We start from the raw sequence: 115,343 nt of genomic DNA on the forward strand, positions 1-115,343 counted from the left end.
GACCACGCAGCAGAACACCAGCGTTGTCGCCAGCTTTTGCTTCGTCGAGAAGTTTACGGAACATTTCGATACCAGTTACAGTCGTTTTCTGAGTGTCTTTCAGACCAACGATTTCAACTTCGTCACCAACAACGGTGATACCAGTTTCGATACGACCAGTTACAACAGTACCACGACCGGAGATAGAGAACACATCCTCAATCGGCATCAGGAATGGTTTGGATGTATCTGTTTCAGGCTGTGGAATGTGGTCATCAACAGCTTTCATCAGCTCGAGAATTTTCTCTTTACCGATGTTGTCGTCACGGCCTTCCAGAGCAGCCAGAGCAGAACCAGCAACGATAGGAACATCTTCAAAGCCATAGCTTTCCAGAAGTTCTGTTACTTCCATTTCTACCAGCTCAAGCAGTTCTTCGTCGTCAACCTGGTCAACTTTGTTCAGGAAAACAACCAGGGCAGGAACGCCAACCTGACGGGCAAGCAGGATGTGCTCGCGAGTCTGAGGCATAGGGCCGTCAGCTGCGTTTACAACCAGGATACCGCCGTCCATCTGCGCAGCACCCGTGATCATGTTCTTAACATAGTCAGCGTGGCCTGGGCAGTCTACGTGTGCGTAGTGACGTGCTTCAGTTTCGTATTCTACGTGTGCTGTAGAAATTGTGATACCGCGNCGTTTTACCATGGTCAACGTGACCGACAGTACCGATGTTACAATGCGGTTTGGAGCGGTCAAACTTTTCTTTAGCCATTTTTCGTCCTTGAAATCTAATTAAATAGCAAACACAAAAACGACCACGTAAGGAAAGTTGGAGCGGGTGAAGGGAATCGAACCCTCGTATTCAGCTTGGAAGGCTGCTGCTCTACCATTGAGCTACACCCGCCCTGTTCGCAATTTTCCGCGGCGGTCTCTTGCAATATGATTACATCTGCTTCAAACAGCCTCTCTAAGTGGTGGAGGGAGTTGGATTCGAACCAACGTAGGCGTAGCCAGCGGATTTACAGTCCGCCCCTTTTAGCCACTCAGGCATCCCTCCATGGGAAAAGAGACCGCCATTCACATGACGCGTTGGGAGGGAATATGGAAAAATCGCTGCCCTGTCAACGCCAAAACACCCATTTTTACCGAAAAAAATAAATTGTTTCATTTCGGGCACACCTCCCCTATGGATTTACCCAATTTCCGATGATAAGTTGTGAACCATGAACAAGCCAAAAAAACGCCGCGATAACCGTCAAAATCGCAATACGCCATCCAAACGCAAAACTGCCGATGGAATCGCAAAGCAACATACTCCCCGCACGCCAACAGAGCGCCCAAAGGGACCGCCCTGGCTTTATGGGCGTCATGCGGTTATCGGTGCACTTGCCAACCCCAAACGCAACTGCCACCGTCTTTTGGTCACCGCTGACTTTCTAAAAACCCACGGGGAGGAATTAAGAGCGGCTGTTGATTCGGTTGATCGCAAACGCCCCGATGCAGAAGTGATGGACCGACGCGACATCGAAGATATGCTGCAAGGTGCCGTCCATCAGGGTGTCGCCCTGCAGGCTGATCCACTGGCGCGTGAAAATCTGGAAGATATCTTGGGTGATCTGGCAGAAAACACATTGATCGTTGCCCTTGATCAGGCAACAGACCCGCAAAACATCGGTGCAGTACTGCGCTCTGCGGCTGGCTTTGGTGCGATCGCCGTTGTTATCCCCGACAAAAACGCCCCCGAAGTCACCGGTGCCATGGCCAAAGCCGCTTGTGGCGCCTTGGAGCGCATCTCCTTTATTCGTGTGACCAACCTGTCACGTGCAATGGAAGATTTGAAAGAAGCTGGGTTCTGGAGTGTGGGGCTGGATGGCTATGCCGAAATGCCCCTGTCCAAAGTCGATATGACAGGCAAAACCCTGTTGGTTATGGGATCAGAAGGCACCGGCCTTCGCCGTCTGACAAAAGAGAAATGTGATTTTCTAGCAAAAATTCCGATTTCTCAAGCCGTAGAAAGCCTCAATCTGTCCAATGCAACTGCCGTTGCCCTATATGAAATCGCACGTCAGCGAGAAAGTTAATTGGCAAAATAAGTCTCGTAAAGACCGTCTATAAAAATGGATGATTTCAGCCGTGACAGACAGTTGTCAAGATCGCGCAAGAAAGCTTTGCGGTCTGTAATGTTTTTCGAGCGCTTGGACACAGTGGCAAAGTAGTTCTTCGCCCGGATGGGCTTACCCGACAGTTTAATCTGATCCAGGGCGTTTTCCAGTTTGGCAACGGCACTAAAGGCCCCCATCCCGATCACGGCCACATCAATATGCCCCTGAATGAGACGTAGCAGCAGGCCACGTTCATTGGAAAAATGCGACACACCATGCTGCGCATTAAATTGCTGAAATTCATCAGACACCTTCAAGCCCAGCAAAGTGCCCACTTTCAGGCCAATCAGATCCTTCATTTCTGTATACTTAAAATCAGAATCTGCCCGGACAAACACACCGTAGCCATCATACAACAACGGAACCTCTGAATATTCCAGCCAGTCTTCCCGCCCCTTTCGATGGCTGAAAACCCAAAGATCAAGGCTGCCATCGCGCATCAGCTGCATCGCCCGTTTCATTGATGTCGCCACATGCTTGACCTTGATCTGATCCTCATCAAAGCATTTTTGCAGCATATCCATGGCATAGCCCTGTCCGCTCACCTGATTTTCTGCCTTGATAAAATAAGGCATCCATTCCAGGTCCGGCATATTTATTTGTGAAATATCATGGGCATGGGTGCGCTCTGCCCCAACAAGGGCAAACATCAAAAACAAACAGAAACGCCACAAAGATTGAATCATAATTACCGCTTCGAAAAAACTGATCCTGTTTTTATAAAGAACTCATCGCAAAGCGTAAAGAAAACATGATTTCGGCGCATTTTTCATGATTTTTATTTATTTATTTTTTATTTAAAATCAATCACTTAATAAAAAAACAAGACCAATCGCAACTTTTTTGTAAAAAACCTCTTGCGCAACCCAAAAGCCTGCGTTAAGTTCCGCCCGCTTTCGAGGGAAAGCAACACATTAAGCCTCTATAGCTCAGTTGGTAGAGCAACTGATTTGTAATCAGTAGGTCCGCGGTTCGAGTCCGTGTGGAGGCACCAGAATTTTCAAGGACTTAGCTTTAATTAGCTAGGTCCTTTTTCTGTTTCGGGGCACAAATGCACGACCTCAAGGTTTATCCCCCCTCCTGACCGAGACAAGATCACTAACTGAAAATCAATTCAGTTGTTCACCAATAACTGGACGCGATCACTTGAAAAGCTGGTAATCCCGTATTCAATTGGTTGGCCGACCACATCAACATCCACGCTTTCAGTTTGCAAAATGGGTTTGTTTTTGGCCTGTTTAAGCAAGGTTGCGATATTTGCAGTTGGCAACTGTGCGATGATGCGGGTGTATTTTCTTGTGTAATCCCGGATATCATAGTGTTTGAAACTTTCGGTAAGGGATTTTGTTTCTTCGAATATCTTTTCAATCCCTTTAAAACGATCAGCAGGCAAATAACTGACGGAATGTCCGAGCGGAATATCGTCGGCAACACTGATGGATTCCAGACGCACAACCGGCGTTGCGATTTTGATTTCCAGATTTTTAGCAACTGTCTTTGATGCTTTTTCGACGCTGGCCTTGATCAACAGTTTGTCTGGCAAACGATGGCGACCGGACACCGTTTGGGAGAAGCGGGTGCGAGTCCCCAGTGGATAATCCAGCACAGCTTCCTGAACAAACGTGCCGCGTCCCTGTTCGACGCGTGTGACATTGGATTCTGTCAGGGCGGCTATGGCGCTTCTGACCGTATGGCGATTCACCTCAAATCGGGCGGCCAATTCCTTTTCCGTCGGTAATTTTTCTCCCGGTTTGAACATGCCTTGCGCAATATCTCTGAGAAGCTGTCGTTCAATTTGCTTCCAGATCGCTTCGCCTTTTTCCCATTCCATAATCATGCCCCCAAATCAGCGTCACAAAACCTTCACCAACTGACAATTGCCAAGCTGATGGAGAAAACATATAACAAGAAAAGATATAGATGTCTAGATAAATATTGAATTTGTCGAAAGGAGAAACTGGTGAGTAACACACAGCAGACCAATGACGCCGCCCTTCAACAGCGCCAGCATTGGATTTCGATTTTAGCGCGCTCTTCAGCCGAAGAACTGCAATCTTTCTGGGACGGCCTTTCCCTGACCCAAAGCTATCGCCCCTTGCGCCAGCCGGAAACCGGATTGCTTATGGTGCGTGCCCGCGCAGGCGGTGTCGGCCAGCGCTTTAACCTGGGTGAAACGACGGTGACACGTTGTTCCGTCAGTCTGGAAAGCGGTGAAATCGGCCATTCTTACGTTACAGGCCGTGACAAGCGTCATGCCGAACTGGCTGCCGCCTTTGATGGATTGCTACAAAACCCGGACTGGCATACCCGCGTCATGGAAGATGTTGTCTCTGTCATCGAACGCCGCTTGAAAGAAACGCGCAAAACACGCGAAGCCAAAGTGGCTTCCACAAAAGTTGATTTCTTCACCATGGTACGAGGAGAAGACGCATGACCATCAGCGCCGAAACAGTAAATGGTTTCAACCTTGCGGGTTTTCAAAACCCAACCTTTGACGCAACCGAGGTTTTCCGTTGCGCCATGGACGCGATGGCACGTCCCGGCCAAATCCAGGACATGAAGGCCCTGTGCGCGTATCCAGACAGCCTGAATACACCGTCTGCCGCCTTGTTGCTGGCACTGGCCGATATGGAAACCAACATCTGGCTGTCCCCGGAACTGGATAGCGTGCAGGCCCGTGACTTCCTGGCCTTTCACACGGGATGTCGCATTGTGGAAGACCCGGCCCAGTGTCAGTTCGCCCTTATTGATGCACAAACATCCGTTGATGTTTTAAAACCGCTTACAATCGGGTCTGCAGAATTCCCGGATCGTTCAGCCACCGTGATTGTCAGCGTTTCAAGCCTCAGCAATGAAAACAGCCTCACCCTGACAGGCCCTGGGATTCAGGACACACAGTCCCTGAGCGTGGAACCTCTGCCCAAAGATTTCTGGGTCTGGTTTGCCAATAACCGCCCGACTTTCCCTTGCGGTGTGGACGTGATTTTTGCTTCTGAAAACCAAATTTGTGCCGTTCCCAGAACCGTGAAAGTGGAGGGCTGATTATGTATGTTGCTGTAAAGGGTGGCGAAAAAGCCATCGAAAATGCCCATAAACTTCTGGCGGAAGACCGCCGGGGTAACAAGGACGTCGACGAACTGCAGACCAAGCAGATTTCCGAACAGCTTGGGTTAGCCGTCAGCCGGGTCATGGCCGAAGGCTCGCTTTATGATAAAGAGCTATGTTCCCTTGCCATCAAGCAGGCACGTGGGGACATGATCGAAGCGATCTTTCTGATCCGCGCCTATCGCACCACCCTGCCCCGCTTTGCCTATAGCAAACCGCTCGATACATCGGCCATGCAGATCGATCGTCGAATTTCGTCAACCTACAAGGATTTGCCCGGTGGTCAGGTGTTGGGTCCAACGTTTGACTATACCCATCGCCTGATCGACTTCGGTTTGAATGAAGAAAGCGATGAAGCTCCGACCGCAAATCTATCTGAAACGCCGATGGACATCGACATGCCACGGGTTCTGGATAACCTTTTAAACAACGAAGGACTTATCCAGCAGGAACCGGTACATGAAGACGAAGAAAATCAGCCAGTGGGGGATTTGACCCGTGAACCCCTGGATTTCCCGGCAGATCGTGATATCCGCCTGCAGAACTTGGCGCGTGGTGATGAAGGATTTGTTCTGGCCCTTGGCTATTCCACCCAGCGCGGCTATGCCCGCAACCACGCCTTTGTCGGTGAAATTCGCTTCGGAAATGCCAATCTGGTGATTGAACCGGAAGAACTGGGCTTCCCCATTGATATCGGGGAAATTGAACTGACCGAATGTGAAACGGTCAACCAATTCCAGGGGTCCAAAAAAGAACCACCACAATTTACACGTGGCTACGGCCTCGCTTTCGGGCAGAACGAACGCAAGGTCATTTCCATGGCCCTTGTAGATCGGTCCCTGCGCGCGCGCGAAATGGGCGAAGATGTGGTCGCGGCGGCTCAGGATGAGGAATTCGTCCTGTCTCACAGCGATAACATTCAGGCCACAGGTTTCGTGGAACATATCAAGCTTCCTCACTATGTCGATTTCCAGTCAGAACTGGAACTGGTGCGTCGTATGCGCCGCGAAGCTGAGGAAAAAGACACACAAGAACAACAGGCGGCGGAGTAATTTCTCATGACTTATCATGACGCTTTTCAGTCCGAATATAATTTTGCCTATCTGGATGAACAAACCAAACGCATGATCCGTCGTGCCATCCTGAAAGCCATTGCTATTCCCGGCTATCAGGTGCCCTTTGCGGGTCGTGAAATGCCCATGCCTTATGGTTGGGGCACAGGTGGTGTGCAAGTAACGGCTTCGGTTCTGGGGCCAAACGACACCCTGAAAGTGATTGATCAGGGCAGTGATGACACCACCAACGCAGTCAGCATTCGCCAGTTCTTTGAAAAGACGGCAAATGTGCAGACAACCGAAGTGACAACGGATGCATCCATCATCCAGACCCGTCACCGTATCCCGGAGACACCACTAAGCGAAAACCAGATTTTGGTCTATCAGGTGCCGATCCCGGAACCGCTGCGTTTTCTGGAACCACGCGAAGTCGAAACCCGTAAAATGCATGCACTGGAAGAATATGGCCTGATGCATGTGAAGCTTTACGAAGACATCTCACGTCATGGCCATATCGCCACGACCTACGCCTATCCGGCAAAGGTCGATGATCGCTATGTGATGGACCCGTCACCCATTCCGAAATTTGATAACCCGAAAATGGATATGTGTCCGGCGCTTCAATTGTTTGGCGCAGGTCGGGAAAAACGGATTTACGCCATCCCACCCTACACCAAAGTGGAAAGCCTTGATTTCGAAGACCATCCGTTTGAAGTTCAGAAATGGGAAGAAAACTGCGCCCTTTGCGGGGCAACCGACAGCTTCCTTGATGAAGTTATTCTGGATGACGAGGGCAACCGGATGTTTGTTTGTTCCGACAGCCATTTCTGTCACGAACGCCAGGAAAAAGGTTTCCGTGGATCAGCCAATCAAGATGAGACAGACAAGACAATGGAGGCCGCACAATGATCGGCGCTGACGACATTCTTTTGAGTGTAAAAGACTTAACCATGATGTATGGCGAACGGGTTGGGTGTCGCGATATCTCGTTTGACCTTTGGCCCGGGGAAGTTCTGGGGATCGTGGGAGAATCAGGCTCCGGCAAATCAACGCTGCTGAGCTGTATCTCCGGCCAGATTGAGCCAACATCAGGGGCCATTCAGTATGATACCCGCACGAACGGCATGCAGGACTTGTTTTCAGAAATGTCCGAACCGGAACGTCGTTTTCTGATGCGCACCGACTGGGCGTTTGTTCATCAAAACCCACGCGACGGCCTGCGTATGAGTGTCAGCGCAGGGGCCAATATTGGCGAACGTCTGATGGGTGTGGGCTGGCGTCACTATGGCAACATCCGCGATACAGCGCAGGATTGGCTGGGCAAGGTGGAAATCGCCGATGAACGTCTGGATGATCTACCGTCCACCTTTTCTGGCGGGATGCAACAACGACTACAAATCGCGCGTAACCTCGTGACTGGCCCACGTCTGGTCTTTATGGATGAACCCACGGGCGGGCTGGACGTATCGGTGCAGGCCAAGCTGCTTGATCTGTTGCGTGGTCTTGTTCAGGACCTGGGTCTTTCTGTAGTCATCGTCACCCACGATCTGGCAGTTGCACGACTGTTGTCGCACCGTCTGATGGTGATGCAGCAAGGACGTGTTGTGGAAAGCGGCCTGACCGATCAGGTGCTTGATGACCCGCAGCATCCCTATACCCAGCTCCTCGTTTCTTCAATTTTGCAAGCGTAAGGTCATTAAAATGTCAGAAATGCTTAACGTGGAAAATGTCGCCAAAAGCTTTACCTTACACACACAAGGTGCCCTGACCATTCCCGTTTTTGAAAAGATCAACTTTTCACTGAACAGTGGGGAATGTATCGCCCTTACAGGGGTATCCGGTGCAGGGAAAAGTACGTTTATGCGCATGGTTTACGCCAATTACATTTGTTCAGAAGGCAGCATCCGCATCCGTCATAATAACGCATGGATGGATCTGGTCAGCGCGACACCCCATCAGGTGATTGACGTGCGCAAACGCACCCTTGGCTATGTCAGCCAATTCTTACGCGTGATCCCGCGTGTCCCCACACTGGATATCGTTGCAGAACCTTTAATCGCAACGGGGGTTGCCAAGGAAACAGCGCTTGAAAAAGCCAGAACATTGCTTACCCGCCTGCGTATCCCGCAACATCTCTGGAACCTTTCCCCTCTGACTTTTTCAGGTGGGGAGCAGCAACGGGTAAATATCGCGCGTGGCTTTGTTGTGGATTATCCCATCATGCTGCTGGATGAACCCACAGCCTCTCTTGATGCAGAAAATCGCCGCACCGTCCTTGATCTGATCGAAGAAGCCAAAGGGCGCGGGTGCGCTGTGCTTGGTATCTTCCACGATCAGGATGCACGCGATGCGGTGTGCACAGATACTTTTGACGTTACCCAATATCAGGTTTCCAAATGATGAACGAACAGATTTTCACCAATGCCAAAATCGTAATGGCAAACGAAGTTGTCGAAGGCACCCTTACCCTTCGTGACGACAAGATTTACGATGTTTCCCCGGGCAATTCCTCTTTGCCTGTTGCCATTGACATGGGCAATGACCTGTTAATGCCGGGGCTGGTTGAACTGCATACAGACAACCTTGAAAAACACATGACGCCGCGCCCAAAAACAGAATGGCCGTCACTGGCCGCCATCGTTGCCCATGACAATCAAATCGCCAGCGCGGGCATCACAACCGTATTTGATGCCATCGCTGTTGGCGATGTAAAAGACGGCAGTGCGCGTATTACCCGCCTGCAGGAAATGGTTAATGGCCTTGCCCATACCAAAAAAGAAAATCTGCTGCGTGCAGATCACCTGATCCACCTGCGCTGCGAAGTCAGTTATTCTGCTATGCAGGAATCGCTGGACCAGTTGTGCGACAATGAACTGGTTAAAATGTTTTCCGTGATGGATCACACACCGGGTCAACGCCAGTTTGTCTCCCTGGAAGCTTACTACATTTATTATCAGGGCAAATACGGCCTTAGCGATGCAGAAATGGAAACATTCATCGCCCAGCGTCGCAAGGATCAGGAACTTTTCAGTGCGAAAAACCGCAAACATGTGGTGGAAACAGCGCACCGTCGCAATCTTGCGCTCGCCAGTCACGATGATGCCACCAAGGAACATGTGGCCGAGGCTGTCAGCGACAAAATGACCGTTGCAGAATTCCCAACCACGGTGGAAGCCGCCAAGGAATCCCATGAAAATGGTTTGGCCGTCATGATGGGTGGACCCAACATGGTCCGTGGTGGGTCACATTCCGGCAATGTTGCCGCAGGTGATCTGGCCAGGGAAGGCTACCTGGACATTATCTCCAGCGACTATGTGCCCCACAGCCTGCTGCATGCCTCCATGTTGTTGTTTGAAGATTTCGACGGATATGATCTGCCCAAGGCCATCCGCACCGTCACCAAGACGCCTGCTGATAGTGTTGGCCTTACAGATCGCGGTGAAATTGCACCGGGCAAACGCGCCGATCTTATCCATGTTCATCACTCTCACCACCACCCGGTGATCCGTGGTGTGTGGCGTGAAGGAAGAAGGGTTTCCTGATATGACTGGTCGTCTGTTTCTTGTTGTAGGCCCAAGCGGGGCAGGTAAAGACACTTTGCTGGATGCGGCAAAAGAACATTTTGCGGGTAGCGAAGATGTCTATTTCCCACAACGCTATATCACCCGCAACGAAAATGCAGGCGGCGAAGACCACATTGCTGTAGATGAATATAAGTTCGAACTGTTGCGTCTACAGGCCCAATTTGCCTTTTACTGGGGGGCCCATGATCTGAAATATGGTGTCCCCCACACCATCGATGATTATCTGAACCGTGGCACCAATGTTGTGGTCAATGTCTCGCGCGGCGTGATTGAATTTGTGCGTGAACATTATGATGATGTCACGGTCATTTCCATCAAGGTATCCCCAGATGAACTGGAACTTCGCCTGCGCGCACGGGGCCGTGAAAATGATGACGATATCGCCCAGCGCCTGGAACGTGCCCGGGCCTTTAATGTGGTCGGCCCTTACGTGGTGGAAATCGATAACAGCGCCAATCTGGAACAATCCGTTAAAGCCTTTATCGCAACGATTTCCACTCCCAATGATTTTGAAAGATCAGCTTAAGCATCAGTTTTATGTAATTCGCTAAGTACACTTTCATTTTTCTCCCCCAGCCCTTCTTCAATCGCTTTTTGAAAGGCACTTGAGGCTTGCTGGAACATGCCTGCATCCACCCCGGCATTTTGGGACATATTCACCCCATAGCCCAGATCTTTTGCCCGCCATTTGGCTGCAAATGCAACCTCATCATGATCATCAGATGCCATCATGGGCGCATTGTAGCCAACCACACGGCTGGCGACAGAGCCTGCGCATAAAGCGTCGGTGACCTGATCCAGGTTCAGCCCGATGGTTTTGGCAACAGACATGGCTTCGGCCAATGCCGCGACCTGAACAGCGCCCAAGGAATTAACAATCAGCTTATAGGCCGTGCCACAACCAACAGGGCCAAAATGGAAGATTTTTTTGGCATAGGCCTGCAAGATGGGTTCTGCTTTTTTCAGGGTGTCATTCGCCCCACCGACAAGCAAACCCAACTGCCCGCTTTCTGCACCTGGAGGACCACCCGTGACCGGACAGTCCAAAAAACCCAGACCTTGTGCGCTACATTTTTCACCCAAGATCTGCACCCACTCATGGGAAACCGTTGTGCTTTCAATAGCAATCGCACCGGGTGCGGGGTTGCCGGACAGAATACCATCCTCCCCCAACCAGACTTCCTGAGACGCCGCATCATCGCCAAGGATGGTGATCATCACCTCTGCGCCTTCAACGCATGCAGCCGGGCTTTGTGCCAGACGAGCCCCGTGCTTAATCAGCGCCTTTGCTTTGGATGCGGTGCGGTTCCAGACCGTAACATCATAACCTGCACGCAGCATATTTGCCGCCATGCCCTGGCCCATCAGGCCCAATCCTAAAAAAGCGATTTTTGACATCGGTTTTCCTTATTGTTTTTCATATCTTATCAAAATCTGATTTCTGTGAACAAAGCTTTATGATCACTGGGGAAATACCCCGACACAGGGTCTTCATGATCCATTTCCAGGCGGGCATTTATGCCACTGACATCCAGCGGGACCCGCAGGAAGATATGATCGATCAATCCGTTTGACGTCCCAAGCCCGTCTGTATCATTCAGACTACTGTCGTTTGGACTGACAAAGAAGTCAGAGGCATCAACAAAGCCTTCTTTTCTCTTCAGATCATTCAGAATTTGATGCCCCTTTGCCAAATTCATATCGCCCCCCAGGACACAGAAGTGTCGATCAAAACTGCTATACTTGATCTGGCTGATCAGTTTGGCAAGCTGTCGTTTACGCAGGCCGTCTTCATTTTCCAGATGGCTTAAATGGATATTGGCGACCAGCCCCCTTAGCCCATCAATATCAATGGTGACCATTTGCGCGACCCGTTCACCATCACGACTATCCTGCGGCAAAGGAACGGTTGTATTTTCCAGAATTTTCCCACGGCACAAAACCGCAAGGCCGGAATGGCACAGGACAGAGCGTCCGGCGTGGACCCGTTTCTTTTTCCGTGCTGGCAGAAAAGCACATTCCATATTGAAGATTTTTGCCAATTCACGCGCCACATTAAAACCGTTCGGCAGGCCATTGAAAACTTCCTGCAGCAAAATCACATCCGGGTTCAGCGTCTTCAACCCATCGGCCATCAAGGCAAAACGTTTAGGCAGGTTCCCCTGACAATTCCAGGTATTCAAACTGGCTATTTTCAAGCTTTTCATGGGAGAATTCCCTAACAGCTGTAACGTTTGACCAAATGAAAAGACTGCCCATTCCCCGGATCACCAAACAGGCAAATCTCCTTAATCTCCAGCGGAGACGTCAGGATATGGGGCATCACCCCGTGCAGTTGTTTACGAACAGAAGAAAGTTCGGCTTCTTCCAGTTGATCCGTCAGGGTCAGGTGGAAACGAAATTCATCCATGACGTATGGATAGCCCCATTGCTGCAACAATTCTTCCTGACGGGCTGTCAGATTGGCTTTTCTGCGTTTAACGAGCTCAGCCTCTGTCGGTGCTGCCCGAAAATCATCCAGTTCCATGACACAGTTCCCTGCAAAACGCGCCAAGGCCTTGTTGCAATTTGTCGGAACCAGCGCAAGAAACCGCCCGATCTGCTTTAACTGCAAGGGACCACAGACAATAAAAGACAAGCTCTTTGCCAGATCACTGATGGCGCTGTCCAACTGTGCAATTGTCTTGCCCTCTTTCAATCTGAAAGGCGGCTTTAAGGTCCCATGAAAACCATAACGTGATGGCGCAGTCGTTATGCGTGCAATATCATCTGCCGAAATTCCTTTCAGAACGGGACGATCAACTTCCCGCTGGTTTTCAGCATCCCAACCCAGCCAGCTGTTACCAAAGTCAGCTAAGGCAGCCCCCTTTGGTGGGGCATAATATAGCGCGAAACGTTCGTATTCCATCTTCAACCCTATAGTCCCAGATCGTATTTCTTACAGAAAGATAGCCCATCCAATGTACGGAAATCTTCCATTCTTTCCGATAATTCTTCGTGGGACCAATCCCACCAGGCAACCCGTATCAAGGCATCCTGAACATCCTGATCAAAACGCGCACGCAACGGCTTGGACGGAATGCCTGTCACGATGGTATATGGCGCAACATCCTTGGTCACCACAGCACCGGACCCAATAACAGCACCGGTCCCGATGGTAACACCACCTTGAACAACCGCGCCATGACCAATCCAGACATCATGCCCGATGGTCAGGTGACGTTCGCGGCGCCAGTCAAAGAAAGCAGGGTCGTCTTCGCCCATGTTATAGGCAGCACTGCGATACTGGAAATGATGCATGCTGGGGCGATCCATCGGATGTTGCCCCGGATTCAGACGGGTATGGGCAGCAACATTTACGAATTTTCCCATGGTGGTATAGATAATCTCGCTGTCATTCACCACATAGGAATAATCCCCCAATGTGCTTTCGATGATTTTTGTGCGCTCCCCGATTTCCGTCCATTTACCAAGATCACAATCTTTGACCAGGGCTGTACTGTCGATTGTTGGGGCTTCGCTTAACTGCTTCATCACCACTTTTTCAATGTCTGATCCGTCTTTCATCAGGTCACCATTTTACGCAGACGCTGGGACAGAACATCAAGGAGGCTGACCGAGATAATGATCAGGATCATCACCGCAGCAGTTTCTGCATAATAAAACCCACGGATATTTTCCCACAGGACCATCCCGATCCCGCCAGCACCCACAATCCCCAAAACAGTCGCAGAACGCACGTTGGATTCAAAACGATAAAGTGAATAGGAAATCCAAAGCGGCAATACTTGTGGGATCACGCCATAAATCACTTCCTGCAAAGCCGTTGCCCCGGTTGCGCGAATACCTTCCACCGGACGAGGATCAATGGCTTCGACCGCTTCTGAAAACAGTTTTGCAAGAACACCCGTTGTATGGATCCAAAGGGCCAAGACACCAGCAAAAGGGCCAAGGCCAACGGCGACAACAAACAGCATGGCAAAAACCATTTCATTGATGGCACGCGCGGCATCCATCAGACGACGCACGGGCTGATAGACCCACCACGGCACAATGTTTTCAGAAGACAGAATGCCGAAAGGAATAGAACAAACGATGCTCAGCGCCGTACCCCAGATCGCGATCTGAACCGTAATCCAGATTTCCCCCATATACATCTTCCATTGCGACATGTCAGGTGGGAAGAAGCCGGAGGCAAACTGGCTCATATTCTCCGCATTTTCGATCAAGGCCAGAGGGCGCATGTCCGCCCCTTCCCAGGAAGCTGCCAAAAGGCAGAAAACAATGGCCCACATCAAAATGTTGGACACAGATCGTTTCATATCCGTTGCGGGGACTGCAGCAGCATGCGGCGTGTGTGTTGCGCTATTCATCTTGAAAAATCCGAAACTATAAAAAAGGAATTAATGAATTTTGATAAGGAAAACGGCACTCCTGTAATTGGAGTGCCGCATCCGAAAGGCGTCAGTCTTATTGAGCTGCAACCATGATGGCCAGGTCAGCCAGCTTCTTGTCGATTGCTGTCAGTTTGGTCATTTTGTCTTTTTTGTCCAAACCTTCGTTCTTTTCGATTTTCAGCTTGTTTTTAAACAGGGCAAGCTGGCGAACCGGGTAAAGCTGTGTGTTGTTGCTTTCCATGAACAGGCCCTGACCGTCAGAGATACCGCCCAGAACTTTCTTGGCGTGTGCAACGTCACCGATACGGCCATAGCCCAGGAAGAAGGCCTTGATTTTGGACTTCAGTTCTTTGGACATATCTTTGCGATAAACCATTGGGTCAGACGGGATCAGTGGTGACGTCCAGATAACCTTGATGTTTTTGGCAGCATCAGGGGCTTTGATTTTGGAGCGACCGATTTGCTCGGAATTGTTAGCCGCAACATGAACTTGCTTGTGTGCAACAGACATCAGGTTTGTTTCGTGGTTAGCGTTGCGCACTGTTTTGAAGCAAGACTTTGGATCAACGTTGTTTTGCGCAAACACATAGTAAGAAGGCACCAGGAAGCCGGACGTGGAGTTTGGATCACCGATACCGAAGTTCAGGGACTTGTCACATTTGAAGACATCTTCCAGCTTGTTGATGTGCTTGTTGTCAACGTGCGTGATGATGTGAGAGTAGTAACCTTGTGAACCGTCAGCTTTGGATGTTTGTGCGAAAACTTCTCCGCCGGAACGATCAACAGCTTCGATACCGGATTTGTTACCAAACCAGGCCAAGTGAACTTTACCGAAACGCATGGCTTCGATCACACCAGCGTAATCAGGGGCGAAGAAAGCGTTCACCTTCATGCCAAGTTGTGATTCCATATCCTTCATCAACGGCAACCACTGTTCTTTCAGGTTGGAAGTCGATTCAGTCGAGATGATACCGAAGTTCAGTTCTTTCGGGTCTTCTTTCAAAGCTTTGAAAGTCATGTCTGCTTGAGCCTGACCAGCTACCATAGCTGTGACTGCGATAGCGGCAGATGCAAGAAGTTTACGAAACATTGAGCTATACTCCTGTTAGCGTCATAGATTTTTGATAAAATGTAGAGGTAAAAATTCCGAAGATCAGGCAGTTGCAAGGGCGACAGCACCTTCGGGGAAATAGTCTTTTGCAGGTTCTTCCTGCTTATCGTTGCCGTACAGTTCCAGCGTATGATCGCCGTACAGCTGCTTTAGAAATTCCGGTGTCAGTTGTTCTGATGCACCGTCAAAAACGATTTGACCATCACGCATCGCAATGGTGCGTGGGCAGTATTGAAGGGCATAATCGACCTGATGAAGCGACACCAGCACGGTAACCTGGTCTTCCTGATTAACCCGTTGCAACGTATCCATCACTTTGCGTGAAGAGGCTGGATCAAGTGATGCAATCGGCTCATCCGCCAGAATAACTTCGGCCCCTTGTGTGATGGTGCGGGCAATGGCCGCGCGCTGCTGCTGACCACCGGATAAGGTAGAAGAACGCTGCGTGGCCAGATGATCAATCCCGACACGTTGCAAAGCTTCCATGGCACGTTGCTTTTCTTCCTGCGTGAAAAGACCAAGGGAGCCACGCCAGGATGGAATTTGCCCCAGATAACCCATCAATACGTTCGTTAAAACTGATAAGCGGTTCACCAGGTTAAACTGCTGAAAGACCACGCCGATTTGGGAACGAATTTTACGAATGCCCCGGCCCTGCTTGCCATTTTTCTGCATGGTTTGTCCGAGAACTGAAATCTCACAACATCCACGATCCCCATAAACCAATCCGGCAATATGACGGATCAAGGTTGATTTACCTGAACCGGAGGCACCGATCAGGGCAACCATTTCGCCGGGTTCAATATTCAGGGATACACTATTCAGAGCTTTGTTTTTACCAAATGTCTTGTGCAGCTCTTTAACGTTGATTGCGGACATGAAAAATACCTGTTCAATGATTTTGTCTGACAGGTATCTTAGACGAAAGTCGAAGACTCAAAGATGATCGCAAATTGAAGGTTTTATTAATTCGAAAGGATAGTCCATAAACAAAGCTGTATGTTGTCTAGATGAATTCCACTAAGATGATAGGGGGCGCCTATTCAACTAGATAATTTCCTTATGCAATTGATAAATATACCAAAACGATTGAATAAATCCCATCAAACCACTTTAAAGAAACTTCAATCAAATCGTATCAATATGACAAACAGGCTCTTGAAGTCTATTCTTTCCAATATAGATGCCCATTTCTAGTTTTCAGGAAGTCTTCCAGTATGATTTCCTCCTGTTTTAAAAAACCGCGTTCAGGCAACAAACCATCGCGAACCATTTCAATGACCGAGACTACTGAAGCAGAAGTCGTCCAGGCAATCGCGGTTCGCATTTCGCCTGCCACCATAATTGGGTAATAGGAGCGAACAAATTCTTTACGCATCAGGCGGTCATCAACGGTGCCTTCTGCGGATGCATGCACATAGACCACATCGTCATTGACCGGTGGTTTAGCATGAGTCAAAATTTCTCCCGCTTTGGCACGATCTTCCCGCATCAAAAGTTCATGAAAGAAGAAATTCATCAGCTTGGCGTGCCCCGGATAGCGAATGCTTTTATAATCCAGATTTTGTGCACGCCCTAGATAAGTTTCACACATGCTGCCAAGACCACCAGATGTCGTGAAAGCTTCGAACTGCATGCCATCGATATAGATGGTCTCCAGCCATTCCATGGGAGAAACCAGTTTGATCTCCCCATCTTCAATCACTTCGCAGTCATTAAGATATTCATTCACGACCCCTTCCGGCGACCAGTTAAAAGCATATCCCAGATGGCCCGTCGGGTTTTGCGGTAACGCGCCAACACGTAATTTAATCGCACGTATTTCGTCAAACTGATCCACCAGATGCGCCCCGACAATCCCGATAAACCCCGGGGCCAAACCACATTGCGGGGCCATGATGCCTTTCGACGTTTGGCTCAATTCCAGGATCGCCTTGGTTGTCGGCACATCTTCGGTTAGATCAAAATAATGCATACCCTGCATATGAGCGACCTTTGCCACACCCAGGTTCAGGTGATAGGGCAAACAGGAGAGCAATGCATCAAAGGGTTCCATTGCTTTGGACAGTTGATTTTCATCTGCAAAATCACATTGATCCATCGCGCAGGGCAAATTCTTTGAAAGTTGGCGCAGATCAAAGCCAGTGACATCAAATCCCGCCTCATGCAGTAAAGTTGCAGCCAACGCCCCGACTTTTCCCAAACCCAAAACGGCTATTTTTTGAAAACGCATGAAAGCTCACCCTGATGAATTGATCCTGTAAGTTCTTCTTTCTTATATGGTCTTCCAATTGAGTAATTGCGAACATATTTATTATCAGGACTCAACGGGAAATGTAATGGCTATGGACCCACCCTGTGCGATGGGTTTCTCCCTGGATTTCATCCAGAATATCCACATAACGCCAGACACCGGAGGCTTCAATCACTTCCAGTTCCGTGCCCTTTGGAAGTGGCGAAAAGTCCATTTTTTCATTATTTTGACCAGGCCCCGTACGCACATTCAAATTGGCTGTTGTTTGATACACTTGCGGTTCATCTTCATGACGCCCCAACGCCATAGACCGTAAATGATCCATATCTAACGCTGGCCCCGGGTCACTTTTGCGATTTGGCGCGATATCATCATGTCCGATAATGTCCTTAATCCCGTATTTTTCAACCAGGCAAAGACAAACCTCCTGCAAGGCCTGAATTTGTTCAGAACTGTATGCATGCCAGCCCTTTTCAGGCCCACCGTTTTTATGAGCTGCGACAATCACTTCATTGTCATCAACCGGATCCCCCCAGGTGGTACACCATCCACTGGCACGGCGTTCCAAAATACCGGGATTATCCAATTCAATCCCGATGGAAAAACTGTTCAATCCCGTGCGACCATCCCATCGGCTTACCCCGGCATGCCAGGTCCGTTGATTAAAAGCTGCCAACTGGGAGACCTCGCCAGAACGGGCAATCACCAAATGTGCCGAAGCTTTCGCTCTTTTATCACAAAGCCAATTGATCGAACTTTTCGCACTGCGCCCGGCCGTATAATGAATGACCAGAAACTCTGGCGAGATCTGTCCCCGCTTGTTTGGCGTTTCAAAATACGGAACTGCATTTGAACTGTCATCATATAGGCGATGCTTCAAAACCTTCATTGTCTCAACCTCACTGTTGGTTCATCAAAAATGACCATAATTTCAAGCAACGGAAATATTTAATGTCGTTAGGCTAAAAGACTACCTTTAAGCGCATTTGGATGATAGAGGAAAATTATAAACTTTACGCTTAAAAACCACTTTCACGAATAAGGACAGCCCCCACCGTTTCAACAAAACGCCCAATGATGCTCTCACGACTGGCAGGCAAAGACACTGTGCCAAAGCGAATGGTCGGCAAATCATTGATGTCATCTTGAGGGCTGAGGCGAACCTTATAGACAGCTTCTGTCGGCATAAAAGTATTTTTCCCGATTTCTCTCGCCGACAAATTACCGCCAAATTTTTCGATGAGACCGGGATGTTCCACATAGGCCGTATTGACCTTTGCCATATCCATCACGTTCAGAGGTACACTATCTGCAAAAAAATCATTGGCAACAAACAGCGCCGGTTCGTCTGATCGGATACGGTGATAGGCGTGTTCGCTTACATAAGCCAAGACTTCCAACTGATCCGTTTTCACCAAGCGCGCCATCAATTGTGTCTCAGCCAGCCAACGCCCCGTTGTCAAATTCGTTTCAACATCACGAATGGTACCCGCGTGTGGCGCACGTACGGTCAATTTTTCACGCAGCGCAGTCAAGCCATCAAGCCGAGTTTGTTCTTCCGCAATTTCCTGTTTCAGAATGTGCCAGCGATTAGTATCTTCCTGTCTGGTGCCGAAGCGGCGCAACAAAACTTCCTTGGCGGCAATACGTTGTTCACTTTGTCCAATTTCATAATCCAGTTCCGGGGATGACAGGATAAACAGAACATCACCTTTTTCCACGCGGCGACCATCCTCCAGAGAATGATCAACCAATTGCCCCGGCTTGGAGGGGAACAACAAGCTAAAGCCCCCTGCCCTTAACACAGCAGGTGCATTGACATGCTGCTGCCAAGGCACGCTTAAAAACAAAACCACGGCCAACAGGATCAACAGGCTACGAATGGCAGGTTTGGACATATTGACGTTCTCTCTCAGGGACCACCAGACTTTCACTTCTTTCCAGATGGGCAATGCAATGAAATAACCCAGTTCCACAACAAAAAGGATGACCCCCAGCAGTTTGAAGAACATATAATAAACCAGCACCGCGATGCCCAGAAACAGAAAAAAACGATAGATCCACGTGGCAAAAGCATAAGCAATCAGCAGGCGCCTTTTCGATGGTTTCAATCGTTCCGGCATCGGTGCACCAATCCCCAAAAACCATTCGCGCAAGGCCCATTTTGCAAGACCAAAAGATCGGTCCTGCAAATTTTCTACTCCCAATGCATCGGCGAACAGATAATACCCATCAAAGCGCATAAAGGGATTGAGGTTGATCGCGAGCGTCATCACCCAGGTGACCGTTGCCAGCATAAAAGCCCCATCACGAATGCCGCTATCAGGCAGCAGACACCAGGCAAACGTCGCAAGCAATGCCAGCACCAATTCCGCAATCACCCCTGCACCTGCCACAGAAAGGCGATCCTTGCGCCTGACCAGTCGCCAGGTGTCGCTAAGTTCACTATAAAGCATAGGGATCATAACCATAAACGCCACCCCCATGGACGCTACCCTGCAATTCAGCCGGGCCGCCGTATAGGCATGGGCAAACTCATGGACCAACTTGGACAGAACCAGTGCTGCAGCGCCCCAAATCGCAGTTTCCCACGAAAATAAATCTGGTGTTTCTGTCGTAAAATGGGTCCAGTCACGCAAGAGTAAAAACAGCCCGGCCAGGCCAATCACACCGATCATCATATAAAAGGATGGTTGATAGAAATATTGCAGGCGATGTTTGGTTCTCTGCAAAAAACGATCAGGATGGATAAGCGGGATTTTAAAGAACAGGTACTGATGCACAATCTTCTTGTACCAATCGACCTTCATCATACTGGCGATTTTTGCCAGTTCTTCCACACCGTCAGCCCCTGTTTTATGGAAAAGTTGATTTTGTTGCAGGACGTCCACCAGCCCTTTTATTTCATCTTCTTTCGGGCGGCGGCCTGCACATTTTTCCACCTGGTCCATAATCGCGTCCTGACTGCCCAGATGCCATTGTCTGAGGATCTCAAACCCAAAGGCACTGAGGCGGATATAACGGTTTCTGACCGGGTCATAGATGCTCCAGGTCGGGGCACCGTTTAAATCAGACGGGCCGGGCTGAAGTTGTAAATCTTCACGTAAAGCAGGGAGACCAGCAGCGATCACATCACCACCCTATCCATTTGCGCATAGAGGCCAAGGGCTTTCTGAAAATATAAAGCCCCAGAACCGTGTGATCCCCATAAAGCTTGGCTGTGCCGCGCAGCCCAATCCGTGGAGGAGTTTCGGTTTCGTCAAAGTCGGCAATCACCTGAAAATTCAGGTTCTGACCATTTTGCGACAGTTGGGTTTCATAACTGGTGCGCACCAGTTTTGCAGAAATGGAAGATAAGGGATCCACATCCAGAAACAAACGAACTTCTGATCCCACATCCAGCGAAATCGCATCACTCACCGGCAGTTCAATCTTTAACTGGGTGGCATTGGGATCAGCGAGCAACATGATCCTTTCACCTGTCTGGGTCGGACGTCCTACCCAGTCATTGACATCGCGAAAGACCACCACGCCATCGCGTTCAGCATAAACCACACTTCGTTTTAACAGGCTTTCTGCGTAAGATAATTCCGCCTGACGCAAACCGACCTGAGCTTCCAGCAGGGCAATTTTTGACTGGCTTTCCAAATCATGAAAAGCGCTTTGACGGGTGGTCTGCAATTCAGCCTTGGTCACTGCCATGGCTTCCTTGGCAATCTCGACCTTATTTTGCAGCACGGTTTCATCAAAACGGATCAGTTCCTGCCCCGCCGTGACCGTATCATGGGGCTGGACCGCCAGGCTTGCCACCACGCCATCAAGCGGGGCGCTGATGACGATGGGGTCTGTAGGAATGATTTCACCCGGGGCCAGCGTTGATTGTTCAATCGGGATAAGGCCCAGCATCAACACAACCGCCACGGCCCCTGCGACAACCTTTTTATTCACTTTTTTTAACAGCCCGGGCCTGCGGTTTAAGGCATGCCAGCCATGGGCATAACAATCGCTAAGTCGTTCGATCAAAACGACTTCATTTTCCAACCAGTCGTCTTCGCGTGTTAACCAGAAGCCCCCCACCAGTTTCTGATTGGCCGTCAAAAGCGGTGCCCAGATTACATTCTTCGGTGCCCAGTTGGCCCATTGCACCTTTAAATCATCAGGCAGATTTGAAACATCAATCTGATGAAGTTTGTTTGCTTTGCCTGATTTAATCAAATGGGTCGCAACTTCTCTTAACCAAATACTGAAAGGGCCATGTAAATCCGGGGCCGCCACATCAGAAACCGCCTGTAAAACAGGTTTCTGTGCCTCGTTAATCGCGATCAATGCGCCCTGCATATAAGGGAAAACTTCACGCGTGCGGGTCACCACGTGATAGCCAAAAGCCTCCTTAGTCAGGGCTTGACGTGCTTCGCGTTCGACTTCCAGCAGTTTTAACAGACGTTGGCTTGCCACATCAGACATATCAATTCTCTGGTGTCAGGCTAAACAGGGCATTACCGCTCATCCCCGGTAACAGATCATTGGCGTCCTTCGGGACCCCCATCACATTGATCGTCTGACTGACCGCATCAATGCGCGCGCCGATGCGTACAATCTCTGCCTTAAAGATTTGCCCGGTTTCATCAATTTTCACCTGAAACGGCTGTCCCACTTTCATCCAACGTAGCCATGAAGAGGGCACCACCAGCTTGATCTCAAGCTTTTGGTGATTAAGGATTTCAATGATTGGGTCACCGGGGGATTTGCTTTCATGCAGGCGCGCAACACGTTGCACCACCTTGCCGGAAAACGGCGCTTTGATCTGACACTGCTGGGTCAGGACTTTGGCCTGTTTCTGTAAACCTTGTGAGCGCTGAACAGCCGCTTCTGCCAGATCGATATCCAGTTGCGAGGCGGATCCGAGCTTAAACAGACGCTGAAGGTTCGCCAGCTTTTTCTGTGCACCAATCAATCCGGCCGTTTCCACTGCCAACTGAGCCTTGAAAGAACGGCAGTCAAAACCGATCAGCAAATCACCTTTTTTAAAAACTTCGCCTTCCTGAAAAGGAAAGGAAATGATTTTGCCCGGCAATTCTGCTGACAAAACCGCCTGATCAACCGCTTCGATCAGGGCACGAGCCTGCGGACGCACAGGTTCCTGCGCCTGTGCCTGACCTGCGGACATCAACCCGAGGATAAAAATGACTGCAGAAAACCTTAGACAAAACCTAACCATGTTTAGTTAGATTTAAACCAGTCAAACCAGCCACCGATGCTCGCAGGCATCTGTTCTGGCTTACCAGCCAGTTCAACAGGCTTTTCTTCCTGCTCAACCATTTTTTCTGCCTTTTCCACCACAGGCTGTTCAACCTTTTCTGTGACTTTAGCCCCGCCAGATACGTCATTCAGCTTTGGTTGTTGGGTTACTTCCAAAGCTTTATCAGACGTCATATTAATTTTGCCTGCATACCAACCGCTCAGGCGATCTTCGATGGCCTGTGATAGGGTTTCGAGCGAATGATCCTTGATGGTATCCGGCAGTGGATCAGCACCAACAGAAACAAAGACTTTACCAGCCGCATTCAGCATATCGGCATAATTCACATCACGGCGCAGTTCTGCCAGAAGTGTATTCAATTCTGCTTCAATCAGATCAAGTTCTGCCTGAGAACCAGATTTCGCAGCATTAGAGGTTTCGGTCAAAATACCCTTGTTGACATCATACAAATCAGTCGTTGTTCTAAATTCTTCCTTATACTGTTTGAAGTTTGCCCAGGAGGTGTGGAGTTGGGTCAACACAGCCATAGATAAGGCAAGACGACGTGTGTTTACAACATCAATCTGCGCTTCGGCTTCATCAAGCTGCGCGCCGCCATCTGTAAAGACTTTCAACAGGTTATAGCTGACAGAGACACCCCAATCAGCCCAGTTATTGGAATAGTTGTAGGAATTTGAATCGTAATTGACCGAATAATCAAACGAAATACCCGGGATCATATTCATCATCGCACGTGTCACGTCATGGGCACGAATACGTTTTTGATAGGCTTCTTCGCGCAGTTCCGGACGGTTCAACAATGCGATATTTTCAAGCTCTTTCAACCCGACCTTCACTTCTGGAATCGCAAACGCCTGACCATCATCCTTGAGCTTAAAAGCTGTCCCAGGCTTGATATTCATCAGGGTTGCCAACTTCACCTTCGACGCCGTTAATTCGCGGCGCAAAATTTTCAGTTGACGCAAGCCTTCCAGAAGATCACGACGATATTGCAATGTTTCCAGGCGTGGGCGCAGACGTGCGTCTGAAATTTCTTTGGAACGTGCCAACGCATTTGTAATCCGATCTTGCAACGGACCGATCTTCACCAAAAGACGCTGTGCAGACAAAGCACTCCAATAAGCTTCGCGGACGTCCTGAATAACGTTGTGCACGACCTTGCGACGACGTTCTGTGGAAATCAGGTAGCGATCAGCCGTTTGATGGGCACGAATGTAGCTGAGACCGAAATCAAGAACATTCCAGGTAACCCCCAGATCGGCTGTGCGGAGTTGTTGATCTTCGGAATAAGAATAAGACGTTGATTCAACGTTTGTTTCAACATTACTGCTGTTGCTGGCATCCGGTTCAGAACGTTCGGTATATCCGGCATTCATCGTCAATTCTGGTAGCAGTCCCATGTTGGAAGAATCCAGCTGACGTTTGGATAAAGCCTCTTCCATCATTTTCAGGCGGTTATCCATATTGTATTTCAGTGCACGCGCCATCGCGTCATACATGGAAATCGGCTGTTCAATGGCTTCCTGATCTGCATAAAGCTTTTGCAAATCTCCTTCCACACGGGCCTGATGCTCATCCGAGGTGAGAACCTCTGGCACGACAGAACAGCCTGCCAAACTCAGCGCCAAAACAGACACGCCCAATAATGTTGTTTTCTTCATTTTCATCTTTGCTAACTTGCTCATGAATTTGTCATTCCCAAAACCAACGAGATTAATCGCGGTTTTACCCCAGCATCTTCAATGCTTTTTCCAGTTGATCCGTTTGATAGTTGGTGCCTTGTTGGGCCACTTGTTTTGTGAAACTTGTTAACTGCATCCCTTCATAGTCCAAGGCATTCTCCAGATCATTCAAATCACTTGTTGTTGCTTGCGCCAGCTGAATTGTCTTGCTAGCCGGCTGTTCCCCTAGTGAGGCAACATCGCCCCCAAATTGGAAGTTGCCACCGTTTAATCCACTGTTACCCAAAGCGCCGCCGTTACCGCCCAGCCCCTTCACAGTAGACATCACATTAGTTCCAGCCAGACTGCCGACATTGTCACTTCCTGTTGCGGGTGGTGGCTGAGACCCTCCTGTATTGGTAGCGCCACCGCTATTTCCTGTCGAAGTACGAAGGCTCGACCCATAAGAACTGTTCAATTGTCCATCATTTCCTGTCACCGCATTTCGAACAATCGTCATCGCGGCGACGCCTGCAGATGGATCATCCCCCACATCATCGCTGGTAAAACCACCACCATCTTTAGCTGACATAACCTGCCCAGACGTCACACTTTCAACAGATGCCGTCTTCTGCTCCTTACCAAGTGCAAGGCCAGCATTATCGCCAAGAAGGGTTTTATCGCCTTCAAGGCCCGCATCACTGATGCCTTGACCTTTCCCCCGATCACTATCGACCAGGACATTACTGCTTGTATCCGGTGCTTCAGGTGGTGCTGTTGGTGGTGCCTTTGGCGCAACTGGTTCAGGTGTTGTCGCAGCAGCCGGTACGGTAACGGTCACACCATTGCCTGTGGCATCCGCGATATTTGCAGCGGCATCCGCTCCGCGCGCCCAATTATCAGCAAAAGCCACGTTATAGGTTGTTGAGTCTGCAGAAGCTGTGCCTGCCGCATTCAACAAAGCATCAACCTGCGCCTTGTCTGTTGCGGACAAAGTAAGACTTGCCCGTGTCCCTGAAGTAATTTCAACATCAGATGTATCGGTGAGCGTGTATGTCGCCCCGCCTTCCCCGGTGATGGTCAGTAACGAGGCATCAATATCATTGGTCGCCCCGTTGAATTTGGTAAGGTTTGTCCCGGTCAGAACCAGTACACCTGTTCCGGTATTATAAGTCGTGCTTGTAATGGTCGGGTTGGCCACGTTGGAAACAGTAACCGCATTCCCTGTCAAATCGGCAACATTGACAGCACTGTCTGCACCAGCGGCCCAATCTTCAGCCCCTGCAATATTATAGGTCGTTGTCCCGGTTGAATTTGTCCCGTTTTTGTTAAAGATCAGGTTCAAAGCAGCACGATCAGTTGCAGACAACGTCAAAGTCGCAGCAGTTGCAGACGTAATTTCCACGTTCGAGGTATCGCTCAGCGTATAAGTTTCGCCACCTTCCCCCGTAAAGGTAAGAAGATTGGCGATCACTTCGTTTGCCGCACCGGACAGTTTCGTCATATTCGTGCCAGTGATGACCAGTGCACCGTTTGATGCATCATAGGTCGCACTTGTAATGGTTGGCACAGGCACATTGGAAACCGTAATGCCATTACCTGTCGCATCAGCCGTATCCCCGGCCGTGACATTGGCGTTCCAGTCATCAGCCGCTGCCAGATTAAAGGTCGTGCCGCCTGTCGATGCGGTGCCTGCCTTGTTCAGCAACAGATTTACAGCAGCCTTATCCGTTGCGGAAAGCGTCAGGGTAAAGGCTGTTGCACTTGTACGTTCCACATTTGCGGTGTCAGTCAGGGTATAAGTAACCCCGCCCTCACCCGTTAGCGTAAACTTATTGGCCGTAATATCATTGGTTGCCCCGGCCAATGCCTGAATATTGGTCCCGGTCACAACCAAAGCCCCGGTCGTCGCGTTATAGTTTGCACTGGTGATCTTTGGATTGATCGATACCGTTACAGCGTTGGTCGCATCGGCAATATCAGTTGCACTATCAGCCCCTACAAGCCAGTTATCAGCGGCAGCCAGATTGTACGTACTACCACCCGATGAAGAAGTCCCCAATTGATCCAGAAGCGCATCCACATTTGTCTTATCCGCGCCAGACAAAGTCACGCTGAAGGAAGTGGCAGAGGTAATTTCAACATTGGATGCAGACGTAATGGTGTAAGTCGCATTCCCCGCCCCACCAGTCAGTGTCAGCAAGGAAATATCAACATCGTTGGTTGCGCCATTTTCTTTAAAGAAATTCGTCCCTGTCACAACCATGACCCCCGTATCGGAATCATAAGTGGCTGACGTAATCGCAGGCGCAGAAACGTTGGAAACCGTAACCGCATTACCTGTCGCATCTGCAATATCGGTTGCAGCTGGTGCACCTGCCGCCCAGTTATCGGCAAAAGCGATATTATAGGTCGTGCCGGACCCGGCTGTTGTGCCGTCCTTGTTCAACAGGCCCTTGACGTTCAATTGATCCGTTGCGGACAGGGTCACAGTAAAGGCCGTCGCCGATGTGATTTCCACATTGGACGTATCGGTCAGCGTATAAGTCGCCCCGCCATCCCCGGTAAAGGTCAGAAGGTTCGCCGTGATATCGTTTGTCGCACCCGCTTGTTGAACAAAGTTCGTCCCGGTGACAACCAGCTGACCATTGCTCCAATCATAGGTCGCAGATGTCACGGCAGGGGCTGCATAGTTGGAAACTGTCACGCCATTGCTGGTGGTATCGGCAATATCCGTTCCGGCAGGTGCCTGTGCCAGCCAGTTGTCTGCCGCTGCAATGTTATAGGTCGTGCCCGCCGTCGCCGACGTCGTGCCATCGTTGTTCAGCAGGCTTTCCACACCCGGAATATCCGCACCGGACAAAGTGACGGAGAACTGCGTCGCTGACGTTACCTCAACATCTGTTGCTGAGGTGATGGTATAAGTCGCCCCGCCTTCCCCCGTCAGGGTCAGCATGGAAATATCAATGTCATTTGTCGCACCGGACTTGGACACAAAGTTGGTCCCGGTCACCACCAGCACATTGGTGTTATAGTCGTAAGTCGCAGATGTAATGGTCGGTGCAGCATAATTACTGACGGTCACACCAGCCGTCGCATCTGCAATGTTGCTGGCGGCATCTGCACCGCGTGCCCAGTTATCGGCCGCCGCCACATTAAAGGTCGTGCCTGCGGTTGCCGATGTGGTGCCATCTTTGTTCAGCAAGCCATTAACCGCCAGACGATCAGTTGCCGACAGGGTCAATGTCGCAGCTGTGCCAGATGTGATTTCAACATCGGCGGTATCGGTCAAAGTATAGGTCGCCCCGCCTTCCCCTGTCAGGGTCAGCATGGAGGCATCAATATCATTTGTTGCCCCGCTGAATTTGGTCAGGTTTGTCCCGGTCAGAACCAAAGCGCCTGTTGAATAGTCATAGGTCGCACTTGTAATCGTCGGGTTGGCAACATTGGAAACGGTCACCGCGTTCCCGGTCAAATCCGCCGTATTTACCGCACTGTCTGCGCCTGCGGCCCAGTTATCAGCCGCAGCAATATTATAGGTCGTAGACCCGGTTGAAGATGTGCCGTTTTTATTGAAGATCAGGTTCAACGCAGCTCTGTCCGTTGCCGACAACGTCAAGGTTGCTGCTGTGCCAGATGTTATTTCCACATTGGCCGTATCTGTCAGGGTATATGTCTCCCCCCCTTCCCCGGTCAAAGTGAACAAGTTGGCAATCACCTCGTTCGTTGCACCGGACAGTTTTGTCATGTCGGTCCCGGTAATAACCAGCGCCCCGGTTGACGCATCATAGGTCGCACTGGTGACAGTCGGAACAGGCACATTGGAAACAGTAATGCCATTACCTGTGGTATCTGCCGTATCGCCCGCCGTCACATTGGCGTTCCAGTCATCCGCAGCTGCCAGATTGAAGGTCGTGCCGCCTGTTGATGTTGTGCCTGCCTTGTTCAGCAACAAGTTCACACCCGCCTTATCCGTCGCAGAAAGCGTCAGGGTAAAGGCCGTCGCACTGGTGCGTTCCACATTGGCCGTATCAGTCAGGGTATAAGTCGCCCCGCCTTCGCCCGTGACGGTGAATTTGTTGGCAGTAATATCATTGGTCGCCCCGGCCAAAGCCTGAATATTGGTCCCAGTCACGACGATCACGCCAGTAGTGGCGTTATAGTTCGCACTGGTGATCTTTGGATTGATTGATACGGTCACGGCGTTGGTCGCATCGGCAATATCAGTTGCGCTATCTGCAGCCACCAGCCAGTTATCAGCGGCTGCAATGTTATAGGTACTGCCGCCAGATGACGATGTGCCGACCTGATCCAGCAACGCATCCACATTGGTCTTATCCGCACCGGACAATGTGACGGAGAATTGGGTCGCCGATGTAATTTCAACATTGGACGCCGACGTGATGGTGTAGGTCGCATTGCCCGCCCCACCTGTCAATGTCAGCAGGGAAATATCAACGTCATTGGTTGCGCCATTTTCCTTAAAGAAGTTCGTCCCCGTTACAACCAGAATACCCGTGTCGGAATCATAAGTCGCACTGGTCACAGTTGGTGCAGAAACGTTTGATACCGTAATCGCATTGCCCGTCGCATCCGCAATATCTGTTGCGGCTGGTGCACCTGCCGCCCAGTTATCAGCAAAAGCGATATTATAAGTCGTGCCGGACCCAGCTGTCGTGCCGTCTTTGTTCAACAGACCGCGAACGTTCAACTGATCAGTTGCGGACAGGGTCACGGTAAATTCTGTCGCCGATGTGATTTCCACATTGGATGTATCTGTCAGCGTATAAGTCGCCCCGCCATCCCCGGTAAAGGTCAAAAGGTTTGCCGTAATATCATTGGTGGCGCCTGCTGACTTGACGAAGTTTGTCCCGGTGACGACCAGTTGACCATTGCTCCAGTCATATGTCGCAGATGTCACGGCAGGGGCTGCGTAGTTGGAAACGGTCACAGCGTTACTTGTTGTATCAGCAATATCCGATCCGCTCGGGGCCTGTGTCAGCCAGTTGTCCGCAGCTGCCAGGTTATAAGTAGTGCCCGCTGTCGCCGACGTCGTGCCATCGTTGTTCAGCAGGCTTTCCACACCCGGAATATCCGCACCGGACAAAGTGACGGAGAATTGGGTGGCAGAGGTAATATCGACATTTGTTGCCGACGTAATGGTATAGGTAGACCCGCCTTCCCCGGTAAAGGTCAGCAGGGAAATATCAATGTCATTATTGGCACCGGAAGCCGAAACAAAGTTCGTCCCCGTCACCACCAGCACATTGGTATTGTAATCATAGGTCGCGGACGTAATGGTCGGGGTGGCATAGTTGCTCACAGTCACGGTTGACGTTGTATCCGCAATATTATTGCCTGCAGGCGCACCTGCAGCCCAGTTATCCGCAAAGGCCACGTTATAGGTGGTCGCTGCTGTTGCAGATGTTGTGCCATCCTTGTTCAACAGGCCATTCACCGCCAGACGATCCGTTGCTGAAAGCGTAACAGTAAAGGCAGTTGAGCTGGTGATATCCACATTGGACGTATCGGTCAGCGTATAGGTTGATCCCCCTTCACCCGTAACGGTAAGCAAATTGGCCGTAATATCATTGCTGGCCCCGCTTGCCGCCACCAGGTTTGTCCCGGTAAAGGTAAAGACACCTGTCGACCAGTTATAGGTCGATGACGTCACCGCCGGATTGGCATAATTGGAAACCGTAATCGCATTGCCCGTCGCATCCGCAATATCTGTTGCGGCCGGGGCTTGCGTCATCCAGTTATCCGCAGCGGCCAGATTATACGTCGTACCTGCCGTGGCCGACGTGGTGCCATCATTGTTAAGGATCGATTCTACATTCACCAGGTCAGAACCGGACAGGGTGATGGTAAATTGCGTAGCGCTGTCAATTTCAACATTGGATGTTGATGTGATTGTATAGGTTGTGCCGCCTTCCCCGGTCAGGGTCAGCAGCGAGATATCGACATCATTTGTTGCACCGGACTGGCTGACAAAGTTTGTCCCTGTAACAACCAACTGGTTGGTGGAATAGTTATAGGCCGCACTTGTAATCGCAGGTGCCGCATAATTGGAAACCGTAATAGTCGCCGCCGCATCCGCCACGTTATTGGCCGCAGGCGACCCTGTCATCCAGTTGTCGATAGAAGCCAGACTAAAGGTTGTGCCCGCTGTCGCCGATGTAGTGCCATTCTGGTTCAACAGACCTTTCACAGATGTCAGGTCCGCGCCGGAAAGCGTCACGGTATAGCTGGTGGCGGACGTAATTTCCACGTTGGAGGCTGATGTCAGTTGATACTGCACCCCGCCTTCCCCGGTAAAGGCCAACAAGGAAACGTCAACATCGTTGGTCGCCCCGGCTGATTTAACGAAGTTCGTCCCCGTTACAACAAGGGCACCTGTTGCATAATCAAAGGTCGCAGATGTCACAGTCGGCACGGCATAGTTCGATACCGTCACCCCGGCAGACGCATCCGCCGCAGATGTGCTATCCCCGCGCATAAAGCCTGCCGCACCTGCCAGATTATAGGTCGTACCAGCCGTGGCTGATGTGGTGCCGTCATTGTTCAAAAGGCTTTCCACACCCGTGATATCATCGCCCGTCAGGGTAAAGCTGAAAGTGGTGCCATTGGTAATTTCAACGTCGGTTGCGGTTGTGATGGTATAGGTTGATCCACCCTCCCCCGTGAAGGTCAGTTTGGACAGATCTACATCATTTGTCGCCCCGGAATTTTTAACAAAGCCCGTACCCGTCACCGTTACCGTATTGGAATTATAGTCATAAGTCGCACTTGTGATGGTCGGCGCAGGGGTGTTGCTGACCGTAATACCATTTGCCCCGGTATCTGCATCAGACGCAGAAGCTGCGATAAAGCCTGCCGCACCATCCACATCATAGGTCGTCCCACCTGTTGAAGCCGTGCCATCCTTATTCAGGATTTGTTCAACCGCAGTCTGATCAGTTGCAGAAAGCGTCAGGGTAAAAGCCGTTGCACTTGTGATTTCGACATTCGCGGTATCGGTCAGGGTATAGGTTGACGCACCTTCCCCCGTAATGGTGAACTTGTTGGCGACCACATCATTTGTCGCCCCAGCCGTCGCAGTAAAGCCCGTCCCGGTCACCACCAGGTTCCCGGTTGAAGAATCGTAAGTCGCACTTGTAATGGTTGGCGCAACGACGGCGTCAGCTACATTATTCACCGCCAAATCATCAAACTTTACAAATGAAAGCGTCCCCCCTGCGTTATTGGAAAATGTCAGGCTCGTCAGACCTGTCCCCAATGACGTAAGATTGATTGACCCCAAAGAACTATCATTAAAGGATTGGGTAAGGGAAGCACCCGTATTCGCCGTGACCTTAATCGTAACGGTACCGCCTGAATATTGGGCAAAGCTAACCGACTGGGGATCAAACGTCTGCCCGCCTGCGAAATTCATAACAATACTGCTTTCATTGCCTTGATAGGCACCCTGAACGTAATTGTTATAGGAACGCACAGAATTCGACGTACCATTGAACTGCAACGAATAACTTCCTACTGTGTAAGCAACATCATCACCCGCACCGCTCGTCCCTCCCGAACTGGTGAAGTTGCCGCCCGTATTAAAGTTGATCGTGCCTGTATAGGCCAGCACATCACTATAATCCGCTAGAGCTTTATCACTAAAGGGTCGATCCGCTTCAATGGTCCCCTTGACAATTTCCAGGTCCCAATCGCCCCCCAAAGCAGCCGAGCCTGTCAGGTCATCGGAAGCCGCAACGTCAGCACCGATTGCAAGCGCCAGAGATTCAACAAACGAGACACCTTGCGCATTGCCCGCAATATCACAACCGTAAATCAAAACATCGCCCATTTCGCTCAGCGCATCGCCTATCACGCCGAGTTCATCTGAATATTCCAATAGGTTGCCTGCGTTCAGAATGGCATTCCCCAAACTTAGCATCCCTTCAGAACCATGCGAGATGATATGCAGGGCATCAATGTTTTCACGGCTTGACAATTCATTGGCCAAAGCCTCAAACCCATCCTGATCCCCCTGAATCATGATCAGGTCCGCTTCGGGTGCCACAGCATCCAGCAGTTTTTGATAATCCTTGACGGAAGTATCAACAACAACCACCTGATTACTGTCTGTATCAGTATCCGTCACCGCTTCTGCCGCAGTTGCAAGGGCTGCACCGTCAAACATAATACGCGGTTCCAGCGCTTGTGCCAGAGGCTCCAGAACAGGTTGTTGTTCTATTTTCGATATATCAGACTTGCGTGTAAAAAAATTCATTATAAACCCTCCGCCTTTTTAAGCGGCACCTGTTTGGGCATTTCGGCTACTTGTTCCTGATCTTCTTGCGGGGTGATAACAAAAGCGCCACTGCCTGTTACATCACTCCAAAAATCCATTCCCTGAAATTTCTCAAACAAGTCCGGAGGTAAAATTGACCGCCTCGGTTTAAATTCCACTTTAGGCGCAACGTCATGTAAACCTGTTACGCCCAGTGATTTATCAAAACTTTCCGCCTTGAATTGCACATTTTCATAATCGTGTCCGTCATACCAAGGCTCATCAATAAACTGATAAACAAGACGCAATACCTTTTCAGGAGCTTGTGCCAAGAGGTTGTAATCAACCACCAACATTTTATCGGCTTGGTCCCCATAAAAAGCTTCTTTCAAACCAGCCCAGGCCATACCAACAAGATTATTTTGCTGCCCCAGATATTCAACCCGGCTATAAACAGTGGCACGCACACCTTCACCACCATAAAGTTTACTGACTTCAAACGGATTTTTACGGTAGACCCGTTCCAGACTATCCATCACCCAGGATACATCGCGCACACAAGCAATCACCTTTGCCTGCGGATACATTTCGTCCACTAGAGGCAGCCGTGCTGTCCAGATACGATTGGTGTCGAAAATGACTTCCTGCGTCTCAGTCTCGTAAAATGCGTCAGAAATTGCACGTAGAATGCCCGGGCGTTTTTCTTCATCAATCAGCCATGGCAACTCAACGCCACCACTCATAAGTTGCAGATTGCTGTTTAGCAAAGAAGCAAGACCGCTGCTCATGGATGCATAAAACCTTGGATTTTGTTTCAGCAATGCAGACAGCAAAGTAGACCCCGAACGCGGCAAGCCCGAGATAAAGTGCATTTTTTTCACGTTTCGACTCATCAAAACCTCAATTGCCAAGACGCGCTATTTCTCAACTTAAAAGTCATTATTTTTTATTATAGTTCAAATTCAGACACATATATACAATTAAAAAGAATCAATAACAACCAACAATATAATCAAAAAAATACCAACAATAAAAAGTTTAAGTTCACCTCCCCCAGTTCAACCGAAAACCAGGAACTGATCAGAAGCCGAGATTTCGTCAAGACAAGAAACATCACATCTTATAAAAAAAATATTTGACCGAGTATCACATTATGTGTTCACACTTATAAAGTAAAATCTAAATAAACCATTCGTTTAGACTTTACACCTTCATAAGTTGTCATTTCTGGCATCTCTTTCACTCTGTCAAAAATGGCTAAATCCACAAAAAAAGGTGAACACATGAAGACTTTATACAAAGCAGGGATGGTTTCCGGCCTCGCGCTTTTGGCTACGTTTGCAACTTCTTCCATCAAAGATGCACATGCATGCGGCCCGGATGCCTATATGGGAACAATCTGCATCACAGCAGCAACATTTTGCCCACGACAATATATGGAACTTACAGGGCAACTTGTAAGCATCAATGAATATTCAGCAGTATTCGCCATTACAGGTGATACATATGGGGGTGATGCCAGAACAACCTTCGGATTGCCAGACGGACGTGGCCGTGAACTTGTACATAGAGGTCAAGGTCCAGGTTTGGACATGATTTTACGCGGTGAATATACAGGTTTCGAACTTGCCCAAATACCATCCGTGTATTTCCCAAGCCATACACACAATATCGATTTTTCACAAGCTGCACTTTCAGCTTCTATTGTTGCAAACAGCGCCCCCGCTTCAGAAACAACCCCAGAATCAAACTTTTTTGCAGATACAACGGCAGCACCAACATACAGCAGCAGCGCCAATAAATATATGGCGGCAGGTTCTGTAACAGCGACGGCTTCTGCTGGTTCAGGAACAATTAGTGTAACGGGCACCACACCAACATCACAAACAGCTGCGACAGCTATTGGCCCACAACTTGGCCTTAAATACTGTGTCGCAATGGATGGCCTGTTCCCACCACGTACATAGCAAACGTTCCATCCAAACCAGGGCGGACGATGACATTGTTAAAACAATACGCTGGTCATCCACTTTTTCAATCCGCCTAAAAAAGAATTTTGGAGTATCAAATTTATGCGCAATATCAAAACAACACTCACAGCGATTGGTTTGGGGGCAGCTATGCTGACGACCATGAGCACTGAATCAGAAGCGGGCTGCAGCGAAACAATCTACACAGGTACCGTTTGCTTTATGGCAGCAGATTTCTGCCCACGCGGCTTCATCAAGGCAGAAGGACAAATTATACCCATTTCCAGTCAAAGTGCGTTATACGCCCTTTTGGGCACCAATTTTGGTGGCAACGGCTCCAGTACCATGGGGATCCCCGAACTGCGAGGACGTGCACCTGTTGGTTACGGGCTAGGTATCAGTATGCAAACAACGATTACCATGGGCTTGCAACGTGGCGTACAAATGGCAAGCATTGGTGCAAATCAACTCGCCCCTCATTCTCACAGCTATAACCTGGATGGACTAACCGTTACTGGAAAAATCAAAGTTTCAGATGCAACAGGAACCTTGGGAACGCCACAAGGCAACTATCTAGCCGGATCTTCCGTGGGTGCCTCCCCACAATACAAAAAGACAGGGACAACTGTTCCAATGGGATCAACGGTATTGGGGAGCATTGACGCATCCGACATCACAGGCACCACCATTACAGGTGCCGGCCAGCCATACCCCAACCAGGGCCCTCGTCTTGGCTTGACAGCCTGTATCGCGGATAGCACGAACCTGTTCCCGCCACGCACATAACAGCAGTCAATACAAATAGACGCATTAATTAAATGACATATGGCATACGCCATATACAGGAGAAAACAATGAAATCTTCTTTAAAACTATTCATGGGTGGCTTGGCTGTTGCTTCAGGGTTAACACTGTTTAACAGCACAGAAGCACATGCGACATGTGACGCGCAGCCTTACATGAGCACAATTTGCTGGACAATGGCCTATTATTGCCCCAAAGGCTATGCAGAGGCAAATGGACAGATCCTTGCCATCAATAATTTCCAGGCACTTTACTCTCTGTTAGGCACCAGTTTTGGCGGTGACGGTCGCACAACATTTGGATTACCTGATCTGCGTGGCCGTGCAGCAATCGGTACAGGACAAGGTCCCGGTCTAAGCATGATTCGACGTGGGCAACAAGTCGGTAAGGAAGAGCATATGCTGACCGAAGCCAACATGCCAGCGCACAGCCATACCATGTCTGCCGGTTCCATCACTATTGAAGGTACAGTCACAGGTGTAACTGATACCGGGGATACGGCAAGCCCAGTTGATGCTTTTGCAGCAGCACGTCCAGGAAGTGGCTTCCCCGCCAAACGTAAACCCTATTATAATGAAGGACCAGGCAATACGACGCTGGCAAGTGATGCGGTTGCATTAGTCGCCAGCCCAAGTGCTATTGCAACTGACCCGGCATTAGCACCTTCTGGTCAACAGCAAGCATTACCACTTCGCGCCCCACAAGTTGGCGTACTCGCATGCATCGCAACAGAAGGTATCTACCCTCCACGTTCCTAAATGCATCGTGCTATACTCTCTAAAAAGCCATGTGATGAAAATTGCATGGCTTTTTTCGTTTTACCCGCAATAGATTAACGCTATAAAACCAAGAAACACACCAACTTGGGGCGCTCGTTTGATTTATTCACAAAAAAAACTGTTTCAGGATAAGGAACCGCGCATTCCACCGGGCTGGCCCTATGCACAAGACCAGCTGGACAAGCTCGTCACCTCCACCGTACAGACCCAATGCTTTGGCAAGAATGACCTTTCAGGCCAGACCTTTGATGTGGACATCCGCTTTCTGAATCAAGATCATTTTGACCAGTTGATCACCCTGCATAAAAAAGTCGTCGCCCATCTGCCCAAACGCGAAATCTTCCGCTCAGACGAAGATGTCTTTTTCCAGGCCCATATGGACCGTCGCGGGAAAACTGTCGGGGCTTTTATTGGCGATCAATTAATCGGCTATGCCGTTGTCTCTTTCCCGAAAAACGATCCCGACAACCTAGGGAAATTTATGAATTTGCAGGGCGAAGACCACTTACGCGTCGCTCATTTCGATGGGGCCAGTGTGAACCCCGATTATCGCGGAAGCCAGCTTCATCGCCTGATGAACAAGGTGCGCGGTACTTATGCTTTTCATGCTGGATATCATCATATGTTCGGCACGGTTTCCCCATTAAACCCCTACAGCCTGATGAACCATCTGTCTGCAGGATTTGAGGTTGTAGACTTCACCAAACGCTATGGCGGGATGGATCGATTGATTATCTATCGCAATGGGCTTACAAAGGAAGAACGGGTTTATAAACAGTTTCATATGGTGAATTTGGATGACCGCCAACGCATCAAAACTGATCTGCAAAACGGATATATCGGGACAGAGGTTATAAAAGATGATCATGCCTATCACCTCTGTCTGGGGAAATAAGATGATCCGCCCTGCTGCGTTCTTCTGTGCTGCCCTATGCACCCTGCCCGCTTTGGCCGATGACAAACCTTTTGATATTTTTATGGTGCAATGGCGCGGGGATACCCAAACGGACGTGGGCTTTAAAAACTTCTTTGAAAGTAGCCGCATCCCAGCCAATTTTACCGTGCGCAACCCGGCCCAGGATAAAGCCGCCTTCCCCAAAATCATTGCCGAAATCAAGGCGCAAAAACCCGACCTCGTCTACACTTGGAGCATGGCGAGTGCGCGTGGCATTGATGGACAGTTAACAGAGGATAATCTTGAAAACTATATTCAGGATATCCCTATCGTGAACTGTATGGTTTCGGACCCGGTGGTGGCGGGTATTGCAACGGACTGGGGCAAGACAAACCGCAATTTCACGGGCGTCTCCCACGTCCCGTCCATTGAGGCCCAGCTAAAGGCGATGAAGCGCTATCAAGACGTAAAAAAGCTTTCCATCGTCTATAACACCCAACAATCCAGTTCCAATAATGCCGCACTTGAACTGGCAGAGCTTGCAAAATCTGGTGGGATAGACGTGCAGCTTCTCCCCCTCAGTTTGAATGAGGAAGGCAAAACAGATCCTGCGGACATTGCTGTGCAGGTGGAAAAAGCGTCCCAATTCAAACCGGATTTCCTCTATATCGGGCCGGATAGTTTCCTTTATGTCAACCGTGACCCTCTGTTTAACGCGGTCAATAAACATAAGCTTGCGACCTTCACGCCGTCAGATGTGTTTCTGGTTAAAGGCGATGCGCTTTTCGGGCTGGTTGGCAGTTACTATGTGGCGGGCCAATATTGCGGCTACAAAGCGGCACAAATCCTGACACAGGATAAAGCGCCGGGCGACATCCCCTTTGATCGCCTGCGCAACTTTTCCACCAAGGTCAATATGTCTGCGGCCCATCACCTGAAACTTTACCCGCCTATGGATATGCTCGCCATTACAGAGGTTATTAAAACGGAAAAATGATGCGCTATGGTATGAGCACACTGATCATTACGGGTCTTTTATTCATCGCTGCCATTGCGTTGGGCTTAAGCATCTTTATCAGCCTGCATAAATTTTCCGACGCTTATAAATCAGCCGTGGATGATCGTTTCTATTTCGCCATGGGTGAAACGGCCAAAAACCTGGAAGCCGAAATGCAGCTGGGCCAGACCATTGATAAATTGACATCCGCTCAGAAATCCATTGATGCGCTGAAAACCATTGATACGGATGTGATCTCGGTTGAAATTTTCGATGATAAAGGCCGCACGATCTACAGCACGGACAACAGCTTCCTGTTCGGCTTTATCCCGGATACGTGGGAACAGGCCTGGAAGAACACAGCGACCAAACAATGGCTGGTGCGCGGGGATGAGGCCAATGCGTTGGGACTGAATCTTAAGAACTCCCTTGATCAATCGGTCGGCAGCCTGGTGGTGCTTTATTCGTCCCAGATTGAAAAACGCGCTTTTGCCACCATCAAGGACAAACTGTTGAACGCTGCCCTTTGGATTAGTGCGATCTGTGCAATGGTTCTAAGCCTTGTGATCTATCTTTTGAGCCAACCATTAAAGCAACATCTGCTGGCTTTTGAAAATGGGATCAAGGCAGAAGACAGCACCGAAGCACTAACCAAAGATTTTCAAACGGCGCGGCTGAGTGCTGAAAAGCAACTGAACGATCTGGAAACAGAACTTCATAAAATTGATGAGGGTGAGACATGATCCGATCCGGCCACGCCCGCAGTTTTATGAAACGGCTATTTATCGCAAGCCTTCTTCTGCTTACCCTTTTTCTAAGCGGCTTTTCCTATTTTGCCCTGAGCGAATTTGAAAAATCCTTCGCCCCCGAAGTGCAGAAGAAAGCCACCCTTATCGGGCAAAAGATATCTACTGATCTATCTCAGGCCCTTGGATATGGTATCCCCTTGTCCGATCTTCGCGGAATGGACACATATCTGAACCGCTTCGTTACAGATAATCAGGATATCGAAGCCATTGAAATCCTGACCGCCGATGGCGGTTTGCTTTATCAATCTGATCAACTGAAATCAGATAATATGCCAACCGTTAACCTGCCTATTAAACACAACGCACAGACACTGGCGCAAATCCATATCCATGCAGCACCGGATTATCTCAATAATCTACTGCTGGATATGAGCTATGATCAGATCACCACACTTTTGATCTGCCTGCTGGTGGCCTTTGAACTGCTGAGCTTCTTTGTCTATGGTCGCATCATCGGCCCGCTGGCCCTGTTTGAAAAGCTGATTGAAAATGCAAAGGTTGGCGATTTCCAGCGCACCATCCATTGTCGTACAACCAAGGAACTGGCGCGCATTGAAAGCCTGCTCAATACTGTTCTTTATCAGATATCGGAAAAGAAACGCGATATTTTTGATACGGCCTATGAAATCCGCTCCTCGCAGATTTCACAGAAAGTGATTAAACGGATCGACCACCTGCTAGACACGAATAAACAACGTCTGAAGACAGGCGAACCCTATGCTTTCAAGGATATGGGCGATGAAAATATCCGCCTGATCCGCTTCCCGCTCTTCCTGTTTATGTTTGCAGAAGAACTGTCACGCCCATTCCTGCCCATGCTGGCACAGCAATATCAGCAGGTGGCCTGGCTGGCAGATCAGCAAAAGATTGCTTCCGCCCTGCCCATTGCCATCTTCATGGCGGTAATTGTGATTGTGTCCCTGATCAGTGGTCATTGGGTGGAACGTTGGGGCGGTAAAAAGCTATTTCTATTCGGCATCATCCCTGCGCTTGCAGGTTATATCGGTGTCTATTTTGCACAAGACTACATCCAGTTCCTATCTGCGCGTGCTTTAAGCGCCTTTGGTTACGCCATCGTTTTTGTGGCAGCCCAAGGATATGTCGCCAATTCCTCAACGCCTGAAAACCGCGCAGCCAACATGGCGGTCTTTGTTGGTGGGGTGCTGGTTGCGGGCATTTGTGGTCCGGCCATTGGCGGGATATTGGCAGCCCAAATCGGCTATCAGCTGACCTTTGTGATTTCCGCTGTCTTTGTGATTGCCGCCATGATCATGCTGATCGGTTTCCTCGGTGAAGACAGTATGGAGAAATACCAGAGCCAAACCAGCAAACGAAACGATGTCTCTTTCGCCATTTTCCAAACAGGGGATTTCACCACCCTGTCTTTTTTCTGTGCCGTGCCTGCCAAGATTATCCTGACCGGGATCATCTATCTTCTGACCCCGCTTTACCTGATTGAACAGGACGCCAGCGAAGCGACCATCGGGCGGGTCATTATGATTTATGGGGTGTTGGTGATCTTCATCATGCCAAAACTATCCAGTTATGCCGATAAAAAGAATATGCATGCCCAGATGGTCATCCTAGGTGGACTGATCGCCGGATGCGGCGGTTTGATTTTCTTCTTCGTAAATGGTCTCTGGGCCATGGTTGCCACCGTCTGCCTGATCGGGATTGGTCAGGCGCTCAGCATGCCGACACAGTTGGCAGAGGTGCAACATATCTTTGCAAAAGACACCTCTAAATTCAGCATCGCAAGCGGGCTGGGTATCTTCCGCAGCGTGGAACGGATCGGCAGTGTGGCAGGGCCCCTTCTAGCGGGTAGCCTCGCCATCAAATTCGGGATTGAAACCGCCATTGCCCTGATCGGGTTGATCGGCTTTGTCGGTGTGTCGTTTTACGGGCTGTTAAGCCTGATGAAAAAAGGAAGGGGCTGATCCATGTTATTGCGCAACAAGCTTAGCCTCATCACCCTGATCTTCTTCCTGATTGCGATCTCAGGTCTTGTCTTTGCCTTTAATTACAGCACGGCCTTGCAGCAAAAGAACTTTGGTGCCAATGCCTCGCTATCCCAAAGTAGCCTGTGGCGAAAAGTGGTGGATGGTAAAATTGCCCAGCTAGAGGAAGTCGTCAACGACCTTCTGCAAAGCCATAACTTAAATATTGCAGATGATGACCAACTGAATGCAACGCTCCAACAGCTAAACCAACAGGGCAACCTGCCGCGCTTTGAACTTTATAAAAACGACGGCAATCTGTTTTATTCCTCCGAAAAAAGCTATTACCCCGCCATCACCATCAGTGCTTTGGAAATTCAGAAGATTGCAAACGGACAGGCGACACCACCTGCCGGGCTGATCATTGATTCCGAACGTAACACATTGATCATCACAAGCCATAAGCTGGACAACGCAGTTCTGGTTTTGGCAGAAGATGTCAACGATGCGCTTTTGGAACTCACCTCCTTGACTAAATCAGAAAGCTATCTGATCAATCGACGCGGGCGTCTCTTAATCGGCACCAATGAAGTTCACTGGAAGACCTTATCTGATCAGGTCGATCTGGATGTAACCAACCCATTTCAGACGCTGGAACAAAAAGATCAGTATTATTCCGCCACCTTGTCTGATGTGACAGGCGCAATCCATCCCATTGGCTATATCATCGGCATTAAGGAAATCACCGAAATTCATCAGCAGTTTATCCAATTGCAGTGGCTGACATACATTTCCATCGCCATCTTTATCCTGATTGCAGCCACCGCCATGTGGGCTTATTTGCGCCAATCCTTCCACCCGTTAAGTGAAGCCATCAACATTCTGGCGGCCCTGTCTGAGGGCACCTACAGCCAGCATATGAATGTGGGTACAGGCAAGGATGAGGTCTCCCAAATTGGGCGCGCCATCATCAAGTTTAAAAGCTATCTTCTACGTCTGGACCGGATGAAACGGGCAAGGGATAAACGCGGTCATCGTCAATCCGTCATTATCCGGCGCGAGATGTCGCAACTGGCTGAAACACTGGATGCGCAATCCCAGACAGAGGTCATGAAAGACCTGGCAGAAATCGAAGAGCGACTGCAAACAGCCAAGGGTGAAAATGAGGATACAACAGGCAGTGACCTCGCCGCCATGGGCCTGACCCTAAAGCGCCTGCGTGAACGCATTCAGGATCAGCACGGCAAGCTGATGGATACGATTGAAGAGCTAGAAGAAGCCCTGAAATCCAAAACCGCCTATCTTGCGCTGCAGCAGGAACTGGCCATCGGTGCACGCGTTCAACTCGCCATGTTGCCCGATGATTTGCCGGAAACCGATTATGTCCATATCTCCGGTCGCATGCAGGCGGCCAAGGAAGTCGGTGGGGATTTCTATGATTTCTTCTATCTGGATGAAAATCGCCTCGCCATCGTAATCGCCGATGTGTCCGGTAAAGGGGTTCCGGCCTCCCTGTTCATGGCGATTACAAGGTCCATCCTCAGATCAACCGCCAGCATGATTGCCAAACCATCAGACTGTATCGCAGCGCTGAATGATGAGCTGTGTGGCAACAATAAAGAAGAGCTGTTCGTCACCCTTCTCTATGGCATTCTGGATTTGCGCGATCACAGCTTCACCTATACCAACGCTGGGCACAATCCGGCTTATCATTTATCAGATACCCTCGCCCCAATGGATTTAACGGGCGATGTGGCTTTGGGTGTGATGGATGAACTTGAATATAGCCAACATCAAATCCAACTGTCAGAAAATGATGCCATGTTCTTCTATACCGACGGCATCACTGAAGCCATGAACCCCGCCAATGAAGAATTCGGCACACCTGCTATGGAAGCTGTTCTGGCGAAAAACCTGAACGCCAATGTCCATGACCTGCAAGATGAAATGGTGAAAGCTGTTGACGGATTTGCAGATAGCGCGCCGCAAGCCGATGACATCACCTGTGTGGCGGTTAGATTAAAAGCGAAGAAATCGAGTTAAGATACGATCTGGACCGCACCGTCTTTATCATCCGCCACAGACAGAATTTTCAGAAAACCACTGATCTCGAACACTTCCTTGATGTGATCGGCCAGAGCAAACATGGCAAAACCGCCCTTGGCCGCCTTGCAGCGTTTGGCCGCCATCAGCACAACGCGCAGACCCGCACTGGAAATATATTCAATCTTTGAAAAATCCAGCACCACACGGCTTTGCCCGCCTTCGATCAATCCGATGACAGAAGACTGAAACTCAGGGGCGCTTTGGCTGTCGATCCGACCATTTGGTGTCAGAACCAGACATACACCGATTTCTTCCTTGGAAATTTCCATCCCGATTGATCCCTTAAAGGTTGAGCCTGATAAATTGATAATCTTTTGGCCTTGCCTAAGCAACTTAAAACGTTGCTTTTTGTGATCCCTCTATGATTAAGTAAGGGGCGCAATAAAAAAGACGGTTGGTTCCTGTGTCTAAAACACTCTTTAAAGAAAATCTAAAGATCGATCTGGCGGAGATTGAACGGCTGGCCGAACGCATCAATGCCTTTGCCGACAGCCAGTCCATAGACACATCAACAACCTATAAAATCAACCTGGTGCTGGATGAATTGCTGACCAATATCATCAATTACGCGCAGGCAAGCGAACTCAACGTCTCTGCTGAAATTGATGATAAAACCCTGTGCTTTACCCTGCAAGACAACGGCACGGCCTTTAATCCGCTGACAGACAGCAAAGCCCCGGATACAGACGCCAGTCTGGAAGATCGAGAAATAGGCGGTCTGGGTGTGCATTTTGCCAAAACATTTATGTCCTCGCTTGATTATCAACGCGCGGGAACCACCAATATTCTAACGCTCACATTGGATTTGGACTGATGATCAGAAACTTGCGCCAAAAATCCCAACATCTTCTGGAACGCGGTCTGGTCCATGGCACGTTGGTACGCCTGTGCCTTTTATTTGTCGGCAGTTTCATCTTTATCCTGATGGGCACCGGGGCCTATTTTGTCGGGCTGTTTGATGATGAAAACAAGGCCGTAGAAAATATCGGCACCGATTATGGCGGCGGCTTTATCGATGCTTTCTGGTGGTCCCTGAAACATGCGATTGACCCGGGCACCTTTACAGGCGATTACGGGTCATCCTTTGTCATCGTGGTTTATGCGCTGATTATTACGCTAGGTGGTTGGGCTATCTTCGGTGTGTTCGTTGGTGTGATCTCCGCCAGCATTGAAAAGCGCCTTGCCCAACTGGATAAAGGCATTGGCCGTGTAGTTGTTTCTGATCATGTCCTGATTTTGGGCTGGAACACACGCGCACCTGCGGTCATTGCCCGCCTTTTTGAAAATAAAGCCAACCCGACCATTGTCGTGCTGGCCCCGCAAGACGTCCCGACCATCAGAAATGAATTGCGCCTAAGTGAACAGCTGGATTCAAAGAAAGCCCATAAAGTCACCTTCCGCCAAGGCGTGGTAACCAGTGAGCAGGAATTAAAAGGCGTATCGTTCGAACATGCTGAACGGATCATTATCCTTGCCAATGACGACCCGAACCAGGATGAAATCAGCAATGACATGGTCAGTATTGAACTGATCAGCCTGTTTGCCCATACCAAGACCTGGGTCAACGGCAAACCTCATATCGTTGCGGAAATTCTGGATGACAGCACACGCGAGATTGCCAACCTGGCAGGGGATCATCAAATCCCGGTCTTTACCTCCACCGACACGGTCAGCCGCATCATCGTACAAGCCTCGCGCCAACCGGACCTGTCCAAAGTCTATCTGGAACTGTTTTCCGGCGGCCAAAGTCAGTTGATGATGCAGCATGTGCCCGATTGCACAGGCATGGCTTTTATAGATATCCTCAATAAATTCCCCGAGGCAACCCCCATCGGGGTCTGTGACGTGCTGGATTTAGAAGACCGTCTGGTTCATATCCCGGACATCAACCCGCCAGCGGACCATATCATTGAAGAACAGGAAAAAATCATCCTGATCTCCAACAGTAAATCCATCCGCTTTGATAAAGATCAGGAAGCTTTCACGCCGTTAGATGCGATGGCAGAAAGCGGCAAAGCTTCAACACCCTTTGAACGCATCCTGATTTTGGGCTGGAATCAGGGGATTTATAAAATTCTTGATCAATATGCGACATATCTTCCGAAAGAAGATGGACACATCAAGGTCGTCAGTTCCTATGATGTTGAAAAAGCCCAAAACCTGTTGAAACATAAGGCCAAACGGGCGGTGGATACGGCCGAGGTCAAGCTGGAACAGGCAAACTATCTTGATCGTGACACCATGAAAGCTTTGCTCAAGGAAGATTATGACCGGGTCATTCTTCTGTCCGATCAATCCAAAGGGATCAAGGACCGCGATTCCATCATCAAGATGTCCCTGATCCTGCTGCAATGGGCGTTTGAAACACAAAACCTTGCCAAAACACCCCATGTCATTGCCGAAGTGATCGAAAACACAGGCATGCTGGCACGCCCGCCCTATTCACAGTTTGAACTAATTTCGTCCCCCGAAGTCGCCAGTCGCATGCTGACTCATTTCGCCCAAGAAAATGATTTGCGCACCATCGCAACGGAATTGCTCAATCCCTTGGGACAGGAAGTCAACCTACGCCCGGCGGTAGATTATGTTGAGCTGGACACTGCATTTAAATTTGGGCAACTTGTCCGAAGTGCGAAAGAAAAGGACCAAATCATTTGGGGCATCATCCGAGCAGAAAATAAAAAGATTATTCTCAATCCCGACAGCAATATTGAAATGACCCTGTCAGATGGGGATCAGGTGATTATCCTGTCTCATTAAGCTACCCCTTTTGAACAAGCCCCCCCCCTCCAAAAGGATTGTTGTCGCATTGGTCAACTTCGGGCAAAATAACGCCCAGAATCAAAAGGTAAGTTGAAGGGGATTGTTATGTCATCATCCATGGATGGGCTTTATGCCAAAGGCGTTGGCCAGATTGTTGACCAGTTACGTGCCGAATTCCTTGATGAAGTCAAAGAAACCCTGGAAACTCTGACCTTTATGATCGACGAGGTTCGCCGCGAACCCGATGATATGACAGAATTGGTCAGCGCCGTCCAAAAAGCCATGCTATCATTGAAAGGCCAGGCCCATAACTATGAAATGGCAGCCCTGGCAACTGTCGCGCTTCGCACCGAAGATTATCTCGCCAATGTCAAAACCTTTCCGCCACGCATGCTTGATGACATCCAGACCTTTGTGGAAGCCATGATTGATATCATCGAAAAACCGATTGATGACGAACATGACATTTCCAAACTGGTGCGTGGCCTGCCTGCCAAAGTTCGTCTGGATGATTCCATTCTGGATGTTCGCAATATCGAAGTTCTGCTGGTCATGCACCATGGGGCTGCCACCCACTTTGTCGAACGTGAAATGCAGGAATGTGGCTATCGCATTTCCACATGTACCTCCACGCTAGATGCATTGCCCCTGATTATCCGCACGAAACCGGATTTGGTCATCATCTCAGCAATGATGCCGGAACTGTCCGGGATTGATCTGGCATCCGGCCTTGCTGAAATGCCCGCGACGCGTAATATCCCAACCGCACTGATCACCAGCCTGCCGCAAGACGATCCATATTTGCAGCTTTTATCTGACCGTGTGCCGATCATTCATAAAAATGCCTCCTTTGGTGATGATCTTGCCGATGCGCTCAGTAAATTATTTTTAATTTAGCTTTCTCCTCCATTTGGATGAAGACGGCGCGTATGAAATGATATATTCTACAACTAATAGATTGATAAAAATCAACTAAAAGTAAACATGGATAACAGGTAAAGGCGCCGCGACACTATGACACAGACCATCAGCTACCGTTTTTTCGCCCCGAAAGAAGAACAGGTGCAGATCAATCTGAACTTTGATGACGAAACCTATCAGCTGCAAATTGATGAGAATGGGGAAAAGCCTGAGTGGGCGAAACTCTCCCATCAAAAATGTTCCAACTGTCCTTTGGGTGATGACGTTGAATGGTGCCCAGCCGCCTTGGGTGTTGCTCAGTTCCTGCCAGCGTTTAAAGCCAAGTTCTCCTATGAAAAAACCGTTGTAGAGGTTGAAACTCCGACCCGTACCGTCGTGACCAAGGCAACCTTCCAAACCGGGATTGCTTCTCTTCTCGGCCTTACTTGTGCCACATCAGGCTGTCCGCACACCAAATTTCTGCGTCCACTGGCGCGCTTCCACCTGCCCTTTGCGACCGAACAGGAAACAGTCTTTCGCTCCCTGTCCGCCTATCTCTTGATCCAATACAAAGAAAATCACGATCAAGGCAAAATCAAGCCGCTGACCTTCGATGGCCTGAACGATGCATACGCCACTCTTTCCATCGTCAACAGCTTTTTGGCCGAACGTCTGCGCGACGGGGTAGAACGTGATGCGGCCTTGAATGCGGTCATGATCCTGGATGGGTTCGCCCTCATCACACCGGAAAATACCGACGGGTCTTTCCTTGACCTTGAAGGCGTATTTGTCACCGAATAACCAAATTTATTGGTTTAACAACGCTTTAAATCATTTCTTAAGACTCAGTGGTCATTATCGCTATAATAAAGCGAAACTTTGTCTGTTGAATGGACAGTCATGACCACTGAAGAAGAAACAGAACTTTATAAGGCCCAGACGGATATCCGTCATTTAAAGAACACGATTTCTGCCCTGCGCGACGAGCTTGACAGCCAGACCGCCAGCAAGACAGAAGCCGTGCAAAAAGCCGTGGCTGACGCCCATCAGGACCACCTGCAACTGCAAAACACCGCCCAAGCCTTACGTGACGAACTTGAAAATATGCGCCGTCAAATGGATGACGCCGTCCAGCAGGCAAAAGCCGAAGCCCATGGCGAAATTGTTCAATTGACCAAGACAGCGCAGGCCCTGCGTGACGAACTTGAACGTATGCGCGCAGAAAAAGATGCCGAAGTGCAGCGCACACTGGCCGATGGCAAACAGGAAGCCCAGACCCTGATCCACACCGCACAGGCCTTGCGCGATGAAATGGAAAATCTGCGCACCGATAAAGAAGACACCGTCCAGCGCACCAAAGCAGACGGACATGGCGAAGCCTTACAACTCCAGCGCACCATTGGTTCCCTGCGTGATGAGATGGAACTGATGAAACACCGCTATGATGATGAACGCCAGGAATTGGAACGCACGTTTCGTGATGAAAATCAGCAATTACGTGATACTATTACAACATTGAGGGAAGCCTTGGAGGCGCAAAATGCCGGAAAGTAATTCCAGCACAGATAAGGATGTGGTTAAAAACATGGTAACTGCCAACACGGCGGAACTTGTTTTAAAAGTGTCCCATGACGTGGCAAAAGCCGACAGTCTGGACGAACAGCTGCGCATCATTATGGAAGCGGTGACCGCAGCCACCAATTCAGACCGTGGCACATTGTTCCTCAATGATTCCGCAACGAACGAGCTTTATTCCCGTATTGCCCTTGGTGATATCAAACGCGAAATCCGTATCCTCAATAATTCCGGTATTGCAGGTGCAGTTTATCAAACCGGCGAAGGCGAGATCATTGAAGACGCCTATGCCGACAAACGCTTTAACCACAGTGTTGACCACGCAACCGGCTATAAAACCGAAAATATCCTTTGTGCGCCAGTTCGCACCGTTAAGGGCGATATCCTTGGTGTTGCCCAGACCCTGAACAAGAAAGACGGGGCGGAATTCACGCAAGAAGATCTCGCCATCATGCAGGCGATTACCACGCAAGCTTCCATCGCCCTTCAAGGCACGCTCTTTATTGAACGCATGGAAAAGCTGCGCCTTCAGGAAGCTGAATTCCTCAATGTGGTGTCTGATGTATCGTCCGAGATCAATCTAGGTCCGCTGTTGCAGATGATCATGACCGCCATCACCAAGATGTTGCAGGCTGATCGCTCCACCCTGTTCCTGAATGACGAAAAAACCAACGAGCTTTATACACAGATCGGGCAAGGCCTTGGCGCCACCAACATCCGCCTGCCCAATCACTTGGGCATTGCAGGCGCGGTTTATACCTCTGGACAGACCATCAACATCCCATATGCTTATGCGGACCTGCGCTTTAACCCGGCCTTTGATAAACAGACAGGATATTTCACCCGTTCCATCCTCTGTTGCCCGGTTTTGAACAAGGACGGCAAAGTGATCGGGGTGACCCAGGTGCTCAATAAAAAAGGCGGTCCGTTTAATGACGAGGACGAACAACGTCTGAAGGCCTTTACCTCCCAGATCGCAGTGGGGCTGGAAAATGCCCAGCTCTTTGCTGATGTTCAGCAGATGAAAAACTATAACGAAAGCATGCTGGAAAGTATGAGTAACGCCGTTGTGACCTTCGATGAAGAAGGCACGATCGTGACGTGTAACGCAGCGGGTTTACGTATTCTACAAGTCAAAGCCGAAGACATCATCGGCAAAAAAGATGATGAATTCTTCGTCAATGACAATGTATTTGTGGTTGAACGTCTGCGCACCGTGCGCGATGAAAACGAAGGCGATATCTTCCTGGACGCCGTGTTGAAAATTGGCCCGGATGCCGAAGAAACATCGGTCAACATCACCACCTTGCCGCTTTTGGATGATGACTCCAAAGCCATCGGTACCATGATCATGATGGAAGACATCAGTTCAGAAAAACGCATGAAATCGACCATGTCGCGCTACATGGACCCGGGCCTGGCCGACAAGCTGATGGGCGGTGGTGAAGAACTTCTGGGTGGTCAAAGCAGCGTGGCGACCGTGCTGTTCTCCGACGTTCGAAGCTTTACAACATTATCCGAAGAACTGGGTGCACAAGGGATTGTAAGCCTGCTCAATGACTATTTCACCGTCATGGTGGATTGTTTGAACGAAGAAGGCGGCATGCTGGATAAATTCATCGGCGATGCCATGATGGCCATCTTCGGAACACCCTTTCCTCATGAAGATGACCCGGACCGCGCCGTTCGCTGCGCCATCGACATGATGGTCAAACTGCGCGAATTTAACGCGCAACGTGCCGCCAAAGGCCTGATGGAAATTGACATCGGGATCGGGTTGAACACCGACAACGTGGTTTCCGGTAACATCGGCTCGCCCAAACGGATGGACTATACAGTCATCGGCGATGGCGTAAACCTGGCAGCCCGCCTTGAAAGCGGCACCAAACAATATGGCGCCCATATCCTGATTTCTGAATTTACGTTTAAGGCGCTGAAAGGCACCTATCGCTACCGCGCCATGGACCATGTGGTGGTAAAAGGAAAGACCGAACCGGTCGCCATTTACGAGCTTCTGGACTACCACACCGAAGAAACCTTCCCCAACATGATCGAAGCCCTTGATCACTTCCGCGACGGCATCGAATGTTATCGCAAAGGCACCTGGGACGACGCCATCGCCAAATTCCGCCGCGTGCTGGAACTGAACCCGAAAGATAAAGGCTCAGAGATTTACATTGAACGCTGCGAGCATTTGAAAGCGAACGTCAAACCGGAAGAATGGGATGGTATCTGGGTGATGACGTCGAAGTAGGGTTGCCTTGCAAAGTTGTTGCATTCTCGGACGCGATATCTAATCGCGAACATAACTCGGTAACTATTCACAGAACTGATCATTCTACCTCAAATGACAGACTAACTAAACAGGTCAAGCCCCGGCAAACACCATTCGTCGGGGTTCAGACAATGATGCAGATAAACTGCAAGCCCTGCATCCCCCGTCATCAATGAAAAACGTCTTTGTCCATATTGTGCACGGTGTTCTTGAGATTGTTGTATGGCATGAGATGCAAATGCTCTAGCTTTGTCCAACCAGTGGGACTTACCATCTCTATGGTACATTGCTAGGAACGCATACCCATTTCCAGCGGTTCCATGGCAGATACCGGGGCCTTTCGTAAGTGGACCTGCATGCCAAACCAATGCGCTAGCTTCAGCTAACAATGTATCTAAGGCGGGCCTTTTTGTCTTTGGTACTGCACTCAAGGCAGTCACAATGCCCGCTGCCCCATGACACCATTGGACAAACAATCGGCCTTTGATCGGCGGAGCGCTGGCAAACCAGTTCACCATACCATTTTCATGCAGAGCATAGGACTTGAGGGTTTCTATAGTGCGGTCAATGGCGTTAGTGATATGATTATCAGATAATAGATCAGCACCTTGCAATACCACGTTCAAATTTCCAGCGATACCATGGCAGGCGCCAAAATAGGAGCGTTTTTGTCCAAAAATATCGTTATCCCAAAGCCATCCAGAACCATCAGCAACTTGATACCAGTTCAACCAAAGAGCTTCAGCTCCATGTTTAAAAGCAGACTTCCAACAATCCTCATTTGTAGCGCGATAGAGAGCCAGAGCAGCATACATCATCCCAGTCTGCCCGCTCGTAATCTCATGGGCGGGGTGATCAAGAAGTCTTGACATGCACTGTCGAGCTCGGGTCTGAATGAGTTTATCCGTCGGATCACTCAGAATTGCTGGTACAAGAATGCCTAGCTCGCCGACTTGAAGTCCCATTTCTACCGCACCAAGGTCCGGGTTCTTTAGAAAGTTACGATAGATTTGAGGCAACTGATCACGAAGATCTAAAGTTGAGTACCCACTTCTACGTAAAATTTCCGTTGCAACGACAACTCCTGCAGCACCCGCGTACAATGCCCATTTTGTATCCTGCTGCAAGTAACTTTCAGCATCCAGTGGGTGCAAAGGCCAACCTCCATCCCACTGCTTGGCGATTCGAATTTCATCTAAGATTCTAGCTATTTCTACGTACGCATCTTGGGCTGACCAAGGTCTGTCTGTCAGGTCTGTATGGCGCTCAAAGTCATAAAGAGATGTCATAGGTTTAGTATTTACTTAAGTTTATGAAATAATTTCACTCTTTACCGAAAAAGAAGCCTTCTTCAGAAATGTCTAGGGCTATACACTCTCCGCAAGCGCCCGCTTAGCAGAAAAAGACTTCAACGAACACCCAATCGGACCCCCATGCGCGACCTCTTCCAGTGGTTTCTCTATCGCATATTTGGAAAAAATTTGCGCATCAAGACCAGTAGACCGTAGGCAATTGACAGGAATTCCAATAAAGGGAGCTCTAGGATTTTTCATCATATTCCCAAAATGAAGACCTAACAACTCGGTTAATTTCAGCCCCTTCATTAATAGCTTGATAATAAGGCCGAGGAGGTCTCCATTTTATATCAACGGAACGTTCAATCCAATTCTGATTGCTCAGTATTTTGAGAGAGTTTGAAAGCGCTCTATCCGTGATTGGATTTAAATCCAGTTTCAGATCAGAGAATTTCTTTGGCTGGCTCACAACCGCTAAAACCGGAATGGTCCAGGCCTTGCGCAGAAGACTGCTACCTGTCTCATCCAAGGTAATTTCGTCAATTTCTTTAGCCACTGTCGCGACAACCTCCCCCAATTGAGTTAAGCGGAATTCTGGTCTTAAGGGATGACCATGACCGGGGTTGCGTTCCAGAAGGTTTAAACTCTCCAGATGCCGTAATGAATGCACAAAAGTGGTTCGGCTGGCACCTGAGGCTGCCAGCAATGCCGCTTGGCGTCCGGGAACGCCGCGATGCATTAAAGATAAGATTTTCAGTGACCACGCTTTGGATGTCACCTTGACAAGCAATGAAATGTCCATAAAATATAGTATATATACTTTTAATTATCAGGGAAAGTTTTATGTCAGTTATTGAATTGGATAACACGATCACACTTGCACTCTCAGTCAGCGACAGACATGCAAGCGCCAAATGGTATCAGGACAATCTCGGTTTTGAAGTTATCTACCACGCTGATGATGTTGGCTGGAGCGAACTGAAAACAAAAACCGACGGCGTCACACTTGGCCTGGGTGAGCAAACAGAACCGGCACCAGGTAATTCAGTCCCTGTTTTTGGCATCGGCGATATTGATGTTGCACGCAAAGCACTCGAAAATGTAGGCGTTAAATTCGATGGGCCTACAGAAACCATTGAAGGCATGGTCAGTACAGCCACCTTCTACGACCCTGATGGAAATGCGTTGATGCTGGCACAAGATTTATCGACATAGCAGGCCGTATGGGTCATTCCGGCGACACGTGCCTAATTCCCCCTTGATGACATAGAATTTTCCACCTAAACCTTCACATCCCGGTCACGCAAAGGCACATCGACCCAGAACACGCTGCCCTTGCCGACGTCGCTTTCAAAACCAATACGGCCGCCTAAAAGTTCAATGATTTGTTTGGTGATGGTCAGGCCGATGCCAGTGCCTTCAATATGGCCAGCTTCCAGCCCCAGGCGCTCAAACGGTTTGAATAGACCGTCCTGCTTTTCCTCCGGGATACCGGGGCCTGTGTCCTGAACCTTGATCCGCACCAAGTCATCCTCGTGCAGCACCTCGCATGTCAGGGTCACGGTGCCGTTTTGCTGATTATATTTAACCGCGTTGGAGAGCAGGTTAAGCAGAACCTGTTTCAGACGGGTGCTGTCAGTCCAGACCTGGGGAAGATCATTGCTGTTGATCTGATCAATAATCTGGATACCTTCTTTTTCAGCCCGTGTCTGGATCAGGCTCAGGGTTTGCTCAACAACTTCGCCGACTTCAACTTGTGCGAAATTCAGCGACATGCGCCGAGCCTCGATCTTGCTCAGTTCCAGGACCTGTTCGATCAGTTCCAGCAAATGTTTGCCGCTCTTTAAGATCAGGTCAACATAGGCGCTTTGTTTGTCCGTCAGTGGCTCACTCGTTCGATATTGCAGCAATTGCGCGAAACCGAGGATCGCATTCATGGGCGTGCGAAGTTCATGGCTCATGGAAGCGAGGAATTCGGATTTGGCCCGGTTTGCTTCGATGGCTTCCAGCTGCGAACTGCGAATGTCGCTTACGTCTTTTGTGGACGACAGAATATAGGGCTGCCCGTCTTTTTGCACGATACAAGCCGACATAATCCCCGGCCATAAGGAACCATCTTTCTTGCGGAAATTCGACGCCAGATTAACCAGAATGCCATCATTTTTTAGACCGGAGACCAGCTTGTCTCGATCCTCATCTTTCTCCCACAGGTGAAGGTCCAGGGTATGTTTGCCGATGACCTCTTCACGGGCATATCCGGTCGTTTGGCAAAAGCCGTTATTCACATCGACACACAGCCCGTCATTCAGGCTTGTGATCATAAAGACATCAGGAATAATCTCGTAAAAACGGCGAAAAATCTCTTCACTTTCCTTGAGCTTATTTTCCGCATTTTTAATCTCGGTAATATCCTGAGCAAAAGAAGAAACGCCGATAGGAATGCCATCCTCCCCAATCAAGGGCGCATTAAACCATTCACACAAAATCCTGCGGCCATCTTTAGTTATATTCTCGTTAATGCTATGACTGCCGCCCGTCTGGTTTAACAAGGCATTGAAAATCTCATCAACCCGATCATGAAGATCTTCATGAATAATCAAATTTTTTGGGTTTTCGCCAATTGCTTCCTGATTGCTGAAACCAAAAATTTTCTCAGCCGCCGGGTTCCACCCGACACAATGAAACTCTCTGTCCCATGAAATGGCGGCCAAAGGTGTTTTTTCAAGGTAGAGGGACAAGCGTTTTTGACTATCGCTTAAATCGTTTTCCAGATTTATGCGTTCTTCCAATTCCTCGCGCAATGCACGGTTTTGGCAAATCAGATAGGAAATAATGCCCCCGGCAATAACGCCGATTACAGCAAATACAATAACATCCAGCAGATCAAGCTGCAGTCTCCCCGAAATCACGGAGTGCACAAACGCAGAGATTACGCCAAGCAGCGCGCCCCCCAATACTCCAGCCAAAACCAGAGATTTGCCCTTTTGGTGAATTTTCAACACGTCTTGCGCCTTCAACCAACTGGAAATTATAGACCCCGATATAAAATAGAACACCAAGAAGCTGTAGACAACGGAATTTAAAAAGCAACCTGCATATTCCCCCCCTTGTTACAAAAACATGAAAAGCGCTCACAAACTTGTGAGGTGTGATGAGGATCACGCCATCAGTCTGTTTCTTAAGCTTTAATTGCTGCTGTATCGGGGTCACAGAACGTGGCCTATCAAGAGGTGAGTTCGTGTAACTTTTTCGGAGCAGAGAATATGCCCACACCAACCGAACTTTTAAACCAAGCCAACCGCCAAGTTGGCTTGAGTGACCCTTCCCTTGCCGTAGGATTAAGCGGCGTCGTGGATTGGTCAACCCAAATGGCATTCCTTGATATTGCAAAAATGATGCGTCCCTGGAGCACATCTGTAAACGGGCAATATCATACCTATGAAGACCTTGAAGAAGGCGGCTATTTCGCAGATGGCGTTCTGGACGAAAACGGCTGGCCAACGGAAATTCCGGCAGGATTAGACGGATTATCAACCCTATGGGCCTGGGGCGATAATCAAAATGACACTGCCGCAACTTCCCGCATTGGCCGATATGTCGTGAATTACGAAGGTGAAGGCACCCTTTCTTTCGCAGGCGACGTCACCATCATCAACGAAGAGCCTGGCCGCATTGTCTTTGATAATACCCGTGGGGACACCATGATCCTGTCTATCACGGACACCGACCCCAATGACACAGGCAATTATATCCGTGATATCTCCATCGTGAATGAAGATCATCTGGCCTTACATGAAGCAGGCGCGCTTTTTAATCCGGATTGGATTGACCTGATTGAAGATATGCGTGAATTCCGTTTTATGGACTGGATGGATACCAACAATTCCACCACACAAGAATGGACGGACTATACCAGTCTGGATGCTTATACCTATTTCGGTCAGCCACCCATTGAAACCATCGTTGCGTTGGGTAATCAAACTGGAACGGATATCTGGCTAAACATCCCCCATTTTGCAACGGACGAGCTGATCACCAACCTTGCCACTTATGTGCGCGATAATTTTGACCCTGCCCTGAAAGTCACGGTCGAGTTTTCCAATGAGATGTGGAATTCCGCCTTTGGCCATACGGTTGAATTTGACCAGATCGCCATGGAAGTCTTCCCGGATGCGTACCCTTACGAAGCCCGGCTGAATTATTTCGGGCAGCGCACAGCCGATACCATGAAAATCTGGACCGATGTGTTTGGTGATGAAACCGCAGACCGTCTGGTGCGTGTTGCGGGTTCCATGACCGACAACACCTGGGTTAGTGAACAAATCCTTTATGCGCCCTATGCGGAACAACAAGGTGATCCGGACTTTGAACCACCCCATACCTATTTCGATGCCCTGGCGGTAACCACCTATTTTGGCGGGGCCATTGTCACGGATGAAACCCAGTTCAACAATCTGGTTGCGGCCATTGAAGACCCGAATGTGGATGCCTTTGCTTATCTGGCAGATCAGTTACGCGACCCAACGGTTGACAGCTCCATCCCGCAAGTTCTGGAAGCCTTGGCACAGCAACGTGCCTTGGTCGATCGGCTTGATATGGACCTTTTGGCCTATGAAGGCGGACAGCATGTCCATCACTTCTTTGCCACCAGCGGGAATGCAGCGCAAATCACAGACTTCATGATCGAATTCGTCAGATCAGACCATATGGCAGACCTTTATCAGGACCTCTGGGACGGTTGGGCCGAAGTGGGCACAGGTCCCTTCATGCAGTTTGGCGATGTGGGCGAACCGGGCCTTTACGGGTCCTGGTCCATGTATGAAGATCTGGCAAACACCAATCCACGTGCGGAACTACTGGAAGAATTAAACGCCACAACCACCCTGACCTGGGAAGATCGCGGTGGCGATCATTTCCAGCAGGGCGTGATTGAAGAAGGCACGGCAAGTGCTGACACATTGATCGGCACGACCCAGGAAGATTTCCTGATCGGATCAGACGGGGACGACACCCTTGTCGGTGGTCTGGGCAATGACGGCCTGCATGGTGGTGACGGCCAAGATCATGTGATTTTAAATGGCAGTGTTGAGGATTACAGCTTCACAGCCATTGAAAATGGTTATCTTTCCGACGGGCTGGATGGTCTGGATCGGCTGATTGATATAGAATATGTCGATTTTTCCGATGGCAGTCAGCTTCAACTGGATACAGGCGAGATTACCCCACCTGAAGAAGACCCAGGTGAAACCCCGCCAGAAGACCCGCAAATATTTATCGGCACGGCAGAAGCACAGCAATTCGTTGGCACTGATGCGATTGATACGGTCAGCTATAAAGCGTCTGAAAACAGGATTGTTCTTGATCTCGCAACCGGGGAAGGTCGCAAAGGCGATGCAGATGGCGATACCTATGAAAATATCGCCAACATCATCGGGGCAGATCATGAAGGCGAAGGTGATTTCCTTCGTGGTGATGACGCCGACAATGTCATCATGGGGCTGAACGGCCATGACAATATCGCAGGCGGCGGTGGTGCCGACACCCTTGATGGCGGGGAAGGCTGGGATTTCCTAAGCTATTCTTCCTCAGGTGAAGGCGTAACCATCGACTTGACCACTGGTACGGGCCATGGCGGTGATGCCGAAGGCGACGTCCTTTCAAACTTTGAAGGGATTGAAGGATCCTACCATGACGATATCCTCATTGCCGGAAACGACGGCGTCTTCCTGACAGCCGGTGAAGGCAATGACACTTTGGTTTCCGGTTCCGGCGATGACGCCATGATGGGTGGCCTGGGGGCTGATACTTTTGTCCTGCAGGGGGCGGCCATGGATATCATCAAGGATTTCAATCAGGAAGATGGCGATATGATTGATATCTCAGCCTTCCTTAATAACTATGATGAGACACGTGATGACCTGTCCAACTTCGTGCAGATCACCCAAGAAGGCACCAGCACCATCATTAGTATTGATGAAAGCGGGTCTGGTCATGGCTATAGCAGCATTGCAACCCTGTGGAATACGCAAGAGAACACAAGTCAAAGCCCAGATATCAGTGCCTCCCTGATCCTGAGCTAACATAAGGCCAGGCGGGAAAGGATCTCTTTCCCGCCAAAGGTCGTATATGATCGCATGCATATTCATGGCACAGTTTATCGTCATTGATGAAGGAACTTTCCCCATGCGCATGCGACTAGCTGTTTTTACTTTCATCCTGTGTTTGATTTTCACGACGCAAGCCTTTGCAGAGGAAAAATCCGTTTATCTGGAGGACACGGATCAAAAGCGTCTGAAGATCGCAACGCTCACTCTGACAGGCAATACCTACACCCTCGCCTTCATTGATGCCCCGTTTGGTGACTATTTCCTGTCCATGCGCCCCTTTCGCTGTATCGAAAATGTCGGGATGGTTTGCCACCAACCCTACCCCTACGATTTGAAAAGAACCTTATCAGACACAGATCTGCGCCCGCTTGAATATGACCTGCTGTTCATCGCGCGAAAGCCCGGCGAATATGGCATTGATCCTTATAATGGACGTTATTTCAAACTCAGTAAAACCGATAACGGATTTGACGGGATCATTCATGCAGTTGATCTCAATATTCTCGCCTCACCCCCGGATGACAGGGTGATCTACCCTATTGATGATGACGTGCTGGATGAACTGGAAGCCGAAAGCGCCCAATATCCCAAACTGATCATCGAATAAAGATTGCACCCAAACTTTCAACGATTTAGGCTAAGTCATTGTCTTGGCATTTCCTTTGTTTGAAAGTTTGCGATCAATGAAAAAGATTTTCACGATGGGTCTGGCCCTTTGTGCCATGGGTGCCCTTTCAGCATGCGGCAACACCTCGGACCAGACTGTTCAGGAAACACCAAAAGAAGTTCAGGATCAGATTGATCAACTGATCCGCCTCGGCGATAAAACCCGTCAAAGCGGGGATTACCGAAATGCCCTGACCTTTTATCAGCGCGCCTTCAGTCTGGATGCGAATAACAGAACGACCCTTTTTCTTTTGGCTGAAACATCCCGGCGCCTTGGCGATGTGCGTGCGGCAGAAGGCTTATATGCCAATGCCCTGGCGCGCACCCCGAATGATGTTGAAATCCTGACCCGTTACGGAAATGCATTGGTTGAACTGGATAAATTGCCCCAGGCCATCATCCAGTTTGAAAAAGCACTGGATGTTAATCCGGATGATGAACGTGTGCTCAGCAGCCTTGGTGTGGCTTACGATATGCAGGGACGCCACGATGAAGCCCAGACACTTTATCAAAAATCCATTCAAATCGCCCCGGATAACTTAAGCGTTCTTAATAACTACGCGCTGTCCCTTGCCCTTTCCGGGGAATATGACAAAGCAATCACAGAGATTGGCACCTATGCCAATGACCCGCAGGCCCCGGCACGCCTGCGCCTCAACCTCGCGCTGATCTACGGCTTAAAAGGTGATATGAAAATGGCAGCGCAGATCGCCGGGCAAATCTTGGATAAAGAGTCCGTTGAGAATAATTTAAAAATATACTCTCAATTGAAAAATTTATCCCAAGCGGCGCGCAAAAAAGCTATACTCGGCAAATAAAACGATAATTTGGGGGAGCGGTTTTTGAAATTCCGCTTTAAATTACGCACACATTTGGGGACCGCCTTTGTCGGGCTAACCCTTTTCGTCGGCCTGATCCTCGGACTGATTTCCTATCTGCAATCCGAACAGATCATCCAGAATTTAACGACGCAGACCTTTCTGCGCATCGAAAATGAAACCATTCTGGAAACCAAAAATCTGTTTTCCCCTGCCCAATCCGCCGTCGAACTGATGGCAAACCATGCGATCACCCAGGATGAAACCTGGGATGAGCGACGCAGCCATATCAGTTTTTTATTCAGCGCCCTTGATACCGCCCCCAACATCACCTCGGTTTACATCGGTTATGAAGATGGTGATTTCCTGCTGGTGCGCCGCCTGCCCAAAGATACAGATCACCAGACCAAGTTTAGTGCGCCTGAAAATACCGCCTATATCGCCCAAAGCATTGATCGTGAAGGTGATAGTGTTATGGGCCTTTATGCCTATTTCCATGCCGATCACAGTTTGATCCATCAGGAAATGCGCCCGGATTATAACAGTTACGATCCCAGAAAACGCCCTTGGTTTATCAGTGGTAGCCAGACGACCCGCTCCATCATCACAGCGCCTTATGTATTTTTCACTACACAGGAAGTGGGTTCAACCGTTGCCAAACAGGCACGTTTTTCCAAGGCGATTGTGGGGACCGACATTACGCTTCAGACACTGGCAAATACGCTAAGCGGATTTAAGATCACACCGGGGACCGAAGTCACCTTGCTGGATGGGTCCGGCCATGTGGTTGCCTACCCTGATCGGTCCAAAGGAGTGATCAAAACAGATAAAGGCGTTACCCAGGCCCATCTGAATGATTTGCATGTTCCCGTCCTTTCCAAACCCTATAAGACGTTTTTAGACAGCCCTAAGGATAAATGTTCCCTTGAAATTAAGCTGGACGATAAACAATGGCAAACCCTCATCGCCCCCATCCCGGTAAATGAGGAAACATCCTATATCCTCGCCCTCGCCGTGCCCGAAGATGAACTGCTGGCTGATGTGAATGCGTTGTTGGAAAAAGCCGCCCTTTTATTGCTTCTGGCGCTGACCTTCATCTGTTTGGTCTCTATTTTCTTAGGTCAATGGCTGGCGCGCCCCATCAAAACCCTGGTCGATGAAACGGAAGCCATCAAACGCTTTGATTTTTCCCGCCCGATCAATATTCGTTCCACCATCACCGAAGTAGATATTCTCGCGCAATCCATGGGGACGATGAAATCCACCATTCAGCAGTTTGTCGATATTAACGAAGCTATTTTAGCAGAAGATGATTTTGATACATTGCTGAACCTGCTGCTGGATAAAACCGTGCAAGCCTCCGGCGGTGATGCCGGGGCAATTTATGTGCTGAGCAACGATGAAAGCCAGCTAAAACCCGCAAGCCTTTTGCTAAATGGCAAGGCTGCCAAAGCCCCAGACCTGCAGCGTCTGGAAATGGATAATCTGCCAAATTTCATCCGTAACGCCATTACCAGCCAAATACCAAAACAGCAGAAAGTTACCCCGGATACATCCTTTACCCTTTTGGAAACCTTGCTAAAAAACAGCCCACAATCCTGCTATCTGGTGGCTGTGCCGCTGTTTAACCATGAAAAGGAACTGGTCGCCCTGATCCTGATGGTGCATGACGGCAAGATGGATACGGCGCATCTTGATTTCGTCCGTGCGCTGTCCAATACGGCGGCCATGTCAGTCGATACCCGTCAACTGATCGTCGCGCAAAAGAAACTGTTTGATAGCTTCATCCGTCTGATCGCTGGGGCCATTGATGCAAAAAGTGCTTATACGGGCGGGCATTGCGCGCGCGTGCCGGAACTGACCAAGATGATGGCACGTGCAGCAGAAAAAGAAACAGACGGTCTATTCAAAGACTTCCAGCTTGATGACGAGGAATGGGAAGAAGTTCATGTTGCTGCCTGGCTGCATGACTGCGGCAAAATGACCACCCCGGAATTTGTCATCGATAAAGCCACCAAGCTTGAAACTATTTATGATCGCATCCACGAAATCCGCATGCGCTTTGAGCTGATCAAAAAAGAAACCGAATGTGACTTCTGGCAAGCCAAAGCCCAAGGGGAAACGCCTGAACCGATTGAGGCAACGCTCAGGCAACTGGATGAAGATTTCGCCTTTATCGCCCAATGTAACGAAGGCGGGGAATCATTGGCCGAAGGCAGTATCGAACGCCTAAAAGAAATCGCCAGCCGCAATTGGACGCGCACACTGGATGACACCATCGGCATTTCTTATGAAGAAAAACAACGCAAAACCTATCCTGGTAACAAAGTGACCTTGCCTGTGAAAGAAGCGTTACTGGCGGACCGCGCCGACCATATTTTTACTCGCCCCAAACAGGATGTCCTGATGGCCGATAACCCTTGGGGCTTCAAAGTCGATGTACCGGAACATCTTTATAACCGGGGGGAACTTTATAACCTGTCCATCAATAAAGGTACCCTGACCCCGGAAGAACGCTTTAAGATCAACGAACATATCATCCAGACCATCAGCATGCTGGAAGAACTGCCTTATCCCAAACATCTGCAGAATGTCCCGGAAATCGCAGGTGGTCATCATGAAACCATGGACGGACGCGGCTATCCCCGACAGCTGAAAAAAGAAGATATGTCCCCGGTTGCGCGCATGATGGCCATCGCTGATATTTTCGAAGCCCTTACTGCCATTGACCGCCCTTATAAAAAAGGTAAAACCCTTTCTGAATCCATCGAGATTTTATCTTACATGCGCGATGATAATCATATCGATGGCGACCTCTTTACCCTGTTCTTAAAGTCCGGCGTCTATCTGGAATATGCCAATAAATTCATGCAGAAAGATCAGATTGATGAGGTGGATATTGATCAATATCTGACTTAAAAATCCGGAAAGACCTCAATCGCGCGGATGATTGCCGGGCCCAGCAAGACAATAAACAGGGCGGGCATAATGAAGAGGATCATCGGCACTGTCAGGGTAGCAGGCAATTTGGCAGCTTTTTCTTCCGCCTTTAACATACGCTCGGTTCTGAATTCTGAACTTAAAACCCGCAAGCTCTGCGCCAAAGGTGTGCCATATCGTTCCGTCTGTTGCAAGGTGCCAACCACAGCGCGCAAGCCCTGCATGTCGGTCCGTCTGTTCAAATTTTTCAAAGCTTCTGAACGGTCCGGCAAAAAGCCGAGTTCCATTGCGGTCAGCCCCAATTCTTCCGCCATTTCGGGGTTTGCCGCCATCATTTCGTGCGACACCCGTTTCAGGGCCATATCCAGACTTAAGCCAGCTTCGGCACAGACAACCAACAGATCAAGCGCATCTGGCAAGGCTTTTTGCAACGCTTCTTTTCGTTTTTGAGCCGCATTGGACACATAAACCTTCGGTGCATACATCCCTGCCAGAATGGCACCACAAGCCACCAGCATCCGCCCCATGGGCTGCAGGTCGGACATTTCCAGCACATATAGCCAGAAAAAGGCCAGCGCCCCAAACGTAAGTGGCAGGGAAACACGCAAGAAGAAATAGATAGTCACAGCTTCTGAACTGCGATAGCCCGCCTGTGCCAGATCATCAGCGATTTTTTCGGCTTCACGGCTGCGAAGAACATTCAGCTTGGCAACAATCGCGGTGGCAAAATTCATCAGTTGCGGGCGGCTGAGACCATGCTTGTTGGCTTTTAAGGTATCATCCTGCAAAGCCTTTTGCTGCGCCTGAATGGCACGCATCCGTTTGCCTTTGACATCGCGCACCATCAAGGCATTCCAGACGAAGATCACGATAAAAAAGGCCTGCAGGCCAGCGCCCCAGATGATCAGGGTTTCAGCGGGTATTGAAGCAAAATTGCTCATATCTCAAACCTCACCATCTTGAACATAACCAGCGCACCGATACCAATCGAACTCAACGCACCAACCGTCAGAGCAATGCCTGTATCACTGTTAAACAACGGCGCGGTATAGCCAGGGCTTAAAACTTCCAGAATGGCGAACATGGCAAAAGGCAGACCACCAAGGATATAGGCACTGGCGCGTGCTTCTGATGCAAGCGCTTTGACTTTCAGTTTCATGGTCTGGCGCTGACGTAAAATCTCACTTAGGTTTTCCAGTGTTTCTGCCAGATTACCGCCTGTTTCAGACTGCACAACAAGACTGATCACAAAGAAATTAAACTCTGCATTATCCAGCCGTTTGGCTGCTTTCCACAAGGCATCTTCCATAGTCTCCCCAATTTTCATGGCTTCGGAAATGCGGGAAAATTCAGCCGCGACTGGGCCCTGCATTTCATTTGAGACAATGGTGATGCCTTCAGTGACCGGAAGGCCGGATTTCACCGCACGGACAATCAGATCAATCGCATCAGGAAAGACTTTGGTAAAAGCCAGATTGCGTCGGCTGATCAGGATATCGATCACCATATGCCCGCCCCCTAAACCTATGCCGATCCCACCAAAAAGCGAAATCATCACATTCAGTTCCATGACGATAAATAAAACGGACCCGCCAACCAGCGCCATGATCACATTGATGGCAATAAAAAGACCGGGGCCAATTCCCAGACCCGCACGGGCAAGTCGATGTGCAAGGACTTGCGAGCTGGGCAACAGCTGTTTCACCACTTTATCCAGACCGGGTGATGCTGTTTTTTCCGCCTTGAAGGCAGAGGCATTCATCACAACATCGGGCATTTCATCACCCATGCGTTGACGCAGCGTTTTAAGGCGTTTCTGCATGCGTCGGTTTTTACCCAGCACACTGTCAGCAATCGCAAACAGGATGAACAAAAGCGTCACCCCCACCGCTGTCATTATGATGAGTTCCTGTGACATATCACACCGCCATTGCTTCCATCAGCGCACGGCCAAGACCGAAATATTCTGCCCGGTCCATAAAGACGGGACGCAACCCTGTGGATACATAACGCCCGGTCAGTTTGCCATTGGCATCTTCGCCATCAAATTCGTACTTGAACAAATCCTGCGTGGTAATAATTTCGCCTTCCATCCCAACGACTTCGGTGACATGGGTGATGCGACGCACGCCGTCGCGCATCCGTGAAATTTGCAAGATCAAATCAAGCGCGTTTGAAATTTGCGCACGCACCGCTTCGTTGGGCAGTTTGACACCCGACATGGCCACCATATTTTCCATCCGAGTCAGTGCTTCGCGGGGACGGTTGGCGTGCAGGGTGCCGAGAGACCCGTCATGACCTGTATTCATCGCCTGCAGCATATCCAATGCTTCTGATCCACGAATTTCGCCCAAAATAATCCGGTCCGGGCGCATCCGAAGGGCGTTTTTCACCAGTTCGGTCTGGGAAATCATCCCGTCGCCTTCCAGATTAGCCGGACGTGTTTCAAGGCGGACCACATGGGGTTGTTGCAGCTGCAATTCCGCTGCATCTTCAATGGTCACCACCCGTTCACCATGGTCAATCATTTGCGACATGGCGTTTAACAAGGTGGTTTTCCCCGACCCTGTTCCACCAGAAATCAGGATATTCAAACGGCAGCGCCCGGCAATTTTCAAGACCCGACACATGGCATCTGACATATTCTGTGTTTCCACCATCCGATCCAGCGTAATGCGCATTTTGGGGAATTTACGAATGGAAATGCTGGGCCCATCAATGGCCAACGGCGGGATGATGATATTGACGCGCGATCCATCTTCCAGACGCGCATCACACAAAGGGCTGCTTTCATCCACCCGACGGCCAATGCGCGACACAATCCGGTTGGCGATATTCATCACATGGGCATTGTCGCGGAAGGTCACATCGGACACTTCCAGCTTACCACCGCGTTCCACATAAACCTGTTTCGGCCCATTAACCATAATGTCGGTGACGGCTTCATCGGCGAGGAGCGGTTCCAGCGGCCCAAGCCCCAACATGTCATTCAGCAACATGGTGATCAGGTCGCGCTGTTCCAGTAAATTCAGTTGAAGGCCCTGTTCAGAAAGGATGTCGGAGACAACATCAGTCAATTCATCGGCCAGTTCATTGCGCGGCATTTTTGATGCCACACCCGCATCAATGCGTTTCAGGATTTCAGGCTGAACGATGTTTTTGGCATTATCCACACTGTCACGGCTGGCTTGTGAAATCAGTTCTTTTTCTGTCACGAGATCAAGCACCCCATCATCAACCATCGGTTCGATCCGGCGCTGCGGTTTGCGGGCAGGTTCTGCCGTGTTACGTGCACCAAAAACGGCGCGTTGTTGTCCTGTTTCTCCTAAGGGCATGGATGCCTCCCAACATAAAAAAGGGCTTTTCCTTTATTCTCTTCAGCGTAAAGAAAAAGCCCGATCTATGCTGTGATGGCAATCACTTGGAGTTGAACAATTTGCGCCAGATGGACGTTTTTTGCCCTTCCTCATCCTCGTTTTTAAACAGATCAAACAGGGGTTTCATGGCCTGTGCTGCTTTTGATTTTACAGCCACTTTTACTAACGCCGCCCCCTGAAGTTCTGCAGCGGCAAAACCCTTCGGATCAAAAGGAATTACTGTTTGCAAAGTCAGTTCGGTTCCGGCTTCAAATTCCTTCACCGCCAATTCGCGTTCCTTGTTTTCACCTGCCCGGTTTGCGACAAGGGTCAACTGATCATCGATCATATAGTTTTTGGCAAAACGTGAAATGCGAAGGCTATCTCGCATCCCGGTTAGCGACAAGTCACTAACCACAATCATGCGCCCGATTTTTGCCAACATATCCCCGCAGACAGGCAGCAAATCACGCGGCACATCCAACACCACCACATCAAATTTCTGGCGCAACCGTTCGATCAGCAGATCAAGGGCAGCACTGTCAAAGTTGGTCGTCTGGGAAATTTCGGTCTCACAGGACAGAATACTCAAGGTTTCATCCACCTTGACCATGGCGCGATCCAGAAACAGGGAATCAATTCGGCTCGGATTTTCCAGGGCTTCACGGAAACCCTTACCCGGTTCCAGATCAAGCGACAGGGCAACGGTGCCAAAATGCAAATCCAGATCCACAACAGCCACCCGTTTGTGTTTATGCTGCGACAAATCCCAGGCAAGGTTTAGCGTCAGGGATGTGGCCCCCGCCCCACCCAAGGCACCAACAACAGAAATCACATCGCCTTCGGCCTCAAGCTCTGGCTGCGGGGCCTCTTCCACCACCTGGCAGGCACGTTCCACTGCATGTTCCAATGTGGCGGGGTCGATGGGTTTAAGTAGATAATCTTCCACCCCCATATCCAGCAGTGTGCGATACAGCACCACGTCATTGGTTGTGCCCAGACACAACAGACGCACCCCCGCATCACAAACAGAGGCCAATTCATTGATACTTTCCACGGCATCCATACAGTTGGTCAAATCGATCACCAGCAGTTCCGGCGTCGGAATATCACTTAAGGTCTGAACGGCCAGATCAATCCCGCCATTAAAAATCCGGCTGTCGTCCCAGCCCTGCAACTTGACGATTTCGCCAAAAGATCGACTGGTGATGTCATCCTGAATGAAGGCCATATAAGGTTCAGCATCCATAGACGTGTTTTCTTTCATGATCGCGCTCATTCTTCCTCACTCCCCTCTGAACTCACTTCACGTGGTAAGCGATATTGGGTCATGGCATTGGATAAGACCGTAGCATCCGGATGGGTCAGCCCATGGGGTTTCACCAGATCACGTGGATTGCCGATCATCAATGCAAGGTTTGCGGCTTGTGCACAGCCAAAGTTGGAATGAACCTGATTGTTGTAAGTCTGGTTTGGATGATCCGACCAGTCCGGGCAATTGGGCACTTTGACGGTATAGCTATGCAGCGTCACCCGCACGGTCTGCAAGGCTTCCTGATCAGTTGCGCGTTTAAAGGCTGGTTTCAGACCAAAGCGTTTCAGGTAAGCAGCGATTTTTTCCGCCCTGCGTTCTGCCAGGGCTCCGCCATTTTCGGCGACATCCACATAAATTTCATCACGACGATTAAGATCATGGGTCATGATGAAATTTTCAATCACGCGGCGATCTTTTTTGGACAGCGTGCTTGATCCATAATCAAAAACAATATCAAAGCTGGTCTGGCTTTCTGTCACAATCGGTTCACGCGCGCTGCGTACATCGCTGAAATCTTCCACATTCGCGCACCCCATCAGGATGAGGCTGCAAAAACCAAGGGTGAATATTTGGGTTTTCATGATCCTGATCCTTTCTTAATTCAGTGCAAAGCCAACCGGGCCAATAAGCTTGCGCCCTTTTTTATCAACGTGCAGACCATTGCCGACCTGTGGATTGCGACGATTTGCCCCACCAACAAAAATCCGTTCGATATCATGAGGGGCGGAATAGCCATCGGTTGGCAGGCTGGCTTTGGCATGCGTGATGGGTTTTACCAGATAAGGGGTAATGATGATCACCAGTTCACTTTCTTCACGTTGAAAACTATCTGATCTGAACAGGCTTCCCAGGATCGGAATATCGCCAAGACCCGGGAATTTGGACAGATTATGCCCGGTTTTATTCTGCAACAAACCAGCAATAGCAAAACTTTGACCACTGCCCAGTTCCACCGTTGTTTTGGTTTTGCGGGTGGTCAGCGACGGAATAACATAACCATCCAGCGTGACCGAACTGGTTTCAGATAAGGAACTGACTTCCGGTTCCACCTGCAGATTAATGCGGCCGTCATCCATCACGACGGGTTTAAAGGACAGACGCACGCCATATTCACGAAAATCAATGGATGGACCGTCATCACTTGGGACCAGAATGGGGAATTCGCCGCCCGCCAAGAAGCTGGCTTCTTCCCCACTCATTGCTGTCAGGTTTGGTTCTGACAAGATGGTCACAAGGCCTTCATCTTCCATAGCATCCAACACGCCGCTGATGTCGTTGGTGGTGACACTTAATGTGCTAAGACCCTGTGCAAACGAATTGCTACCAACCAGCCCAAAGGAAAAGGCGCTGCCGATTGACCCCACCATATTCCAGTTAAATCCAAGGCGTTTATCGATATCGCGTGAGACTTCGGCAATGCGCACACGCAAATTCACCTGATTAAGCGCATCCACCCGCAAACGGTTGATCACCCCGGTTTCAGACGGGCTGAACCGTTTGGCGATTTGATTGATATCTTCCATTTCGCGTGCAGAATTAATCACCCCATCCATGACAAGTGTGCCATTGATGCTGCTGAACTGAACATCTGCATCCGGCACGGCATGCATGACGGCTTTATGCAGGTTTTTAAGATTATGGGTGACATTCACGTCCATATTGGCAAGCACGCGATCTTCCCCATCCACCGCATAAAGCGTTGTTGTGCCCACGTTTTTGCCGAACAAATAGACCAATGTTGGTGATTTCACCTGAACATCAGCGACTTCAGGATTGGCGATAAAGACAGATGTGGCGGCGCGCGACAGACGGATCAGGCGGCTTTTATTCAGTTCAACCGACAGAGATGTTTGTGCAGAGGGCAGGATCTCCACCCCATAAGCTGTGCCTGCACCAACGGCTGTAAAAACAGCTATTGTCAGGACCAGGGTCAGCTTTTGTAGTTTTTCGATGAAGGTCAACATTGCACCCTCCTTTACATCTCGTCTTATTGGTTCTTATTTAAATTCTTGTGTCGTACTTTTTGATCCGCGATGGACCTGCACTTTGCTGGAAGCCGATGATTTTTCGCCAGTGACGCTCGGGGCATATTTCGCCATTTTCTGCCAGAAGAAATTCACGTCCACATCGGTGGTCAGGCTCATATCATCGTCCAGTTCCAAACGCGGGATAGAAGGATGATTGTTATATTGATCAAACCCACCGATTTTATGTTTCAGCTGATCCACAGGCGCATTCATCATCGGGATATCTTCCGCCAATATGGTTGTTTCATCGGCGATGGGGCGCAGAGATAAAGACAGTTTGCCAATCTGTGTGGCAAGGGCCACTTTTTCAGCTTGTTTCGGGGTCACTTCCAGGGTTGCACTTTTGGCAACTTTTGCTTCACCTTCAGACTGAACCGCAGACTGATCTTTACCGATCACGCGTACGTTTTTCAGCAAAGTTTCGGTGAAATAGAATTTACGTTTCAGAATTGACTCTTCTCCTTCCGGCTTCAAGGTGATGCTCAGCAGCAAATCAACCTTATCACCGGGAAAGACAAATCCACCCACACCGGATGTGGCGCTTAACGGGACGGTGACTGCGCGCATGCCCGGTGTCAGGACCGCCGCCATAAAGCCTTGTTCCCCGGAACGCACCATGGCAGAAGGAAGAAGCGGTTGGCCCGCAGGGATGCGGCTTCGAATGACAGAGCCGACAAAATCTTCAATATCCACATCGCCTTTTTTCAGCATACGATCACCGACGGCATCTTCTGGCCATTCCTGCCAGGTCAGTTTTTCTTTCAGAACAAAACTGCCGGGGATCAGATCGGCTTTGGCGACCAGAATTTCCACGTGGTCTTCAGTTTTCATCTGAATTTTAGGGACAGAGGCCATAATCTGCGCACGTTCAGACGCCAACCAGTTTTGCGCCAACATGGCGGTCCCACCTGCAGAGATAAGGGCCAGCAAAAGTAAAATGATGATACGTACAGACATTTGATCCTCCTGATCCCTTAAGCCACGCCATAAATTGTATAAGCCGCATACAGTCCACCTGCGCAAATCGCCACGCCATAGGGCAATTTGTCAGTCATGATTTTTTCCTGAATACTATAGAGGCCCATGTGGGCACACAGATAGGCGCAACCATTTCGTGCTGGTGCCATCATCATAAAAAGCGACATTGCCCCGCCAACCAGCGCCATGCCAATCAGGAAAGGAAAGAGACCTTCAAGACCGGCCCAAAGCCCGGCAACTGTCATCAGTTTGACATCACCCCCGCCCATAATGCCCGCTGCAAACAGGCCGACACCGATCAAAAAGAAGGTTGTGGCGACACCGAAGCTCCAGGCAAAAGAGACCTCAAACGGCGCTACAAAGATATAAACCGGGTAAATTGCAGCCAAAATAACAATCACAACATTTGGAATGCGATATCTGCGCACATCTTCAAGCGCGGCCACCAGCAAAAATGCAGCGAATAATGACAAGGTCATATGGCATATTGTCAGATCAAACATATTACACCTGATATCTTTTTATAATATTTAATTATAAAACCACAAATTTAGAATAAAAAAAGTGATCACCGTCACTAATATAAAAATAAACAAATAAAAAAAGGATGCATAAGCATCCTTTTTAAAAAATAACAGAATGTATTTATATTATTCTGTTGTTGTCGTCGTTGTTGTATCTGTATCTGTTCCGCCATCAACAGCACCGGACAGTGAAGTTGAGACCCGGTCAAATGCGCTTGTCAGGCTGGTCCCGGTAGTTGTCATGGCAGTGATAGCAACGATGGAAATCAGGGCAGCGATCAGACCATATTCAATGGCAGTGGCACCAGATTCATCATTCCAGATATTTTTAATAATTGCAAACATGGTCTTTCTCCTTGGCGATTACTTAAAATTCATAAATTAACTATCCACATTTAAACCTAAGGAAAAGTTTTCAGATGTGATCATAATCACAGGGTTATGTTTTTTATTGATTTTTACTTGTGATCGTCATCACAGCGCCCATCAAAAGCTATGAATTTTCAATCAGGTGACATTTCCCCCACATAAACAAAAATATTTCATTTTTTACAAATAAATTCTCAAAACACACATTTTTCACCTTGTTTTAGATAGATGTGACAACAATCACTTACAAAATCACCTTTTTAGATAATTCTAATAGGAAAAACAGAATCGTTTGGGAGCCACCCATGAGACCCGTTTCAAATCTTACAAAAATAACAGAACTATGGCGTAGCCTCATTACTGATACGCGCGGAACCGCCAGCATTTTGGTCGCTGCGGGTATGGTTGCACTTGTCGGATTTAGCGGGATCGCAACAGACACAGCACGCGCCTATCTGGTCAAAAGCCGCCTGTCCACCGCACTAGATGCCGCAGGGCTTGCCGGGGGCTGGAGCTTCTTTTTAGATACGCGCAACAATGACGTTGATATGTTTTTCAACGCAAACTACCCGACCGGCTATATGGGTTCGACCCTGAATGGCCCCACATTGGTTGTTGATGAAGAAAACGAAAAACTGAGCCTTCAGGCAACGGCATCGGTCCCGACCCTTTTTATGCGGGTCTTTGGTAAAGACAGTATTGATGTCTATGCCTTTGCGGAAATCACCCGGGAAATGCAGGCCCTGGATGCGGTCATCGCCATGGATATGTCGGGATCCATGACCAACAGTGCGGGCAGCGAGTCGCGCATTTCAGCAGCACGCAATGCCGCAACCTCCCTGATTGATATCCTGTTTGGGGACAATACGGAAAAAGACCTGCTGAATATCGGCGTTGTTCCCTGGAACGGTAAAGTCAATGTAACACTGGACGGCACCACCTTTGATGCGGCCGAAACCGTTGAAAATGATGTAGACAGCTTTACCAACCCTGTCTCGGGCCTCAGCCAGGCCAAAACCTATACGGTCAACAACAGCCCGATTCCCCTTTTATGGTCGCCACCTGAAAACTGGAAAGGCTGTGTTTATTCCCGCTTTATTGATGACGATGATAATGACACCAATGGCGATATTCTGGAAACGCCCTATGAATCCGTCTGGGTTGACTGGCCTGCGTGGGAGCATATTGGCCCAGGTAGCGAGCCTGCCAGTTCCAGCGGCTCTGACATCACCATCATTCAATCCAACAGCGGGGCGAACAAATCATCCAACATCACACTTACCTGGAACCAACCCCCTAAAGCAACCAACATCCTGATTGCAGTGGGCAGCCGGGCCAGCGGCTCACAGTTTAATACCCCCAGCGGCTGGACGTCGCTGGCAAATTTTACGGCAAATGATGGCAGTGTGGATCGTTACACCCGTGTCTTTGCCAAGGTCGCCGCCCATAATGAGACAGAGGTCAATATCAGTTCCAGCACAACCGCCCATCAGGGCCTGACCATCTTTGAAGTCGCCAATATTGACTGGAACGATCTGGTCGATGACATCCGCTATTCAGATCACGCCGAACATAATCGTGATTATGTCAGCCTGAACAGCGTGAATGACCTTTATAATACCGGAAACCTGCTGATCGCCGTAGCAGGTCTGGCTGATGATGATTTTTCCGGCTTTTCCTGGTCCAACAGCTTCACTCCGCTGGATGCCGTGCAACAATCCGGCGATGATGGTGAAGATTTAACCCATGCGGTGGCCTATCGCAAAGTCAGCAACACGTATGATTACGGCACCACCCTTTCCACCACGTCCGGTGGGACAGAACCCACATGGGGGCTGATTATCGCCCTTGAAGACCGCAACATCTGTTCTGCCAGCACAACGGGCGGAGAATGTACCCCGTGCCTGTCTCATGGCATTACGCCGCTGACCAACGTAAAATCCAATGTCCAAAGCGCCATTAACGCCCTGCAATCCCCCCAAGGCACCACCAACATCACCCAAGGACTCGGTTGGGCCTGGCGTGTCCTGACACCACAAAGCCCCTTTACAGAAGCAGTTGCAGACCCTGATTACAACCGTCAGCAAGCCATTGTTCTGTTAACCGATGGGGAAAATTATGGCGGGACGGGTGATGGTTATAAGACTGTCTTTGGCAGTGGCACAGGTGCTGGGGATGAAATGGATCAACGCCTGCTTGCTATTGCCAACAACATTAAAAGCAATGGCGTGGTGCTCTATGTCATCCAGTTCGCCAATAACGGAACGGACCTGCAAACCCTGCTGCAGCAAGTCGCCAGCGGCCCGGATTCCCCCTATTATCACTATGCACCAGATGCGGTCGCCCTGCAGGATGTGTTCCGCGAAGTAGCCAATCATCTATCGCAATTGAGACTGAGCAAGTAAATACCTCACCAAAAACTGTCTTCCCGGTGAAAGCCGGGATGACAACTCTAATTGGAATGAGATTCCTGCCTGCGCAGGAATGACAGCTTTTTCCACAGGATCATCATCACCTCCCCTTTCCCCGTCATCCCTGCGAAGGCAGGGATCTAATCCAAAGACGTCAACGCATCAAAGCGGGGGCGGAAGATGGAATATTGATAGAAAGTATTGGTATCAAAGAAACGCCCCATAACAATGGGGGTGTACATCGCATAGACTTCAGAAACGACGATACTTTCGCCGTCACGCACCACAAAGCCTTCGGGCAGGCTTGCGGCCCCGTTTGCAACACCAAACTGACTGGCGCTGTCAGAACTGTTCCATTGCCAGTTCACACGCGGGTTTTCGTCATCATCGGTACTGATGGATGACACAATAACCGATCCTTCATTATCCAGATCAAAGGGACGCATGATATATTCGGCTGCATCATAAAGGTTTGCCAGGTCATCATTGGTCAAACCGCGAGCCTGGGCGGTCAAATCCCCCATCGCGGTGGTTGCACGGTCCAGTTTTTGCTGAAACAGGATAAAGCTTGTCACTTCCACACAGGAAAGTGCCAGAATGGCCAGCATGGGTGTGGCAAAGGCCACTTCGACACTGGTCACCCCTTTTTCATTGTTAAGCAGCCGCTGCAACAATCCCATGACTTAATCCTCCCATGGTTCGTTGCGAACAGTCATGCTGGCACGCAGAGGGAAAACCCCATCATTTTTGGCAAAAAACGGCTCCATCAGCGGCGACATAACTTCCCAGTTGATGGAAACAGTATAGCGCACCACATCACCGGACCCACCAGCGCCATCGACGCCCATATCTTCATCCCACTGACCGTTGTCATTCACATCAGTGTAGGTTTCACCATCGTCATAGCTGGAATTGCCATTGCCATCGATAAAAGGCTCACCCGTTTCAATATCGGCGAAAGAGGGATAGGTTTTCACTTCGATGGTCGCATCATTGATATCGACCAAGCCAATCATGGTGCCATCAATCACCGTGCGGATATAATCTTCCCGGCTGACGTCTTCCTGTTCCTGGCCTGTAATCCCATATCGGGATGCCTCACGAAGGGAACCTTCCAAAAGGGTAGAGGCAAACATAATCAGACCCATTTCCGCCACAGCCATGATAGCAAGCGCAAGCATGGGGAAATAGAGCGCTGCTTCAATCGCTGCCACGCCCTTTTCATCCTGTTTTAAGCTTTTGCATCTGTGCCAGATAGACATAATGACGCACCCTTTCATAGATTCTGCTATTAGAATGGCAGAAATCAGCGCTTTTTTCAGTGACGGACGTCACTGCCCCATTGTTGTCTCTTTTCTTACGTAGGGTGCGCAGAATGAAATTAAGGATTCGATCCATGCGCCGTATTGCCCTGTTTGCTTCACTTGCCTTAGGCATTTCACTTCTGATCGCTTTTGGCTTTTCAACAACCATGACCCCAACCGCCCCCGCATCGGGCTTTGGGGCCTTGGAAGGCAGCATCAAGAAATATGAAACCATTGCCGATACACCACCGGCACCGGACGTGGAATTCACCACAGCCAGCGGGGAGACCATGACCCTTGCTGACTTTAAAGGCAAAACGGTTTTGCTGAACCTGTGGGCCACCTGGTGTCCGCCCTGCATCCGCGAAATGCCGGATTTGAATGAACTGGCAGGCGAATTGAAGGACAAGAATTTTGTGGTTGTCGCCATTGCCACCGGGCGACAGGGCCGTGAAGACCCGGATGAATTTCTGCAAAGCCGGGGGCTGACAGATATTTTATCCTATCACGATAAAAAGCAAAATTTTCTGAAAGCCATGAAGGTCAACACCCTGCCCGTCACCTATATCATCGCCCCGAACGGCACCTTGCAGGGAGAGATCAAAGGGATCACCCATTGGACGAGTGATGAAGCAAAAGCAGCGTTTGAAACGGTGCTGACGCAGCAGTAATTACTGAACGGCTTCCAGTTTTCTTAAAATTTCATCTGGGTTTTCGGCCTTTTTGCTCACCACCCAGAAGACATCAAACTTGCTGATAGAATCAGCGACCAGCCAGCTTGTTTCTGCTTCAAACCCCTTGCGCTGTGCAATGGCCTTGGATGGTTTTAGATAAGACAGGAAATAATCTGCACGTCCCGCCAGCAGCATATCAATGCCACTGTCGATATCACTTGCTTCGATAATATATGGTGCAGTTTCCAGCGCCTTCACTTTCTTGAGCAAGCCGCCATAACCATAACCGGACAGCGTCAGGACTTTCTTACCCTGTAAATCTGTGTGGCTTTCAATATGGGCGGTATTTTTACCGCGATAGGCCACAAGATGAATACTGCTGATAGGCTTTTGCGAATAAAGCGTATTGCCGATCAATAGCGGATGTTTGATCAACATCCCCACATCCACATCCCCATTGACCAGACGTTTCATCAGCACAGGTGTATGGAAAATCTTGTAAGCCGGGGTCAAGCCTGCCTTTTCAAATTCCGCACGGGAATAATCGATCAGCAGACCTTCATAGGTTTGTTGAGGGGTGACAGTATAGAATGGTGGAAAATCAAAGATCCCCACTTTGACAACATCTTCACTTTGCGCAGGCCCATAAAGCCCAACAAGCAGCAAAACCGAAAATATCAATCTAAGTACCATCACTTTAGACAAACGCAGTAGTTTCAAAATAAATTATAATATTATATTGAAGCCACCAATTCTATCCGCAAAAGAACGTAGTCAAAAAAAGGACGAGCAGGCAAGCCTACTCGTCCTTTTTATACGTTTTTTAAAGCATTTATCGGGCAGAAGAATAGCCGATAGACTGCAAGGCTTCGTCGATTTCCGGCAAAATGGTCGGATCATCAATGGTCGCAGGTGCTTTATATTCTTTGCAATCTGCAATTGACTGCATTGTTCCACGAAGGATTTTCCCGGAACGGGTCTTTGGCAGACGCTCAACAACAACACATTTTTTGAAGGCAGCAACGGCGCCGATTTTTTCACGGACCATTTTCACAACTTCAGCAATAATCTCATCGTTGGACTTGGTAACACCCGCTTTCAAAACCAGGAAACCAACCGGGTTCTGGCCTTTCAGCTTGTCGTCCGCACCGATCACGGCACATTCAGCAACATCCGGGTGCGCAGAAAGAACTTCTTCCATACCACCTGTGGACAGACGGTGACCGGCCACATTAATGATATCGTCGGTACGCGCCATAATCGACACATAGCCATCATCATCAATAATGCCCGCATCCGCTGTTGCGTAGAAGCCCGGGAATTCTTCAAGGTATTTCGACTTGTAAAGGTCGTCTTTTTCCCAAAGCGTTGGCAGTGTGCCTGGTGGCAATGGCAGTTTACAAACGATGGCACCAATGGTGTTTGGACCAACCGGATGACCAGCATCATCCAGAACCTGTACGTCCCAACCCGGCATTGGCTTGGTTGGTGAACCCGGCTTGATTTCAAACTCATGCAGACCCAATGGGTTTGCACAGATCGCCCAGCCTGTTTCTGTCTGCCACCAGTGATCCACAACCGGCTTTTTCAGAATGTCCTGCGCCCAGTTCAGTGTATCAGGGTCAGTACGTTCACCCGCCAGATACAGCGCTTTCAGACAGGATGTGTCGTATTTGGACAGGAATTCAGCATTCGGATCATCACGCTTGATGGCACGAAAAGCGGTCGGCGCGGTAAAGAGGACACGAATATTGTAGTCTTCGATCATACGCCAGAACACACCAGCATCCGGCGTGCCAACGGGCTTGCCTTCAAACATAACAGTCGTACAGCCGCTCAACAGCGGGCCATAAACGATGTAAGAATGACCAACAACCCACCCCACATCAGAAGCCGCCCAGTAAACGTCACCAGCTTCAACGTTATAAAGCGCTTTCATGGTGTATTTCAGGGCAACCATGTGGCCGCCGTTGTCACGAACGACACCTTTTGGCTGGCCTGTTGTGCCAGATGTATAAAGGATGTAAAGCGGATCAGTTGCTTTTACAGACACACAACCAACCGGATCAGTTTTTGCAACTTCGGTTGCGTAATCGAAGTCGTAACCTTCTTTCAGTTCAGCTTCAGCTTCTTCACGGGCAACAATAATGGTTGCATCCGGCTTGTGATCTGACAGTTCAATCGCACCGTCCAACAGTGGTTTATAAGCAATCACACGGCCAGGCTCGATCCCGCAGGACGCAGAGATGATCACTTTTGGCTTGGCATCATTGATACGTACCGCCAGTTCGTTTGAGGCAAAACCACCAAACACAACAGAATGAACCGCACCCAAACGCGCAACCGCCAGCATGGCAACCGCAGCTTCCGGGATCATTGGCATATAAATAACGACACGGTCGCCTTTTTCAACACCACGTGCTTTCAAAACACCTGCCAGACGGCCAACCTGATCTTGCAGTTCTGCATATGTTGTTTTGCTTTTGCGGCCTGTGATCGGGCTGTCATAAATAATCGCATCCTGATCGCCACGGCCTTCTTCGACGTGACGGTCTACCGCGTTGTAACAGGTGTTACATTCTGCGCCCGCAAACCAGCGATAAAGCGGTGAATCAGAATCGTCTAATACCTTGTCCCATTTTTTGTCCCATTTGATTTCTTCGGCTGCTTTAGCCCAAAACCCCTCAGGGTTTTCCATGGATTCTTTATATTCTACATCGTACCGGTTGGTCATAACGTCCCCATTTCCAAGCGATTTTTCCCAAAAAACGTCTGAAAGAACTCCCTCTCTCTCAAACCATGGGCCGAAGCATGCCTCAAAACGATAAAAAAATAAAGCGTTAATTTGGTATTGTTTTACCGATTTATAAAAGTATATACCTATTGAGGAGAATAATATTTCAATTTGGTCGGTAAAATTCTGGCATTTTTTATAACCCTAAGTGCTTTTTGCTATTCCTGCGCGCTTTGTATGCTGCTATGAATTTATCCAAATAAAAATTCAAATTCGGGACAAGGACATCATGGAAAATATTTACGATATTCATCTGGATAAAACGGCTGCGAACTACGAGCCGCTCTCTCCATTGTCATTTATTAAACGCACAGCGATGGTTTATCCGGATCGCCCTTCTGTGATCCATGGCGATAAGGTTTTCACCTGGAAAGAAACCTATGAACGTTCTGTACGTCTCGCTTCTGCCCTGAAAAAGATGGGCATCAAAAAAGGCGATACGGTTGCGGTTATGGGCAATAACACGCCGGAAACCTATGAAGCCCACTTTGGTGTGCCCATGTGCGGTGCCGTCCTGAATACATTAAACATCCGCCTGGATGCAGAAGCCATCGCTTTCATCCTGCAACATGGCGAAGCAAAAGTCGTTTTCACGGATCGTGAATTCTCTGAAATCACAAAATCCGCCGTTGCCCGTCTGGAAAAGAAACCGGTTCTGATCGACATCGACGACCCGGAAGCTGTAGGTGGTGAACTGATCGGCCAGGAAGATTATGAATCCTTTATCTCAAAAGGTGACAAAGAATATGAATGGGAAGGCCCGGCCGATGAATGGGATGCAATTTCCCTTAACTACACATCCGGCACAACAGGCAACCCCAAAGGCGTTGTCTACCATCACCGTGGTGCCTACCTGAACGCCATCGGCAATGCGCTTGACTGGAACATGCAACAGCATCCGGTTTACCTGTGGACATTGCCGATGTTCCACTGTAACGGCTGGTGCTTTGCCTGGACCTTGGCCGCCAAAGCAGGAACAAACATCTGCCTGCGCCGCGTGAATGCCAAAAACATCTATGCGGCCATTGAAGAACATAAAGTCACCAACTTCTGTGGTGCGCCAATCGTTCTTTCTTTTGTGATCAACGCAACAGACGAAGAAAAGAAACCGTTTGACCATAAATGTTCCATCATGACCGCTGCGGCCCCACCGCCTGCGTCCGTTCTAAAAGCCATTCAGGATGAAGGGTTCGATGTAACCCACGCTTACGGCCTGACAGAAACATATGGCCCTGCCGTCTTCTGCGCCTGGAAAGAGGAATGGAACGAACTGCCGATTGAACGTCAGGCTTACCAGAAAGCCCGCCAAGGCGTGCGCTACACCCTTGAAGAAGGCCTCATGATCGCGGATAGCGAAACAACGATCGAAAAACCATGGGACGGCGAAAGCATGGGTGAAGTCTGCTTCCGCGGTAACATCGTGATGAAGGGCTATCTGAAAAACCCGACAGCCACGGACGAAGCCTTTAAAGACGGTTGGTTCCATTCCGGTGACTTGGGCGTTAAACACCCTGATGGCTATATCCAGCTGAAAGACCGTTCCAAAGACATCATCATTTCCGGTGGGGAAAATATCTCTTCCATCGAAGTGGAAGACACGCTTTATCGCCACCCGGATGTGGCGGCGGCAGCTGTGGTTGCCAAGCCGGATGAAAAATGGGGTGAAACACCTGCGGCCTTTATTGAACTGAAACCAAGTGCGGGCAACATCAGTGAAGAAGATATCATCAAACACTGCCGCGACAACCTCGCACACTTCAAATGCCCACGCACGGTGATTTTCCAGGACCTGCCAAAGACATCTACAGGCAAAATCCAGAAGTTCATCCTGCGTGATGCCTTGCGAAAAGAAGCTGGCGAACTCTAAGTCCAGCTGGGTAATAAAATATTCCATGTGATTTTTTTCAAATCGCATGGAATATTTTTCATTTCAAATTGTTTGTGTTGTTACAGGCCTCGGTAATGAGGCGAAAAATGAAACGATTAACAAGACAAGGACACTGAAATGAAACTCAAAATGATTATTGCTGTTGGCGCAGCATTGCTGGCATCCACATCCGCCTTTGCCGATCATCACATGGCAAAAGCCATCAAAAAATCTGATGTCAAAGGGGCTGCGGCTTTCACAACAGCCAAGGGCATGACACTTTACACTTTCGATAAAGATGTCGCGAACAAATCCAATTGTTACGGAAAATGCGCCAAAAACTGGCCGCCTATGGCTGCAACAGCAAATTCAAAAGATGATGGTGATTTCACTGTCCTGATGCGGACCGATGGCACCTATCAGTGGGCCTATAAAGGTCATCCTCTTTACACCTGGATTAAAGATTCCAAACCCGGCGACAATACGGGTGACGGTATCAAAGGTGTTTGGCATACAGCCCGTCCATAATGGTATATGCTTTGCGGGTAACGAAAGTCCTCCATCCGTTGCCCGCAAACTTTGAAATCGATTGATGACAGAAACCCAAAAACTCATCATTGAAAACCTTCCGAACTTGAGGCGTTACGCTTTAAGCCTGGCGGGTGATCGCGAAAAGGCCGATGATCTGGTGCAGGATTGTCTTGTGCGTGCCATGGCGCGCCTGCATTTGTGGGAACCGGGGTCAAACATGCGCACCTGGCTCTTTTCCATCCTGCATAATCTTTACATTAACAACGTGAAACGCGCCCAAATTCGACCCGATAGCAAAAGCATTGAAGATGGCCATAACCTTGATCAGGCCCAACCCGCCAATCAGGAAAAGCGCCTGATTGTCCACGACATTGACAAGGCCCTGTCTTTATTGCCCCTGGAACAGAAAGAAGTCATATTGCTGGTCGGGCTGGAACAGCTCACTTACGATGAAGCAGCCGACGTTCTGGGGATATCCAAAGGAACGGTGATGTCACGGCTGCACCGTGGACGCGAGAAATTAAAATCCATCATGGGAATGCAGAAAACCGCCATGCTCAGGAGTATCAAATGACCATTCAAACTCCCCTTCATGATCATGATCTTCATGCCTATGTCGATAATCTTCTCTCCGAAGAAGAGATCGAAATCGTTGATGCCTGGCTTGCAGAAAATGCCGAAGACGCCATGCGCGTTCATGCTTATAAATTACAAAATGCAAAGCTTCGAAATAAATTTAGCCTTCAGGATGAACCGGAAATTCCACAGGAAATGCTGGATATCGTCCTGAAAGGCAACGAAAAAACCAAGTCCTCGTGGCAAATGCCTTGGCTGAAAATAGCTGCCACACTTCTGTTCATCACTTTCGGTGCCGTTGGTGGCTGGTCACTAAACAGCATCCTTGCACCGGATCAGCAGAAACAGGCCGCGACCTTCGTCAGCAATGCCATGGGTGCCCATCGCATTTTCACTGCCGAAGTTCTTCATCCGGTGGAAGTCAATGCCGACCAGGAAGCTCATTTGGTGAAATGGTTGTCCAAACGTGTAGGCGTTGAAATCACCATTCCCGATCTCAATGACCAAGGTTTTGGCCTGGTTGGAGGACGTCTGCTGTCAGACCTGTCTATTCCCGCTGCACAGTTTATGTATGAGAATGAACAAGGTCAGCGTTTGACGCTGTTTGTGCGTTCTGCACAGGCAGAAGACACGGCTTTTAAATATGTCCAGAACAACGATGAAACAGCATTCTACTGGATTGATAACGCCTTTGCCTACGCCCTGGTTGCCCCGTTGCAAAAAGCACAAATGATGCCGATTGCCCATCAAGTCTATGAAGCGCTTGATCCAGACAATTAAATGCCGCAAGGCAGGGTATGGCCCCTGCCTTGCAAGCCCGCGCTTGACGGATATTTACTTCTTCAACTCACCCAAAGGATGAACCAAATTCACGTGGCCCATTTTGCGACCACGACGGGTTGAAGCTTTGCCATAAAGGTGAAGTTTTGCATTGGGTTCGTTCAGATAGTCCGGCCATTTTTCAACATCAAAGCCGATCAGGTTTTTCATGACGAGGTCGTTGCGACGCTCAACTGAGCCCAACGGCAAGCCGCAGACGGCGCGCACAAATTGTTCAAACTGGTCAGAATAACAGGCATCCTGCGTCCAGTGACCGGAGTTGTGCGGACGCGGTGCCACTTCGTTTACCACCAACTGATCATCTTTGGTGTGGAACATTTCAACAGCCAACAGGCCGATAATTTCCATCTTTTCAGCCAAAGTCACCGCGATGCGTACGGCTTCTTCAATCAACCCGTCAGGAATGTGTGCAGGCACAGTAGATGTATCCAGAATACCATCCACATGGACGTTTTCAGCTGGTTCAAACGCGGTCCATTGCCCACAGGCACTGCGCGCAACTACGACGGAGATTTCACGTTGGAAATCCACAAAGCCTTCCAGCACACTTGGGGCATCGGCCATGGTCTCATATGCAGTTGCCAGATCGGTTTCCGGTCGGATCAATGCCTGGCCCTTACCGTCATAGCCCATGCGGGTTGTTTTCAGGATGCTGGGACGGCCCAATTCTTCAACCGCCTTTTCCAGATCTGCAAGGCTATCGACTTGCTTGAACGGTGCTGTCGGGATACCGCAATCATTGACGAATGTCTTTTCGATCAAACGATCCTGGGAGATATGCAGACAGTTCCAGCCCGGGCGGACTTCGACATGGTCGGTCAGCAGCTGTGCGCTTTCATGCGGGATATTTTCAAACTCAAAGGTCACTACATCGACGGAATCAGCAAATTTAACCAACGCATCATGATCATCATAATCAGCAACCGTGGCTTTCAAGGCCACCTGTTCAGCCGGACTGTCCGCATCAGGCCCATAGACGTGGCACATATATCCAAGACGGGCCGCTGCAAGGGCGGTCATACGGCCCAGTTGACCGTTACCAATGATACCGATTGTGCTGCCAGGTGGCAGGGCTTTAAGTTCGCTCATGATCTTATACTCAGGCTTCGTCTACAGGGATTTCAGCAACAGAGGCCGTTTGCTTTTCGCGGAATGCATCCAGCTTGGCAGCCACAGCATCATCTTGAAGCGCAATAATACTGGCAGCCATGATGCCTGCGTTTTTTGCACCTGCATCGCCAATTGCCAAAGTACCAACCGGCACACCCCCTGGCATTTGGGCAATGGAATAGAGACTGTCAAGGCCGTTCAACGCGCGGCTTTTAACCGGAACGCCCAAAACAGGCAGTGGCGTCATAGCAGCGGCCATACCGGGAAGGTGAGCGGCCCCACCAGCCCCTGCGATAATAACTTGCAGGCCACGCCCTTTGGCGTTGGTTGCGTAATCATACAGACGCTGCGGCGTACGGTGTGCAGAAACAATGCGTTTTTCATACGAAACGCCCATTTCTTCCAACATCTCTGCGGCGAGTTTCATGGTTGGCCAATCTGACTGGCTGCCCATAATGATTCCAACTGAAGGTGTTGCGCTATCCATGATATTTTCCTGCATTCGCTCACTGTGAAAAAGGGGCGTATTATATGGATAGATAGCATTTGCGCAAGGTTTTTAACATTTATCAATCATTTCAGCGTACTATATATAAGAAGAGTGTGATTTCGAACCTTCGAGGCCGCCATGCCCATCGATGACATTAAACCGACAGACGCGATAAAGCCCTACATCGGGAAAAAGCAAAACCAAAAGGGACGTTCCTATAAACAAGGCACAGGCTACTTTGGCGACAGTCCGTACCCCAACAGCGATGATCAAGCCATGGGGGATGTCACTTCTTTTATGAATATCCCGCAGGAAGAACTCACGCCCGCTGTGACCGATGCAGTGATTTCACTGATGGAAGAAATCGATCATCTGCGTGAAGACGTCGCCATGTCCCATTCGCTGGAGCATAAATTGTCCCGTAGTGTGGATAATCATATGGACTTGCCCGTTCTGACCCGCCATGCGCTGATGCGCGAAATATCGGTGATGGCTGTTCATGTGGGGCAATCCAACAGCGCAAGTACATTCGTTTATTTTCAGATTAAAAACATCGGCCAGATTAAAACGGATTATGGCCTGTTGGCCGCCGAAGCCGCCATTCGCGAAACAGCGGAAATCTTAAATGTACACCTGCGCGAAACCGATCGGATCGGCACTTTGGGCGGGGATGGCTTTGGGATTATTCTGGCCCTTAGTGATCAGAAACAATCCTTTGAAAAGGTCAACAGCCTGGCCCGTCTGGTCATGCAAGGACCGATCATTTATGACGGACGTATTCTGGATCTGGACATTGCCTATGGCCTGCACCCCATCCAGCCAGGACAGGAAGCATTGAATATCGTTCATCAGGCAGATTGTGATCTTCGAAAACAGATGCTTACGCGATAATATCTGGCACGATTCTGGCTTCAAGCAACGCGATCTGATCTTTAAGCACGAGTTTTCTCTTCTTCAAACGTTGCAGCTGCAGCTGATCATAGGGTGGTTCTTCAACCAGCCGATTGATGACGTCATCCAGATCGCGGTGCTCGGTTTGAAGTGTTGCAAGTTTGACATGCAAATCACGGGTTTCAGGCATTTGTATCCCGGCTTGTTATTGTAATCGAAGTCCGTAAGCGGCATCATAACATATTCAGCACAGGGGAATATCAAAAAAGGAAAGATCATGGCGAAAAAACGTATCGGCGTTCTGACAAGTGGCGGGGACTGCGCCGGATTAAATGCCGCCATCCGGGCGGTGGCCCGTCGTGCCATTGATGGCTATGATTGGGAAGTGGTCGGTATCAGAAATGGAACCCTGGGTCTGATCTCCACCCCCGTAGATGCCGAAGTCTTAGGCAAAGAAAGCTTCAGTGGAACCTTGTTGCGCCAGGGCGGCACCTTTTTAGGGACCACAAATAAGGGGGACCCTTTTGCCTATCCCATGGAAGACGGCAGCCTGAAAGACAGATCAGAGGAATTTATTGCAGGTTTTCGCGAACTGGATCTACAAGGCCTGATCGGCATCGGCGGTGACGGGTCCATGAAGATTCTGAACAAACTGTGTGAACGAGGCGATATCCCCTTTATTGGCATCCCCAAAACCATCGATAACGATGTGGCCTTTACCGAATTTACCATTGGCTTCACTACGGCCGTCAATGTAGCGGTCGATGCACTTGATCGCCTTCATCCCACGGCGGCCAGTCACAACCGGATTATGGTGTTGGAAGTCATGGGTCGCGATGCCGGACATATTGCCTTGCAGGCAGGCATTGCAGGCGGCGCAGATGTAATTTTACTGCCGGAAATCAAATATGACATGAAGAAAGTCGCAGAAAAAATCCGCCGCGTTTATGAAGGTGAAAAACGCAGTCATGCCCTGGTTGTGGTTTCCGAAGCCATCCGCACCAGCGCGGGCGAAACCATCATGCATGCCAATGAAGACGGCAAAATGAATTACGGCGGTGTCGGCCATGTAATCGGAGACCAAATCGCCAAGGAAACAGGCGCAGACACACGCGTTACAGTACTTGGTCATGTGCAACGCGGCGGAACACCCGCCATGCGTGACAGGGTCATTGCCTCAGCCTTTGGGGTCAAGGCGGTGGACCTGATGGCACAGGGTAAAACCAACCGGATGGTTGCCTGGCAACACCGCGAGGTAGTTGACGTTCCCTTGGAAGAAGTGGTCACACGCTACAACCATATCGACGTGGCAGGAACACTGGTTGATACGGCCAAGGGGCTGGGGATATGTCTGGGTGATTAAGGTGATTTTTGACGCGGCGCACAACAAGCTTTTCTAGCGCAAGAAGTGTTTTTTTTGTATCATAAATGCTTCTTAAAACTGTCACGAGGAGGTTGTCCGCATGAGCGTACAAGATCGTATTGAATCTCTTAAGTTTAAGCACGAAGAACTCGAAACAAAAATCTCAGCTGAAGAATTAAGACCTCACCCTGACGACGACTTACTCCACGATCTCAAACGGCAAAAGCTCAAAGTGAAAGACGAAATCACAACCCTGGCACCGAACTAAGATCGTCAGATTTACAAAAGCACCTCAATAAAAATTGAGGTGCTTTTCTTATGTTTGCGCGGGTGAGAGAGTTATTCTTCCTCCTCAGCCTGTTTCTGTTTTGCATGTTGAACGGCTTTTTCAAGTTCTGTGATTTGTTTTATTCTATCAGTCATATTGATTTTTCCGGCAGCGGCTTTTGAGATTTCAAACACTTTCAAGGCTTCGTCAAAATAGCCCACACTAGCATAGACGTGTCCTAATAAAGTGCCAGTAATGGCAATGCCATCCGGTTGTTTAAACTGAAGGAATAGTTGAAAACTTTCTGATAGCTCATCCAAGATAATTGAGGCTTGTCCTTTCTCCAATCCATCCCCATTTAAGCGTATTCGGGTGATAAATAAAAGCAAATAGGCAATATTCTGTCTGTCTTCTACTTCACGAAGGACTGGCAACACCTCTTCTGACTGAATGCGCAAAGCCTCATCAACGTTTCCTTGTTCATGATAAATGTCTGCAATTTTTCCCATTGTAACCGCTTTTGACCTTATGTCCCCAAGTTGTTCATAAACAGGGAGCTGTTCTTCACGCCGAATGCGCAAGGCCTCACAAATGTTTCCTTGTTTTTGAAAAATATCTGCAATTTGCCCCATGGTGACCGCTTTTGAACTTACATCACCCAGTCGTTCATACACAGATAGTTCTTCTTCATGCCGAATATGCAAGGCTTCATCAATGTTTCCTTGTTGCAGTAATATGTCTGCAATTTGCCCCATGGTAACGGCTTTTGATTTTACGTCCCCGAGTTGTTCATAGACAGGGAGTTCTTCTTCATGCCGAATGCGCAAGGCCTCATCAATGTTTCCCTGTTGCTGATAAATGTCTGCAATTCCTCCCATTGCAATGGCTTTTTCTCTTATGTCACCGAGTTGTTCATAGACAGGGAGTTGTTCTTCCCACCGGATACGCAATGCTTCATCAATATGCCCTTGCCGCTGATAAATGTTGGCGATTTTACCCATTGTTACGGCTTTTGATCTTAAGTCGTCTAATTCGTCAAACAGCGTTATCGCTTGTTCAAATTTTTCTAATGTCTGTTGCGGGCCATCACGTTGCAGAGTGGAATCCGCAAAAAGGACAAGAACTTGTGCTAGCGTTTTCTTGTCTTTGGATTGTAAATTAAGGCCTTGTTCTAACAGTTTAGTTCTTAAAGACCATTCACCAACACGTTCGGCGCAATTACTGGCCACTAAAATTAGGTCTGGCTCAGGGGCGCCATTTTGGTTTGCAATGATTTCAAGTGCTTGTTGAACCAGTGAAAGTGCAGTGTTGGCATCATGAAGTTTCCAAAATAAATATTGTCCACCAGCGCACACAGCTGAATTTATAATATCGCATGGGGCGCCCCCTGCCAAGGCGACACGGGCCAAGTCTAAGCCACGAGGGTCATGATGAATATCGCCATCTTCGTCACGCCAGGCGCTTGCAAGAGGTTCTATGACACTGGCGGAAAGCTTATTAATTTCCTCTTCTGTCAATTCCGGTTGTGCAAGCGGGCTGGCAAGGGGATTGATGGAAGCACAATCGTAACCATCAAAAGTCCCCCAGTTATCAAGCAAGCCCAAACCCATCAAGCGTTGAACGACGGCATCATGATCTTCAAGATTTAAACAATCCCCAAGAGCCTGTATGGCCGTTAAAGGAACAGGAATGCCAACGGTAAAAAGTTTTATTGCTCGCAACAATTCATGTTGATCTTTAGTCAGTGCGTTCAAATAAGTTTCAAAGGAAAGTCGTTCAAAAAAGTCCTGTGCCGCACTTTCGTCCTCGGGAATTTCACCGGAAGCTTTCCAGCTTTCAACAGCATTAATCGCATTTTCAGCTGTTTCAGCATCACCTGAAAAGATCGGCTGGGTCAGGATTTGTTGGAGCCCAGGATTGCCTTCCGCTGTCTCACAGGCTTTCTGGATCAAGTCGTGCGCAGCCTCATCCAGAGCGACTGGTTTTTCCTGATTACGTCTTGCTGCCTGCCATTGTTTTTGCTGTTGGCGACCTTCCATCGGTCTTAACGCAATCGTATTGAGTTTTGAGGCAAGGTCACGTCCGCGACGATCGGGCAGAGTGAAAGTATAGCGGCTGGTCAGCAGCAACCTTGATTTCTTTTTATAATCCGCAAAGGCGGTCAGGATAGCGCCCAATGTATCACGATAAAGATTGAGCCGATCATCAGCATCTTTAACAGGCGTGATTTTCTGGTTTGGTTTTGGGTCTTCCAGAATTTGTTCCAGATCATCAATGATCAACAAAATCGGATTGTTCAAAAACGGACCAGTCAGCATGGCTTCCAAAGCATCGGCCAGCACCGTTGGATCCGTTGCAATTTGTTCTTCCCAGCAGCTGCGAAACTTCTTTTTATCTTCTACCGGAAGGGCTTTGATAAGACGCTCAAACACAGAAGAGGCATCATAATCGCCATAGATGACAACTGTATTCAACTGCGGCAAACGGTTGGCAATACGTGCGGCCAGGCTGGATTTCCCCAGATTACCCATCCCCTGAACCAGCGTACCTGCATTTTTTCCGGCCCTGAAAGCACTCAGTACTTTTTGGGCATCGCGTCGTCTGCCCACAAATTCACGTGCGTTTGCGACCGGAACATTATTTTCAACCTTGTCCAGAAATTCCGTATAGCCAGCTTCTTTTTTCAACCCCCTAATGTCTTTACCTGCCTGACATAACGCGCCACCACCGGCTGTCCCGGTGTAAAGGCGAGCCAAATGCCAGTGTTTTCCGGTTTGCGGGTCCCGCTGGTTTTTGCGCAAGGTCTCCAGACGTGCGATTGCCATCGCATAGGAAATGCTGTGATATTCACCCAGTTCATGATAGAGCTTTTCGGCGAAAAATTTGGCATCACTATCATAAACCGAACCATCCCAACCAATGACATTTGCCACCCCGGCCTGGATCAAGTGACGGGCAAAGGGTTCAGAAAACTCTGCTCCCTCTGTATTTGCTTTGGCTGCGGTTTTACAGGCCGAAAGAAAGACCAGTGGCGGCATATTTTCCCCAAGGGTGTCAATGATGTCACCAACGCTGGCATCTTTCTCATCTCCTTCCGGGCTTTCCAGACATAAAAAGGGGTTTCCGTCTTTATCAATATCGCCGTGGCAGGAAAAGTGGACCACATCGAAAGGCCCTTGCTGGGCCAGATGCGGTTTCAAAAATTCCAGACAACCGCTTTCTTCAACGCTGACATAAACGTCCAGCTGTTCGGTTGCGTTCAGGATGGCAACTTCTTCTGCCTCATAATCTAGTTCATTTTGACCCGTTGGGGCTGCGGCCATAAAGGTCATGGTCAAATCTTGATAGCGTGGTTCAAACGGTGCGGTTTGTGCATCTGTGCCAATACGACGATAAGGCTTAAAACGCTGAACTTCATTTGCCGCCAGATACATATTATCAGTCGCCAGAATTTCCCATGGTAAGTCCAGCAAGGCTTTGGCTTGAGGAGAATTTACGATTTCCGTTCGAATTTCCAACTCACGATTGCCCGTTTTGGAAAGCCATCCCGACGCCCATTTCCCATGGTTCAGCCAGTCAAAAATCTCCTGCCCCAACATTAAAAGCAGGTTGTTATTTTCTGATTTTACAATATCTGAATAGCGTTCATTCCAGTCCGCCATCTGTTGAAGACAGGCGTCATCAAGAGGAATGCGATAGGGCGCCTCACCTTCACACTGACAGATTATGTTTTTGCCGTTAATGCTGATTTGAGCTTTCATAGCCGTTCCCCAACTTGTCCTGTTCTTCATATTGCAGGTGCATAATTCCATACAAAATTGCAAACAGCAAAGGTTAATCGGAGCATGGTTAAAAAACTAGGGATTGCAATCAATATTGCGCAAACAGATAGTCTGAGCCAAAACCTTTAAGCCTGAGTTTCGTCAACTGGGAAAAGACCACCAAATCTTTTGTATTCAGGGCAAAGCGGTGGGAGGCATAAAGCATCAGCTTTTGTGGGCTGAGCTTAATCGGTTTGGCAAACTGGCTGAAGCTGAGGTTTCTGTTTTCCACCATTTCCACAAAACGAAAATCAGGCGTCAGGATCGCATCTACCTTGCCTGCGAGCAGTGCCGTCATCAGGTCACGATGAGACTTGAATTTCAGTACCGGACCATGGGGGTGTCGGGCGATGATTTCACTGCTGACGCCTTTGCTGCTGACGCCTACTTTTTTATTGGCAAGGTCTTTTGCGGATTTGATTTCCTGTTTGGGCAAACTCGCAATCACAAAGTAACTGGTGGAAATCGGCGTGATCGGAATGGCGTAGGAATTGCGTTTTTTACTTTCCAGAAACACACCTAAATCAACCTTGCCATCACGGGTCAAGGCAACTGCGCGCGGGAAAGGCAAGACGGAAAAGATAAGTTTTGATCCGGTCTGCTGTTCAATCTTGTGAAAGATATTTAACAGCGGACCTTTCCAACTGCCATCCGGCTCTTTTTCCAGCAGATTTTTAATGTAAGGCACGACAATTTTGACCTCCCGTTGCTCTTGCGCAATAGCAGGAAATGCCCAAGCAAGGACGGCACCAAAGGCCAGATATGTCAAAAACTTACGTACCATCTCCGCAATATAGGGGATAGTACGTATATTTAGCAAGCCTGTACGTTACTTCATTTAGATAATAATTTTATGACAGTTATGCGTCACGACGTCCGCGTTCAATCCACATCATCAATAACAGGGAAATGGTTGCCAGCACTGTATAGCCTGCAATCATCGGCACCAGCGTCTGATCATAAAATTGTCCGATCAACGCCCCAAAAGACATGGATACAAGTGTGGTCCCCGCCCCGATGAAGCTGGAGGCAATCCCGGCGATATGCCCCATCGGTTCCATAGCCATGGCATTTGAATTGCCAAACAGAATGCCCATGAAAAAGAAGATCAGCACCATCGCGGTCATAAACAGCACAAACGGCGGATGGCCGTCCGTTGCCAGAAGATAGGTCATAAACAAGGCGGATGTCGCAATCAGCATTTTCAGGGACAGTTGCATCAAGGCGCGCATCCCGTACTTCATCACCAGCTTGCCATTCACCACAGACGATGCGCCAACGGCCAGCGCCAGAATAGCAAAGTAAAGCGGGAAGAGTTCGTCAATCCCATAGATATCCAGATAAAGCAGTTTCGCCGTATTGAGATAAGCCACCAGGCAGGCAAAGGCCAAACCGCCCACCACCATATATCCGGCAGAGATGCGGTTGGTCAGGGCTTCTTTTGCGCCCTTCAGGATCGGGCGCATCTCAAGCTTGATACGGTGTTCTTTATGTAGTGTTTCCGGCTGGCGGATAACCAGCCACATTGTCACGGCAAATGCCAATATAGCAAAGGCATAAAAGATACTTTCCCAGGTCGCAAAGAACAGAAGTCCCGCCCCCAGCGCCGGAGCCAGCGCGGGCACCAGAATAAAGATGCTGATCACAAACGACATGATCTTCGCCATTTCCCGACCCGCATATTGGTCGCGCACAAAGGCGATGGTTAGCGTGCGAGGACCCGCAACACCAAAACCCTGAATAAAACGTCCCCACAGCAAAACTTCATACGTCGGGGCAAAGGCAGAGATCAGGGAGCCAACAATAAACAGCGCCAGCCCAATATAGGTCGCAGGTTTGCGCCCGATACTGTCTGACAGCGGGCCATAAAAAATCTGCCCAATCGCCATCCCCAGAAACAACACACCCACAACCAGTTGCAGCTGATTTTGATCCGTCACATCAAAGCTGGAGCCAATGGCATGAAACGCAGGCAGAATGGCATCAATGGCCAACGCCACCAAAGACATTAAAAACGCCATCAAGGCAATGAATTCACCCGTTGACTGACGAGCTTGGGGGACAGTTTGTGACATAAGGAAGGTACTTCTAAGATCAAATTATTAATATCATTTGAAACAGACTATAAGCCCTTCCAGATTATATCACAGTGAAATGTCTCACATTCCAAAGATATTTATTTTAGCTCTGCTTCAATGACCAATTCATTGGTAATGGTGCGATGAACCGGGCATTTTTCGGCAATTTCAAAAATCTTCTGGCGTTCCTCATCGGTTAAATCACCTTTGATGGTGATTTCGGTTTTGATCTGATCCACTTTTCCTTTTTCCGTTTCACAGGTTTCGCAATCGGCTGCATGGATTTTATCATGGCGCAGACGGACTTCGGCGCGATCCAGTTTATAACCTTTACGATCCGCATACATGCGCATGGTCATGGATTTACAGGCCCCAAGGGCAGCCAGCAGCAGATCATAAGGGGTTGCCCCGGTGTTATTGCCCCCGACACGTTCCGGTTCATCCCCGGTAATCACATGACCAGAACCCGTAACAATCTGATTGATAAACTTCCCTGCCCCGGTTTCAGCCACAACCACACTGCCTTCAACCGCGCGCGGGCGTTTATTCTGTTCTTCCAGTGGATTGTCCAGATAGCGACCGGCCCAGGCCGACAAGACATCCGCCACATAATCCGCATCTATTTTTCGTGTAAGAAGATGGTCTGCATCTTCTAAAGACACAAAACTTTTGGGATGTTTCGCCGCACTATAAATCCGGGCCGCATTGTCAATCGACACGGTTTCATCCATGGGCGCGTGAAAGACCAGCAAGGCAGCTTTCAAGGATTGGATATCATCTTCCAGCCTGGTGGCTTCAATATCATCCAGAAACTGCTTCTGAATTTTAAACGGACGCCCGGCCAGTTGCACTTCGGCCTCGCCTTTTTCGGTAATCTCATCAATATGGCAGCCAAAATTATGCGCCACATGGGCAGGGTCCGCAGGTGCCCCGATGGTGGAGACAGCGCGGATTTCAGGGATTGATTTCTGTGCAGCCAACACAGCCGCCCCACCGAGTGAATGCCCAATAAGGATGGTTGGGGCTTCAAGTTCATTGCGCATATAATCTGCGGCAGCGACAAGATCAGCCACATTGGAGGAAAAGTTCGTATTGGCAAATTCCCCATCACTCGCCCCAAGCCCGGTAAAATCAAACCGCAAGACCGCAATGCCACGATCACTTAAACGCTGCGCAATTCGGCTGGCAGCAAAGATATCCTTGGTGCAGGTAAAACAATGGGCAAACAACGCGTATGCTTTTGGGGGACCTGCGGGAAGGTCAAGCCGTGCAGCCAGTTCCGCCCCATTTGCGCCTGCAAAAGTAATCCGTTTTGTCTGAAAAGCCATTGTGTTTGCATCCTTAATCTATCTGGTTCAGCAACAGAGATAGAAACAAGATAGCGATAGAACAAGGCTATGGACATCAAGTCACGTGAATGTGATCAGCAATTAATCCAGAAACTTTTCCAACTGATCCAACGTGGCCTCCCAGCCATGGATGTGCTGATCGACCAATTCCGCTACATCCTGATGGGTCACCACGATCTCTGTAGCCATTGCATCCGGCTTAAAGTCAATCAGGACTTTAGACGTTCCTTCCCCACCCGGCATGGGATCGACCCATTCCCAGGTGAATGACAGATGACGGGCTTCCTGGATAGAAAGGAAAGTGCCGAACAAAGTCACACTCTGGTCCGGGCCGATGGCATATTCAAATCGGTAGCTGCCCTTTTCAACAAAATCAAAGGCAAGAACCTTCACCGCCATCTCCGGTGACGGCGTAAACCATTTTTCAACGGCCTCTTTGCTCGCAAAAGCCTGAAAGACCGTTACCGTATCATGATTGATCTGTCGAGAAACGACGGCCTGGCTCATCAGCGTTTCATCAATGTGCTGGCACTACGATGTCCGGTGAGCTTGCAAAAGACATCTTCGATCTTGCCGAAAATTTCCTTACGGGTCTTGACCGCATTGATCACATCAATCAGGCGACGGCGATAGAACAGGATGGTTTCTGCTGAATTTTCCGACTCATCGCTCAGCCAGTAGACCATAGTTGCACTGTAGACAGCGGCCAGAGAGGCACGTTTGGTGTAATAGTTGAAATCAACGGATTCATCGCCGCAAGACCACCAGATTTCATCCACCGCATTCCACACCACCTGCACGCCTTGCGGGGCATGTTTGGGGATTGTGTAAAAAGACATGGCCTTGCGCACGGCCTCTTTATAAGGCGCTTCGATTTCCAGACGGATACGCATGGCTTCTTCCAGACGTTTGCCGATGCCCATGCCGTCCATATCCAGCTCTTCCAGCTTTGCAGACATCTGGCGATTGATATAGGCCGCAAAATGGGCAAGCACTTCCGCCACCCCGTCCGGGAAGGCGCGCACCGCCATGGATGCTTCATAGCCAGCTTCAACCGCACCTTCTTCAACAGCCGCATCAGTCCAGCCGTCAAACAGCACGTTGGGCAGGGTTGCCAGAAGAATGTCGTCTTTTACTTTGATGTCTTGCATGGTTTTAGTCTTTCAAAGCCTTTTGCAGTTCCTCAACATAGCCGAAGCTGGACAGGTCGTCCATACGTTGCGGATAGAGAATTCCGTCCAGATGATCACATTCATGCTGGACGACTCGGGCATGAAAACCGCTTGCGTCACGCTCAATCACCTCCCCATTGGCATCCAGACCGCTATATTTGATGTTGGTATAGCGTTTAACCGGGCCTGCCATACCGGGGATGGACAAGCATCCTTCCACCGCTACATTGGTCTCCTCACCCACAGGTTCAATCACCGGGTTGATCAGGACCGTCAGCGGCACTTCGCTGTCTTCGCCACGTTCAGATGGCACATGAAACATCACCAGACGCAAGGGAACATGCACTTGCGGGGCCGCAAGCCCAGCGCCATTGGCGTCATGCATGGTGTCCACCATGTCACGGACAAGGCGTTGGATTTCAGGGTCTTTCGGGTCTTCAACGGGATTGGCAGGCATGCGCAACACCGGATGTCCCATACGGGCGATCTTCAAAATTGTCATGTTTTGCTATATAATGACTTTTTGTGGCCGATGCCATACTGAATCCACTTGAACATAAAAGATTCATATGCTATGTCCCCGCTTCCTCTCCACACCAGTGGTTTGGACTGGGCATATGGCCCTGTTGTTATTTTGTATAAGGAGGCCCTGACCATCGTACAGGTAGTAGTTCGCGACAATAATGTCGACCAGGCACTGAAAGCTTTGAAAAAGAAAATGCAGCGTGAAGGCGTTTTCCGTGAAATGAAACTTCGCCGCCACTATGAAAAACCATCTGAGAAAAAAGCACGTGAAGACGCTGAAGCAGTTCGTCGCGCACGTAAGCTTGAGCGCAAGCGCATCGAGCGTGAAGGCTTCTAAACACCCTTCCCTTTCTTAGGGAAAGACTGTTTATACTCAGACTACATTTTCTACAGATCCCTCCCATGCCTGAGGGGTGATCTGGTTTATACTACTTGAAAGGTGGTGATGTGGGCGTTTGTTGTTCATCGTTTTGATGGATGACACCTCATATACCCGATAAAAGGGCGAAGCGCTTTAACCAGCCGCTTCGCCCTTTTTCTTTGTTATATTCCCTCCCCGGTCATTCCCGTGCAAACGGGGACCCAAAATACCCTTGGATCAAACGCCCGCTAGGTTCCCGCTTTCGCGGGAATGACGAGTGAGGTAAGTGCCTGTAATCATTCTTTTTTCTTCCCCTTCAATAAGGCAATAATCGGTAACAACCAGGCGAACTCACTAGTAATCCCGGTCAACACCTCAATCCCCTTGATCGCACCAACAACAGAAACAGCACGAACAAAGTTCTCGGAAGTACTTTCCAGCCCCTTGATTACACCACGCTCAACAGCCTTCCCGGCGTTGGATTGACGCACCTTTTGCCAACCGGATTTGGCGAGCTTTGACGTTACTGATAGCAAGTTGCCCACACTACGCACAAAATCGACTTTTAAAGGATCAGACACAATGGCCTGATCATTATCACTCGGAACATAATCGCCTTTTATGTCGGCTGCATATTCTTCGAACTCCTCAATAACCTGTTCATCCGCCAGATCACGGGTTTCACCCAATTGTTCAACCACTTCCAAGGCGAGGCTAACATCAGCAAGCGCTACACCGCTTTCGCCGATTTCCTCAAGATATTCCTGCCATTCAGGAAGTTGTTTGATGAAACCATTGTGACTGGCAAGCAAGGCGGAAAGTTCAGCCACCAGTCGATCTGACATTTCATCTTTGGCATGGTTTAACTGTTCCAGCAATCGACTGGCATGCAAGCCCGCTTTGATGACATTCATGTCTTCATATTGATGTGCCAATGCTGCTTCGTATCGGGATATCGCTTTATCAACAAAGGGACTGTTCGTTTGCGGCACCAAATCCAGAAAATCGTCCAGAGCTTCACGCTGTGCTTCCCAGATACTCTTCCAGCGCTCTTCCTGTCCTTCCTTCTCAGACGTTGGCAAAACAGCTTTGCGTTTGTGAATTTTCTCATCATCACCGACCTCAAGCTCAATCACCGCCTTTTTCTGCTGTGGAATATCCGGCACCTGGTATCGCGCTTCCATCTCTGCAATCAGATGATTAACATGGGCGGGCCCTTTCTCCCAATCCTCTTCCGGGATCATAACCCGTTCACGTTCAAGAGATTCCAGAACCAGACGTCCATTTGGTTTGGGGCCACCAACAAGGCGATCATCATACCAATTTGTCCAGACCTGCCAGTCTTCATCCAGTTCCAGCAAGACCGATTTCATTTTTTGCCAATCATTTTCAAGGTCATCCGGCATGACCGACAACCAAAGCGGGCGGCTGATCAATTGATCAAGTGATCCAGTTTTCTCAAAATAAGAAATGTCATTATTTATCGCCACCCAAATAGGGGAAAAAGCGGCGGCGGCTCTGTCAGCAGCAGCAGCGGCGTAGGCGGCGACGGCTCTAGCGGCGGCGGCTCTGGCGGCGGCGTAGGCGGCGTCGGCGGCGGCGGTTCTGGCGGCTTTGGCGGCTTTGGCGGCGGCGGTTCTGCCGGCTCTAGCGGCGGCGGCGGCGGCTCTGTCAGCAGCAGCGGCGTAGGCGGCGGTTCTGGCGGCTCTAAATTCGCCCCGCTGGTTTGGCCATGTGCCCGCAAACCAAGGGGCCGAATTAGCACGAAAAACAGGCAAAATTATGGATGTAGCATATTCAGAAGGTGCCTCATTCAAAACAGGAAAGAGCACAGGTATAACGCGCAGGGAAATTCGTGCAGCCATCGCGACGGCAACCTGCTTATCCTGCCCCATCAGCCATTTTCTATAATCATCTAAGGATTCAATATTTCCCACGGTAGCCCCCAAAACCCCTAATAGGTGAATAGTGCATCATTACTCACCTTATAGCAATAACGTTCTATCATCACCAGCCCTCCGTCATCCCCGTGCAAACGGGGACCCAGGACACCTTTGGATCACACATTCACTAGGTTCCCGCGTTCGCGGGAATGACGGTAACGAAAGTTGTCATCCCAGGCTTGTTCCAGGACAATCGGGGGAGGTCGGGCTCAATTGTTTGAAAGTTGGAATCCTGCTTTAAAAGCTTGTCCCGGAATGAATCCGGGATGACAGGGGTGAGGGCGATTTACCGTCCCTCTACCCAGCTCTTATAGGCCTGATCGGTCTTGATAATATGATTGAGCAGCCAGTCTCTCAGGAAAACCTGAAGGTTATGTCCCACAGCGCCATTATCGGCATGTTCGGATTTGAAGCTTTCTTTGGCGGTGCTGAGCCATTCGCGGAATTCGTCGTGTTGCCTGAGGTGCGCGTCCAAGTCGTCATAGCCGACCTGTTTCAGCAATTCTTCTTCATCATGGAAATGTTCGCGCACATAGATGTCAAGTTTTTCAAAGATAACGCCCATGGAGGATGTGTCCAGGCTGGCGTCATCCAAGCGGTCGATGAGGGCGAACAGGTCTTGATGTTGGCGGTCAATTTCTGCATCGCCGACGTTATAGTCTTCACTCCATGCCAGACGTCCCATAACATCCCTCCCCATTCAATCAACACTTGGGGTAGCATTCTACCAAAAGGACGGCAGGGCAAACTTGATCTCGCGCAAGCGATCAAATTCCGGCGAAGACATCCTGCATGGTGATGACATCGGCATATTCCCCATCCAGCACGCCGAGATAGAGATTATGAACATCTTCGGCTTCCCAACGCTTGCCTGCCTTGTCCACCACCGGAACGGCCGTGCAGGCATCACTGACCACGTAGGTGAGGAAGCCAAGGCAGCTGGCATGACGCACGGTCGCATCGATGGAATTATGGGTCACAACCCCGCAGAAGACGATCTTGTCGCAGCCCTCCGTGCGCAACTGGGAGCCCAGGCTTGTTTTGATGAAGGCGCAGTTGACTTCTTTTTCAATCACAATTTCACCGGGCAGCGGCGCTGTTTCTGGCTTGAAGTCGTTGGTGGGTTTATCAGTATGATAGGTGGAGGCCGGATTGGGTTCATTATGTTTGACATGGAACACAGGCCATTTGCGCACCCGCCAGATGCTCAACAGGTCCTGGACCCGCATCTGATAGTCCGGATTGTTCTTGCCATCCCAGCAGGGTTCATCAATGGCTTTTTGCACATCAATAATGACAAGGGCGGTGGTGGCATCCAGTTCCATAGTTCAAAGCTTCCACATAAAATAAGTAAAGGGCCGTACGCTTTCGCATACGGCCCCCAACTATAAACATGCGCTAATTGATTAGCTAATGTTTTGTAGCAGTGTATCCAGAGACGCTTTCGCATCACCATAGAACATGCGTGTGTTCTCTTTGTAGAACAGTGGGTTTTCGATACCGGAATACCCAGTCCCCTGACCACGTTTAGAGACAAACACCTGCTTGGCTTTCCAGCATTCCAGAACCGGCATGCCTGCGATGGGTGAGTTTGGATCTTCCTGTGCTGCCGGGTTTACGATGTCGTTTGACCCGATAACGATGGCAACGTCAGTTTCAGGGAAGTCGTCATTGATCTCATCCATTTCCAGAACGATGTCATAAGGCACTTTTGCTTCGGCCAACAGAACGTTCATGTGACCTGGCAGACGACCTGCAACCGGGTGGATCGCAAAGCGAACTTCTTTACCCTTGGCACGCAGACGCTTGGTCAGCTCAGACACAGATTGTTGTGCTTGCGCAACCGCCAGACCGTAGCCCGGAATGATGATGATGCTGTCTGCATCTTCCAACGCGCTTACAACACCGTCTGCATCGATGGCAACCTGTTCACCTTCAACTTCCATAGCCGGACCTGTTTCACCGCCGAAGCCGCCCAGGATAACCGATACGAAATGACGGTTCATCGCCTTACACATGATATAGGACAGGATCGCACCGGAGGAACCAACAAGTGCACCTGTTACGATCAACAGGTCGTTGCCCAGGGTGAAACCGATGGCAGAAGCCGCCCAACCGGAATAAGAGTTCAACATGGAAACCACAACCGGCATGTCAGCACCACCGATACCCATGATCAGGTGCCAGCCGATGAAGCCTGCGATGATGGTCACAACAACCATTGTCCAGATGCCAAAGTCGTTGCAGAACATGATGCCCAGAACCAGACAGGCGATTGCAGAAACAGCGTTCCACATGTGACCACCTGGCAGTTTGATTGGCTTGCCGTCAATTTTACCCGCAAGCTTGCCAAAGGCAACAATAGAACCAGTGAAGGTGATCGCACCAATGAAGATACCGAGGAAGACTTCAACCTTCAGGATGGAAATTTCAACAGATGTCTTGTGCGCCAGTTTCAGTGCAAAACCCGTCAGAGCTTCACGCGCTGCTTCGTCCATAGCCAGAACAGCCTGGAGTTCCAGTTCGGCGTTCAGGCCGATGAAAACAGCAGCCAGACCCACGAAGGAGTGAAGCGCAGCAACCAGTTGCGGCATTTCAGTCATTTGAACGCGCGCAGCCACCACATAACCGATGACAGAACCGACCAGGATCGCCGGGATCAGCCAGATAAAGCTAAAACCGATCTGGTTGATAACAGTTACGAAAACAGCAACGCCCATACCGACGATACCGTACCATACGGCGCGTTTTGCTTTTTCCTGATTAGAAAGGCCACCCAGAGAAAGGATGAACAAGACGGATGCTGCGATATAAGCAGCAGTCATAATACCATAAGCCATTGTTTCTATTCTCCTTAGGACTTCTCGAACATGGCAAGCATGCGACGTGTGACGAGGAAGCCACCGACAATGTTAATGGTCGCAATCAGAACCGAGATGGTCGCCATAATAACAACCAGCGAACTGCTGGATCCGATTTGCAGGACGGCACCCAAGATCACAATACCGGAAATCGCGTTGGTAACAGCCATCAACGGTGTGTGCAGAGAGTGTGAAACGTTCCAGATGACCTGGAAGCCAACGAAACAGGACAGAACAAACACGATAAAGTGCTGCATGAAGCTGGCAGGGGCAAAGGCACCCACGATCAGCATCAACAGGCCGCCAACGCCCAACATGGCAAACTGACGTTTTGAATCAGCTTTGAATTCTGCAATTTCGCGCGCTTTCTTTTCTTCCGGTGTCTCTTCCTTGACTTCCGGTTTCTTCTGCGCGGCAATCGCTTTTACTTTTGGTGGGGGGGGCGGGAAGGTGATATCACCTTCAAAGGTCACGGTCGCGCCACGGATGACATCATCTTCCATGTCGTGATTAACCTTACCGTCTTTTTCAGGGGTCAGGTCAGTCATCATGTGACGAATGTTTGTGGAATAAAGGCTGGAAGCCTGTGCTGCCATACGCGATGGGAAGTCCGTGTAACCGATGATGGTTACGCCGTTCTCAGTCACGACCTTCTTATCTTTTTCAGTACCTTCACAGTTACCACCGCGCTCAGCCGCCAAATCAACAACCACAGAACCTGTCTTCATGGCCGCGACCATGTCTTCGAGCCACAGTTTTGGTGCTTCGCGGTTCGGGATCAGGGCTGTTGTGATAACAATGTCAACTTCCGGGGCCAGTTCGCGGAATTTCGCAAGCTGTGCTTCACGGAATTCAGGCGAAGAAACAGAAGCGTAACCGCCTGTTTCCGCACCGTCTTGTTGTTCTTCTTCAAAATCCAGATAAACGAATTCTGCGCCCATGGATTCAACCTGTTCTGCCACTTCCGGGCGAACGTCAAATGCATAAGTGATCGCACCCAAAGATACAGAGGCACCGATGGCAGCCAGACCAGCCACACCCGCACCCACAACCAGAACCTTCGCAGGCGGTACTTTACCAGCCGCTGTGATCTGACCTGTGAAGAAGCGACCGAAGTTGTTACCGGCTTCGATAACCGCACGGTAACCAGCGATGTTCGCCATGGATGACAGGGCGTCCATCTTCTGTGCACGTGAAATCCGTGGCACCATTTCCATGGCGATCACGTTTGCACCAGATTCTTTGGCGGCATTCATGCCAGCTTCGTTACCCGCAGGGTTGAAGAAAGAGATCAGCGTCTTGCCTTTGGCAAGGTACTTCAGTTCTTTTTCTTCAGGCTCGCGTACTTTTGCAATGATGTCTGATTTGTCCCAAAGACCTTTTGCGGTTTTGATGACTTCAACACCCGCAGCCTCGTAAGCTTCATCAGAAAAGCCAGCTTGCTTCCCGGCACCAGATTGAATGGCACATTGATATCCAAGTTTCTGGAGTTGGGTTGCGGAATCAGGAGTCATCGCAACGCGGTTTTCTCCTTTGAACAGCTCTTTTGGCGTTCCAATTAATTGTCCGTCAGCCATAATTCCTCCAGTAAATAAATCGTTTCATTTGAGGTATTTCCATTTCATACGATTTTGACATAAGGCACCCATCCACCTCTCAGAAATTGAGAAGTTTCTGCATCCATATAACTTTGACCCCATGCATCCCCTTTCACATTCGCGTCTCCCACAAAATGTGACAGGTCGGTTTTTTCTGTACGGTAATTCTGAACAGTTGCCACCAACATGGTTCCTTAGTTTCCCTCTGGGTACGTTGTTTACACAAAAAACCCAAACATCCTTTCGAACGCCTGAGTGATCTGCGCATAATTAATTTTCGCAACACCTTTATGCCTTGGTCATACCAGTGCCTGCAACCCCTACATTGGATGTAGGTTAATATTTTTTATGCAGCGCAACATTAGCAAAAATTTATTTAAAGGTGTTTTTTTCGTGTTTTTGAGGGACAGCAACAAGTCTGGACAGGGCAGAAAACCGGGGTTTTTCATATTGCCCCGCAACAAGGTAAACTTGTCATACCAGATACATTACTGTGACTTTATTGCAACACCGGAGGGACTCGGGCGCGTCAAGATAAAGGTTGCAGTTGCAACCATTATAACCGCTAGGGAAATTGGAACGTATATATTTTCACTTAAAAGTATGGAGAATCCAAGAGAGATCCCCATCAGGGACACAGCAGCAATTTTCGCTTTCTTTGAAACAGCACCGTGATCAAACCAATTTCGGATATGTTCCCCAAACTTTGGATGGGTATAGAGCCAGCGCTTTAGCCTGGGTGAACTCTTGCTGAAGGCCCAGACGGCGACCAGCAAAAACGGGGTAGTGGGCATAACCGGAAGAAAGGCACCCAAAAAACCAAGGGCCGTAAAGACCCATCCCAAACTCAGATAAATGATACGGCGACTGCTCTTAATCATAGTTCAAAATGTGGGTTTCCAAGTTTTCTTTTCAAGTTCCCTATCTTTATAAAATACGAAAAGGGAAATATTGTGACGTAATTTTGGTATGTGTGCCGTCCTCAATAATCGACCGCATGGCTTTATCCACTTGCTTTAGCAGATCAGGATTATCCGGGCGAACAATCATGTGAACTTCACCACCCAGTCCCTTGTTTGCAATTGGTTTTCCAAGATAGCCAAATCCGTGGCCATCATCTGATTGTAGAAAACTCAGCGATTGCATGGTTGGCATCAGATAGATTTTACAGACGCCCTTCTGCATGGATTTGATGGTTTCCATGCTGGTTTTGGTCACAATCAATCTTTCCGTGTTCCCGGACATTTTTTGTTCCAGATAACTTTTCTGGCGGGTCTTTGCAATGGCACAGACCTTTTCGCGCGCCAGTACTTTGTCCACATCGCCGAAGCTATAATCCACCGGGCCGACAAAACTGGATGTGGATCGCCAGTAAGGGATGCTAAAAGCCGCTTTTTCTTCCCGTGCTGGTGTTTTCAACATATTGGGCAAGGCAAAATCTATCTCTCCTGCGTTTACTTTACCGAGAATGTCGGGATAGCGGATGGCATGCAGTTTACAGGTGGCCTTGATGCGTTTACAGATTTCTTTTGCCATATCCACATTGAACCCAACTTGTTGACCCGCTTCATTCTTATAAGAAAAGGGAACGGAGCTTGTGGTCACAGCCACATTTAAATCATCGGCAAAAGACGGCGTTGCCATCAGGCCAATGACGCCACAAAGGGTAAGCTTTAAAAGTCGGTTCATTATCTGCATCTTCATTTAATCAAAGAAAAAGGCCCAGAAGGGAACCCCTCTGAGCCTTCGTTATATCATCTTAATTCTAGAACGGGATTTCGTCATCAAGATCACCACCGGGAATACCGCCGCCCTGTTGCTGGCCGCCGCCGGAATTCCATTCCGGGCCTGTGCTACCGCCTTGAGGGTCAGCACCACCGCCAAAACCACCGCCACCAGAGCCTGCGCTTTGACCGTAGTCATCACCACCGCCGCCAGCATAGCCGCCATCACCACCACCGGAACGACTGCCCAGCATGGTCAATTCACCGCGATAACGTTGCAGGACAACCTCTGTGGTGTATTTTTCAACACCTTGCTGGTCGGTCCATTTGCGAGTTTGCAGCGCGCCTTCCAGATAAACGGTTGAACCTTTACGCAGGAAACGTTCTGCCACATCGGCCAGACGTTCATTAAAGATCACCACGCGGTGCCATTCGGTACGTTCACGACGTTCCCCTGAATTACGATCTTTCCACGATTCGGATGTCGCAAGAGAAAGATTGACGATTTTAGAGCCATCATTTGTAAAGCGCACTTCTGGGTCGCGCCCCAAATTACCTACCAAAATCACCTTATTTACCGAACCGGCCATGGGAACTCCTTGTATTCAAGCGGTTAATTATTTTGAGGCCAGACCATACAATCAATATGGGATTTTTGCGAGTCCATAATCCAGCTTTCAGCCCCTAAATTTCTCTTTTGCTTTTTTCAGTTCTTAAGGATACTCTCCTTGTCATCACAACCGTGATGAGAAACAAAAAACGAATGAGTATGATGATCCGCCTTATCATATTGACCCTGTTCATTCTTTCCTTTCAAGTGAACACAGGTCAGACTGCGACGTATAGACTGGTGACCGCGCCTTTTGTGCCATTTACCAATCCTGATCACCCCAAGGGTGGATTCCTGGTGGAAGTTGCCCGTCAGGCCTTTGCCAAAAGTGGCCGCACGTTAGAAGTCAGTTTCCATCCTTGGGCGCGTGCGATGAAAGAAGCTGAGACCGGACGCTATGACGGTTTACTCAGCGCCTTCTATAATAAAGAACGCGGCGAAATCTTTCATTTCTCTGCCCCGCTGAATACCACAAAGATGGTTTTCGTCGGGTTGCGCAAGAACTTTACGGTCACGCGGTATGATAATCTGCAGGACTTATATGACTATAAAATCGCGGTCGGCCGAAAATGGGCCTATTCAGAAGAGTTTGAACAAAACCAGCGAATTGAAAAACAGATTGTGAATGATGAACCAAACGGCATTCACCTGCTTTATAATGGCCGGGTTGATTTGTTTGCCGTCAACATTGACCAATTCCTTCACACAATCTCCAAAATGGATAAATATGATGCGCGTCAGTCCATTATTCTGAGTCCGTCAATCTCCACCAATAACCAACATATCGCTGCTTCACGCGCCCTTGCTGGCACACCACAAATGCTGGCGGATTTCAACACAGGGCTCGCAGCCCTCAAGGCCAGCGGGGAATATCAAAAGATCCGGCAGGATTTTTTCGGCTTTTAGCTTTACTTTTGGATGACATCACACTATCTCTTTTACCTTGAAATGTTCTCCTTTTGATCTTTTTAGGTTTTCCGATGAGTGTTGATGAAATTCAGGTGCGTGGCGCGCGCGAACATAACTTGCAAGATGTGGATGTAAACATCCCGAAAAACTCACTCACCGTTATCACCGGACTTTCTGGCTCGGGAAAATCCTCTCTGGCATTTGATACCATCTATGCCGAAGGTCAGCGCCGCTATGTGGAATCCTTATCTGCTTATGCCCGTCAGTTCCTGGAACTGATGCAAAAGCCGGATGTTGACCATATCGAAGGTCTGTCACCTGCCATTTCGATTGAACAGAAAACCACCTCAAAAAACCCGCGCTCCACTGTCGGCACCGTCACCGAAATTTATGACTATATGCGTCTTTTATGGGCGCGCGTCGGTGTGCCTCATTCACCAGCCACAGGCCTTCCAATTGAAAGCCAGACGGTTTCGCAAATGGTTGATCGGATCATGACGCTGGAAGAAGGTACCCGTCTTTATATCCTCGCGCCCATCGTTCGGGGCCGCAAAGGGGAATATCGCAAGGAGTTTATGGAACTTCAGAAAAAAGGCTTCCAGCGGGTCAAAGTGGATGGTGAGCTTTATGACGTGGATGGCGTGCCCGAACTCAACAAAAAGATCAAACATGATATCGAAGTAGTGGTGGATCGTCTGGTCTTGCGTGAAGGCGTGGAAAGCCGACTGGCAGACAGTATCGAAACCGCGCTTGAACTGGCCGATGGTCTTTTGTTTGCCGAAGATGCCAAGACCGGAGAACGTCACACTTTTTCTGCCAAATTCGCCTGTCCGGTTTCCGGCTTTACCATTGATGAAGTTGAACCGCGTCTCTTTTCCTTTAACAACCCGTTTGGGGCATGTCCCAGTTGTGATGGTCTGGGCACGGAAATGTATTTCGACCCGGAACTGGTGGTGCCAGACAGTTCCGTTGCACTTGAAAAAGCCATTGCCCCCTGGGCCAATTCGTCCAGCGTTTATTACGGACAGACCCTAAAAGCCATCGCCGATTATTTCAAAGTCGATATCGAAAAGCCTTTTGGCAAACTGCCAAAGAAAGTCCAGGACACGGTGCTTTACGGGTCAGGCAAGAATGAGATCACAATTTCTTATAATGACGGCAAACGATCCTATCAGGTGACCAAGCCATTTGAAGGCGTGATCCCGAATATGGAACGTCGCTGGCGTGAAACGGACAGCTCCTGGGTGCGTGATGAACTGTCAAAATATCAGACGGTCACCACCTGTTCGGATTGTGGCGGGCATCGTCTGAAGCCGGAAGCATTAGCTGTTAAAATAGACGGGCTGCATGTCAGCGAAGTCACTGCTTTTTCTATTGATGAAGCTGCCAAATGGTATCTCGCCCTTGAAGATAAGCTGGGAGAGAAAGAACAGGAAATTGCCCGTCGTATCCTGCGGGAAATCAACGACCGTCTGGGTTTCCTCGTGAATGTCGGTCTGGATTACCTGACCCTGTCACGATCATCGGGCACACTGTCCGGTGGGGAGAGCCAGCGGATCCGCCTGGCCTCTCAGATTGGATCAGGCCTGACCGGGGTTCTCTATGTCCTGGATGAACCGTCTATCGGTCTGCACCAACGCGATAATGACCGTCTGCTGGAAACACTGGTACGTCTGCGTGATCTGGATAACACCGTGATTGTGGTGGAACATGACGAAGACGCCATTCGCTCTGCCGATTACCTGATCGACATGGGGCCACGCGCGGGCGTTCATGGCGGAACGGTGGTCGCAGAAGGCACCCCGGATGAGGTCATGGCAAATCCGGAAAGTCTGACCGGGCAGTATCTGACGGGCATGGAACAGATCGAAGTTCCGACCAAACGCCGAAAGGGTCGCAAAGGCCAATCCATTAAGATCAAGGGCGCGACGGTCAACAACCTGCAAAATGTAAATGCTGAAATTCCACTGGGCACCTTTACCTGTGTGACCGGGGTGTCCGGCGGCGGTAAATCCTCCCTGGTGATTGAAACGCTTTATAAGGCGTTGGCGAAAAAACTACATGGTGCGCGTTTGCATCCGGGTGAACATAAAAAACTGGAAGGCGTGGAATTTATCGACAAGATCGTTGATATCGACCAGTCCCCCATTGGCCGCACGCCACGTTCCAACCCGGCGACCTACACAGGTGCGTTCTCTCCCATCCGAGAATGGTTTGCTGCGCTCCCTGAAGCCAAGACACGTGGATATAAGCCTGGCCGTTTCTCCTTCAACGTCAAGGGCGGTCGGTGCGAGGCCTGTCAGGGTGACGGCGTCATCAAGATCGAGATGCATTTCCTGCCGGATGTTTATGTGCAATGTGATGTCTGTAAGGGCAAACGCTATAACCGTGAAACGCTGGATGTGAAATTCCGTGGCAAATCCATCGCTGATGTGCTGGATATGACGGTCGAAGAAGCCGTCGATTTCTTCAAGGCCGTGCCCAGCATCCGCGACAAGATGGTTACGCTGGAAAAAGTCGGTCTTGGCTATATCCATCTGGGCCAACAGGCAACCACCCTTTCAGGGGGGGAGGCCCAGCGGGTCAAACTCGCCAAAGAGCTCTCCAAACGCGCCACTGGCAAAACCATCTATATTCTGGATGAACCCACAACCGGGCTGCATTTCGATGACGTGCGTAAACTTTTGGAAGTCCTCCATGTCCTGGTCGATCAGGGCAACACCGTCGTCGTCATCGAACATAACCTCGAAGTCATCAAAACCGCCGACCACATCATCGACATCGGCCCTGAAGGCGGTGCAAAGGGTGGCCGGATCGTCGCCAGCGGCACACCGGAAAAGGTCTGCGAGGTAGAAGAAAGCTATACAGGTAAATACCTGAAGGATTATTTGAAGTAAGCCAACACTCACTCGTCATTCCCGCGAAAGCGGAAACCCAGCGAGCATTTGATCCAAGATAATTCTGGGTCCCCGTTTTAGCTATCGCTGGCCTTCGGCTCACGGGGATGACAGTGGGAAGGGAAACCGTTTTGCCATCTCCCTGCCCTTTGTAGTATCCTTCTCTCATGAAAAACAAAGAGGATATCTTTAAAAAGCTGATCAGCCTTGAAAGGGACATTGCCCCTTTCGGGGTGTCGCGCATCGGCTTGTTCGGCTCCTATGCGCGCGGAAATCCTAGGCCGGATAGTGACATTGATTTATTGGTGGAGTTCATCAACACACCGGGGCTTTTGCAACTGGCAGAGCTGCATCTGTTGCTGGAAAAATCCATGGCGCGGCGGGTGGATCTCGCGACCCACGACATGCTATCTGCGAACTTGAAAGACAAGGTGCTGGAAGAAGTGGTGTATTATGACAAAACCACATAAGCACCATCACCTTCACAACGAAGAACGCTGGCATTTTCATATTATTCAGATGATCCTCGCCATTGAAAAGATTGAAACCTACGTGCAAGGCATGACGCGGAATGGCTTTCTGAGTGATGATCGCACCATCGATGCGGTGATCCGCAATCTGGAAATCATCGGGGAAGCCACCCATCATATCCCAAATAAAGTGCGCAAATCTCACCGCGCTATCCCTTGGGCGACTCTGCGTCATATGCGCAATTTCCTCGCCCACGAATATTTCGCGGTAGACCCAAAAATCATCTGGGAGACCGTTTCAAAAGACCTGTCCGCCATCAAACAGGCGCTAAAAAAGGTTTATTGAAACCAAAGACCGAAAAATCTTTCGCATTTGCACAATTTTTTGATTTTTAATGCGTATGAATAATTGCCCTTCCCTTTGCTTTAACTTAAGAATATAAGATGTTGCAAATGCGATAATCATACCCAGATCAGAACTTATGAACATCTATCTGCCCATCGCCGAGATTTCTGTAAACATCTTCCTTCTGCTTGGAATGGGAGGCGCTGTTGGATTCCTCTCAGGCATGTTTGGCGTTGGCGGCGGTTTCCTTATGACGCCTTTGTTGATCTTCATCGGTGTCCCGCCCAGCGTTGCTGTTGCAACAGAAGCCAATCAGATTGTCGCCTCCAGTGTTTCCGGTGTTATTGCCCACACACGGCGTAAAAACGTTGATTTCAAAATGGGGATCATGCTGCTGATTGGCGGTGTCATCGGTTCCACCAGCGGTGTCTGGCTTTTTTCAGCGCTGAAAGCCTCCGGACAGATCGACCTTGTGATTAAACTTTCCTATGTGGTCTTCCTGTCCATCATCGGTGGGTTGATGTTCTTTGAAAGTGCGCGTGCCATCATCCGCAAACGCAAAGGCTATGTCGGAACGGGCGGCGTCCACAAACGCAAAGACCATTCTGGCTGGCAACATAAGCTGCCCTTTAAAATGCGTTTCAGACGTTCCAAGCTTTATATCAGTGCGCTTCTGCCCATTGGTGTGGGCGTTGTGGTTGGTATTCTGGCTGCCATCATGGGTGTCGGCGGTGGCTTTATCATGGTCCCTGCCATGATTTATCTCTTGGGTATGCCGACCTCGGTTGTTGTTGGGACCTCCCTTTTTCAGATTATTTTTGTGACCGCAAACGTCACCATCCTTCAGGCAGCCACCAACCAGACGGTTGATATTGTGCTGGCGCTGTTGTTGTTGATCGGCGGTGTGATCGGAGCGCAATTTGGGGCACGTGCGGGCATGAAATTGCAAGGTGAACAGCTGCGTGTTCTTCTGGCGCTGATGGTCTTGGGCGTTTGTGTCAAACTGGGGATTGATCTGATCCTGGCACCGGATGATCTCTTCTCCCTTGGTGTTGGTGGGGGGCATTGATTGAAATGATCCGCTTTCTCGCCCTGATCCTGACCATCTTCTGCCTAAGCCTGCCCGCATCCGCCCAGTCCCCCATGGTGTCAGACGAGATTGTCGCCGCCCTTGATGACCATCTGGTCGCTATTGATACGGGTTTTAGCGGGTCCAAAGTTCTGCTGTTTGGTGCAACCGAAGGCGAAGGCGATGTGGTCGTCATCGTGCGCGGGCCGTCCAACCGCGAAGTTGTTCGACGCAAAGAACGTGTAATGGGCGTCTGGGCGAATAAAGAAAAAGTCGCCTTCAGCGATACCCCTGTCTTTTACAACATCGCAACATCCGGCAATCTGGAAGAACTGGTACCCGCCTCGACCCGTCAACGTCTGGAACTGGGACCGGATAACCTCAATACCTATCTTGCGCCGGAATATAAAAATATTGGCGACAAGAAAAAAGAAGAATTCTGGCAAGCCTTGCTGCGCGCAAAAAAACGCGACGGGCTTTATGCAGAAAGCGCAACACCCGTTAAATTCCTCGGCAAACGCCTGTTTCGTGCCGACATTGAATTTCCGGCCAACATTCCGGTCGGGACCTATCTGGTCTATGTCTATCTGGTCAAAGACAAGGATGTGGTCAGCACACAAATTACCCCCCTTTTCGTCTCAAAAATCGGCGTCGAAGCGGGCATCTATGACTTCGCGCATCGCCACAGCCTGGCCTATGGTGTCATCGCAGTGGTCATCGCCCTGCTGTCCGGCTGGATCGCCTCTGTCGCTTTTCGTAAAAAATAAAATCGTGATAAACGTCATTACCAAGTATGCATTTTTGTTGACTATCAGCCTGTGGGGCTTAGCCATAGTCACAGGGATTCTAGCCATTGGTTTATCTTTTCTTGCAAAAACTGAAGATAAATCTCCTCTACACTCGCACCTGATCCAAAAATATAAAACTGCCAAATCATCAAATAATCTGCCAAGTTTTGAACTTACCAATTTCTGCGTTTCACGAGAATATCAATCACTCCAAAGTGTTATTAACCAACAATGTCATTTTGACTTTTGCCGTAAGAAAGTTTCGAAAGAGGTAAATTACGTTCCAGAAAACTACTATGGTTTCATATTCTTTAATTCCGAAACCTACTCTGAACCTCAATTCGTATCGAATAAATTTCTGAGCATTAGAGACGGTTGCTATGAAAAGTGGAAGATTATGTAAATGACAGATTCCACATTGAGTTACTTTACTGCACTTACTAGGCTTTTCTTTTCACTGGTTGCTCTTTTCAGCACTTTGGCTCTCATCTTCACATTCATACTAACAAACCTGCTAGAACATGTTAACGAAGATGAGAAGATGCTAGAACAGCACATCATCCAGCATATGGAGAAACAGATTTCTCTTCATCAAAAGTAAGACCATAAATCCAACCTATCAATACCTTAGGAGACCTTAATCGTGTTTGACGTAAATGAATATTTTGACGGTAAAGTCAAATCCATCGCTTTTCAGGGTGAAAAACTCGCTTCCACCGTTGGGGTAATGGCCCCCGGCGACTATGAATTTGGCACCAGTCAAAAAGAAGTCATGACCGTCGTCAGCGGTGCTTTGACCGTTAAACTGCCAGATGCGGATGAATTCGTTACCTTCGAAGCAGGCAAATCTTTCACCGTTGAAGCCAACCGCAAATTCCAGCTGCAGGTCGCAACCGATACGGCCTATCTCTGCACGTATGAATAAGAAACCGTTTCAACCCAAGAAGTAACTAGATTTAACTTCGCATTGTTCTTGGGTTGATTTGCGTCTGAAACACGCCATGTAGTAAAAAAGACTACAAAAACCGGAGTGTCTCATGCCTCTCATCCTGCCTTTACGTCACACCAACCTTCTTTACGCTTCCCTATTTTCCCTGATTCTGCTCTTTGCGTTCTATATCCAGAGTGAAGCAAAAGCCACAACCTATAAAGTGGCCGCAGGAACCGTGACCACCTCTGTAAAAACCTGTTTTCAACGACTTAAAGACATTTACAATCGTGCCGGACACGATATTGAACTAGTGCTGGAAGCCAATGCGCGCAGCATTGAAAGTGTGAATAAAGGCAAATATGACGGGGAACTCGCCCGGATCGCAGGCGTGAATGAATTTTACACCAATCTAGTCCCGCTCACAGAACCCATCATGTATCAGGAACTGGTCATCGCGTACCGCAAGGGTGAAACCTATATCCCGAAAACGCTTGATGATCTGGTGAATGCACTGAAAAACGGCGTGCCTGTCGGCTTTACCCGTGGCAACAAATTTCTCACCAATTCCATCGGTATCTATGATGCCCAGCCGGTTTCAAGCGGCAAGTCGCTGATGAAAATGGTCCACACCAACCGCATTCGCTACGCCGCAAGCTTCCTGGGCGTCCTGGAACCCCACCAAGATGAATTTCCAGAAGTCGAAGTCGGGCTGGACCAGACGCTCCTAAAAATCCCCATGTTCCACTACGTCCACTTCAAAAACGTCCATCTGGTGAAGGTACTAAGTGATGCCACACGAGATATAAATAAGGATGGAGGTGGGGTGCCCACACTGCGCCATTTGAACAGTCAGTTTAAAGAGGAATAGCGATTATTTCGCCGCATCCCGGATCGCCTGCATGTTCTCAGCATAATCGCCACCAAACACGGCTGAACCAGCCACAACCACATTGGCACCCGCATCGACCACGTCTTTGATGGTCGAAGGATTTACGCCACCATCGACCTGAATATCGATATCGCGATCACCGATCATGTCTTTCAGGCGTTTGATTTTTTCAAGCTGGGACGGGATGAATTTTTGGCCGCCGAAGCCGGGGTTGACGCTCATGACCAGGATCAGGTCAATCTCGTCCAGGACGTATTTAACGGCGTTCACTGGGGTCGCCGGGTTCAGGGACACACCTGCTTTTTTGCCGAGGCTTTTGATATACTGGACAGAACGGTGCAGGTGCTTGTCGGCTTCTGCATGGACCGTGATCAGGTCCGCGCCTGCATCGGCATAGTCTTTAAGATACGGTTGCGCCGGATCGATCATCAGGTGAACGTCGAACGGCTTGTCCGTATAGCTGCGGATCGCTTTGATGACACAGGGACCGAATGTCATGTTGGGCACGAAATGGCCGTCCATCACATCAATATGAATCCAGTCTGCGCCTGCTTTATCAACGGCAGTGACTTCTTCACCCAGTTTGGCGAAATCCGCTGACAGAATGGATGGTGCGATCTTAAGCATAGTAACCTCGCCTAAAAGACAAAGGTCCCGGCCTTCGCCGGGACACAATATTTAAAATGATTAACCAAGAACCGGATCAAGGGAGCCATTGGCATAACGGTCAGCCATGTCGTTCAGGCTGATCGGCTTGATCTTGGAACCCTGACCTGCACAGTTGAAGATTTCATAACGTTCAACGCATTCTTTCTCCATCGCAGCCATGGCTGGTTTCAGGTAGTAGCGTGGGTCGAACTCAGCCGGGCCTTCCTGAAGCGCTTTACGGATCGCACCTGTGATGGCCATACGGTTATCGGTGTCGATGTTGACTTTGCGCACACCGTTTTTAATGCCGACAACGATTTCTTCCAGCGGCACACCGTAGGTCTGCTTCATCTCCCCACCATGGGCGTTGATGATGTCCTGCAGTTCCTGCGGCACAGAAGAAGAACCATGCATCACCAGGTGAGTGTTTGGCAGCTTCTTGTGGATTTCTTTCACCACGTTCATGGCAAGAATGTCACCATCGGGTTTGCGGGTGAATTTATACGCACCGTGAGACGTGCCCATGGCAATCGCCAGCGCATCAACTTTTGTTTTCTTGACGAAATCAACGGCTTGGTCTGGGTCCGTCAGCAAAGCGTCCATATCCAGCTTGCCTTCAAAACCGTGGCCGTCTTCTTTTTCGCCTTCGCCTGTTTCAAGTGAACCCAGACAACCCAGTTCCCCTTCGACAGAAACACCGATCAGGTGAGCTGCTTTGGTGACGTCTGCGGTGATATCAACGTTATATTCATATGACGCGGGCGTCTTGCCGTCTGCTTCTAGCGAGCCGTCCATCATGACAGATGAAAAGCCGTTGGCCATGGCAGACATACAGGTGCGCAGTTCATTACCGTGATCCAGATGCATACAGACCGGAACGTCAGGATAGATTTCAACCGCTGCCTGGATCAAGTGTTTCAAAACCGCATCGTTGGCGTATTTACGTGCGCCACGACTTGCCTGCATGATGACAGGGCTGTCGGTTTTGGACGCTGCCGCCATAATCGCCAACATCTGTTCCATGTTGTTGATATTGAAAGCGGGAAGGCCATAGTCATTCTCTGCCGCGTGATCGAGAAGCTGACGCATGGAAACGAGTGCCATAGGATTTCCTCCAAAATTACTTATTAACGAGTTGAGGCGGTCCTTAACCCGGACCGCCTCTTTATCAGATTATACTCTTGCTTTTACCGCTTCGACGACGGCTTCAGATGTAATACCAAAGTGCTTGTAAAGATCGCCTGCTGGTGCAGAGGCACCAAAGCCAGTCATGCCGACAAACGCACCATTGGCCCCGATATAACGGTCCCAACCCATTTGCAGGCCAGCTTCAACCGCAACACGGATGCCATCACCCAATGTGTCGTGCTTATATTCGTCAGACTGCTTTTCAAACAGTTCCCAACATGGCATGGAAACAACAGCCGTTGGAACGCCTTCAGCCTGCAACTGATCGCGTGCCGCCATGGCGATTTCAACTTCGGATCCTGTCGCAATGATGGTGGCTTTGCGTGGGCCTTCTGCGTCACGAAGAACATATGCGCCTTTTGCACATTTGTTTTCTTCAGTATATTCCGTGCGAACGGCTGGCAGGCCTTGACGGGACAGGGCCAGAACAGACGGTGTCGTTTCAGATTGCAGAGACAGCATCCAGCATTCAAAGGTTTCAACCGCATCAGCCGGGCGGAACACCTGTGTGTTCGGCATCGCACGAAGGGATGCAACAGTTTCAACTGGCTGGTGCGTTGGGCCATCTTCGCCCAGACCAATGGAATCGTGGGTCAGAACATAGACAACACGTTGTTCCATCAGCGCTGACAGACGCATGGCTGCGCGCATGTAATCCGCAAAGACCAGGAATGTGCCGCCATAAGGAACGAACCCGCCGTGCAGCGCGATACCGTTCATGAAAGCGGCCATGCCGAATTCACGGATGCCGTAATGCATGTAGTTGCCAGAGAAATCGTCAGGCGTAACGGACTTCTGGCTTTCCGCCTTGGTCAGGTTGGAGCCTGTCAAATCTGCAGAACCACCCAGCATTTCCGGGATGATTTCGGCCAGCGCATTCAAGGCCATTTGTGAAGATTGACGCGTGGCTTTTTTCGGTGCGTCTTCACAAAGTTGTTTTTTATAATCGTTTGCCTTGGCTTCCCAACCATCAGGCAGACCACCGTCATTGGTGCGAA

The 115,343-nt window shown here is 49.4% G+C and carries 101 protein-coding genes, 3 tRNA genes and 1 pseudogene (1 of these 105 running past the window's edge); 47 read left to right on the forward strand and 58 right to left on the reverse strand.

The window, feature by feature from the left end; translation table 11 throughout:
* From RYZ26_RS12005 to RYZ26_RS12015, 3 genes and pseudogenes are all read right to left on the reverse strand, one after another.
* Window positions 1–749 (reverse strand): annotated as a pseudogene (locus tag RYZ26_RS12005) (GTP-binding protein); the annotation flags it as partial.
* 58 nt (window positions 750–807) lie between these two features.
* Window positions 808–881 (reverse strand) — tRNA-Gly (locus RYZ26_RS12010).
* Window positions 882–949: 68 nt separating this feature from the next.
* Window positions 950–1,034 (reverse strand) — tRNA-Tyr (locus RYZ26_RS12015).
* Window positions 1,035–1,200: 166 nt separating this feature from the next.
* Here RYZ26_RS12015 and rlmB point away from each other — a divergent pair.
* Window positions 1,201–2,058, forward strand: coding sequence for a 23S rRNA (guanosine(2251)-2'-O)-methyltransferase RlmB (gene rlmB, locus RYZ26_RS12020; RefSeq protein WP_317683457.1), 858 nt, complete (start codon window positions 1,201–1,203; stop codon window positions 2,056–2,058).
* Here rlmB and RYZ26_RS12025 read toward each other — a convergent pair.
* Window positions 2,055–2,825, reverse strand: coding sequence for a substrate-binding periplasmic protein (locus RYZ26_RS12025; RefSeq protein ID WP_317683458.1), 771 nt, complete (start codon window positions 2,823–2,825; stop codon window positions 2,055–2,057). The genes rlmB and RYZ26_RS12025 overlap by 4 nt on opposite strands.
* Before the next feature lie 232 nt (window positions 2,826–3,057).
* Between RYZ26_RS12025 and RYZ26_RS12030 the strand changes: the two genes are divergently transcribed.
* Window positions 3,058–3,133: transfer RNA gene (locus tag RYZ26_RS12030), tRNA-Thr, on the forward strand.
* 120 nt (window positions 3,134–3,253) lie between these two features.
* Here RYZ26_RS12030 and phnF read toward each other — a convergent pair.
* On the reverse strand, window positions 3,254–3,970 hold the full coding sequence (gene phnF, locus RYZ26_RS12035; protein ID WP_317683459.1) for a phosphonate metabolism transcriptional regulator PhnF: 717 nt from the start codon (window positions 3,968–3,970) through the stop codon (window positions 3,254–3,256).
* 129 nt (window positions 3,971–4,099) lie between these two features.
* Here phnF and phnG point away from each other — a divergent pair, with 129 nt between their 5' ends.
* Genes phnG through phnN form a run of 8 tightly spaced genes read left to right on the forward strand, consistent with a single transcriptional unit; the run spans window position 4,100 to window position 10,409 of the window.
* Window positions 4,100–4,573 carry a phosphonate C-P lyase system protein PhnG gene (gene phnG / locus RYZ26_RS12040; protein ID WP_317683460.1) on the forward strand — a complete coding sequence of 158 codons (474 nt, stop codon included), beginning with the start codon at window positions 4,100–4,102 and terminating at the stop codon, window positions 4,571–4,573.
* Window positions 4,570–5,181, forward strand: a complete 612-nt coding sequence (phnH, locus tag RYZ26_RS12045) for a phosphonate C-P lyase system protein PhnH (protein ID WP_317683461.1) — start codon at window positions 4,570–4,572, stop codon at window positions 5,179–5,181. Before phnG ends, phnH begins: the two co-directional genes overlap by 4 nt.
* A 2-nt stretch (window positions 5,182–5,183) precedes the next feature.
* Window positions 5,184–6,296 (forward strand): carbon-phosphorus lyase complex subunit, encoded by a 1,113-nt coding sequence (locus RYZ26_RS12050; RefSeq protein ID WP_317683462.1) that lies wholly within the window; start codon window positions 5,184–5,186, stop codon window positions 6,294–6,296.
* A gap of 6 nt (window positions 6,297–6,302) precedes the next feature.
* Window positions 6,303–7,208, forward strand: a complete 906-nt coding sequence (locus RYZ26_RS12055) for an alpha-D-ribose 1-methylphosphonate 5-phosphate C-P-lyase PhnJ (protein WP_317683463.1) — start codon at window positions 6,303–6,305, stop codon at window positions 7,206–7,208.
* Window positions 7,205–7,990, forward strand: a complete 786-nt coding sequence (gene phnK, locus RYZ26_RS12060; protein ID WP_317683465.1) for a phosphonate C-P lyase system protein PhnK — start codon at window positions 7,205–7,207, stop codon at window positions 7,988–7,990. Before RYZ26_RS12055 ends, phnK begins: the two co-directional genes overlap by 4 nt.
* Window positions 7,991–8,000: 10 nt before the next feature.
* Window positions 8,001–8,699, forward strand: a complete 699-nt coding sequence (phnL, locus tag RYZ26_RS12065) for a phosphonate C-P lyase system protein PhnL (RefSeq protein ID WP_317683466.1) — start codon at window positions 8,001–8,003, stop codon at window positions 8,697–8,699.
* The gene (locus tag RYZ26_RS12070) at window positions 8,696–9,841 is read left to right on the forward strand and encodes an alpha-D-ribose 1-methylphosphonate 5-triphosphate diphosphatase (protein ID WP_317683467.1); all 1,146 of its coding nucleotides are present in this window, start codon (window positions 8,696–8,698) and stop codon (window positions 9,839–9,841) included. The genes phnL and RYZ26_RS12070 overlap by 4 nt, the downstream gene beginning before the upstream one ends.
* A gap of 1 nt (window position 9,842) precedes the next feature.
* The gene (gene phnN, locus RYZ26_RS12075) at window positions 9,843–10,409 is read left to right on the forward strand and encodes a phosphonate metabolism protein/1,5-bisphosphokinase (PRPP-forming) PhnN (protein ID WP_317683468.1); all 567 of its coding nucleotides are present in this window, start codon (window positions 9,843–9,845) and stop codon (window positions 10,407–10,409) included.
* On the opposite strand, the gene RYZ26_RS12080 is transcribed toward phnN, so the two are convergent.
* The 15 genes from RYZ26_RS12080 to RYZ26_RS12150 form a co-directional block, all read right to left on the reverse strand.
* Window positions 10,406–11,281 carry an NAD(P)-dependent oxidoreductase gene (locus RYZ26_RS12080; protein ID WP_317683469.1) on the reverse strand — a complete coding sequence of 292 codons (876 nt, stop codon included), beginning with the start codon at window positions 11,279–11,281 and terminating at the stop codon, window positions 10,406–10,408. The genes phnN and RYZ26_RS12080 overlap by 4 nt on opposite strands.
* 29 nt (window positions 11,282–11,310) lie before the next feature.
* Window positions 11,311–12,090, reverse strand: a complete 780-nt coding sequence (locus tag RYZ26_RS12085) for an endonuclease/exonuclease/phosphatase family protein (RefSeq protein WP_317683470.1) — start codon at window positions 12,088–12,090, stop codon at window positions 11,311–11,313.
* 11 nt (window positions 12,091–12,101) lie between these two features.
* Window positions 12,102–12,791, reverse strand: coding sequence for a DUF1045 domain-containing protein (locus tag RYZ26_RS12090; RefSeq protein ID WP_317683471.1), 690 nt, complete (start codon window positions 12,789–12,791; stop codon window positions 12,102–12,104).
* Between the two features lie 8 nt (window positions 12,792–12,799).
* A complete protein-coding gene (locus RYZ26_RS12095; protein ID WP_317683472.1) occupies window positions 12,800–13,450 on the reverse strand; it encodes a DapH/DapD/GlmU-related protein in 651 nt (216 codons plus the stop codon).
* Entirely contained in the window at window positions 13,450–14,256 is an 807-nt protein-coding gene (phnE, locus tag RYZ26_RS12100) for a phosphonate ABC transporter, permease protein PhnE (protein ID WP_317683473.1), read from the reverse strand. The genes RYZ26_RS12095 and phnE overlap by 1 nt, the downstream gene beginning before the upstream one ends.
* A 97-nt stretch (window positions 14,257–14,353) precedes the next feature.
* Window positions 14,354–15,370, reverse strand: coding sequence for a phosphonate ABC transporter substrate-binding protein (phnD, locus tag RYZ26_RS12105; protein WP_317683474.1), 1,017 nt, complete (start codon window positions 15,368–15,370; stop codon window positions 14,354–14,356).
* 63 nt (window positions 15,371–15,433) lie between these two features.
* A complete protein-coding gene (gene phnC, locus RYZ26_RS12110) occupies window positions 15,434–16,270 on the reverse strand; it encodes a phosphonate ABC transporter ATP-binding protein (protein WP_317683475.1) in 837 nt (278 codons plus the stop codon).
* 286 nt (window positions 16,271–16,556) lie between these two features.
* Window positions 16,557–17,624: a saccharopine dehydrogenase family protein gene (locus RYZ26_RS12115; protein ID WP_317683476.1), complete on the reverse strand. Its 1,068-nt coding sequence runs from the start codon at window positions 17,622–17,624 to the stop codon at window positions 16,557–16,559.
* Window positions 17,625–17,715: 91 nt separating this feature from the next.
* The gene (locus RYZ26_RS12120) at window positions 17,716–18,534 is read right to left on the reverse strand and encodes an N-acetylmuramoyl-L-alanine amidase (RefSeq protein WP_317683477.1); all 819 of its coding nucleotides are present in this window, start codon (window positions 18,532–18,534) and stop codon (window positions 17,716–17,718) included.
* Window positions 18,535–18,664: 130 nt separating this feature from the next.
* Window positions 18,665–20,776: an HlyD family efflux transporter periplasmic adaptor subunit gene (locus tag RYZ26_RS12125; RefSeq protein ID WP_317683478.1), complete on the reverse strand. Its 2,112-nt coding sequence runs from the start codon at window positions 20,774–20,776 to the stop codon at window positions 18,665–18,667.
* 1 nt (window position 20,777) lies between these two features.
* The gene (locus tag RYZ26_RS12130; protein WP_317683479.1) at window positions 20,778–22,109 is read right to left on the reverse strand and encodes an efflux RND transporter periplasmic adaptor subunit; all 1,332 of its coding nucleotides are present in this window, start codon (window positions 22,107–22,109) and stop codon (window positions 20,778–20,780) included.
* A gap of 1 nt (window position 22,110) precedes the next feature.
* Window positions 22,111–22,812, reverse strand: coding sequence for an efflux RND transporter periplasmic adaptor subunit (locus RYZ26_RS12135; RefSeq protein WP_317683480.1), 702 nt, complete (start codon window positions 22,810–22,812; stop codon window positions 22,111–22,113).
* A gap of 53 nt (window positions 22,813–22,865) precedes the next feature.
* Complete coding sequence (locus RYZ26_RS12140; protein WP_317683481.1) at window positions 22,866–24,590, reverse strand: TolC family protein; 1,725 nt, start codon at window positions 24,588–24,590, stop codon at window positions 22,866–22,868.
* Window positions 24,591–24,630: 40 nt separating this feature from the next.
* Window positions 24,631–32,844 (reverse strand): DUF4347 domain-containing protein, encoded by an 8,214-nt coding sequence (locus tag RYZ26_RS12145; RefSeq protein ID WP_317683482.1) that lies wholly within the window; start codon window positions 32,842–32,844, stop codon window positions 24,631–24,633.
* A complete protein-coding gene (locus tag RYZ26_RS12150) occupies window positions 32,844–33,755 on the reverse strand; it encodes a sulfotransferase family protein (RefSeq protein WP_317683483.1) in 912 nt (303 codons plus the stop codon). Before RYZ26_RS12150 ends, RYZ26_RS12145 begins: the two co-directional genes overlap by 1 nt.
* 372 nt (window positions 33,756–34,127) lie before the next feature.
* Here RYZ26_RS12150 and RYZ26_RS12155 point away from each other — a divergent pair, with 372 nt between their 5' ends.
* The 8 genes from RYZ26_RS12155 to RYZ26_RS12190 all read left to right on the forward strand — a co-directional run bounded on the left by RYZ26_RS12155 (window position 34,128) and on the right by RYZ26_RS12190 (window position 43,078).
* A complete protein-coding gene (locus RYZ26_RS12155; RefSeq protein WP_317683484.1) occupies window positions 34,128–34,811 on the forward strand; it encodes a phage tail protein in 684 nt (227 codons plus the stop codon).
* 105 nt (window positions 34,812–34,916) lie between these two features.
* On the forward strand, window positions 34,917–35,600 hold the full coding sequence (locus RYZ26_RS12160; protein WP_317683485.1) for a phage tail protein: 684 nt from the start codon (window positions 34,917–34,919) through the stop codon (window positions 35,598–35,600).
* Between the two features lie 68 nt (window positions 35,601–35,668).
* Entirely contained in the window at window positions 35,669–36,376 is a 708-nt protein-coding gene (locus RYZ26_RS12165; RefSeq protein ID WP_317683486.1) for a phage tail protein, read from the forward strand.
* A gap of 118 nt (window positions 36,377–36,494) precedes the next feature.
* Window positions 36,495–37,292, forward strand: a complete 798-nt coding sequence (locus RYZ26_RS12170) for a GNAT family N-acetyltransferase (protein ID WP_317683487.1) — start codon at window positions 36,495–36,497, stop codon at window positions 37,290–37,292.
* Between the two features lies 1 nt (window position 37,293).
* The gene (locus tag RYZ26_RS12175; protein ID WP_317683488.1) at window positions 37,294–38,289 is read left to right on the forward strand and encodes an ABC transporter substrate-binding protein; all 996 of its coding nucleotides are present in this window, start codon (window positions 37,294–37,296) and stop codon (window positions 38,287–38,289) included.
* Window positions 38,290–38,300: 11 nt separating this feature from the next.
* Window positions 38,301–39,032 (forward strand): hypothetical protein, encoded by a 732-nt coding sequence (locus RYZ26_RS12180; protein ID WP_317683489.1) that lies wholly within the window; start codon window positions 38,301–38,303, stop codon window positions 39,030–39,032.
* A complete protein-coding gene (locus tag RYZ26_RS12185; protein ID WP_317683490.1) occupies window positions 39,029–41,035 on the forward strand; it encodes an MFS transporter in 2,007 nt (668 codons plus the stop codon). The genes RYZ26_RS12180 and RYZ26_RS12185 overlap by 4 nt, the downstream gene beginning before the upstream one ends.
* A gap of 3 nt (window positions 41,036–41,038) precedes the next feature.
* Window positions 41,039–43,078: a PP2C family protein-serine/threonine phosphatase gene (locus tag RYZ26_RS12190; protein WP_317683491.1), complete on the forward strand. Its 2,040-nt coding sequence runs from the start codon at window positions 41,039–41,041 to the stop codon at window positions 43,076–43,078.
* Here RYZ26_RS12190 and RYZ26_RS12195 read toward each other — a convergent pair.
* Window positions 43,075–43,410, reverse strand: a complete 336-nt coding sequence (locus RYZ26_RS12195) for an STAS domain-containing protein (protein ID WP_317683492.1) — start codon at window positions 43,408–43,410, stop codon at window positions 43,075–43,077. The two genes, RYZ26_RS12190 and RYZ26_RS12195, sit on opposite strands and share 4 nt — an antisense overlap.
* A 134-nt stretch (window positions 43,411–43,544) precedes the next feature.
* Here RYZ26_RS12195 and RYZ26_RS12200 point away from each other — a divergent pair, with 134 nt between their 5' ends.
* The 6 genes from RYZ26_RS12200 to RYZ26_RS12225 all read left to right on the forward strand — a co-directional run bounded on the left by RYZ26_RS12200 (window position 43,545) and on the right by RYZ26_RS12225 (window position 50,633).
* Window positions 43,545–43,955, forward strand: a complete 411-nt coding sequence (locus RYZ26_RS12200; RefSeq protein ID WP_317683493.1) for an ATP-binding protein — start codon at window positions 43,545–43,547, stop codon at window positions 43,953–43,955.
* Window positions 43,955–45,901, forward strand: coding sequence for a CASTOR/POLLUX-related putative ion channel (locus tag RYZ26_RS12205; protein WP_317683494.1), 1,947 nt, complete (start codon window positions 43,955–43,957; stop codon window positions 45,899–45,901). The genes RYZ26_RS12200 and RYZ26_RS12205 overlap by 1 nt, the downstream gene beginning before the upstream one ends.
* Window positions 45,902–46,009: 108 nt before the next feature.
* Entirely contained in the window at window positions 46,010–46,801 is a 792-nt protein-coding gene (locus RYZ26_RS12210; protein ID WP_317683495.1) for a hypothetical protein, read from the forward strand.
* Window positions 46,802–46,918: 117 nt separating this feature from the next.
* Window positions 46,919–47,605, forward strand: a complete 687-nt coding sequence (locus RYZ26_RS12215; RefSeq protein ID WP_317683496.1) for a DUF6901 family protein — start codon at window positions 46,919–46,921, stop codon at window positions 47,603–47,605.
* 99 nt (window positions 47,606–47,704) lie between these two features.
* A complete protein-coding gene (locus RYZ26_RS12220) occupies window positions 47,705–48,358 on the forward strand; it encodes a coiled-coil domain-containing protein (protein WP_317683497.1) in 654 nt (217 codons plus the stop codon).
* Complete coding sequence (locus RYZ26_RS12225; protein WP_317683498.1) at window positions 48,345–50,633, forward strand: GAF domain-containing protein; 2,289 nt, start codon at window positions 48,345–48,347, stop codon at window positions 50,631–50,633. The genes RYZ26_RS12220 and RYZ26_RS12225 overlap by 14 nt, the downstream gene beginning before the upstream one ends.
* 101 nt (window positions 50,634–50,734) lie before the next feature.
* On the opposite strand, the gene RYZ26_RS12230 is transcribed toward RYZ26_RS12225, so the two are convergent.
* Entirely contained in the window at window positions 50,735–51,943 is a 1,209-nt protein-coding gene (locus tag RYZ26_RS12230; protein WP_317683499.1) for a lanthionine synthetase C family protein, read from the reverse strand.
* A 250-nt stretch (window positions 51,944–52,193) separates the two neighbouring features.
* Window positions 52,194–52,751 carry a winged helix-turn-helix transcriptional regulator gene (locus RYZ26_RS12235; RefSeq protein ID WP_317683500.1) on the reverse strand — a complete coding sequence of 186 codons (558 nt, stop codon included), beginning with the start codon at window positions 52,749–52,751 and terminating at the stop codon, window positions 52,194–52,196.
* A 41-nt stretch (window positions 52,752–52,792) separates the two neighbouring features.
* On the opposite strand from RYZ26_RS12235, the gene RYZ26_RS12240 reads away from it, so the two are divergent.
* The gene (locus RYZ26_RS12240; protein WP_317683501.1) at window positions 52,793–53,164 is read left to right on the forward strand and encodes a VOC family protein; all 372 of its coding nucleotides are present in this window, start codon (window positions 52,793–52,795) and stop codon (window positions 53,162–53,164) included.
* A gap of 65 nt (window positions 53,165–53,229) precedes the next feature.
* Here the strand turns inward: RYZ26_RS12240 and RYZ26_RS12245 are convergent, their stop codons facing one another.
* Window positions 53,230–54,951, reverse strand: coding sequence for a PAS domain S-box protein (locus RYZ26_RS12245; protein WP_317683502.1), 1,722 nt, complete (start codon window positions 54,949–54,951; stop codon window positions 53,230–53,232).
* Window positions 54,952–55,212: 261 nt separating this feature from the next.
* On the opposite strand from RYZ26_RS12245, the gene RYZ26_RS12250 reads away from it, so the two are divergent.
* From RYZ26_RS12250 to RYZ26_RS12265, 4 genes are all read left to right on the forward strand, one after another.
* The gene (locus RYZ26_RS12250) at window positions 55,213–58,029 is read left to right on the forward strand and encodes a calcium-binding protein (RefSeq protein ID WP_317683503.1); all 2,817 of its coding nucleotides are present in this window, start codon (window positions 55,213–55,215) and stop codon (window positions 58,027–58,029) included.
* A 64-nt stretch (window positions 58,030–58,093) separates the two neighbouring features.
* A complete protein-coding gene (locus RYZ26_RS12255; RefSeq protein WP_317683504.1) occupies window positions 58,094–58,663 on the forward strand; it encodes a hypothetical protein in 570 nt (189 codons plus the stop codon).
* Window positions 58,664–58,739: 76 nt separating this feature from the next.
* Window positions 58,740–59,540 (forward strand): tetratricopeptide repeat protein, encoded by an 801-nt coding sequence (locus tag RYZ26_RS12260; protein ID WP_317683505.1) that lies wholly within the window; start codon window positions 58,740–58,742, stop codon window positions 59,538–59,540.
* Between the two features lie 24 nt (window positions 59,541–59,564).
* A complete protein-coding gene (locus RYZ26_RS12265) occupies window positions 59,565–62,459 on the forward strand; it encodes an HD domain-containing phosphohydrolase (protein WP_317683506.1) in 2,895 nt (964 codons plus the stop codon).
* Here RYZ26_RS12265 and RYZ26_RS12270 read toward each other — a convergent pair.
* The 9 genes from RYZ26_RS12270 to RYZ26_RS12310 form a co-directional block, all read right to left on the reverse strand.
* Window positions 62,456–63,421, reverse strand: coding sequence for a type II secretion system F family protein (locus tag RYZ26_RS12270; protein ID WP_317683507.1), 966 nt, complete (start codon window positions 63,419–63,421; stop codon window positions 62,456–62,458). The two genes, RYZ26_RS12265 and RYZ26_RS12270, sit on opposite strands and share 4 nt — an antisense overlap.
* On the reverse strand, window positions 63,418–64,398 hold the full coding sequence (locus RYZ26_RS12275; RefSeq protein WP_317683508.1) for a type II secretion system F family protein: 981 nt from the start codon (window positions 64,396–64,398) through the stop codon (window positions 63,418–63,420). Before RYZ26_RS12275 ends, RYZ26_RS12270 begins: the two co-directional genes overlap by 4 nt.
* A gap of 1 nt (window position 64,399) precedes the next feature.
* Window positions 64,400–65,815, reverse strand: a complete 1,416-nt coding sequence (locus tag RYZ26_RS12280) for a TadA family conjugal transfer-associated ATPase (RefSeq protein WP_317683509.1) — start codon at window positions 65,813–65,815, stop codon at window positions 64,400–64,402.
* An 82-nt stretch (window positions 65,816–65,897) separates the two neighbouring features.
* Window positions 65,898–67,115 carry a CpaE/TadZ family protein gene (locus tag RYZ26_RS12285; RefSeq protein WP_317683510.1) on the reverse strand — a complete coding sequence of 406 codons (1,218 nt, stop codon included), beginning with the start codon at window positions 67,113–67,115 and terminating at the stop codon, window positions 65,898–65,900.
* Entirely contained in the window at window positions 67,112–67,732 is a 621-nt protein-coding gene (locus tag RYZ26_RS12290) for a CpaD family pilus assembly lipoprotein (protein WP_317683511.1), read from the reverse strand. Before RYZ26_RS12290 ends, RYZ26_RS12285 begins: the two co-directional genes overlap by 4 nt.
* Window positions 67,733–67,747: 15 nt before the next feature.
* Window positions 67,748–69,115 carry a type II and III secretion system protein family protein gene (locus RYZ26_RS12295; RefSeq protein ID WP_317683512.1) on the reverse strand — a complete coding sequence of 456 codons (1,368 nt, stop codon included), beginning with the start codon at window positions 69,113–69,115 and terminating at the stop codon, window positions 67,748–67,750.
* Window positions 69,116–69,148: 33 nt separating this feature from the next.
* Window positions 69,149–70,135 carry a Flp pilus assembly protein CpaB gene (gene cpaB / locus RYZ26_RS12300; protein WP_317683513.1) on the reverse strand — a complete coding sequence of 329 codons (987 nt, stop codon included), beginning with the start codon at window positions 70,133–70,135 and terminating at the stop codon, window positions 69,149–69,151.
* A gap of 17 nt (window positions 70,136–70,152) precedes the next feature.
* Window positions 70,153–70,635 (reverse strand): A24 family peptidase, encoded by a 483-nt coding sequence (locus tag RYZ26_RS12305; RefSeq protein WP_317683514.1) that lies wholly within the window; start codon window positions 70,633–70,635, stop codon window positions 70,153–70,155.
* 171 nt (window positions 70,636–70,806) lie between these two features.
* A complete protein-coding gene (locus tag RYZ26_RS12310) occupies window positions 70,807–71,025 on the reverse strand; it encodes a Flp family type IVb pilin (RefSeq protein ID WP_317683515.1) in 219 nt (72 codons plus the stop codon).
* A gap of 329 nt (window positions 71,026–71,354) precedes the next feature.
* Here RYZ26_RS12310 and RYZ26_RS12315 point away from each other — a divergent pair, with 329 nt between their 5' ends.
* Window positions 71,355–73,454, forward strand: coding sequence for a VWA domain-containing protein (locus RYZ26_RS12315; protein WP_317683516.1), 2,100 nt, complete (start codon window positions 71,355–71,357; stop codon window positions 73,452–73,454).
* A 146-nt stretch (window positions 73,455–73,600) separates the two neighbouring features.
* Here RYZ26_RS12315 and RYZ26_RS12320 read toward each other — a convergent pair whose 3' ends face one another.
* Complete coding sequence (locus RYZ26_RS12320) at window positions 73,601–74,140, reverse strand: TadE/TadG family type IV pilus assembly protein (RefSeq protein ID WP_317683517.1); 540 nt, start codon at window positions 74,138–74,140, stop codon at window positions 73,601–73,603.
* A 3-nt stretch (window positions 74,141–74,143) separates the two neighbouring features.
* Entirely contained in the window at window positions 74,144–74,722 is a 579-nt protein-coding gene (locus RYZ26_RS12325) for a TadE/TadG family type IV pilus assembly protein (RefSeq protein WP_317683518.1), read from the reverse strand.
* Window positions 74,723–74,835: 113 nt separating this feature from the next.
* Here RYZ26_RS12325 and RYZ26_RS12330 point away from each other — a divergent pair, with 113 nt between their 5' ends.
* The gene (locus RYZ26_RS12330; protein WP_317683519.1) at window positions 74,836–75,435 is read left to right on the forward strand and encodes a TlpA disulfide reductase family protein; all 600 of its coding nucleotides are present in this window, start codon (window positions 74,836–74,838) and stop codon (window positions 75,433–75,435) included.
* Here the strand turns inward: RYZ26_RS12330 and RYZ26_RS12335 are convergent, their stop codons facing one another.
* Both RYZ26_RS12335 and RYZ26_RS12340 read right to left on the reverse strand, forming a co-directional pair.
* Window positions 75,436–76,119, reverse strand: coding sequence for a substrate-binding periplasmic protein (locus tag RYZ26_RS12335; protein WP_317683520.1), 684 nt, complete (start codon window positions 76,117–76,119; stop codon window positions 75,436–75,438). It abuts the gene before it with no gap.
* Between the two features lie 151 nt (window positions 76,120–76,270).
* Window positions 76,271–78,172: a propionyl-CoA synthetase gene (locus RYZ26_RS12340; protein WP_317683521.1), complete on the reverse strand. Its 1,902-nt coding sequence runs from the start codon at window positions 78,170–78,172 to the stop codon at window positions 76,271–76,273.
* A gap of 289 nt (window positions 78,173–78,461) precedes the next feature.
* On the opposite strand from RYZ26_RS12340, the gene RYZ26_RS12345 reads away from it, so the two are divergent.
* From RYZ26_RS12345 to RYZ26_RS12360, 4 genes are all read left to right on the forward strand, one after another.
* Window positions 78,462–80,099 (forward strand): acyl-CoA synthetase, encoded by a 1,638-nt coding sequence (locus RYZ26_RS12345; protein WP_317683522.1) that lies wholly within the window; start codon window positions 78,462–78,464, stop codon window positions 80,097–80,099.
* Between the two features lie 138 nt (window positions 80,100–80,237).
* The gene (locus tag RYZ26_RS12350; RefSeq protein ID WP_317683523.1) at window positions 80,238–80,627 is read left to right on the forward strand and encodes a COG4315 family predicted lipoprotein; all 390 of its coding nucleotides are present in this window, start codon (window positions 80,238–80,240) and stop codon (window positions 80,625–80,627) included.
* 64 nt (window positions 80,628–80,691) lie between these two features.
* A complete protein-coding gene (locus RYZ26_RS12355; protein WP_317683524.1) occupies window positions 80,692–81,204 on the forward strand; it encodes a sigma-70 family RNA polymerase sigma factor in 513 nt (170 codons plus the stop codon).
* Window positions 81,201–81,986, forward strand: coding sequence for an anti-sigma factor family protein (locus tag RYZ26_RS12360; RefSeq protein ID WP_317683525.1), 786 nt, complete (start codon window positions 81,201–81,203; stop codon window positions 81,984–81,986). The genes RYZ26_RS12355 and RYZ26_RS12360 overlap by 4 nt, the downstream gene beginning before the upstream one ends.
* Before the next feature lie 54 nt (window positions 81,987–82,040).
* Here RYZ26_RS12360 and RYZ26_RS12365 read toward each other — a convergent pair whose 3' ends face one another.
* Entirely contained in the window at window positions 82,041–83,135 is a 1,095-nt protein-coding gene (locus RYZ26_RS12365; RefSeq protein ID WP_317683526.1) for a 5-(carboxyamino)imidazole ribonucleotide synthase, read from the reverse strand.
* 10 nt (window positions 83,136–83,145) lie between these two features.
* Entirely contained in the window at window positions 83,146–83,643 is a 498-nt protein-coding gene (gene purE / locus RYZ26_RS12370) for a 5-(carboxyamino)imidazole ribonucleotide mutase (protein WP_317683527.1), read from the reverse strand.
* 141 nt (window positions 83,644–83,784) lie between these two features.
* Between purE and RYZ26_RS12375 the strand changes: the two genes are divergently transcribed.
* Complete coding sequence (locus RYZ26_RS12375) at window positions 83,785–84,537, forward strand: GGDEF domain-containing protein (RefSeq protein WP_317683529.1); 753 nt, start codon at window positions 83,785–83,787, stop codon at window positions 84,535–84,537.
* Here RYZ26_RS12375 and RYZ26_RS12380 read toward each other — a convergent pair.
* Window positions 84,527–84,727 carry a YdcH family protein gene (locus RYZ26_RS12380; RefSeq protein ID WP_317683530.1) on the reverse strand — a complete coding sequence of 67 codons (201 nt, stop codon included), beginning with the start codon at window positions 84,725–84,727 and terminating at the stop codon, window positions 84,527–84,529. The two genes, RYZ26_RS12375 and RYZ26_RS12380, sit on opposite strands and share 11 nt — an antisense overlap.
* An 87-nt stretch (window positions 84,728–84,814) precedes the next feature.
* Between RYZ26_RS12380 and RYZ26_RS12385 the strand changes: the two genes are divergently transcribed.
* The gene (locus tag RYZ26_RS12385; RefSeq protein WP_317683531.1) at window positions 84,815–85,900 is read left to right on the forward strand and encodes an ATP-dependent 6-phosphofructokinase; all 1,086 of its coding nucleotides are present in this window, start codon (window positions 84,815–84,817) and stop codon (window positions 85,898–85,900) included.
* A gap of 100 nt (window positions 85,901–86,000) precedes the next feature.
* Window positions 86,001–86,168: a YdcH family protein gene (locus RYZ26_RS12390; protein WP_317683532.1), complete on the forward strand. Its 168-nt coding sequence runs from the start codon at window positions 86,001–86,003 to the stop codon at window positions 86,166–86,168.
* Window positions 86,169–86,239: 71 nt separating this feature from the next.
* Here the strand turns inward: RYZ26_RS12390 and RYZ26_RS12395 are convergent, their stop codons facing one another.
* The 7 genes from RYZ26_RS12395 to def form a co-directional block, all read right to left on the reverse strand.
* Window positions 86,240–89,929 carry a CHAT domain-containing protein gene (locus RYZ26_RS12395; protein WP_317683533.1) on the reverse strand — a complete coding sequence of 1,230 codons (3,690 nt, stop codon included), beginning with the start codon at window positions 89,927–89,929 and terminating at the stop codon, window positions 86,240–86,242.
* A 109-nt stretch (window positions 89,930–90,038) separates the two neighbouring features.
* Window positions 90,039–90,677, reverse strand: coding sequence for a substrate-binding periplasmic protein (locus tag RYZ26_RS12400; protein WP_317683534.1), 639 nt, complete (start codon window positions 90,675–90,677; stop codon window positions 90,039–90,041).
* A gap of 172 nt (window positions 90,678–90,849) precedes the next feature.
* Entirely contained in the window at window positions 90,850–92,064 is a 1,215-nt protein-coding gene (locus RYZ26_RS12405; RefSeq protein WP_317683535.1) for a multidrug effflux MFS transporter, read from the reverse strand.
* Window positions 92,065–92,165: 101 nt separating this feature from the next.
* Complete coding sequence (locus RYZ26_RS12410) at window positions 92,166–93,395, reverse strand: bifunctional alpha/beta hydrolase/OsmC family protein (RefSeq protein WP_317683536.1); 1,230 nt, start codon at window positions 93,393–93,395, stop codon at window positions 92,166–92,168.
* Between the two features lie 102 nt (window positions 93,396–93,497).
* Window positions 93,498–93,923 (reverse strand): SRPBCC family protein, encoded by a 426-nt coding sequence (locus RYZ26_RS12415; RefSeq protein ID WP_317683537.1) that lies wholly within the window; start codon window positions 93,921–93,923, stop codon window positions 93,498–93,500.
* Window positions 93,923–94,567 (reverse strand): COQ9 family protein, encoded by a 645-nt coding sequence (locus RYZ26_RS12420; protein WP_317683538.1) that lies wholly within the window; start codon window positions 94,565–94,567, stop codon window positions 93,923–93,925. The genes RYZ26_RS12415 and RYZ26_RS12420 overlap by 1 nt, the downstream gene beginning before the upstream one ends.
* A gap of 4 nt (window positions 94,568–94,571) precedes the next feature.
* A complete protein-coding gene (gene def, locus RYZ26_RS12425) occupies window positions 94,572–95,090 on the reverse strand; it encodes a peptide deformylase (RefSeq protein ID WP_317683539.1) in 519 nt (172 codons plus the stop codon).
* Window positions 95,091–95,243: 153 nt separating this feature from the next.
* Here def and rpsU point away from each other — a divergent pair, with 153 nt between their 5' ends.
* Window positions 95,244–95,450: a 30S ribosomal protein S21 gene (gene rpsU / locus RYZ26_RS12430; RefSeq protein ID WP_317683570.1), complete on the forward strand. Its 207-nt coding sequence runs from the start codon at window positions 95,244–95,246 to the stop codon at window positions 95,448–95,450.
* 320 nt (window positions 95,451–95,770) lie between these two features.
* Here the strand turns inward: rpsU and RYZ26_RS12435 are convergent, their stop codons facing one another.
* From RYZ26_RS12435 to ssb, 8 genes are all read right to left on the reverse strand, one after another.
* On the reverse strand, window positions 95,771–97,411 hold the full coding sequence (locus RYZ26_RS12435) for a hypothetical protein (protein WP_317683540.1): 1,641 nt from the start codon (window positions 97,409–97,411) through the stop codon (window positions 95,771–95,773).
* A 292-nt stretch (window positions 97,412–97,703) separates the two neighbouring features.
* On the reverse strand, window positions 97,704–98,102 hold the full coding sequence (locus RYZ26_RS12440) for a bacteriohemerythrin (RefSeq protein ID WP_317683541.1): 399 nt from the start codon (window positions 98,100–98,102) through the stop codon (window positions 97,704–97,706).
* A gap of 82 nt (window positions 98,103–98,184) precedes the next feature.
* Window positions 98,185–98,742, reverse strand: coding sequence for a cysteine hydrolase family protein (locus RYZ26_RS12445; RefSeq protein ID WP_317683542.1), 558 nt, complete (start codon window positions 98,740–98,742; stop codon window positions 98,185–98,187).
* Window positions 98,743–98,823: 81 nt separating this feature from the next.
* On the reverse strand, window positions 98,824–100,257 hold the full coding sequence (locus RYZ26_RS12450) for an NAD(P)(+) transhydrogenase (Re/Si-specific) subunit beta (RefSeq protein ID WP_317683543.1): 1,434 nt from the start codon (window positions 100,255–100,257) through the stop codon (window positions 98,824–98,826).
* 14 nt (window positions 100,258–100,271) lie between these two features.
* Window positions 100,272–101,855 carry a Re/Si-specific NAD(P)(+) transhydrogenase subunit alpha gene (locus tag RYZ26_RS12455; protein ID WP_317683544.1) on the reverse strand — a complete coding sequence of 528 codons (1,584 nt, stop codon included), beginning with the start codon at window positions 101,853–101,855 and terminating at the stop codon, window positions 100,272–100,274.
* Between the two features lie 509 nt (window positions 101,856–102,364).
* Complete coding sequence (locus RYZ26_RS12460) at window positions 102,365–102,757, reverse strand: YbaN family protein (RefSeq protein ID WP_317683545.1); 393 nt, start codon at window positions 102,755–102,757, stop codon at window positions 102,365–102,367.
* A gap of 46 nt (window positions 102,758–102,803) precedes the next feature.
* On the reverse strand, window positions 102,804–103,565 hold the full coding sequence (locus RYZ26_RS12465; protein WP_317683546.1) for a substrate-binding periplasmic protein: 762 nt from the start codon (window positions 103,563–103,565) through the stop codon (window positions 102,804–102,806).
* A 76-nt stretch (window positions 103,566–103,641) separates the two neighbouring features.
* Window positions 103,642–104,190, reverse strand: coding sequence for a single-stranded DNA-binding protein (gene ssb, locus RYZ26_RS12470; protein ID WP_317683547.1), 549 nt, complete (start codon window positions 104,188–104,190; stop codon window positions 103,642–103,644).
* A 173-nt stretch (window positions 104,191–104,363) separates the two neighbouring features.
* Here ssb and RYZ26_RS12475 point away from each other — a divergent pair, with 173 nt between their 5' ends.
* The 8 genes from RYZ26_RS12475 (at window position 104,364) to RYZ26_RS12510 (ending at window position 112,488) form a co-directional block, all read left to right on the forward strand.
* Entirely contained in the window at window positions 104,364–105,116 is a 753-nt protein-coding gene (locus tag RYZ26_RS12475) for a substrate-binding periplasmic protein (protein ID WP_317683548.1), read from the forward strand.
* A 74-nt stretch (window positions 105,117–105,190) separates the two neighbouring features.
* Window positions 105,191–108,016: an excinuclease ABC subunit UvrA gene (gene uvrA / locus RYZ26_RS12480; RefSeq protein ID WP_317683549.1), complete on the forward strand. Its 2,826-nt coding sequence runs from the start codon at window positions 105,191–105,193 to the stop codon at window positions 108,014–108,016.
* Window positions 108,017–108,183: 167 nt separating this feature from the next.
* Window positions 108,184–108,486 (forward strand): nucleotidyltransferase family protein, encoded by a 303-nt coding sequence (locus RYZ26_RS12485; protein WP_317683550.1) that lies wholly within the window; start codon window positions 108,184–108,186, stop codon window positions 108,484–108,486.
* Window positions 108,470–108,832, forward strand: a complete 363-nt coding sequence (locus RYZ26_RS12490) for a HepT-like ribonuclease domain-containing protein (RefSeq protein WP_317683551.1) — start codon at window positions 108,470–108,472, stop codon at window positions 108,830–108,832. Before RYZ26_RS12485 ends, RYZ26_RS12490 begins: the two co-directional genes overlap by 17 nt.
* Window positions 108,833–108,968: 136 nt before the next feature.
* Complete coding sequence (locus RYZ26_RS12495; protein WP_317683552.1) at window positions 108,969–109,901, forward strand: sulfite exporter TauE/SafE family protein; 933 nt, start codon at window positions 108,969–108,971, stop codon at window positions 109,899–109,901.
* A 5-nt stretch (window positions 109,902–109,906) separates the two neighbouring features.
* Window positions 109,907–110,668 (forward strand): TIGR02186 family protein, encoded by a 762-nt coding sequence (locus tag RYZ26_RS12500; protein WP_317683553.1) that lies wholly within the window; start codon window positions 109,907–109,909, stop codon window positions 110,666–110,668.
* A 664-nt stretch (window positions 110,669–111,332) separates the two neighbouring features.
* Window positions 111,333–111,614 (forward strand): pyrimidine/purine nucleoside phosphorylase, encoded by a 282-nt coding sequence (ppnP, locus tag RYZ26_RS12505; protein ID WP_317683554.1) that lies wholly within the window; start codon window positions 111,333–111,335, stop codon window positions 111,612–111,614.
* A 112-nt stretch (window positions 111,615–111,726) separates the two neighbouring features.
* The gene (locus tag RYZ26_RS12510; protein WP_317683555.1) at window positions 111,727–112,488 is read left to right on the forward strand and encodes a transporter substrate-binding domain-containing protein; all 762 of its coding nucleotides are present in this window, start codon (window positions 111,727–111,729) and stop codon (window positions 112,486–112,488) included.
* 3 nt (window positions 112,489–112,491) lie between these two features.
* Here the strand turns inward: RYZ26_RS12510 and rpe are convergent, their stop codons facing one another.
* The 3 genes from rpe to tkt all read right to left on the reverse strand — a co-directional run.
* Complete coding sequence (gene rpe, locus RYZ26_RS12515) at window positions 112,492–113,136, reverse strand: ribulose-phosphate 3-epimerase (RefSeq protein WP_317683556.1); 645 nt, start codon at window positions 113,134–113,136, stop codon at window positions 112,492–112,494.
* Between the two features lie 60 nt (window positions 113,137–113,196).
* Entirely contained in the window at window positions 113,197–114,261 is a 1,065-nt protein-coding gene (gene fba, locus RYZ26_RS12520) for a class II fructose-bisphosphate aldolase (RefSeq protein ID WP_317683557.1), read from the reverse strand.
* Between the two features lie 69 nt (window positions 114,262–114,330).
* A protein-coding gene (gene tkt, locus RYZ26_RS12525) for a transketolase (protein WP_317683558.1) crosses the window boundary here: on the reverse strand, window positions 114,331–115,343 show its 3' portion. It continues 958 nt past the right edge of the window; 1,013 of the gene's 1,971 nt are visible here — the last part of the coding sequence; its start codon lies beyond the right edge, outside the window — the gene reads right to left on this strand; its stop codon occupies window positions 114,331–114,333.

The sequence above is a fragment of the Terasakiella sediminum genome (assembly GCF_033100395.1).
GTDB lineage: Bacteria > Pseudomonadota > Alphaproteobacteria > Rhodospirillales > Terasakiellaceae > Terasakiella.

Bases quoted from the DNA above. Each gene is read 5' to 3' on its own strand.
- RYZ26_RS12310 (WP_317683515.1), bottom strand. From the start codon at position 71,025: ATGTTTGCAATTATTAAAAATATCTGGAATGATGAATCTGGTGCCACT.
- RYZ26_RS12180 (WP_317683489.1), top strand. From the start codon at position 38,301: ATGAGCACACTGATCATTACGGGTCTTTTATTCATCGCTGCCATTGCG.
- RYZ26_RS12500 (WP_317683553.1), top strand. From the start codon at position 109,907: ATGATCCGCTTTCTCGCCCTGATCCTGACCATCTTCTGCCTAAGCCTG.
- RYZ26_RS12290 (WP_317683511.1), bottom strand. From the start codon at position 67,732: ATGAAAACCCAAATATTCACCCTTGGTTTTTGCAGCCTCATCCTGATG.
- RYZ26_RS12280 (WP_317683509.1), bottom strand. From the start codon at position 65,815: ATGCCCTTAGGAGAAACAGGACAACAACGCGCCGTTTTTGGTGCACGT.
- RYZ26_RS12390 (WP_317683532.1), top strand. From the start codon at position 86,001: ATGAGCGTACAAGATCGTATTGAATCTCTTAAGTTTAAGCACGAAGAA.
- purE (WP_317683527.1), bottom strand. From the start codon at position 83,643: ATGGATAGCGCAACACCTTCAGTTGGAATCATTATGGGCAGCCAGTCA.
- RYZ26_RS12220 (WP_317683497.1), top strand. From the start codon at position 47,705: ATGACCACTGAAGAAGAAACAGAACTTTATAAGGCCCAGACGGATATC.
- RYZ26_RS12115 (WP_317683476.1), bottom strand. From the start codon at position 17,624: ATGCGTTTTCAAAAAATAGCCGTTTTGGGTTTGGGAAAAGTCGGGGCG.
- RYZ26_RS12420 (WP_317683538.1), bottom strand. From the start codon at position 94,567: ATGCAAGACATCAAAGTAAAAGACGACATTCTTCTGGCAACCCTGCCC.
- uvrA (WP_317683549.1), top strand. From the start codon at position 105,191: ATGAGTGTTGATGAAATTCAGGTGCGTGGCGCGCGCGAACATAACTTG.
- RYZ26_RS12360 (WP_317683525.1), top strand. From the start codon at position 81,201: ATGACCATTCAAACTCCCCTTCATGATCATGATCTTCATGCCTATGTC.
- RYZ26_RS12440 (WP_317683541.1), bottom strand. From the start codon at position 98,102: ATGGGACGTCTGGCATGGAGTGAAGACTATAACGTCGGCGATGCAGAA.
- RYZ26_RS12270 (WP_317683507.1), bottom strand. From the start codon at position 63,421: ATGAGCAATTTTGCTTCAATACCCGCTGAAACCCTGATCATCTGGGGC.
- RYZ26_RS12260 (WP_317683505.1), top strand. From the start codon at position 58,740: ATGAAAAAGATTTTCACGATGGGTCTGGCCCTTTGTGCCATGGGTGCC.
- RYZ26_RS12095 (WP_317683472.1), bottom strand. From the start codon at position 13,450: ATGAAAGACGGATCAGACATTGAAAAAGTGGTGATGAAGCAGTTAAGC.
- RYZ26_RS12025 (WP_317683458.1), bottom strand. From the start codon at position 2,825: ATGATTCAATCTTTGTGGCGTTTCTGTTTGTTTTTGATGTTTGCCCTT.
- RYZ26_RS12315 (WP_317683516.1), top strand. From the start codon at position 71,355: ATGAGACCCGTTTCAAATCTTACAAAAATAACAGAACTATGGCGTAGC.
- RYZ26_RS12175 (WP_317683488.1), top strand. From the start codon at position 37,294: ATGATCCGCCCTGCTGCGTTCTTCTGTGCTGCCCTATGCACCCTGCCC.
- RYZ26_RS12085 (WP_317683470.1), bottom strand. From the start codon at position 12,090: ATGAAAAGCTTGAAAATAGCCAGTTTGAATACCTGGAATTGTCAGGGG.
- RYZ26_RS12330 (WP_317683519.1), top strand. From the start codon at position 74,836: ATGAAATTAAGGATTCGATCCATGCGCCGTATTGCCCTGTTTGCTTCA.
- RYZ26_RS12405 (WP_317683535.1), bottom strand. From the start codon at position 92,064: ATGTCACAAACTGTCCCCCAAGCTCGTCAGTCAACGGGTGAATTCATT.
- RYZ26_RS12275 (WP_317683508.1), bottom strand. From the start codon at position 64,398: ATGTCACAGGAACTCATCATAATGACAGCGGTGGGGGTGACGCTTTTG.
- RYZ26_RS12195 (WP_317683492.1), bottom strand. From the start codon at position 43,410: ATGGAAATTTCCAAGGAAGAAATCGGTGTATGTCTGGTTCTGACACCA.
- phnN (WP_317683468.1), top strand. From the start codon at position 9,843: ATGACTGGTCGTCTGTTTCTTGTTGTAGGCCCAAGCGGGGCAGGTAAA.
- phnC (WP_317683475.1), bottom strand. From the start codon at position 16,270: ATGTCCGCAATCAACGTTAAAGAGCTGCACAAGACATTTGGTAAAAAC.
- phnD (WP_317683474.1), bottom strand. From the start codon at position 15,370: ATGTTTCGTAAACTTCTTGCATCTGCCGCTATCGCAGTCACAGCTATG.
- RYZ26_RS12455 (WP_317683544.1), bottom strand. From the start codon at position 101,855: ATGGCTGACGGACAATTAATTGGAACGCCAAAAGAGCTGTTCAAAGGA.
- RYZ26_RS12130 (WP_317683479.1), bottom strand. From the start codon at position 22,109: ATGTCTGATGTGGCAAGCCAACGTCTGTTAAAACTGCTGGAAGTCGAA.
- RYZ26_RS12490 (WP_317683551.1), top strand. From the start codon at position 108,470: ATGACAAAACCACATAAGCACCATCACCTTCACAACGAAGAACGCTGG.
- phnH (WP_317683461.1), top strand. From the start codon at position 4,570: ATGACCATCAGCGCCGAAACAGTAAATGGTTTCAACCTTGCGGGTTTT.
- RYZ26_RS12210 (WP_317683495.1), top strand. From the start codon at position 46,010: ATGTCATCATCCATGGATGGGCTTTATGCCAAAGGCGTTGGCCAGATT.
- RYZ26_RS12340 (WP_317683521.1), bottom strand. From the start codon at position 78,172: ATGACCAACCGGTACGATGTAGAATATAAAGAATCCATGGAAAACCCT.
- RYZ26_RS12255 (WP_317683504.1), top strand. From the start codon at position 58,094: ATGGCACAGTTTATCGTCATTGATGAAGGAACTTTCCCCATGCGCATG.
- RYZ26_RS12465 (WP_317683546.1), bottom strand. From the start codon at position 103,565: ATGAACCGACTTTTAAAGCTTACCCTTTGTGGCGTCATTGGCCTGATG.
- RYZ26_RS12445 (WP_317683542.1), bottom strand. From the start codon at position 98,742: ATGGAACTGGATGCCACCACCGCCCTTGTCATTATTGATGTGCAAAAA.
- RYZ26_RS12380 (WP_317683530.1), bottom strand. From the start codon at position 84,727: ATGCCTGAAACCCGTGATTTGCATGTCAAACTTGCAACACTTCAAACC.
- RYZ26_RS12325 (WP_317683518.1), bottom strand. From the start codon at position 74,722: ATGTCTATCTGGCACAGATGCAAAAGCTTAAAACAGGATGAAAAGGGC.
- RYZ26_RS12285 (WP_317683510.1), bottom strand. From the start codon at position 67,115: ATGAGCGCGATCATGAAAGAAAACACGTCTATGGATGCTGAACCTTAT.
- RYZ26_RS12235 (WP_317683500.1), bottom strand. From the start codon at position 52,751: ATGGACATTTCATTGCTTGTCAAGGTGACATCCAAAGCGTGGTCACTG.
- RYZ26_RS12375 (WP_317683529.1), top strand. From the start codon at position 83,785: ATGCCCATCGATGACATTAAACCGACAGACGCGATAAAGCCCTACATC.
- phnF (WP_317683459.1), bottom strand. From the start codon at position 3,970: ATGGAATGGGAAAAAGGCGAAGCGATCTGGAAGCAAATTGAACGACAG.
- RYZ26_RS12135 (WP_317683480.1), bottom strand. From the start codon at position 22,812: ATGTCCGCAGGTCAGGCACAGGCGCAGGAACCTGTGCGTCCGCAGGCT.
- RYZ26_RS12070 (WP_317683467.1), top strand. From the start codon at position 8,696: ATGATGAACGAACAGATTTTCACCAATGCCAAAATCGTAATGGCAAAC.
- RYZ26_RS12185 (WP_317683490.1), top strand. From the start codon at position 39,029: ATGATCCGATCCGGCCACGCCCGCAGTTTTATGAAACGGCTATTTATC.
- cpaB (WP_317683513.1), bottom strand. From the start codon at position 70,135: ATGTCTGTACGTATCATCATTTTACTTTTGCTGGCCCTTATCTCTGCA.
- RYZ26_RS12415 (WP_317683537.1), bottom strand. From the start codon at position 93,923: ATGAGCCAGGCCGTCGTTTCTCGACAGATCAATCATGATACGGTAACG.
- RYZ26_RS12205 (WP_317683494.1), top strand. From the start codon at position 43,955: ATGATCAGAAACTTGCGCCAAAAATCCCAACATCTTCTGGAACGCGGT.
- RYZ26_RS12460 (WP_317683545.1), bottom strand. From the start codon at position 102,757: ATGATTAAGAGCAGTCGCCGTATCATTTATCTGAGTTTGGGATGGGTC.
- fba (WP_317683557.1), bottom strand. From the start codon at position 114,261: ATGGCACTCGTTTCCATGCGTCAGCTTCTCGATCACGCGGCAGAGAAT.
- phnK (WP_317683465.1), top strand. From the start codon at position 7,205: ATGATCGGCGCTGACGACATTCTTTTGAGTGTAAAAGACTTAACCATG.
- RYZ26_RS12155 (WP_317683484.1), top strand. From the start codon at position 34,128: ATGAAGACTTTATACAAAGCAGGGATGGTTTCCGGCCTCGCGCTTTTG.
- RYZ26_RS12365 (WP_317683526.1), bottom strand. From the start codon at position 83,135: ATGAGCGAACTTAAAGCCCTGCCACCTGGCAGCACAATCGGTATCATT.
- def (WP_317683539.1), bottom strand. From the start codon at position 95,090: ATGACAATTTTGAAGATCGCCCGTATGGGACATCCGGTGTTGCGCATG.
- RYZ26_RS12140 (WP_317683481.1), bottom strand. From the start codon at position 24,590: ATGAGCAAGTTAGCAAAGATGAAAATGAAGAAAACAACATTATTGGGC.
- RYZ26_RS12410 (WP_317683536.1), bottom strand. From the start codon at position 93,395: ATGGCTTTTCAGACAAAACGGATTACTTTTGCAGGCGCAAATGGGGCG.
- RYZ26_RS12345 (WP_317683522.1), top strand. From the start codon at position 78,462: ATGGAAAATATTTACGATATTCATCTGGATAAAACGGCTGCGAACTAC.
- RYZ26_RS12355 (WP_317683524.1), top strand. From the start codon at position 80,692: ATGACAGAAACCCAAAAACTCATCATTGAAAACCTTCCGAACTTGAGG.
- RYZ26_RS12215 (WP_317683496.1), top strand. From the start codon at position 46,919: ATGACACAGACCATCAGCTACCGTTTTTTCGCCCCGAAAGAAGAACAG.
- phnE (WP_317683473.1), bottom strand. From the start codon at position 14,256: ATGAATAGCGCAACACACACGCCGCATGCTGCTGCAGTCCCCGCAACG.
- RYZ26_RS12510 (WP_317683555.1), top strand. From the start codon at position 111,727: ATGCCTCTCATCCTGCCTTTACGTCACACCAACCTTCTTTACGCTTCC.
- phnL (WP_317683466.1), top strand. From the start codon at position 8,001: ATGTCAGAAATGCTTAACGTGGAAAATGTCGCCAAAAGCTTTACCTTA.
- RYZ26_RS12250 (WP_317683503.1), top strand. From the start codon at position 55,213: ATGCCCACACCAACCGAACTTTTAAACCAAGCCAACCGCCAAGTTGGC.
- RYZ26_RS12190 (WP_317683491.1), top strand. From the start codon at position 41,039: ATGTTATTGCGCAACAAGCTTAGCCTCATCACCCTGATCTTCTTCCTG.
- RYZ26_RS12295 (WP_317683512.1), bottom strand. From the start codon at position 69,115: ATGTTGACCTTCATCGAAAAACTACAAAAGCTGACCCTGGTCCTGACA.
- RYZ26_RS12120 (WP_317683477.1), bottom strand. From the start codon at position 18,534: ATGAAGGTTTTGAAGCATCGCCTATATGATGACAGTTCAAATGCAGTT.
- RYZ26_RS12050 (WP_317683462.1), top strand. From the start codon at position 5,184: ATGTATGTTGCTGTAAAGGGTGGCGAAAAAGCCATCGAAAATGCCCAT.
- RYZ26_RS12450 (WP_317683543.1), bottom strand. From the start codon at position 100,257: ATGGCTTATGGTATTATGACTGCTGCTTATATCGCAGCATCCGTCTTG.
- RYZ26_RS12320 (WP_317683517.1), bottom strand. From the start codon at position 74,140: ATGGGATTGTTGCAGCGGCTGCTTAACAATGAAAAAGGGGTGACCAGT.
- RYZ26_RS12395 (WP_317683533.1), bottom strand. From the start codon at position 89,929: ATGAAAGCTCAAATCAGCATTAACGGCAAAAACATAATCTGTCAGTGT.
- rlmB (WP_317683457.1), top strand. From the start codon at position 1,201: ATGAACAAGCCAAAAAAACGCCGCGATAACCGTCAAAATCGCAATACG.
- RYZ26_RS12305 (WP_317683514.1), bottom strand. From the start codon at position 70,635: ATGACCTTGTCATTATTCGCTGCATTTTTGCTGGTGGCCGCGCTTGAA.
- RYZ26_RS12165 (WP_317683486.1), top strand. From the start codon at position 35,669: ATGAAATCTTCTTTAAAACTATTCATGGGTGGCTTGGCTGTTGCTTCA.
- RYZ26_RS12385 (WP_317683531.1), top strand. From the start codon at position 84,815: ATGGCGAAAAAACGTATCGGCGTTCTGACAAGTGGCGGGGACTGCGCC.
- ssb (WP_317683547.1), bottom strand. From the start codon at position 104,190: ATGGCCGGTTCGGTAAATAAGGTGATTTTGGTAGGTAATTTGGGGCGC.
- RYZ26_RS12230 (WP_317683499.1), bottom strand. From the start codon at position 51,943: ATGACATCTCTTTATGACTTTGAGCGCCATACAGACCTGACAGACAGA.
- RYZ26_RS12055 (WP_317683463.1), top strand. From the start codon at position 6,303: ATGACTTATCATGACGCTTTTCAGTCCGAATATAATTTTGCCTATCTG.
- RYZ26_RS12240 (WP_317683501.1), top strand. From the start codon at position 52,793: ATGTCAGTTATTGAATTGGATAACACGATCACACTTGCACTCTCAGTC.
- RYZ26_RS12350 (WP_317683523.1), top strand. From the start codon at position 80,238: ATGAAACTCAAAATGATTATTGCTGTTGGCGCAGCATTGCTGGCATCC.
- RYZ26_RS12485 (WP_317683550.1), top strand. From the start codon at position 108,184: ATGAAAAACAAAGAGGATATCTTTAAAAAGCTGATCAGCCTTGAAAGG.
- rpe (WP_317683556.1), bottom strand. From the start codon at position 113,136: ATGCTTAAGATCGCACCATCCATTCTGTCAGCGGATTTCGCCAAACTG.
- RYZ26_RS12080 (WP_317683469.1), bottom strand. From the start codon at position 11,281: ATGTCAAAAATCGCTTTTTTAGGATTGGGCCTGATGGGCCAGGGCATG.
- RYZ26_RS12475 (WP_317683548.1), top strand. From the start codon at position 104,364: ATGAGTATGATGATCCGCCTTATCATATTGACCCTGTTCATTCTTTCC.
- RYZ26_RS12495 (WP_317683552.1), top strand. From the start codon at position 108,969: ATGAACATCTATCTGCCCATCGCCGAGATTTCTGTAAACATCTTCCTT.
- RYZ26_RS12145 (WP_317683482.1), bottom strand. From the start codon at position 32,844: ATGAATTTTTTTACACGCAAGTCTGATATATCGAAAATAGAACAACAA.
- RYZ26_RS12225 (WP_317683498.1), top strand. From the start codon at position 48,345: ATGCCGGAAAGTAATTCCAGCACAGATAAGGATGTGGTTAAAAACATG.
- RYZ26_RS12090 (WP_317683471.1), bottom strand. From the start codon at position 12,791: ATGGAATACGAACGTTTCGCGCTATATTATGCCCCACCAAAGGGGGCT.
- RYZ26_RS12160 (WP_317683485.1), top strand. From the start codon at position 34,917: ATGCGCAATATCAAAACAACACTCACAGCGATTGGTTTGGGGGCAGCT.